Here is a 113,640-nt window from a genome sequence, read left to right on the forward strand (position 1 = left end):
TTGCTCCAACTTGCCACAGACCGCGCGGCGGAAGAAATCGCAAGCCGACACGGCGAAGGCCCGGTGGCCGGCAAGATCCAGGCGCATGTGATCGTGGCGGCTGGGTAGGGCGCTTCTGCCTGAGCCGACAGGCCTACAGCGAGCGCATCAAGCCGCCATCGACCCTGATGCTCTGCCCCGTGATGTACGCGGCTTCCTCCGAAGCGAGGAAGGCAATAGTTGCAGCGACCTCTTCGCTGGTGCCGTAGCGCCGCATCGGCACGCTCTGGCGCCGCTCATCCTTCTGCGGCAGGCTGTCGATCCACCCCGGCAGCACGTTGTTCATGCGCAGGTTGCTCGCCGCGTACTGGTCCGCGAAGAGCTTGGTGAAAGCCGCCAGCCCCGCCCGGAAGACAGCCGACGTCGGAAACATCGCGCTCGGCTCCAGCACCCATGCCGACGAGATGTTGATGATGGCGCCGCCCTTCTGCTTTTCCATCACGGGCGTGACCAGGCGCGTCGCACGGATCACGTTGAGCAGGTAGAAGTCCATGCCCGTGTGCCACTGCTCGTCAGTCAGTTCCAGCACCGGCCCCTTCGGCCCATGGCCAGCGCCGTTCACGAGCACGTCGATGCGGCCCCAGCGCGCCAGCGTCAGGTCGACCAGGCGGCGCAAATCGTTGTTCGACTGGTTCGATCCGGTGACGCCGATGCCACCCAGTTCCCTGCCCAGCGCTTCGCCCTTGCCTGAAGAGGACATCACGGCCACCGCGAATCCTTTTTCCGCCAGCTTGCGAGCGGCTGCAGCACCCATGCCGCTTCCGCCTCCCACCACCACGGCCACTTTCTCCGACATCGATTTCTCCTTCAACAATTCAAATCAAACGACCAGCGCGGGGTCGACCAGCCGGACGCGGTGATCGATGTAGTACCCGCCGTACTCCGTGTACCGGAGGAACACGCTGCGGCATGTGCTGCACGCATACACGTCACTGCGGTTGGCTGGAAACCAGGCGACCGCAATGGGTGCGGAGGCTGATCCATAGCGCGTCCCGTCGGGATGGAATTCCTCGAACGTGGGCTCGTCGACATCGGGCGGCCGCAGCGTGCCGACCTTTTGAACACCCTTGGGCCAGCGATCGTCCGTGATGCTTTCCCACGATGCTTGTTGCAGGGGCATTCAGGTGCAAGCGAGTGCCGTAGCCTGTACGCGCTGCGCGCTCAGTTCGCGCAACTGCGCGGCATCGATCATGGGCTTCCTGGCTCCGCGGGAATTCAACAGAGGCCGATTGTGCCGCGCAATCGGCAACCCCACGGGACGAGCAACAGGCGAAGCTCAGCTGAACTTCAACACCCCGTCCGCCACCTTGCCAAAGCGCATCGCGAACATGTCGCTCAGGTAGTTCTGGTTCAGCTTCCAAGGCTTGGTCGTGCCCTGCCTGGGCAACTGGTCGGCAGCGCGCTGGAAGTAGCCTGACGAGAAGTCGACCCATGGCTGCAACGGCGTATCCGGCCCGACCTCCGGCACCAGGCACTGGCGTGCGCCCGACTTGCGCATGTGGTTGAGCAGCCGGCAAACGTACTGGGCTGTGAGATCCGCCTTCAACGTCCAGGAGGCATTGGTGTAGCCGAAGGTGTTGGCCAGGTTCGGCACGCCGGTGTACATGAGGCCCTTGTAGTTGACCGTGCGCGCCGGCTCCACACGCTGGCCGTCGACAAAGATCGCCGCCTTGCCGAGCATCGCGAGCTTCAGCCCCGTGGCGCTGACGATGATGTCGGCATCGAGCGTGGCGCCCGATTGCAGCTTGAGGCCGCTCTCCGTGAACGACTCGATCTGGTCGGTGACGACCGTTGCGCTGCCCTTGTTCAGCGCCTGGAAGAAGTCGCCGTCAGGCACCAGGCAGAGGCGCTGTTCCCACGGGTTGTAGCGCGGCGTGAAGTGGGTGGCGATGTCGGCCTTGGGGCCGAGCGCCTGCCGCACGCCACCGAGCAACAGTTGCCGCATGCGCTGCGGGCTCTTCCGGCAGAGGCGGAAGACGTACATGCCCATCAGCACGTTCTTCCAGCGTGTCAGCTTCAACGCCGTCTGCAGCGGCAAACGCTCCCGCAGTTTGGTGTTGATCGGGTCGACCGAGGGCCGCGCCACCATCCACGTCGGCGAGCGCTGCAACATGGTCACGTGCGCGGCCTTCTCGGCCAGCGCCGGCACCAGCGTGACCGCGGTAGCGCCGCTGCCGATCACGACGACCTTCTTGCCGGCATAGTCCAGGTCCTCGGGCCATTTCTGCGGATGGATCAGCTGGCCGCCGAAGCGATCGAGGCCGGGGAACTCGGGCTGGTAGCCGCCGGCATAGTCGTAGTAGCCGCTGCACATGAACAGGAAGCCGCAGCGCATGCTGACCGTGGTGCCATCGCTCTCGCGCAACATCTGCACCGTCCACTGCGCGTCCTGCGACGACCAGTCGGCTCGCACCACCTTGTGGCCGAAGCGGATCTTGCGATCGATTCCGCTATCGCTCGCCGTCTCGCGCAGGTAGTTGAGGATGGTCGGCCCTTCGGCAATCGCCTTCGGGTCGGTCCAGGGGCGGAACGAATAGCCGAGCGTGTGCATGTCGGAATCGGAGCGCACGCCGGGGTAGCGGAACAGGTCCCAGGTACCGCCAAGCGCGTTGCGCGCCTCGACGATGGCGTAGCTGCGATCCGGGCAGAGCTTCTGCAGGTGCCAGGCGGCGCCGATGCCGGACAGGCCCGCGCCCACGATCAGCACGTCGACGGATTCATCGCTCATGCGGCGGAACCTCGCACAGGCGACACCGGCATGTGCTCGGTGCGCGGCAGGAACGCGGTCAATGGCGTGCCGGAACGCGCACGGGCGAGCCACTCTTCCGGATCGAACTCCACGCCGATCGGGTTCGCCGCGAAATGCGGGCCTTCCATGAAGGCATTGGCGTCCTCGTTGTTCGCATAGCAGTCGACCTGGAACTCCATCTGGTTGCCGTCCGGGTCGCCGTAGTACATGGACACCGTCACGCCGTGGTGGATGCACCAGTAGGGCAGGATGCCTTGCGCCTTCAGTTGCTGGTAGTTCTCGAACAGGTCGCCGATCGAGGCGTAGGTGTAGGCCACGTGATCCACGCCGATGATGCCGGCGCGATTCGTCTCCGTGCCGTCGGGTTGCAGCACCGCGAGGTTGATGAAGGCGAAGCGGTGATGCTCGTCGTCGTAGGTCAGGAAGGCGATCGCCGGGTTCTTGTGCTGGACCTGGGCATCGAAGACCTTGGCATACCAGTCGAGCATGGCCTCGAAGCGGCGCGTGCGATAGACGACGTGGACGAACTTCTGCGGACGGACGCGCGGCATGTTTTCTCCTGTGGCGAGGGTCTGTGGGTCAACCATCGTTTCACAATTCGCGCCGCCATGGCGAGAGGGATATCGCTGGTTCTGTCATGTCGGCGTCAGCCGCCGGCTGTGCTCCCTCGCCCCTCCGGGGAGACGGCCGGGGTGAGGGGCAACCCCCGCGCCAGCCGCCCCACGGACCTCTGCGGATGCACCCACATCAACCCGACCAGGCCGCCCACCGCCAGCAGCGCACCGCTCAGCGCAAAGCCGTGTTCATAGCCCGACGCGACGTCGCCGCTGCTGCTCTGGATCAGGCTGCCGGTGATCACCGGCGAGAGCACGCCCGCCACCGATGCGATCGAGTTGAGGATCGCCAGCATCGCGCCGCGCTGGGCGTCAGGCGACACCGCGCCGACCATCGCCGGCGCCAGCGAGAACATCACGCCGGTGATGCCGCCGCCCGCGGAGAGCAGGATGACCTTCGCCACCACCGGCATCGGCAACAGCACCACCGCTACGATCATCAGGCTGCCTACGATCAGCGCCACGCTCGACAGGACGGCCCGGCCCTTGCGTGCCGTCACGCCACGCGCCAGCAGACGTTGCGACCACCACGACAGCCCGAGGCTGCACACCATGTTGACCAGCGTCAGCATCGCGAACAGCCGCCCGGCCGTGAGGCCGTCGAAGCCCAAGCCCTTCTGCAGGTAGGCCGGGAACCAGGTCAGCGTCAGCGCCAGCCCCCAGTACGCCATGAAGTTCATGACCAGCACGCCCACGACGGTGGGATCGCTCAGCAGCACGCGGTAGGGCAGCCTGCGGGCCGATCCGGTCGTGGCACTTGCGCCGCCAGCGGTCGTGGCATCGTCCACCACGCGACCTTCGGCACCAAAGACCAGCCACACCAGCACCCACACGCCGCCCGCGATGGCCATCACCAGGAAGTTGGCACGCCAGCCCCAATGCACCGTGATCAGCGGAATCAGCACGCCCGCCATCAGCACGCCGATGGCCGCACCCTGGTTGACCACCGAGGCCGGCAACGCCCGCTTGCTGTCCGGGAACCACTTGTAGCAGGCGTGGTAGGCGACCGGCGCGGCCGGCCCTTCGCCGATGCCGAGCAACACCCGCGACAGCACGAACATCGCGATCGACGAGGACAGGATGATCGGCAGTTGCGCGATGCTCCAGGTCGCCGCCATCACCAGCAGCATCCACTTCGCGCTGACCCGGTTGGCGATGAAGCCGCCGATCACGCCCGAGGCCGAGAACAGCCAGAAGAAGCTGCCCGCGATCCAGCCAAACTCGGTGGGCGACAACTTCAGCTCGGCCATCATCGGCACCGCGACCAGGCCGATGACGACCTTGTCGATGAAGTTGATCAGCATGAACAGCGCGAGCAGCACCGTGATGAACCAGGCCCGGGCGGGCTGGTAGTTGTCGTTGTTGTTGGCGGGCATCGGCTGGATTGTGGCGGTGCCAGCGCGCGCGCGGATGAGGGCTAATTCGGGGGGACACCATGGCCGTCGGTCGGGCCGGCGATCTTCGGGTCGCTGCTGGAGGTGCCTCGCGCCTGGGGCGCTGTCCGTGTGTACTGCGCTGGCGGGCGCTACGCGCGGCGCCCGTGCTTCAGGCTTGCCGCGCGGCTTCCTCGCGCGAGCGACGGGCTTCGTAGGTCTTCAGATGGGCATAAGCAATGCGCAGCATCGAGCGGTCGCTTTCGCCCGGAACGCCCCGGCCCAGCAGGTCACCGAGGATGTGGTCCGCTTCCGTCGGCGCGCCGCGCTCGATGTCCTTGAGCATCGACGCCGTGATCGGCGAGCCCGCGGCGCTGACCATCGCGCGCCCGCGCTCCACTGCAGCGGCACTCGGCGCGAAGCCGTTGTGCGCCGCGATGGCCCGGCATTCCTCGAACAAGGCCAGACCCAGGTCCGCCGCACCCGCGCTGTCGATGTCGCCGATGCTCGAGCGCATCAGGGTCGTGATGCCGGCCATCGAGGAGATGAAGACCCATTTTTCCCACATCGCCTGCATGATGTTGTCGCTGGCGGTGCTGGTGAAGTTGGCCGGATCAAAGGCCGCCGCGATCGCATCGACACGTGCCGAGCGCCCGCCGCCGAGTTCACCGAAGGTCAGGCCGTGCATGTCGTTGAGGTGCAGCACGTTGCCTGCCTCGTCCAGCGCTGCAGAGATCAGGCACAGCCCGCCCAGCACCCGCTCGCGGCCGAAGCGTTCGGACAGCACGTCCAGGTGCTGCAGGCCGTTGAGCAGCGGCAGCACCGCCGTGTTCGGCCCGACTGCCGCGGCGAAGGAATCGATGGTGTGCGCAAGGTCGTAGGCCTTGCAGGCGACGATGACCACGTCGAAGGGCTCCGCGATGTCGTCCGACAGCACATGCGGCGGGGAGGGTAGGTGCGCATTGCCCGCCGGGCTCTTGATGCACAGGCCGTTGGCTGCGAGCTGTGCCGCACGCCGTGGCCGCAGCAGGAAGGTCACGTCCTGCCCTGCCTGCAACAGCCGCCCGCCAAAGTACCCGCCGAGCGCGCCGGCGCCCACCACCAAGAATCTCATCTCGTTTGCTCCTCGGGCATTTGGTTGCCCGAGCTCGGTTTTAGTCGATTGCCGGGAAGGCCGCAGGCGGGCGCGGACAATGACCGGTCATGGACTCAGGGCGCAATGCGCAACGAAAAAAAGCCTGCACGTTTCCGTGCAGGCTTTCTTGCTCGAAGCGTTGGAAGGCTCAGGCAGCGATGGCCGCGCGATCCTGGTTGGCCGCAGCACCAACAGCGATCTGGATGTCCGACCGCGCCGAAGCCAGCGCTGCATTCTTCGCCGCATCGCCCATGCCCAGGCCTTCAGCCCGCACAAAGCGCACGTCGGTGATCCCGAAGAAGCCGAAGATCACCTTGAGGTAGCTCTCCTGGTGTTCCATCGACTGGCCGCCTTCGCTGGTCGAGTACACGCCGCCGCGGCTCGAGGCCACGATCACGGTCTTGCCGCCGGCCAGCCCGACCGGGCCCTTGTCGGTGTACTTGAAGGTGCGGCCGATCTGCGCGAGGCGGTCGATCCAGGCTTTCAGTTGCGTCGGGATGCTGAAGTTGTAGAACGGCGCGCCGATGACGATCACGTCCGACGCGAGGAACTGGCTCACCAGGCGTTCCGACACGGCGTTCTCGAAGCGCTGGGCTTCGGTCGGCGCGGCTTGCGGGCCGGTCTTGATGGCGATCGCGTCGGCGCTGAAGTGGTTGGGGGTGTCCACGGCCAGGTCGAGGTACTCGACGGTGGCTTGCGGGTTGGCCTTGCGCCATTCGCCGACGATCTCGGCCGACAGCAGACGGGAAACGGAATTCGTGCCCAGAACACTGGAATCAACGTGCAGCAGTTTCATGATCTATCGCTCTCTTTCAGTAAGTGAGCCGGCAAACGCGTCGGCATGGAGAGAAGTCTAGATTTGTGGCGATTGATTGATAAGTAGCTGAAAATGGCTTACATCGTTCCAAATTCAGGACAATAAACATGCTAGACCTCAATGACATGGTCTATTTCGCCGAGGTGGCGGAGCGCGGCGGCTTTGCCGCGGCGGGGCGGGCGCTGGGGATTCCCAAGTCGCGGCTGTCCCGGCGCGTGGCGGAACTGGAGGCGCAGCTCGGCGTGCAGCTCCTGCAGCGCAGCACCCGCAGCCTGTCTCTCACGCCGGCCGGCGAGCTGTACCTGCGCCACTGCGCCGCCATGCGTGACGCGGCGCAGGCGGCCGGCGAGGCGGTGGCCCAGGTCCAGACCGAGCCGCGCGGCACCATCCGCATCAGCTGCCCGGTGACGCTGGCGCACAGCAGCCTCGGGCCCTTGCTGCCAGTCTTCATGAGCCGCTATCCGGCGGTGCGCGTGGAGATGATGGTGATCAACCGCCCGGTGGACCCGGTCGAGGAGGGCGTCGACATCGCGCTGCGTGTGCGGCCGCAGATCGAGAACAGCGCGACGCTGGTGGCCAAGAACTTCGGCGTGAGCCGCGGCGTGCTCGTGGCCAGCGCGGATCTGGTGCGGCGCAAGGGGCCGATCGAGAAGCCCGAGGACCTCGCGCGCCTCGACACGGTCGCGATGTCGGCGAGCGGCGACGGCCGCCAGAGCTGGCACCTCGAAGGGCCGGATGGCGCGACCTACGTTCATCACCATTCGCCGCGCTACGTCGCGGACGACCTGGCCACGCTGGTGTTTGCCGTGGTCGGCGGCACCGGCGCGTCGGTACTGCCCGACTACATGTGCCTGCCCGACATCCGCAGCGGCAAGCTGGTCGCGCTGCTGCCGGGCTGGGGCCCGCCGCCGGGCATCTGCCATGCGATGTTCCCGGCGCGGCGCGCGCTGGTGCCGGCGGTACGAAAGTTGATCGACTTCCTGGCGGAGAACCTCGATGGCGCGGAGCCGCATCAAGTGGTGACGTGAAGGTGTAGGCAAGGACAAGGCGGCCTCGTCGTTTACGGCCGATGAGCGACTTGGACGAACGTCAGCTTCTGTCGATACGGCAGGACTGCAATGGGCCCGTTGCTGCCTTCAGCATTTGAAAGCCGAGCGACCGCAATGCGCGGCGGAGCGGTCGCCGCTGCTGACTCGGCCCAACGGACGTGCTCGGCCAAAGGCCAGCGACGACTCAAGGTCAATCACTCTTCGACGGCGGTACTCCAGAAGGCGTTGGCGGCCTTCCCCAAGAGTTCGTTGTCGCGATAGAGCCTGATTTCCAGCGGAACGGCCCACTCGTTGCTCGCCGCGGCTACCAAGCGCCCTTGGTCGATGTCGTCCTCGACCAGCGTCTGCGGCAGCCATGCGATGCCCCTGCCGTCGAGCGCCATCGTCCTGAGGACCGAGGCGAGGTGCGCGGTGAAGACGACTTGGACCTGCAGCGATTCAAGCCTGCGCCCGAGCACGCCTCGCACGATGCGTCCCAGCCCCGATTCCTCGGTGTACTGGAGCACCGGGACCGCGCCGCGCCCGGCCTGCAGTTGGTGGCGTGCACCGCCTCCTTCTTTTAGCGCCGACACCGGGATCAGCACGTCCTCGCCGATCCGGGCCGAACTGTAGGGCTCCACATCCAGCACACCCTGCGCCTTAGCGTGTGCATGGCTCAACACGAACTGCACCTTGCCCTGCAGCATCAGTGCTTCGCAACGTTCCAGCACATCGGATCTCAATTGCACTGGGCCGAGCGTCGTGTGCGATTCGAGGCTGCGCAACCAGCGCGGCAGGAAGGTGAAGGACAGCGCGTGCGTGGCGGCGATGCGCAAGGTGACCGAACTGGCCTCCGCGATCTTTTTTGCGTCGCCTGGCACTCGCGCCACCTTGGCGTTCAATTCCTTGGCAACCCCGGCGAACCACTCACCGACCTCGGTAAGCGTGGCGGGCTGGGAGCTGCGGTCGAAAAGGTCGGCGCCGATCCACTCCTCCAGCGCGCGAATGCGCCGGCTGAAAGCGGGTTGGGAGCTATGACGATCCTCCGCAGCACGCGAAAAGTTCCCCGTAGCCGCCAGCGCCAGGAAGTCGTCAAGCCAGATCAGATTCATGTGCGGTTCGTCCAGCGCATAGAAGTTGAGAAATTGAACATTGGCCGAAAAATGCGGCAACGCCGACCATTCAGTCTCCCATTTCAACCCACCTGGAGACAACCATGAAGATCGTCGAAATCCGCGAAAAAACCATCCCCATCAGCTCGCCCATCCGCAACGCCTACATCGACTTCAGCAAGATGACGCTGAGCTTGGTCGCGGTGATCACCGATGTGATCCGCGACGGCAAGCCGGTGGTCGGCTACGGCTTTAACTCGAACGGCCGCTACGGCCAGGGCAAGCTGATGCGCGAGCGTTTCATCCCGCGCATCATGGAAGCAGATCCGTCGTCCCTCATCGACGACAGCGGCAGCAACCTCGATCCGCACAAGATCTGGAACACCATGTTCACCAACGAGAAGCCCGGCGGCCACGGCGAGCGCTCGGTGGCCATCGGCACCATCGACATGGCTGTGTGGGACGCAGTCGCAAAGATCGAAGTCAAGCCGCTGTTTCAGTTGCTGGCCGACCGCTACGGCAACGGCACGCCCAACCGCAAGATCTTCGTCTACGCCGCCGGCGGTTACTACTACCCGGGCCAGGACCACAACAAGCTCAAGGACGAGATGCGCAGCTACATCGACCGCGGCTACACGGTCGTGAAGAAGAAGATCGGCGGCGCCTCGCTCGACGAAGACCTTCGCCGCATCGACTCGATCATGGAAGTGCTGCAAGACGGCCAGAAGCTGTGCGTGGATGCCAACGGCCGCTTCGACTTGGAGACCGCCATCGCCTATGCCAAGGCGCTCTCGCAATACGACCTGTTCTGGTACGAGGAGCCGGGCGATCCGCTCGACTTCGAGTTGCAGGCGGCCCTGCGCAACTTCTACAAGAACCCGATGGCCACCGGCGAGGACCTGTTCTCGATGCAGGACGCGCGCAACCTGATCCGCTATGGTGGCATGCGCCCGGACCGCGACTGGCTGCAGTTCGACTGCGCGCTGAGCTACGGCCTGGTCGAGTACCTGAAGACGTTGGACATGCTCAAGGAACACGGCTGGTCGGCCAGCCGCTGCATCCCGCACGGCGGCCACCAGATGTCGCTGAACATCGCCGCGGGCCTGGGCCTCGGCGGCAACGAGTCGTACCCGGACCTGTTCCAGCCCTTCGGCGGCTTCCCCGATGGCGTGAAGGTCGAGAACAGCTATGTGACGCTGCCCGACCTGCCTGGCATCGGCTTCGAGGGCAAGGCGGATCTGTATCGCGAGATGCAGGCGCTGTCGGCCTGACGCCCGGCAACCCAAGGAGACAAGAACATGATCAATCCTTGGCGCTGCGGCGCCGGTATCGCCATGCTCGCGGCGACCACGATGGCCTGCGCGGAATTCCCCGACAAGCCGGTCACGCTCGTCGTGCCTTTCGCGGCCGGCGGCCCGAGCGACAAGATTGCCAGGGACTTGGCAGAGGCGCTTCGCAAGCCCCTCGGCCAGACCGTGATCGTGGACAACGCCGGCGGAGCGGGCGGCACGATCGGCTCGGCGAAGGTGGCACGGGCCACGCCGGATGGTTACACGCTGCTGGTGCATCACATCGGCATGGCGACGGCACCGGCGCTGTACCGCAAGCTGGCCTACAAGGTGCCGGATGACTTCGAGACGCTGGGGCTCATCAACGAGGCGCCCTCCGTTCTCATCGGCAAGCCGACGCTGGCAGCCAAGAACTTCGGCGAGTTGCGTCAGTGGATCGCATCGAATGGCGGCAAGGTGAACCTCGCCAATGCGGGGCTGGGTTCAGCGTCGCACCTGTGCGGCTTGATGTTCCAGAGCGCGCTGAAGACCAGCATGACGCCCGTGCCGTACAAGGGCACCGCCCCGGCGATGACGGACCTCATCGGCGGGCAGGTCGATGTGATGTGCGAACAGGCCACCAATGCGGTGCCGCAGATCGAGGGCAAGAAGGTAAAGGTCTACGGCGTGACCAGCTTGCAACGGCTTTCGTTGCCCGCGCTCAAGGATGCGCCCACCTTGTCTGAAGCCGGGCTGAAAGACTTCAACGTCCAAGTCTGGCACGGCTTATACGCGCCGCGCGGCACGCCGCCTGCGGTACTGGCCAAGCTCAATGCGGCGTTGCGTGTCGCATTGAAAGACCCCGACCTGATCAAGCGGGAAGAGGCGCTTGGCCTGACCGTGGTCACCGACGAACGTCTCGACCCTGCCGGCCACAGGAAATACCTCGAAGCCGAAAAGACGCGCTGGTCGAAGGTGATCAAGGACGCAGGCGAATACGCCGACTGAAGCGACGAAAAGACAGCGCGCCGGTAGAGCGCGCGTCTCTCCATCCAGACGGCATGGCAGGCGGACAGACCTTGCCTGCGCCGACGACCGCGCCGTCGGCATCCATGAGGCGCGCGCTGCGCTTCATACCTTTCCGGTCGAAATATTTAAGCATCGGTGGACCTGCCGTGGACGGCATGCGCCAACTCAAGGAGACAACATGACCCCCACTTCTTCCAAATCCGCGAAAGTGCCACTCCTTCGCCGGTTGTATATCCAGGTCCTCATCGGGATTCTGATTGGCGTGGCGCTCGGCCACTTCTATCCCACCGTGGGCGCCGACATGAAGCCGCTCGGCGACGGGTTCATCAAGCTCATCAAGATGTTGCTGGCCCCGGTGATCTTCGGAACCATCGTGGTCGGCATTGCCCGCATGGGCGACCTGAAAGAAGTCGGCAAGGTGGGGGCCAAGGCGCTTCTCTACTTTGAAGTGCTTTCGACCATCGCCCTGGTGGTCGGCCTGCTCGTGGTGAACATCCTCAAGCCAGGCGTCGGCATGAATGTCGATGCCGCGACGCTCGACGGCAAGGCCATCTCGGCCTATACCAGCGCCGCGGAAACCCAGCATGCCGGGGCCGTTGATTTCATCATGAACGTCATCCCGCGGACGATCGTCGGATCCTTTGCGGACGGCAACGTCCTTCAGATCATCTTCTTTGCCGTCCTGCTTGGCGCGGCACTGTCGAAGATGGGGCCACGTGCCAAGCCCTTCATCGACATGATCGACCTGTTCCTCAACGGCTTGTTCGGCATCGTCAAGATGGTGATGGTGCTGGCACCTATCGGTGCATTTGGCGCGATTGCATTCACGATCGGCAAGTACGGCGTGGGCTCGCTGGCTTCCTACGGCAAGCTGATCATCGCCGTGTATGGCACCTGTGTGCTGTTCATCGTCGTGGTGCTTGGCACGGTGGCGCGAATCTGCCGGATCTCGATCTTCTCCTACCTGCGCTACATCCGGGACGAGTTGCTCATCACCTTCGGCACGGCATCGACTGAATCGGTGCTGCCCCAGATGATGTCCAAGCTGGAACGCGCCGGCTGCGAGAAGACGGTCGTCGGCATGGTGCTGCCTGCGGGCTATACCTTCAACCCCGACGGCACTGCGATCTACCTGACGATCGGCGCCATCTTCGTGGCGCAGGCCACCAACACCGAGCTCAGTTGGATGCAACAACTGGTCATCCTGGGCGTGCTCATGCTGACATCGAAGGGGTCTGCGGGCGTAGCTGGTGCCGGCTTCGTGACGCTGGCAGCCACCCTGGGCAGCATGCACACGATTCCGGTCGCAGGACTCGTACTGCTGCTCGGCGTGGATCGCTTCCTCAATGAGGCGCGCGCCATCACCAACCTGGTCGGCAATGGGCTGGCAACGATCGCCGTCGCGAAGTGGGAGGGTGCATTCGACGAGGCCCGGTGGCGTGAAGTCACCGGCGACAAGACGCCATTGCCCAGGAACGCCAAGCCACCCAGGATCGCCCGTGTGGCCCCGCCGGAGCCCGACGCCGGCATGACGGGCGACCATCACGCAGCCTGACCCGCAACCCCCACTCATTCACGCCATGTCCACCTCCGACAACGCCGCCTTCCGGCAAGCCGCGCTCGACTACCACGCCCAGGCCCCCGCCGGGAAGCTCGCCATCAGCGCCACCAAGCCGCTGTTCAACCAGCGCGACCTGTCGCTGGCCTACTCGCCCGGGGTGGCCGCGCCCTGCGAGGAGATCGTTCGCGACCCTGCCGCCGCCTTCAAGTACACCGCACGCGGCAACCTCGTGGCTGTCATCTCCAACGGCACGGCCGTCCTGGGTCTTGGTGACATCGGAGCCCTCGCGTCCAAGCCGGTCATGGAAGGCAAGGCCGTGCTCTTCAAGAAGTTCGCCGGCGTCGATGTGTTCGACATCGAGATCGACGAAAAGGACCCTGCGAAGCTCGTCGAGGTCATCGCCGCGCTGGAACCTACCTTCGGCGCCATCAATCTCGAGGACATCAAGGCCCCGGATTGCTTCTACGTCGAACGCGAGCTGCGCAAGCGCATGAAGATTCCGGTATTCCACGATGACCAGCATGGAACGGCCATCACGGTGGCGGCCGCCATCCTGAACGCGCTGAAGGTGGCTGGGAAGCGCATCGAGGAGGTCAAGCTCGTGACCTCGGGCGCCGGAGCCGCGGCATTGGCCTGCCTGAACCTGCTGCTCAAGGTCGGCCTCAAGCGCGAGAACGTTTTCGCGACCGACCTCGCCGGGGTGGTCTACGAAGGCCGCGAAGAGCTGATGGACGACGACAAGCGCCAGTACATGCAGAAGACCGACATGCGCAAGCTGTCGCAGGTCATTGACGGCGCCGACGTATTCCTCGGCCTATCGGCAAGTGGCGTGCTCAAGCCCGCGATGGTGGCGACGATGGCCACCAATCCAGTGATCTTTGCGTTGGCCAACCCGAACCCCGAGATCTCGCCGGAGGACGCGCGGTCGGTGCGCGACGACGTCATCATGGCCACCGGGCGTGCGGACTACCCGAACCAGGTCAACAACGTCCTGTGCTTTCCGTACATCTTCCGCGGCGCGCTCGATGCAGGCGCGACCACGATCACCGACGAGATGGAGATCGCAGCGGTGCGCGCCATTGCCGACTTGGCGCAGGCCGAGCAGAGCGAGCGGGTCGCCGCGGCCTATGCCGGTGAAAAGCTCAGCTTCGGCCGCGACTACCTGATCCCCAAGCCCTTCGACCCCCGCCTCATGACACGCATCGCGCCGGCCGTGGCGCAGGCGGCGGCTGACAGCGGCGTGGCCATGCGGCCGATCACCGACATGGATGCCTACCGCGCCAAGCTGGAAAGCTTCGTCTACGCATCGGGAACCACCATGAAGCCGATCTTCGACGCGGCCCGGCGTGCGTTGAACAAGCGCGTGGCCTTCTGCGAGGGCGAAGAGGAGCGGGTGCTTCGTGCGGCGCAAGTGGTCGTCGATGAAGGCATTGCCCGACCGACGCTGATCGGTCGCCCGGCCGTCATCGCACAGCGCATCGAGAAGTTCGGTTTGCGCCTGAAGGAAGAGCTGGATTACGACATCGTCAACGTCGAGCAGGACCATCGCTATCGCGCGTTCTGGCAAGCCTATCACCGCATGGGCGAGCGCCAGGGCGTGACGATGCAAACGGCGAAGATTGAAATGCGCCGGCGACTCACTCTTATCGGTGCGATGCTGCTGCACACCGGCGATGTCGATGGGATGATCTGCGGCACGTGGGGCACGACCCAATTGCACCTCCCGTACATCGACCAGGTCATCGGCAAGCGACCGGGCGGCGCAGAGAGCACGGCGCAGGATGTGCCGATCTATGCCTGCATGAACGGTTTGCTGTTGCCGGATCGACAAGTGTTCCTTGTCGATACCCATGTCAACTACGACCCGACGCCTGAGGAATTGACGGAGATCACGGCGTTGGCGGCCGAGGAGATGCTGCGCTTTGGCATCAAGCCCAAAGTGGCACTGCTGTCGCACTCCAACTTTGGGACGAGCAATCTGCCGACGGCCCTAAAGATGCGCAAGACGTTGGAGTTGCTGCGCAAGCAGGCACCGTGGCTCGAAGTTGACGGCGAGATGCACGGCGACGCGGCACTCGACGGTAAGCAGCGCGCCGCCGTGATGCCGCGCAGCGCGCTGGAAGGCGACGCCAACCTTTTGGTGTTCCCCAATCTCGACGCCGCGAACATCGCCTACAACCTGCTCAAGACAGCGGCCGGCGGCAACATCGCCATCGGCCCGGTGCTGCTGGGTACCGCAAAGCCGGTGCATATCCTGACGCCGAGCGCGACGGTGCGGCGCATCGTCAACATGACGGCGCTCACGGTCGCGGATGCCAACGCAGCAAGGTCAGACGAGATCCCGTTGTCTTGTTTTCAAGAGGTCGTCGTGAACGAGGAGCTTGTGGGCTGACATGGCAGCTTTCGATCGTTGACCGGACATAGCACCAGGGGGCGGGAGCGGCCGCTCATGGCCGATAGCCGAAGCCTTGAACCGCCTCGGCACCTCGCTACGAAATTGTCGCACCTTGAATACGTGCTCAGGCTTCGGTCGCGCTCGCGTCTTCACCGACCGGCAGGTGGATCAACCCGGTGTGGAAGTTGTACTCGAAGGCCTCGCCGTAGCGCCCCCATTCGATTGCAGTTCGCAGCACGCGCTCTGCAACCGGCGCATCCAGGCTGTCGCGCAGCAAGGCCAGGAACGGTTCCTCGGGCAGTTCGCCGGAGGGCGCCTGTTCCAGGCTGTGCCGGATGTGCGCAGCCAGCGGCACATGGGCCAGCAACTGTTGCCCGAACAGCTGCTGCCGCAGCGTGTGCGTTCCCGCGACATAACGCCTGCCCAGCTCCGTCAGGTGCAGGTCGGCATCGGCCAGTTGCGCGAAGCCGAGCAGTGCCAGCGCCTGCGTCAGCGGCAGCAGTTCGTGGTCGGTCAGTTCGGCTTCCTCGGCCAGTTGCGGCAGGTCCGCGCGGCCGTCTCGGCCATCGTCGACCAGCATCTCCAGCAGCGCCTCCATGCGGCCGACATCCGCATCCGGCAGGCGGTCGCCGAGGTGCATGACGACCGGCTCGTCGCGCGGGCGCCCGGCAGCCGGTGCGCGCTCGGTCATCAGCGAATAGACCTCGTCGATCAGCGCGCGCACTTCCAGGCTGTCGGGATCGCGCGGCCGCGGCAGGTGGATCGGCAGCTCGGCGCGAACGCGGCCGGGGTCGCTTGCGAAAATCAGCACGCGGTCGGCCATCAGCACCGCTTCCTCGATGTTGTGCGAGACGATCAGCATCGCCTTGGTCGGCATCTCGCCGCTGCCCCACAACTCCAGGATGTCGTCGCGCAGGCGCTCGCCGGTGAGCACGTCCAGGGCCGAGAAGGCCTCGTCCATCAGCAGCACCTCGGGCTCCACGACCAGGGCGCGTGCAATGCCCACGCGCTGGCGCATGCCGCCCGACAACTCGCGCGGCAACGCACCCTCGAAGCCCGCCAGGCCGATCAGCTCGATGGCCGCCTCGGCACGGCGCGCCCGCTCGGCCGGCGCCACGCCGCGCGCCTCCAGGCCCAGCTCGACGTTCTGCTGCACGTTGAGCCACGGGAACAGCGCAAAGGACTGGAACACCATCGCGATGCCGCGCGCCGGCCCGTACAGCGGCTGGCCGCGGTAGCGCACCGTGCCGCCGTCCACGCTGATGAGCCCCGCCAGGATCCGCAGCAAGGTCGACTTGCCCGAGCCCGACTGGCCCAGCAGTGCGACGATCTCGCCCTCGGCCAAGCGCAGGTCCACGCCCTCCAGCACCGAGCGCGCCGCGCCGTCCGAGGCGCGAAAGGACTTCCCCACGTCCTTCAGTTCAACAATGGCTTCGGCCATATCGCGTCCTTAGAAATGCATCCGGTTCTCGGCCAGGTCATAGAGCCGGCGCCAGACGAAATGATTCATGCCCATGACGAACACGCACATCACGCCGATCCCCAGCGCGATGCGCGGGAAGTCGCCGATGGCCGTCATCTCGGCGATGTAGCTGCCGAGCCCGGCCGCCTTCAGCGTGGTGTCGCCCCAGGTCACGTATTCGGCCACGATGCTCGCGTTCCATGAGCCGCCGCTGGCCGTGATTGCGCCGGTGACGAAGCTCGGGAACACCGCCGGCAGCAGGTAGCGCCGCCACATCAGCCAGCCCTTGAGGCCGAGGTTCTGCGCCGCGTAGCGCAGTTCGGTCGGCACGCTCGACGCGCCCGCGATCACGTTGAAGAGCAGATACCACTGCGTGCCCAGCACCATCAGCGGCGCCAGCCAGATGTTCGGGTTCAGTTGCCAGCGCACGATGAACAGCACTGCCACCGGGAACATCAGGTTCGCCGGAAAGGCCGCCATGAACTGCGCCACGCCTTGCAGCCGCCCAGCCCATCGCGGGTTCATGCCGATCCAGACGCCAATCGGCACCCACACCAGCGCCGCCAGCGCAATGAGCACCAGCACGCGCACCATCGTGTAGAGCCCCAGCACGAAGACATGCCCGACCTCGCGCCAGCCGACTTCCGTGTGGATGAAGCGCGCGAGCCACAGCACCGCAACCAGCACGGCCGCCGCAATGGTCGCGTCCCACACACGCATGGCCGTGGCATTGGGCGGCTGCGGCCGCGCCTTGATCGACGTGCCGTCATGGTCGCGTCGGAACAGCGCCACCGAGCGATCCAGCAGGCCGGTCACCCGATGCACCGCATGCTTGATGCGATCGGTGCGGCGCAGCCAGGTCAGCAGCCAGGAGTTCGGGGTGTCCTCGCTGCCGCCTTCCTCGAACTTGAACCGGTCGGCCCAGGCGATCAGCGGGCGGAAGAACAACTGGTCGTACAGCGTGATGCCGATCAGCATGCCCAGGATCGCCCAGCCGATCGCACCCATGTCGCGCGCCTCGATCGCCATCGCGATGTAGGAGCCCACGCCGGGCAGCTTGATGTTCTGGTTCGACACCGAGATCGCCTCCGACGCCACCACGAAGAACCAGCCGCCCGACATCGACATCATCATGTTCCACAGCAGCCCCGGCATCGCGAAGGGCAGCTCCAGCCGCCAGAAGCGCTGCCAGCCCGAGAGCTGGAACACCTTCGCCGCCTCGCCCAGTTCCGCAGGCACCGTTCGCAGCGACTGGTAGAGGCTGAAGGCCATGTTCCAGGCCTGCGAGGTGAAGATCGCGAAGATCGCCGCGCATTCCACACCGAGCAGGTTGCCCGGGAAGAGGGCGATGAAGCCCGTCACCGTGATCGAGAGGAAGCCCAGGATCGGGATCGACTGCAGGATGTCCAGCAGCGGCACCAGCACCTTCTCGGTGGCGCGGTACTTGGTCGCCAGCACCGCGAAGACGCAACTGAACACCAGCGACGCGCCCAGCGCCAGGAACATGCGCAAGGTGGTGCGCAGCAGGTAGTAGGGCAGCATCCACGGGTCGAGGCTGATCGGCAGCGTCTCGCCCAGTTCGTAGGGCCGCGCCATCTGCGAGCCACCCCAGGCGAGCGCGAACAGCAGCGCCAGCACCAGCGGCAGCAGGGCCCAGTCCCAGCGGTTGCCGCCGGATGCGACGACCTGGCGGGGAAAGAATCTCTTGTCGAACATCGGTGCGGACACGGATAAAGCGAACTGACCCGGTCCGCGAAAGGCGCCGATTGTGCCGATGGCGCCCGTCGCGAACCTGACTCCTTATGCGTTATTGGCCATATTCTTACAAGTAGATATTCGTTTGTTATCTGTAGAAGGCCCCGGACAATCGGCCGCTCGCCCTCCAACCGACCCCATGACTGTCCCATCCACCGGCGCTTTTGCCGCCGAAACCGTGCCTGCTGCCCTGTGACGACCCGACTCATCATCGTCCCCGGCTGGCGCGATTCTGGCCCTGGCCACTGGCAGAGCCTGTGGGCGGAGCAATTGCAGGGCGCCGAACGGGTGACGCAGGACGACTGGGTCGCGCCGACGCGTCGTGCCTGGGTCGGCAGCCTGGAAAAACTCATCCTTTCGCGCCTCGAGCCGGTCGTGATTGCCGCGCACAGCCTGGGCTGCATCGCGGTCGCGCACCTGGGCCCGGAGGCGGCCGCACGGGTTGCCGGCGCGCTGCTCGTCGCGCCCGCGGACCCGGAACGCCGCTCCGTCCTGCACGATTTCGCCCCGGTACCCTACGCCCCCTTGCCCTACCGCAGCATCGTCGTCGCCAGCAGTAACGACCCCTTCTGCCCGGTTCGCCTGGCGGGAGCGTATGCCCGTGCCTGGGGCAGCGAATTCGTCCGCATGCAGAATGCGGGCCACATCAACATCGACTCCGGTCACGGCGACTGGCCCTTGGGCCTCGCCTTGCTGCAGTCGCTGACCGACACGCCGGGCCAACGTCCGGCGCTGCGGGACTCCATTGAAACTTCGACCTCTCCATGACCTCTCCGATCAAGTCCTCCAAGTTCCTGCTCGCCAGCCTCGCGCTGTTCGCCAGTGTCGCCAGCTACGCCCAGAGCAACACGCTGCTCAACGCGTCCTATGACGTGGCCCGCGAGTTCTACAAGGACTACAACACCGCCTTCGTCGCCCACTACAAGAAGACCACCGGCAAGGACGTGAAGATCGACCAGTCGCACGGCGGCTCCAGCGCCCAGGCGCGCGCCGTGGCCGACGGCCTCGATGCCGACGTGGTGACCATGAACACCTCCACCGACGTGGAATTCCTCGCCGAGAAAGGCGTGGTCGCCAAGGACTGGGCCAAGAAGTTCCCCGACAACGCATCGCCCACCACCTCCACCATGCTGATGCTGGTGCGCAACGGCAATCCCAAGGGCATCAAGGACTGGGACGACCTCATCAAGCCCGGCGTGCAAGTCGTCATCGTCAACCCCAAGACCGGCGGCAACGGCCGCTATGCCTACCTGGCCGCCTGGGGCTACGTGAAGAAGAAGGGCGGCACCGACGCGCAAGCGGCCGAGTTCGTCAGCAAGCTGTTCAAGAACGTGCCGATCCTGGCGCGCGGCGGCCGTGACGCGACCACTGCCTTCCTGCAACGAAACATCGGCGATGCGCTGATCACCTTCGAGTCGGAAGTGGTGTCCATCGACCGCGAATTCGGCGCCGGCAAGGTTGATTCGGTCTATCCGTCGATCAGCATCGTGGCAGAGAACCCGGTCGCCGTGGTCGAGCGCACCACCGCCAAGAAGGGCACCGGCGAACTCGCCAAGGCCTACCTCGACTACCTCTATTCCGACGAAGCGCAGGAAATCGCGGCCAAGCATGCGCTGCGCCCGCGCTCGCAAGCCGTGCTCAAGAAGTACGCCGCGACCTTCAAGCCGGTGCAGCTGTTCACCGTGCAGGAACTCTTCGGCAGCCTGGGTGAAGCGCAGAAGGTGCACTTCAACGATGGCGGCCAGTTCGACAAGCTCTACGTCCCCGGCGCAAAGTAAGCCATGAGCGGTGCTGTTTCATCGGCGCTGCCTTCACCGGCAGCGCCGCTTTCGCTTGCCGGCGCCCCACGGGCGTCGCGCCGCGTGCTGCCCGGCTTCAACCTCACGCTCGGCTACACGATCCTCTACCTGAGCCTGATCGTGCTGCTGCCGCTGTCGGCGCTGGTGTTCAAGACTTTCACGCTGAGCTGGGAGCAGTTCTGGGCGGCGGTGAGCGCGCCGCGCGTGGTGCATTCGTACAAGCTGACCTTTGGTGCGTCGCTGATTGCGGCGCTGGTCAACCTGGTGTTCGGGCTGTTGGTGGCCTGGGTGCTGGTCCGCTACAAGTTTCCGGGCAAGCGGATCGTGGATGCACTGGTGGATCTGCCTTTTGCGTTGCCGACCGCCGTGGCGGGCATTTCGCTGACGGCGCTGTTGGCCGGCAATGGCTGGGTCGGGCAGTACCTGGAACCGCATGGGATCAAGCTGGCCTTCACACCGGCCGGCATCGTGATCGCGCTGATCTTCATCGGGCTGCCTTTCGTGGTGCGCACGGTGCAACCGGTGTTGGAAGACACTGAGAAGGAACTGGAAGAAGCCGCGACCTCGCTGGGCGCCACGCGCTTCCAGACCTTCACCAAGGTGATCCTGCCCTCGATCACGCCGGCGCTGCTGACCGGCTTCGCGATGGCCTTCGCCCGCGCGATCGGTGAATACGGCTCGGTGATCTTCATCGCCGGCAACATGCCGATGGTGTCCGAGATCACACCGCTGATCATCATCGGCAAGCTGGAGCAGTACGACTACGCGGGCGCGACGGCGGTCGCCTTGATGATGTTGCTGTTCTCGTTCGTGCTGCTGCTGGTGATCAACGGCTTGCAGGCCTGGCAGCGCCGACGGTCGACGGGAGCGATGGCATGAGCGCGCCGGCCAAAGTCATTCGGCGAGCCAATGCCGGGACCACGGAATCGGCATGGGTGCGTTGGACGCTGATCACCATCGCGTTGCTGTTCATGCTGCTGTTCCTCGTGCTGCCGCTGGCGGCCGTGGCAGCGGAAGCCTTGCGCAAGGGCTTCGGGGCCTACCTCGAGGCGCTGCGCGAGCCCGATGCCTGGAGCGCCATTGAACTGACACTCATCACGGCCGCGATCGCAGTGCCATTGAACCTGGTGTTCGGCGTCGCCGCAGCCTGGGCCATCGCCAAGTACGAGTTCAAGGGCAAGGCCTTCCTGACGACGCTGGTGGACCTGCCATTCGCCGTGTCGCCGGTGGTCGCCGGCCTGATCTATGTGCTGGTGTTCGGCGCACAGGGGTGGCTCGGGCCATGGTTGTCGGAGCACAACATCAAGATCATCTTCGCCGTGCCGGGCATCGTTCTCGCGACGGTGTTCGTGACCTTCCCGTTCATCGCGCGCGAACTGATCCCGCTGATGCAGGCACAGGGCAGCGACGAGGAACAGGCGGCGATCGTGCTCGGCGCGACCGGCTGGCAGACCTTCTGGCGCGTGACGCTGCCGAACATCAAGTGGGGCCTGCTCTACGGCGTGATCCTTTGCAATGCGCGGGCGATGGGCGAGTTCGGCGCGGTGTCGGTGGTGTCGGGGCATATCCGCGGCCAGACCAACACGATTCCGCTGCATGTGGAAGTGCTCTACAACGAATACCAGTCGGTGGCGGCTTTCGCCTGCGCTTCGCTGCTGGCGATCCTGGCGCTGGTCACGCTGGTCATCAAATCGGTGATCGAGTGGCGGCATGAGCGGGAGATGAAGGCGATTGCGGAGCTGCCGCCGGAGAGGCCGACGGTTGGCTGAATGCCCTCACCCCGACCCTCTGCCGGAAGGAGAGGGAGGAAGACAGAGAGAGAAATACGATGAGCATTGAAATTCGAAATGTCAGCAAGCGCTTCGGCGATTTCCAGGCGCTGCGCGACGTCAACCTCGACATCGAGTCGGGCGAGCTGGTCGCGCTGCTCGGCCCGTCGGGCTGCGGCAAAACCACGCTGCTGCGCATCATCGCCGGGCTCGAGACTGCCGACGCGGGCAACATCCTGTTCTCCGGCGAGGACACGACCGACGTGCACGTGCGCGAGCGCAACGTGGGCTTCGTGTTCCAGCATTACGCGCTGTTCCGCCACATGACCGTGTTCGAGAACGTGGCCTTCGGCCTGCGCGTCAAGCCGCGCAGCCAGCGCCCCGGCGAAGCCGCGATCAAGAAGAAGGTGATGGACCTGCTCAAGCTGGTGCAGCTCGACTGGCTGGCCGACCGCTATCCGTCGCAGCTCTCCGGCGGCCAGCGCCAGCGCATCGCACTGGCACGCGCATTGGCGGTGGAGCCGAAGGTGCTGCTGCTCGACGAGCCCTTCGGCGCGCTCGATGCCAAGGTGCGCAAGGAACTGCGCCGATGGCTGCGCCGCCTGCACGACGAACTGCACGTCACCTCGATCTTCGTCACGCACGATCAGGAAGAAGCGCTGGAAGTGGCCGATCGCGTGGTGGTCATCAACAAGGGCCAGATCGAGCAAGTCGGCTCGCCGCAGGAGGTCTGGGACCATCCGGCCAGCCCCTTCGTCTATGGCTTCCTCGGCGACGTGAACTTGTTCCACGGCCGCGCGCACGAGGGCGAGGTGCAGGTCGAGGGCATCCGGTTGCATGCCCCGGAGCACAACGCGGTCCAGGACAGCAAGGCGCTCGCCTACGTGCGCCCGCACGACCTCGACATCTCGCGCTACACGCAGGGTGCGAGCGGCATCGTGGCCACGCTGACGCGCGCCATCGTGGTCGGACCGATCGCGCGGCTGGAACTTGAGCCCACCGAATCGAATCCAGATAATCCGGGCACCGGAACCATCATCGAAGCGCAACTCCCTGCGCAACAGTTCCGGGACCTGGGCTTGAAGGAGGGCGACACCGTGGTCGCCCAACCGCGCAAGGCCAGGGTGTTCGTAGAAGACTGGGTTTCTCCTTGATCGATTGGTTTTTCGGCGCACCGCGCCGCGCTTATGCGCTCATTTGTCTCGCCTGCATCGGCATGCTGGCCTTCGGCATGTACCTGCAGCATGTGGTGGGGCTCGAGCCTTGCCCCATGTGCGTGGTGCAGCGCTATGCGTTGGCGATGGTGGGCGTGTTCGCCTTGATTGCGGCGCTGAGCAACCGCAAGGGCGTGCAGGTGCCGTTCGCGTTGCTGGCCTTGCTGTCGGCCATTGGCGGCGCCTTCACCGCCGCGCGCCAGACGTGGCTGCAATGGCATCCGCCGGAATTCGTGAGCTGCGGCCGCGACATCTACGGGATGATCGAGAGCTTTCCGCTGCAGCGCGCCTTGCCCATGATCTTCAAGGGCAGCGGCGATTGCTCGAAGGTGGATTGGACCTTTCTCGGCCTGTCGATCGCCAACTGGTCGTTCATCTCCTTCGTGGTGTTCGGCCTGCTGCTGATCGTGCTGGCTGCACGCAGCCTCCGTCGCAGCCACTCCGGCTTCGCCGCAGCCTGACTCTCAGCGATACACCGGCGGGGGCCTGTGCCAGCCGCTGGCGTCGACCGCGACAGCCTGCCTACAGCGGCAAGGCATCGAAAGCCGCGTAAGCCGTCGCCAGCCAGGTCTTGACGCGTTGGCGTTCCAGCAACCCGAGCGCATTCGGGCCCTTGTCGTTGACCGCCTTCCAAAAGCTCGTGTTCTGCGCATCGATCTTGCGCATGCTGGTCTCGTGCAAGCGCGGCAGGGCGATGACCTGCGCACCGGCGGCGGTCGCCTTGGCCAGCGATTGCGAGCCCAGCAGCATGCCGAAGTCGCTGCCGCGCCCGTAGTTCTGCACAACGATGTAGTTCGGTCGCTTGCCGAAGGTGTCGATCAGCGTGCCCAGCAGGTCGGTCGAGTCGCGGCCATCGTCCAGCACATGCCAGAAGTTGACGGCCACGCCGAGTTCCTTGAACACGTCGAAGAGGTCCGACTCCTTGATCCAGTTCGACAGCGGCGCCAGCGTCTGCGCGGCCAGGTCGACGATCACGCTCTGGTGCGGATTGGTCTCGAAGCCATTCACGATGGTGTCGAGCCCTTCGAAACTGTCCACCACCACCGGCGACGCAAAGCCTTCGTAGAAGCGCGTGAAGGAACTGTGCGAACGGTCAGTGTCGAAACCGACGAAAGGCCGGCTGCGATCGATGAAGTACTGCGCCAGCACGCGCGCCGTGACCGACTTGCCAACGCCGCCTTTTTCGCCGCCGATGAAATTGATGGAACTCATGTGGTGGTGCCCAGGAAGAATGGTGTGAGTGGAGGGGGAGGAAAGTCGCGGGGCATTCTAGGGGCCGACCCGCGTGGGGCGCTGTAAGAATCGGTGCCGTCCAAGCATCGATCGTGCCGGGCCTCGTCCTCAGGGCTTCACCATCGACAGGAAGGGCGTGAGGCTTCCCAGCACGAAGCTCTGCCCGAAGTCCAGCGCGGCGCGGCGGTACTTCTCATCGGCCTGCGCGGCCATCAGGTCGAGCCGCGCGACCACCTTCGACAACTCGCGATCCGGCAGCAGGTTGCGACCGCGGTCGCTGATCTCGGTGGCGAGCAGCAGGGGCTGTCCATCCGGCCCGACCTTGGACGTGATGAGCCACAGCGATATCTCGACGTTGCGCGCCGCGCGGTAGCTGTTCTCGGCATTGACGCCGTCGATCATCGTCTGGTCCCAGGTGTTGCCGTTGGCCTCCTTCAGCATGCTGGCCCAGCCGACCGCCAGCGCGGCCACGCGGTCGCCCTGGTAGCCTTGGGGCGTGGCCTCGAAAGCCATGCGGATCGCGTCGATGCCCAGGGCCCCCCGCAATTCGGTCAGCGATGCGCCCTGCATGATCGTGTCCCAGGTGCGCTGGACCGCCTCTTCGGGGCTCTTCGCCCACTTGCGCCACTCGCGTGGATTGCGGCGGTAGAGCGACAACTGCACCCGGCGAATCGATTGCAGGTTGTCGCGCAGGGCGAGGTTGGCGATGCGGTTCGCGCCGGACTGGATCAATTCGTTGTTGGCATAGGGCTCGGCCCGTTCGGTCGAGTTGACCATGCTGTGGCAGCCCGCGAGGCTCAGGGACGCAACAGCGAGGCCCCACAGCGCGGCCCGACGATGGAAATGGGGCGGGCCGGCGAGCGAACGGGAGGTATCACGCATCACCTGCACGTTATCATCGTCCTCCTGCGAGACAGCCTGCAAGCTGTGCAATTTTCCTTACAAATCAAGGCCTTGGCCGACCCGTCGTGCGCCTCAATTCCATCAAGCTTTCCGGCTTCAAGTCCTTCGCCGAACCGACCAACTTCATGCTGCCCGGCCAACTGGTCGGCGTGGTCGGTCCCAATGGCTGCGGCAAGTCGAACATCATGGACGCCGTGCGCTGGGTGCTCGGCGAATCGCGCGCCTCCGAATTGCGCGGCGAGTCGATGCAGGACGTCATCTTCAACGGCACGACCACGCGCAAGCAGGCCAGCCGCTCCAGCGTCGAACTGGTGTTCGACAACGCCGACCATCGCGCCGGCGGCCAATGGGCGCAGTTCACCGAAATCGCGGTCAAGCGCGTGCTCACGCGCGACGGCACCTCCAGCTACTACATCAACAACCAACCGGTGCGCCGCCGCGACGTGCAGGACGTGTTCCTCGGCACCGGCCTTGGCCCGCGCGCCTACGCCATCATCGGCCAGGGCACGATCAGCCGGATCATCGAATCCAAGCCCGAGGAACTGCGCCTGTTCCTCGAGGAAGCCGCCGGTGTCTCCAAGTACAAGGAACGCCGCCGCGAGACCGAGAACCGCCTCGGCGACACGCGCGAAAACCTCACGCGCGTGGAAGACATCCTGCGCGAACTCAATGCCAACCTGGAGCGCCTGGAAAAGCAGGCCGAGGTGGCCGCGCGCTACAACGCGCTGAACGGCGATGCCACGCGCAAGCAGCACCAGCTCTGGCTGCTGAAGCGCACCGAAAGCGAGGCCGACCAGGCCAAGGTCAAGACTGAGGCCGAGCGGGCCATCAACGACCTCGAAAGCCGCACCGCCGACCTGCGCCATGTCGAGGCCGAACTGGAAACCGTGCGCCAGGCCCACTACGCCGCCGGCGACCACGTCAACCAGGCCCAGGGCAAGCTCTACGAAGCCAGCGCCGAAGTCGGCCGGCTCGAAGGTGAGATCCGTTTCGTGGTCGAAGGCCGCGCCCGCGTGGAGCAGCGGCTGGTGCAGTTGCGTGAACAGATCGGGCAATGGGGCACGCGCCGCGAGGATGCTGCCGCCGAGATCGAGACGCTGGCCGGGCAGGGCGTCGATGCCGAGGAGCAGGCCATCCTGCTCGCCGCGCAGCTCGAGGAACACGACGCGCGCATGCCCGAGCTGGAAGAAGCCCAGCAACGTGCGCAGGACGAAGCCAATGCCCAGCGCAGCAGCGTCGTCCAGGTGCAGCAGCAGATCCAGGTGCTGGCCGCCGACCAGCGCAACATCGACGAGCAATCCCGCCAGTTGCAGCAACGCAGCGAGCGCCTGCGCAACGACCAGCGTTCGCTCGACGCGCCCGACGAGGCCAAGCTCGCAGACTTGCAGGAACAACACGAAGCCGCGCAGGAAGCCGCCAGCGAAGCCGAAGGCCGGCTGCACGACCTGCAGGAGCAAGTCCCGCAACTCGACGACGACCGCCGCACGCGCCAGCAAGCGGTGAACACCGAGGGCGGCAAGCTCACCGAGTTCTCCGCCCGCCTCGAAGCACTCAAGGCGCTGCAGGAGAAGGTAAAGACGGACGGCAAGCTGGCCCCGTGGCTCGCGAAGCACGGCCTCGATGGCTTGCAGGGCTTGTGGAGCCGCATCCACATCGAACAGGGCTGGGAGAACGCCCTCGAATCGGCGCTGCGCGAACGCATGGGTGCGCTCGAAGTCAGCCGCCTCGACATGGTGCGCGCCTTCGGCAACGATGCGCCGCCTGCCAAGCTGGCCTTCTACAGCCCGCCGAGCGCAGGCGTTGCGCCGGGTTCGTCAGAACTGCCGCGCCTGTCCGACCTGCTGCGGCTGAACGATGCCGGCTTGCAGGCCTTGCTCGTCGACTGGCTGCACGACTGCTTCACGGCCGAGAACCTCGACGACGCGCTGGCCCAGCGCAGCCGCCTGAAGTCCGGCGAGGTCATCTACGTGAAGAGCGGCCATGCGGTGTCCGCCCATGGCGTGAGCTTCTACGCGCAGGATTCCGAGCAGGCCGGCCTGTTGGCCCGTCAGCAGGAGATGGAGAACCTGGAGCGCCAGATCCGCGCCCAAGCCGTGATCGCCGATGAAGCCCGTACCGCATTGGTTCGCGCCGAGGCCGCCTACGGCGATGCCGCGTCGCGCCTGGTCACGGCCCGCCGCGAGGCCGCTGAAACTCGGTCGCGCGCCCATGAACTGCAGGTCGAGACGCTGCGCCTGACCCAACTGGCCGAGCAGGCCCGCGCCCGCAGCCAGCAACTCGCCAGCGACCTCGGCGAAGTCGATGCGCAACTGGAGGAATTGCAGGAGCGCCGCATCGCCTCCGAAGCGCGCTTCGAGGAACTGGACATGCAACTGGCCGACAGCCAGGAGCGCCATGCCCAGCTCGACGAGCGCGTGATCGAAGCCGCGCGCCAGCTGGCCGCGAGCCGTGAGCAGCACCGCAGCCTGGAGCGCCAGGCGCAGGAAGCCACCTTCTCGCAGCGCACCCTGGAAGCCCGTCGAGGAGAGCTGAGCCGCGCCATCGAGACCGCCACGCAGCAAACGGTGGCGCTTGCCGAGGAACAGGAGCGCGCCCAAGGCGAACTGACCCGCCTGTCCGACGCGGCCGCTCAAGCTGGCTTGCAGGACGCCCTGGCCCTCAAGCTCGAACGTGAAGCCTCGCTGGGCGCCATGCGCAGCCAGTACGACGACCTCACGATCAAGCTGCGCGCCAGCGACGAACGCCGTCTGAAGCTGGAACGCGAGCTGGAGCCGCTGCGCAGCCGCATCACCGAATTCCAGCTCAAGGAGCAGGCCGCGCGCCTAGGCTACGAGCAGTACGCGCAATTGCTCATCGACGCGCAGGCCGACATCGAGGCCGTTGCCCTGTCGATCGAGACCGAGAAGGTGCGCCTCACCGGCCTGCAAAGTGAAATCGACCGGCTCCATCGCGAAGTCGCGGCGCTTGGCGCGGTGAACCTCGCGGCGCTCGATGAACTCGCCATCGCCAGCGAACGCAAGACCTTCCTCGATGCGCAGTCGGCCGACCTGAACGAAGCCATCGGTACGCTGGAAGACGCCATCCGCAAGATCGACGGCGAGACGCGCGACCTGCTCGGCGGCACCTTCAAGATCGTCAACGACCATTTCAGCCGCATGTTCCCGGAGCTGTTCGGCGGCGGCAATGCGCGGCTCATGATGACCGGCGACGAGATCCTGGATTCGGGCGTGCAGGTCATGGCCCAGCCGCCCGGCAAGAAGAACCAGACCATCCATCTGCTTTCGGGTGGCGAGAAGGCGCTCACCGCCATCGCGCTGGTGTTCGCGATCTTCCAGCTCAACCCCGCACCTTTCTGCCTGCTCGACGAAGTGGACGCGCCGCTGGACGACGCGAACACCGAGCGCTATGCCAAACTAGTGACCGCCATGAGCCGCGAAACCCAATTCCTCTTCATCAGCCACAACAAGATCGCCATGGAAATGGCCGAACAACTCATCGGCGTGACGATGCAGGAGCAGGGCGTTTCGCGCATCGTCGCAGTGGACATGGAGGCCGCGAAGTCGATGGCTGAAGCCGCATGAGCAATTTGACGGTTGCTCTTGCGATCCTCGGCGGCCTCGTGCTAGCTGCGGTGATTGGCTACAACGCCTGGATGTCGCGCCGCAATGCGCCGAAGCAGCCCGACGCGGCCACGCCACCCGCACCGACCGAAGGCGCGCCGACGTCGAACTTCGGCACCGAACCGGTGCTGCATCTCGACCCGAACCACGCCCCCGGCAGCGATCGGCACGAGCCCTTGTTCGACCCCGACCTGCCGCCGCCCAGCGGCCTGGCCGCAACCGCCGCCGACAAGCGCGGCGGCCTCGATCCGTTGATCGACGTGATCGCACCGGTGTCGCTCGACGGCCTGGCATCGGGCGATGCCGCATTGGCCGCGATGCCCGCGACGCGCCGCGCCGGCAGTAAGCCCGTGGCCATCGAAGGCCTCAACGAACACACGGCCAACTGGGAGCAGCCTGCGCCCGGCCAGCGCTACGGCGCCTTCCAGGTCGGCGTGCAACTGGCCAACCGCACCGGCGCGCTCAACGAAATCGAATATTCCGAATTCGTCGTCAAGGCGCAGGCCTTCGCCGACATGGTCAACGGCGCCCCCGAGTTCCCCGAGATGCTCGACGAAGTGGCGCGTGGCCGTGAACTCGACCAGTTCGCTAGCGCGCACGATGCTCAGCTCGGCTTCGTGCTGCGCGCCCTGCATGCAGCCTGGAGCCCCGGCTACGTGCAGCAGAGCGCGGCACGGCACGGTTTCGTCGCCGGCATGATTCCGGGCCGCATGGTGCTGCCCACGAGCGAACCCGGCTTGCCGCCGATCCTCGGCCTCTCCTTCGACACCCAGGCCGCACTCGCCGACGACCCTGCGCAATCGGCCATCCGCGAACTCACCCTGAGCCTCGACGTGCCCCAGGTCGACCGCAGCGAGCGCCCCTTCGAGCGCATGCGCGAAGTTGCAGCGGCTTTGGCGCGCGAGATGGACGGCGTGGTGACCGACGGCGACGGCCAGTTGTTGCGCGAAGAGATCATGGACGTGATCGGCGCCGATCTGGAGCAGCTCTACGACACGCTCGACTCGCGCGAGCTTTCCGCAGGTTCGGCGCTGGCGCGGCGGCTGTTCAGCTAGGGCCGGCGCGAGCGGGTCGCAGCCGCTTTCGACGCCGTATTCGCGCAGCAACGCCGGCAAGTTCCGGAGCACCAAGAAATTTCGCTGACGCCATTCCGACATGAACCCACCCGACAAGCAGTCAGTGACCGACGAGGCCGAAGGCCTGCGCGCCAAGCTGCGCCATCACTCGCACCTCTACTACGTGCTCGACGCGCCCGAACTGCCGGACGCGGAGTACGACAAGCTGTTCCAGCGCCTGCAAGCCATCGAAGCCGAACATCCCGATCTGCAGACGCCCGATTCGCCGACCCTGCGCGTCGGAGGCAAGGTGCTCGACGGCTTCATCAAGGTTCGCCACAAGGTACCGATGCTGTCGATCCGCACCGAGACCGACATCACCGCCGGCGGTGCCAGCGCCTTCGATGCGCGCGTGCGCCGCGAACTCGGCCTGGCCGAGGACGCGCCAGCCATCGAGTACATCTGCGAACTCAAGTTCGACGGCCTCGCGATGAACCTGCGCTACGAGGACGGTGTGCTGGTGCAAGCCGCCACGCGCGGCGACGGCGAGGTCGGCGAGGACGTCACGCAGAACATCCGCACCATCCAGCAGATCCCGCTGCGGCTGCAAGGTGATGCGCCGCCCGTGGTCGAAGTGCGCGGCGAGGTCTACATGCGCCGCGACCAGTTCGAGGCGCTGAACGAACGCCAGCGCGAGAAGATCGCCGCCGGACAGAAGAACGAGAAGGTGTTCGTCAATCCGCGCAACGCGGCGGCCGGCGCCGTGCGCCAACTCGACCCGGCCATCGCTGCGGCACGCCCGCTGAGCTTCTTCGCCTACGGCCTCGGCGAAGTGTCATCGCCCGAGCAAGGTGGCCCGGATTGCGCGACGCAATTCGATTGGCTCCAGCAATTCGCGGCCTGGGGCTTCCCGGTCGCGACACAGACGCAACGCGCGCTGGGCGCTGAAGCCTTGGTGGCCTTCCACGAAGCCATGGGCCGCGCCCGGGACGGCTTGCCCTATGACATCGACGGCGTGGTCTACAAGGTCGACAGCCTGGCGCTGCAACGGCAACTCGGCTTCGTCTCGCGCGAGCCGCGCTGGGCGGTCGCGCACAAGTACCCGGCGCAGGAGCAATTGACCGAGGTGCTGGCCATCGACATCCAGGTCGGCCGCACCGGCAAGCTCACCCCGGTGGCCAAGCTGGCGCCGGTGTTCGTCGGCGGCGTCACCGTCACCAATGCCACGCTCCACAACGAGGACGAGGCCCGCCGCAAGGACGTGCGCGTGGGCGACACGGTCATCGTGCGGCGCGCCGGCGACGTGATCCCCGAAGTCGTCGGCGTGGTGCCTGAAAGCCTTGCCAAGCCGGCGGAGCGGCGTGGCGCCATCTTCACGATGCCGCACAAGTGCCCGGTCTGCGGCTCCGACGCGGTGCGCGAGGAGGGCGAGGCCGACTACCGCTGCACCGGCGGCTTGTTCTGCGGCGCCCAGCGCAAGGAAGCGATCCTGCATTTTGCGGCCCGTCGCGCGGTGGAGGTCGAAGGCCTCGGCGACAAGCTGGTCGAGCAGCTCGTCGACGCCAACCTGATCCGCACCTTGCCGGACCTCTACAAGCTCGGTTTCACCACGCTGGTCGGCCTCGACCGCATGGCCGAGAAGTCGGCGAAGAACATCGTCGATGCGCTGGAAAAATCGAAGAAGACGACGCTGAATCGCTTCCTCTTCGGCCTGGGCATTCGCCACGTCGGCGAGAGCACGGCCAAGGACCTGGCCAAGCATTTCGGCAAGCTCGACGCGATCATGGATGCGACCGAGGAACAACTCCTCGAAGTCAATGACGTCGGCCCGGTGGTCGCGCAAAGCCTGCGCACTTTCTTCGACCAAGCCCACAACCGCGAAGTGGTCGAGCAACTGCGCGCCTGCGGCCTGCATTGGGAAGAGGGCGAACCCGCCGCGCGCACGCCCCGTCCGCTCGCGGGCAAGACCTTCGTCATCACCGGCACTCTTCCTACGCTGGGCCGTGACGAAGCCAAGGACAAGTTGGAAGCAGCCGGTGCGAAGGTTTCGGGCTCCGTCAGCAAGAAAACGACCTTTGTCGTGGCAGGGGCCGAAGCGGGGAGCAAACTCGACAAGGCGCGTGAACTTGGCGTCGAAGTGATCGACGAGGCACGAATGCTTGTATTGTTGGCAAAGCCGGACTGAGGTTTACCTCGGGTTTACCTCGCGCCACCCCGGTGCGGTCAACACTGATTCGCGCCGGGTCGTTGATCAGGTTGACCAGGAGGTATTTGCCATGAACAGAATTCGATTGCTTGGGTTGGTGGCTGCGGTGGGCGCTTTGACCGCATTGACAGGGTGCGTGGCACCGGGCTACTACTACGGCGACCAGGGGTATGCACAGGGCTACCCCTATTACGCGGATCCCGGCCCCGTCGTGGTGGCGCCACCGGTTTCGGTGGGCGTGGGCGTTGGTGGGTATTGGGGCGGTGGGGGCGGCTATTACGACCGTGGCTATTACGGGCGCCCCGGTTACTACGGTCGACCCGGATACGCGCCGGCTCCTGCGCCACGTCCGGGGTATGGCGCCGGGAATCCACCGCGTCCTGGCTACGGTCCCGGCTATGCGCGCCCCGGCGGCAATCCTGGCCAGGGCGGACCCCGGCAAGGCGTGCCCAGGCAGCAGCAGCCGGGCTGGCAGACAGGCGGTGAGCGGGTCATCACGGGCCCGGTGGGTGAAGCCCATCCGACCGGCCCCTGAGGCCTGAAGAGATCCGCTCGCGATAATCGCCGGATGACCATTCGCGAGATCCTGAAGATGGGCGACCCGCGCCTCCTGCGCGTAGCCCAACCCGTGGCTGCATTCGACACCGACGAGCTCCACATGCTCGTGCGCGACATGTTCGAAACCATGCGGTCGGTGAACGGCGCCGGCTTGGCCGCGCCGCAGATCGGTGTTGATCAGCAACTCGTGATCTTTGGCACCGATGCTGTCAATCCTCGCTATCCGGATGCACCGCTGGTGCCGCGCACGGTGCTGCTCAACCCCGTCATCACGCCGATCGGCGAGGAAGAGGAGGAGGGCTGGGAGGGCTGTCTCTCAGTGCCCGGCCTGCGCGGCGTGGTGCCGCGCTTCGCCAGCATCCGCTACACCGGATTCGACCCGTATGGCGACCCGATCGATCGCACCGTCAGCGGCTTCCACGCCCGCGTGGTGCAGCATGAAGTCGATCATCTGCTGGGCAAGCTGTACCCCATGCGCGTGCGCGACTTTTCCCGGTTCGGCTTCACAGAGGTGTTGTTCCCAGGGCTCGATGCCAGCCAGGACGATTGAACGCTACATCGCCAGCATCTCGCGCTTGGCGATCACCTGCCGAGCCCAGTCGCGGTGCACCACGGCTTCGTACATCGTGCCATCGTGCTTGAACACGGCCGGGCAGTCGGGCTCCATCAAGCGCCGTGCGGCGAAGAGTTCACTGGCGCTCACGTGAAAGGCCGCTTCGATCGTCGCGATCTGGGCGGGGTGGATCGCGGTCTTGCCGCAGAAGCCGAAAGCCACATCGCGCTTGGCCTCTTGCGCCAGGACATGCTCGTCCTCGATGAAGTCGAACACCGGCGCGGTCAATGCGAAGCCCATCGGCTTGAATGTGAGAACCAGTTGTGAAAGCAGGCTGCCCAGCGGCGTGTCGTACAAGGTGAAGCCTCGCGTGCGACGCAGGCCCAACAGGCGCAGCAAGTCACTGCCGCCAACGCGCAAGGCAAGTATCCGCGACTTCCATTCGTCGTTGCAGAGTGCCAAAGACAGGTCGCGCATGGCGTCCGGGTTGAACACCTCGGAAGTCTCCAGCGTCGGCATGAGCCGGAACTTCCGGCCCTTCAGCAGGGCATGGTATTGCGGCATCACTGCCCGCGTGAACTTGGGCAGCACGAAGCCGTTCACCTTTTCGACGCCCGGCATCGCCAGCACGCGTGCCATCACGGCGGGATTGCGCACGCGCACGAAGCGCAGCAGGTCGGATCGCATTTCAGCCGGGTCCAGCGCCCGGAGGGCGGCGGCGAGGTTGTCCAATGCACCCTCGAGTTCGGCATCGCCCACAGCATCCTCGGTGCAGGCGATGACCGAACGCAAGGCGGGTATTTCGCGTCCGGAAAGAACCGCTGTCAGCTTGGATCGGGTCGCCGGGACATAGAGCGAAGCTCCCAGGTGCGGCGCGCAGGCAATGGCAGGTTTCATGAGAGAAATCAGTCCTCTTGAAGTGTCTTGATAACGGCGACGGCACGCACTTGCAGCGCCGGGTCCAACGCAATGGGCACATGGGCCCGCTCAGCCAGCCACACCAGATGCGCCGTGGCGGCTTCGGCGCGATCGCGCAACAGCAGCAGGCGAGGCACCCGGCGCAGCAGGACGCGGGTGGACTCGCCGATGCCCGGCTTGATCAGGTTGATGTTGTCGATGCCACAGGTGCGAGACAGGTGCGCGAGAAGCGCTTTCGACTGCACACGCAGGTGCGCGGCATCGTGCGGAGGCAGGGGCTCCGCCAGGTATCGATCCGCATCGGCATGCAGGGCTTGCGCAATGCGGTCGATGAACCATCGGGACCGGTCCTGCGCCTGCCATTCCGGGTAGAGCAGGCAGCCATGGAAGTCCTTGGGGCCGATCTGGTCATTGAGGATGGAGCGGCTCACCAGGCCGCTCACCGTCGAATTGAGCACGGCCGAAGGGATCAGGTAGTCGTCGGAAGAGCCCGCCGCAAAGGCCTGCCCGGCCAGGTCGCACAGCACGAACAACTGCGCCGGAATCGCGAGGCGACGGCTGGCGTTGAAGGCTCCCAGCGAACGAACCAGCTCGCGCGCGATGGCGCCCTTGCCGGTCCAGCCATCCACGAAGACCAGTGATTCCGGCGCATGCCTGGACAGGATGAAATCCAGCGCAACGGCATCGACGCCACGGTCCCGGACGATGGAGATGGAATAGTGCGGTGCGTCGATGCCGAAGTACCTGGCGAGCGTGCGACGCAACAGCACACCCACGGGCGTCCCTGCGCGCGCAAAGGACACCAGCGTGATGTTCTTTCCGCGCCCCCCGACGATGTGCCGCGCCAGGCGCATCACGTCACGCGCCATGCATGCAGCGTTGCTTTCCACCGCCTGCTCGAACAGCGAGAAATACTGCGGCGACGGCAACTGCTCGCGGCCGATCAACTCGCTGTAGTGGCGCTGCCCCGTCTGGATCAGGCGCTCCTTTTCCGCGGTGCCGGTGATGGGTGCGAGCGTGAGGGGCTTCAGCAGGAAGCGAACGTCTTCCGCCGCATAGCTGCCATGCAGGGGCACGCGGTCATCCAGCATGCGCGCGCTCCTTTTGGCCGGCCAGCCGATGTCCCAGTTGCGTGCCGCGCGGCGTCATGCCGTAGTCGCACAAGGCCATGAAATCGGCATCGCTGTAGCTGTCTCCGAAGCCGATGGTCACGATCTCGCCATGCGCAGCGCGCAAGCGGGACAAGAGGAAGGTCAAGGCTGCGGACTTGTCCAGGCCGGGGGGCAGCAGTGCGAGGTTGTTGGCGTTCTGATGGCTGCGAAAGCCGGGATGTGCCGCCAGCAACGGTCCCAGCACCTCCGTGTCGAGTTGCGTCAGCGCCCCGGCGTCGTGCTCTCGGTGCTTGGCGACCACGTATTGCGCCAGTCCGCCTTCGTGCACCACGCGCGTCCAGGCGTTCAGGCCGCGTGCATCGATCGCAGCCTGCAGCAGCGTGCACGCTTCCTGCAACAGAAGCGCGGACGGCCCCAGGACCTTCGCCATGTGGGCTGCCCATTCGGCGTCTTCGCGGCCGGTGTCGTCCAGCAGCACGCCGCCAAAGCTCACGATGGCCGGGCCGGAGAACGACAGCAAGACGCGACGAAAGGCTTCGATGCTGCGTGCGGTCACCGGCACCAGACGGGCATCGCGCATCAACCAGTCCAGGAAGGCGCGCTGCGGGCCGTTGGTGTACGAGACGACATCGCCATTCCTGAGGAGCGCCGCAGGCTGCGAGTCAGGACCTGGTGCGCGCTTGCGCGCGCTGGAGAACAGCGTGTCGTCCAGGTCGCTGAACACGAACACAGGCGGACGGGTGGTGGTCACGCAGCGAGCCCACCATTGAACCCGACGCTTCGCGCGCCCAGGAGTTGCAAGCTGGTGGCGAGGCTGCTGTCGTTGCCATCCCCAGGGGATTCGTGGCACAGCAGCACCGCACCATAGTCCTCGGCCTTGAAGTTGTAGAGCGCGTTGGGAATGCCCTCACCGTACAGGTCCGGCAGGGACAGGCGCGAGCCGATGCTGGCGCCCACGAGCACGGGGGAGCGCGTGGTGGACTGGACGCGAATCTCCAGGCCGGCATCTTCCAATGCGGCGCCCAGCACGAAGGCGGGATGCATGAATTCGCCGCTGCCGAGCACCAGCACAGGCTCGTCGCGTGGCAGCGTGCGGACCAGGCCGGCCACGAGCGACTCCGGTACTTCCAGCGATGCATCGCTTCCCAGCCGTGCACTGGCGCCGCTGTTGTAGGCGCGGCGGCAATTCATGTCCGCCTGCGCGGCGGGCGGCGGCGGTGCCTGGAAATCGGGGTTGGCCGAGAATGTGAACTGGCCTTCCACCAGGGCCGGAAAACTCACGCGCCGGGGTGGCACACCTGCGGCGTCCAGCAGGGCCAGTTGCTCGCGAAAACGCGCCTGGCCGGGCTCGTCCATGAAATTGCAGAGAGACACGGCGGCAATCTCTTCGAGTGCCGGATTCCGTGCGCTGTAGGCGGCGATCAGGCTGAGGTAGGTGTCGCCGGTGCTCAATTCATCGTCGACCAGCACCAGGAGTCGCGCACGCTTGAACAACCCTGCCCAGTCCTCGCGCTCCGGCACATGCAGGCGCAGGTTCTGCGCGTGGCTGTGGCGCTCCAGGAAGGGCAGCATCTCCGCGCCAGACAACGGATAGCGGGTGGTCTGCACATAGAGCGCACTCCCGGGCCCGAAGCGCTCGAGGTACTGCTCGAAGACACCCTGGCCCAGGCCGGTCGCCGTTTCGGCAAGTCCGATGAACAGCGCGGGCGCATCCCCCGGCGCGGCCAGCTTGGCGGCCAGCGCGACGTGGGCGGCGCGCATCACGGACGGCTTGCAGGGCCAGTGCTTGCCCAGCACCTTGCTGACGAACAGGAAGCCGCGCTTGGGGTTGTGCCTCGCGGCAAACCCGCAGAGTTCATGCAGGGGCCAATCCGCGCGGCGCAGGGAAACCTTCAGGGAACCGGTCGGCAGTTCGACATGCGCCTGCATTGCTTCCGGCATGACAGTCACACTGTTATTGCGCATGGCTGACAGGCAGGCTGATGGCCACGGCAACTTCAGTCACGCGCTGCCCCAGGCGAGCCTGGGGGATGGCGAGCGTGTCGTATCCGTCGACAAATCCTCGCAGGGCGAGGTACGGCAGGTTGATGCCCGACAGGCAACTCATGGCCACGCCACCGGAGGCCCGCGGGTTGATTTCCAGCAGCCTGGGCTTGCCCTGGGCGTCTTCCTTGAACTGCACGTTGATCATGCCGTTCAGGCCGAAGCGCTCGACCAGGCACTGTGCATGCGCCAGCAGCAACGGGTTGTCGTCCAGCAACTGGGTGTTGCTGAGGATTGCCTTCTTGCGCACGACGCCGGTCACCCAACGCCCCTGGTCGGCGACGCAGTCCACGCTGAATTCGTGGCCCGGCAGGTACTCCAGCACCTGCTGCGGTGCGCAGGTACCGTCTTCGTCGACCGCCTTCCGGACCCATTCCGAGAGCGTCAGGCCGCGCAAGGGCCGGCGCTTGTCCGTCGGGTGCATCAGCCGATAGAAGCCCTTGCCGTAGACCGACACGGTGGGCTTGATGCAGGCGCGATGGCCCTGCGCCCAGATCGTTGCCACCGCCTTGACCAGGTCGCCAGGGTCGCGCAGTTCAACCGAACTCGCCAGGATGTCCTGGTCCGCCAGTTGCCGATAGACCCACGCCTTGTCGTGCAGCCTGGGCAGCGTGCCGGCATCGGCGGGCGCCAGCACGCGTATGCCGTGCGCCGCGAACATTTCGCTGGCGTGGACCAGGGCGGCCGTTTCGTGTCCCGGGACGATGACGTCGATCTTCTGCCGGACCGCGAAGTCCAGGCACCAATCGCGATAGGCGTCGGAATCCAGGCCGACAGGCTCTACCTGCCATTCGTCGGCGGCCGCATAGCCTGTGAACCAGGTGTGCTTGTGGGTGCAGATGAGCGTGAATCGCCGGGTTGTATCGGCTTCCCTGATCAGTGACAGCACTCGATAGGCAAGGGCAAAGGGGCGGTTGAACCAAACTCGCATGGGTGGCTTCGGCAAAGGGAGGATTGCGTCTTGTGGCCGTGCCGCGCGCCTGCTCCATGCAAACGGCAATGGCGCTCGAAGGACCTTCGCGGCTGCGACGGTCAACGAGCTGTGGCGCGGACATCGAGGCCAGGGTCTCTGGCCTGCGGGTTCAAGACGATGAGAAGAGGCTCAGGAATCGAGCCCTTGCGCGAAGCGACCGACTGCTGCTCGGTCGTTGATGGGGCGCTGCGAAAAGGCAGGCGATGGGTGCCGCTGGTGCGTCGCGCTGCGCATGTTTCCATGCCGAATGCGATCATGGCCAATGAAGGCATGCATGATGTGTCTCCCTGAGTTTTCTGGTGAGCGCATTGCGCGCTCGATCACTCAAAGCTTACTACGCTCGTAGTAATTCGCGCTTGGTAATCCCCCCAAGGCTTGTGCCCTTCGGCGTGAATGAAGGAGAGACTTCAGGCCATGGCGATGGGCCGGGAGCGCCCCCCGGCCCTGGCGCTCAGTTGTACTTTCCGCTGCTGCCGCCCACGCTGAACCGTCCGGCGCCAAGGAAGGCCACGGCCAGTGCGGCGAACAGGAACATGCCTTGCAGTTCCAGTGCCCACCCGCCGCTCTTGCCGAGCGACGAGATGTCCTTCATGTGCACCAGCGCAATGGCAACCAGCATGTTGATCACCGTGATCCACGCGGCGGGCCGCGTATAGATCCCCACGATCAGCAGCACGGGCGCGATGATCTCGCCGACGTAGACAAGGTAGGCCAACGCCGACGGCAAACCATGCGACGTCATCAGGCCCGCGATATAGCCGACGCCGCTGCTGAGCTTGGCGACGCCGTGCAGGAGGATCAGCACGCCCAGGGCCAGGCGAAGAATCAGCTTGCCAGTGTCATCGGAACGGATCATGCAAGAAACCTTTCATAACTGAAATTGAAGATGGGCGCGATTGTCCGTCAGTCACAGCCCTTTGCAGGCGACAAGGCGCATCCCCTCGTAAACTGCCCGCTGCTGACAATTGAGGAACTTCCATGAACCATCGTTTTCGACCCGCCCTGGCCGTTGTTTCCGCGGTGGCGGCCACCTTCGCGCTGGCTGCAGCCGCGCCCGCCTTTGCCGGCAAGACGCTTGACGCCGTCAAGGCGCGCGGCACCGTGAAGTGCGGCGTGACCAATGGCGTGGCGGGCTTCTCGGCACCGGACACGCAAGGCAACTGGTCGGGCCTCGACGTCGACACCTGTCGCGCCATCGCGGCCGCCGTGCTCGGCGACGGCAAGAAGGTCGACTTCGTGCCGCTCAACTCGCAGCAGCGATTTGCCGCCCTGCAGGCCGGCGAGATCGACATCCTGGCGCGCAACACCACCTGGAACCTCACGCGCGACGCGTCGCTGGGCTTCAACTTCACCACCATCAACTACTACGACGGCCAGGGCTTCCTGGTGCCGAAAAAGATCAAGGTGACCAGCGCCAAGCAACTCAAGGGCGCGACCATCTGCACGCAGTCGGGCACCACCAACGAGAAGAACGTGGCCGACTGGTCGAAGGCCAACAACATCCCGGTGAAGACGGTGGTGTTCGAGAGCTTCGAAGCCTCGTTCAAGGCCTTCTTCGCGGGCCGCTGCCAGGCGTTCACCACCGACGCCTCGGCGCTGGCGGGCCTGCGCAACAAGGAAGCGACCAATCCGGACGACTATGTGATCCTGCCGGAGCTGATCTCCAAGGAGCCGCTGGCACCAGCCGTCCGCCGCGGTGATGACGAGTGGTTCGCCATCGTCAAGTGGGTGCCGAACGCGCTGATCGAGGCGGAGGAGGCCGGCATCACGCAGGAGAACATCGATGCGCTCAAGGCCACCAGCAAGGACCCGGCGCAACAACGCCTGGTCGGCAGCGGCGATGACCTGGGCAAGCTGCTGGGGCTGGACAAGGACTGGTCGTACCGCGCGATCAAGGCCGTGGGCAACTACGGTGAGATGTTCGAGCGCAACGTCGGGCCGAAGTCGGTGCTGAAGCTGCCGCGCGGCGCCAACAACCTGTGGAACAAGGGCGGCCTGCTCTACGCGCTGCCGGTGAAGTGAGTGGCCCGGCGCCGGGAAGCGCGCGCGGTTTGGCTGGCGTGGGCGCTGCAGGCGCTGCTCGTGATGGCGGTGGTGGGCGGGGCGTTCTGGCTCGTTCACCATGCGCTGGAAGCCTTGCGCGCGCGGGGCGTTCGCTCCGGTTTCGATTTCCTGTGGGACGCGGCGCGCTTCGAAGTGGCGGAGGGCTGGCTGGACTTCGAAGGCAGCCAGCCGCTGTGGCGCGCGTTCCTCGCGGGCCTGGTCAACACGGTGCGGGCCTCGGTGCCCGCGGCGCTGATCGCCGTGGTGCTGGGCACGCTGCTGGGTATCGGGCGGCTCGCGCCGCACATGCTGGTGCGCTGGCTGTGCGCGCTCTATGTGCAGACGTTGCGCAACGTGCCGCTGCTGCTGCAACTGCTGATGCTGTACTTCGCGATCACGCACCTGTTGCCCGATTCAACCGAGGCCATCGAACTCGCGCCCGGCGTCTGGCTCAGCAAGGGCGGGTTGTCGATGCCGTGGCCCGTGAGCGAGCCCGGCGATTTCTGGCCCAGCCACTTTGATTGGCCTGAGCGCGGAAGCTTCAATGTCACGGGCGGCGCGGCGCTGAGTCCCGAGTACCTGGCGGTGGTGCTGGCGCTTGCGCTCTACACGGCCGCCTTCATCGCGGAGATCGTTCGGGCGGGCATCGGGTCGGTGTCGGCCGGGCAGAAGCTTGCGGCGCAGGCGCTCGGGTTGACGCCCGGGCAGCAACTGCGCATCGTGGTGCTGCCGCAGGCGTTGCGCGTGATCGTGCCCGCACTGACCAACCAGTTGCTGAGTCTGACGAAGAATTCCTCGCTCGCCGTCGCGGTCGGCTATCCGGAACTGGTGTCGATCGCCAACACCACGCTCAACTCGACCGGGCGCGCGTTCGAATGCATCGCGGTGATCATGGCCGTGTACCTCGCGCTGTCCCTGATCACTTCGGCGCTGATGAATCGGTACAACGCGCGCGTGGCGTTGCGAGGGTGGCAATGAGCGTGCGCAAGGAGTTGTTCGGTTCGCCGCTGCGCGCCGCCGCGACCGTGCTGTTGCTGGCGCTGTTCGCATGGGGCGGCGTGCATCTGTTCGACTGGGCCGTGCTGCACGCGGTGTTTCGTCCGGACGCCGATGCCTGCCGCGCTGCGCAGGGCGCATGCTGGGGCGTGGTCGCGGAGAAATGGCGACCGATGCTGTTCGGGCGCTATCCCTATGAGGACCAATGGCGTCCCGCCGTCGCGGTGACTGTGTTGTCGGCCGCGACGCTGATGAGTGCCTGGCCCCGCTTCTGGCGCTGGTGGCTGCTGCCCTTGTGGGTCTTGGGCCTGGCCTTGTTCGTCGTGCTGATGCGTGGCGGCGTGTTCGGACTGGAGACGGTGCCGACGAGCCGGTGGGGTGGGCTGCCGCTGACCATCGGGCTGGCGGTGGTAGGGCTGGCCCTGGCCTTTCCGCTGGCCTTGCTGCTGGCGCTGGGGCGGCGCTCGCTGTGGCCGGCCGCGCGCACGCTGAGCGCGACCTACATCGAGCTGGTGCGGGGGGTGCCGCTGATTTCGGTGTTGTTCATGGCGTCCTTCCTGTTGCCGCTGCTGTGGCCGGCAGGCTGGCAACCGGACGTGCTGGTGCGCGTGCTGGCCGGGCTCAGCCTGTTCGTGGCGGCCTATCTGGCCGAGATCATCCGAGGTGGCCTGCAGGCGGTGCCGCGCGGGCAGACCGAGGTGGCGATGGCGCTGGGATTCGGCCGCTGGCCGGTGCAGCGCGACATCATCCTGCCGCAGGCACTGCGGCTCGTGGTGCCTGCGCTGACCAACAGCGTGGTGGGCACGCTGAAGGACACCTCGCTGGTGACGGTGGTCGGTTTGTTCGAACTGACCGGTGCGCTGGGGCTGGCGCTGGGCGGCGACCCCACCTGGCGGCCGTTTTACCTCGAGGGCTACCTGTTCCTGGCGCTGGTCTACTGGGTGATGTGCTACGGACTGTCACGCTACAGCGCCTGGCTGGAACGCAGGCTCGGCTCGGGGCAGCGCTGATCGGCTCTAGGCATAGGCGATCACGCCCTTGAGCCCGTGCTCGGAGATCGAGATCTTGCGACGCGTCAACCGGAACACGCCGATGCCATTGCGGCTGCCGTCGGTGTTGGTGTTGCCTTCGACGGTGGAGAGCCGGCCGTCGTCGTTGCACTGCTCGATGAAGGCGATATGGCCCAGGCCGCCGCCGAAGTCATACACCACGAGGCTGCCGGCACTCGCTTGCGACAGGTCGGCCAGCAGTTGCTTGGGCGTGAAGCGGGTCGCGCTCGGGATGGTCTTGGCGGCGTTCCAGTGGGCCAGTACGCCGGCGGTCTTCGGCGTCGGGTTGGGGATGCCCAGTTGCCTCGCCGCTTCGTTGAAGGCCCAGTAGACGAAGGCCTGGCACCACGGGAAGCCCGCTGCTCCGCCGCCTTTCGGGTTCAGGCCGGCAGTCGTCAGGAACACGTCGACATCCGGCCCGCGGTTCGGGCCCGTTTCGCGCACGCCGATCTTGCTGGCCGCCATCGCCAGCGCCGATGCTGCCAGCAGGCTCGCATTCTGCCGGGCCACCGGCGCCGGTGAGGACATGGCGAACCAGGTCAGGCGACCGACCACGCCATCGACCGTGAGCGGGCCGCCCGCGGAGTCGGTGTGCTGGGCCTGGAAGGTCTTGACGGCGCTGGTCATCAGCGCGTCGAAATTGCCGTCGAGCGGCACGTTGAGGCCATTGGCCACCAGTGCCTGCTGGATCGCCTTGACCGTTGCCTTGTCGGATTCGCCTTGGCGGACGGGTAGCTTGCTGAGGTCCAGGGCCATCGTCATCTCCTTCGCGTTCTTTGAAGGAAACGACTCTACGGACTGCGCCTGCCGGCCACATCCTCTGGACGAAGGATGGGCGGTTCGCGCTCAGGAAGCCAGCGCTTCCAGCAACTCCGTCTCGATCGCCAACTGCGCCCGCTGCCCCTGCAACTCCGGCCCGCTGATGAGGAAGGTGTCTTCCACCCGTTCGCCGAGCGTCGTGACCTTGGCAAGCTGCAGGTTCAGGTGGTGCCGGGCCAGCACCCGCGCCACTGAGTACAGCAAGCCCGCGCGGTCGCTGGCCGAGATGTTGAGCAGCCAGCGCTGCGCCTTCTCGTCGGGCAACAGGCTGATGCGCGGCTTGATCGGGAAGCTGCGCACGCGGCGCGACACGCGGCCCTTGCCGGGCGGGGGTAGCGCGCCGGCTTCGTCGAGGGTCTTGCTCAGGCCGGATTCGACCAGGCTGATCAGGTCGCGGTAGTGCTCCGGGATGAAGGTTGCGACCACCTGGAAGGTGTCCAGCGCATAGCCGTTGGTCGTGGTGTGGACCTTGGCATCCAGGATGCTGAAGGAAGCCTGCTCGAAGTAGCCGCAGATGCGCGCGAACAGGTCCATCTGGTCGGGCGTGTAGACGACCACCTGCAGGCCTTCGCCCACCGGCGACAGGCGGGCACGGACCAGGGCGGCCGCATGCGGGTCGATCGGCACGCCGTGCATCGGCACGCGGCGCGACAACTGCTTCGCATGCCAGGCGATCTCGCCGGCGTCGTGGCGCATGAAGTAGCCGATGTCGAGCGTCTCCCACAGGGCCTTGTGCGCATCGGCCGGTTGCGCGTAGAGCGCGAGTTCGACCAGCGCATCGTGCTTGCGGGCTTCGATCTCGGCGCCGGCATCGGGCATGTGGCCGCCCAGCGTGCGCAGCGTGGCGCGGTAGAGGTCCTCCAGCAGCTTGCCCTTCCAGGCGTTCCAGACGCGTGGTGACGTCCCGCGGATGTCGGCGATGGTCAGCAGATAGAGAGCGGTGAGGTAACGCTCGCTGCCGACCTTCTTCGCAAATGCGCCGATGACCTCGGGGTCGCTCAAATCCTGCTTCTGCGCGATCGTGCTCATGGTCAGGTGCTCGGCCACGAGGAATTCGATGAGCTTCGCATCTTCGCGGGCGATCTCGTGCTGCGCGCAGAAGCGGCGCACGTCGAGCGCGCCGAGCCGCGAATGGTCCCCGCCGCGGCCCTTGGCAATGTCATGGAACAGGGCCGCTACGTAGAGGATCCAGGGCTTGTTCCATCCGGCGGCAAGTTGCGAGCAGAACGGGTATTCGTGCGCGTGCTCGGCGATGAAGAAGCGCCGCATGTTCCGCAGCACCATCAGGATGTGCTGGTCCACCGTGTAGACGTGGAACAGGTCATGCTGCATCTGCCCGACGATGCTGCGGAACACGCGCAGGTAGCGCCCCAGCACCGAGGTCTCGTTCATCAGCCGGAAGGCGTGCGTGATGCCGCGCGGCTCCAGCAGCATGCGCATGAAGGTGACGTGGTTCACGCGGTCGTTGCGGAACTTGCTGTCCATCACATGGCGCGCGTTGTAGAGCGCACGCAGCGTGCGCGCCGACAGGCCCTTCACGCCGATGGTCTTCTGGTAGAGCAGGAAGGTCTCCAGGATCGCATGCGGGTCGCGCAGGTAGAGATCGTCGCTCGCCACCTCGATCAGGCCGGCCTTCTCGTAGAAGTTGTCGTTGATGCGCACCGGCTGCTCGCCCAGGGGCTGCAGCCGTTCGGAGATGTTGAGCAGCAGGATGTGGTTGAGCTGGGTCACGGCCTTGGCCGCCCAGTAGTAGCGCCGCATCAGCGCCTCGCTGGCCTTGCGTTCCGATTCGCCCTCGTAGCCGAAGGTGGCGGCCACCGCGGTCTGCATGTCGAACACCAGGCGGTCCTCGCGCCGGTTGGCGATCACGTGCAGGCGGGCGCGGACCAGGCTCAGCAGCGCCTCGTTGCGCTTGATCTGGCGCACCTCGAAGGCGGTGGCCAGGCCGTTCTTCGACAGGTCGTCCCAGCGCTGGCCGAAGCCGGCTGCCTTGGTCATCCACAGGATCACCTGCAGGTCGCGCAGGCCGCCGGGCGACTCCTTGCAGTTGGGCTCCAGCGCGTAGGGTGTGTTCTCGTACTTCTGGTGGCGATGCCGCATTTCCTGCGACTTGGCGATGAAGAACGCCTGCGGGTCCATCGCGGCCAGGAAGTCCTTGCGAAAGGCCGCGTAGAGCTTCTTGTCGCCGGTGATCAGGCGCGACTCGAGCAGCGAGGTCTGCACCGTCACGTCCTTCGCGGCTTCCGCCAGGCACTCACCGAGCGTGCGCACGCTGGAGCCGATCTCCAGGCCCGCGTCCCAGCAGCGGCCGATGAAGGCCTCCAGCCGCTCCGGCGCGACCTCGCCCTCGTGCGGCTCGGGCAACAGCAGCAGCACGTCGACGTCGGAGTAGGGGAACAGCTCGCCGCGGCCGAATCCACCGACCGCCACCAAGGACAACTGGTTGCCGAAGTCGGCATCGATCCAGAGGGCGCGCAGGGTTTCGTCGGCCAGCGCCGACAGCTCGCGCAACACGGTGTGAACGCTGCGCGTCGGGGCGCGCGCGAAGCGCAGGGTGTCGAACAGGGCGCGCTTGTGTGCGCGATAGGCCTCGCGCAGCATGGGCACGTCGACCGCTGCGGTGGTCGTCAAGTGGCCGTGGCCTTCACGAAGGAGGGCAGCGGCGGGCTGCCGGCCGACAAGGTCAGGACCTCGTAGCCCGTTTCGGTGACGAGCACCGAATGCTCCCACTGCGCCGAGAGGGAATGGTCGCGCGTGACGATGGTCCAGCCGTCGTACTGGCCGCCCTTGGCGTCTTCCTTGATGTCGCGCTTGCCAGCGTTGATCATGGGCTCGATCGTGAAGATCATGCCGGGCTTGAGTTCTTCCATGGTGCCGGGGCGGCCGTAGTGCAGCACCTGCGGTTCCTCGTGGAAACGCCGGCCGACGCCGTGGCCGCAGAACTCGCGTACCACCGAATAGCCGTTGCCTTCCGCGAACTTCTGGATCGCATGGCCCACGTCGCCCAGGTGGTTGCCAGGCTTGACCTGCAGGATGCCGTGCCACATCGCCTCGAAGGTGATCGAGCACAGCCGCTTGGCCGCGATCGACGCGTCGCCGACGATGAACATGCGGCTGTTGTCGCCGAACCAGCCGTCCTTGATGACGGTGACGTCGACGTTGACGATGTCGCCCTTCTTGAGCGGCTTGTCGTTGGGAATGCCGTGGCACACCACGTGGTTGACCGAGGTGCACAGCGACTTGGGGTAGGGCGTGCTGCTCGCGCCCATGTAGCCGACCGTGGCCGAGGTGGTGCCCTGCTTCACCATGTACTCGGCGGCCCATCGATCGATGTCGTTGGTCGTCACGCCGGGCTTGATCAGCGGCGTCAGGTGGTCCAGAACCTCGGAGGCAAGGCGGCACGCGACTCGCATGGCTGCGATGCCGGCGGCGTCGTTGTAGGAAATGCTCATAGCCCTGAATTATCCCTCTGGGCGGAAAGGCCTGTTGCCGGTATGTCCGTGCAGCCTGAAATGCCGGAGGACAAGCCGTAAAATCCCGGGCTCGCGCGGATGGCCCCAGTCAGCGGCCAGCCGCCCCTTGTCCCCCGTCAGTCCCATTCCAAACCAGGCCGCCAAGGCCTCTTCCGACCCGTGACGCAGCCCGTGACCCCGCACCATCCCCTCGTCGTAACGCGTTTCGAGGGCGGCGACGCACTCAGCGATTTCCGGGCGCGCCAGTTGCTGCCGCGCCTGCAGGCGGTCGATGCGCGCATCGATGGCGTTTCGGCCCGGTTCGTCCACTTGGTGGCGACCGATTCGGCGCCGGATTCGGCGCAGCAGGCGCAGTTGCAGGCGCTGCTGACCTACGGCGAGCCCTTCGAGGCGAAGGAGGCGGGCGCCTCCGTCGTGGTGGCGCCGCGCCTGGGCACTGTGTCGCCGTGGGCTTCCAAGGCCACCGACATCGCCCACAACTGCGGCTTTGCGGTGCGGCGCATCGAGCGGGTGACCGAATACCGGCTGTCGCTGAAGAAGCCGCTGCTGGGCAAGGCGCCGGTGCTCGACACAGACGCGCTGGTGGGCGTGGCTGCGTTGCTGCATGACCGCATGACTGAATCGGTGCTGCCGACGCTGGAGAGCGCTTCGGCCCTGTTCGCCGAACTGCCGGCGCAGCCGATGGCGCACGTGGACGTGCTGGCGGGCGGCCGCGCGGCGCTCGTCACTGCCAACACGCAGTTCGGCCTGGCGCTGGCCGAGGACGAGATCGACTACCTCGTCGACGCCTTCACCCGGCTCGGCCGCAACCCGACCGACGTGGAACTGATGATGTTCGCGCAGGCCAACAGCGAGCACTGCCGCCACAAGATTTTCAATGCCGACTTCGTGATCGACGGCCAGGCGCAGTCGCACAGCCTGTTCGGGATGATCCGTCATACCGAGAAGCAGAATCCTCAGCACACCGTGGTGGCCTATGCCGACAACGCGTCGATCATGGAAGGCACGCAGGTCGAGCGCTTCGTGGCGCGCGGCGGTGCCTACGAAAAGGAAAGTGCGCTCAGCCATGTGCTGATGAAGGTGGAGACGCACAACCATCCGACGGCGATTTCGCCTTTTCCTGGGGCGTCGACGGGAGCGGGCGGGGAGATTCGGGACGAGGGCGCTACGGGGCGCGGCTCCAAGCCCAAGGCCGGGTTGACTGGCTTCACGGTGTCGAAGCTGTGGCCGGAGGATGGTCACTACGGCAAGCCGGAGCACATCGCCAGCCCGCTGCAGATCATGACCGAGGGGCCGCTCGGCGGCGCTGCGTTCAACAACGAATTCGGCCGGCCGAACTTGCTGGGCTATTTCCGTGAATACGAACAGGCCGTCAGCTCCGACGATGGTACGGTGCAGCGCGGCTATCACAAGCCGATCATGATCGCCGGCGGCCTGGGCAGCATCGACGCGGGGCAGACGAAGAAGATCCAGTTTCCGGCCGGGTCGCTGCTGATCCAGCTGGGCGGGCCGGGCATGCGCATCGGGATGGGCGGCAGCGCGGCGAGTTCGATGGCGACCGGGGCGAATGCGGCCGAGCTCGACTTCGACTCGGTGCAACGCGGCAATCCGGAGATCGAGCGGCGCGCGCAGGAAGTGATCAACCATTGCTGGCAGCAGGGGGAGGCGAATCCGATCCTGGCGATCCATGACGTGGGTGCCGGCGGGTTGAGCAATGCGTTTCCGGAGCTGACCAATGATGCGGAGCGCGGGGCGCGTTTTGACCTCGGCGCAGTGCCGCTAGAGGAGTCGGGGATGGCGCCGAAGGAGATCTGGTGCAACGAGAGCCAGGAGCGCTATGTGCTGGCGATTGCGCCGGAGTCGCTGGCGCAGTTCACCGCGTTTTGCGAGCGGGAGCGGTGTCCGTTTTCTGTGGTGGGGGTGGCGACCGAACAGCGGCAACTGTTGGTGCGGGAACTTGGAGAGGGCGAGGGTGAGGGCGCGGCCGTCGACATGCCCATGAACGTCCTCCTGGGCAAGCCCCCCAAGATGCTGCGCGACGTCAAGACCATCGCGCGCCAGTTCAAGCCGCTCGACCTCACCGGCATCGACCTGCAGAAAGCCGCCATCGACGTCCTCTCCCACCCCACGGTGGCCTCCAAGCGCTTCCTCGTCACCATCGGCGACCGCACCGTCGGTGGCCTGAGCCACCGTGACCAGATGGTCGGCCCGTGGCAGGTGCCCGTGGCCGATTGCGCGGTCACCTTGGCCGACTACCAAGGCTTTGCCGGTGAGGCGATGAGCATGGGTGAGCGGACGCCACTGGCCGCGTTGGACGCGCCTGCATCCGGCCGCATGGCGGTGGCAGAAGCCATCACCAACCTGCTGGCCGCCCCGATCGAGCTGTCGCGCGTGAAGCTGTCGGCGAACTGGATGGCCGCCTGCGGCGAGCCAGGCGAAGACGCCGCGCTATATGAAACGGTCAAGGCCGTCGGCCTGGAACTGTGCCCGGCACTGGGCGTGTCGATTCCGGTCGGCAAGGATTCGCTGTCGATGCGCACGCAATGGAGCGACGGCGACGAGAAGAAGAAGGTCACTTCCCCGGTCAGCCTGATCGTGACGGCCTTCGCCACGCTGGCCGACGTGCGCGGCACGCTGACGCCGCAATTGGACGCCGTGGAGCCGGACTCCACGCTGGTGCTCATCGACCTCGGACGCGGTCAGCACCGCATGGCCGGCAGCATCCTGGCGCAAACGCTCCGCCAGAGCGGCGACACGGTGCCCGACCTCGACGATCCCGCCCAGCTGGTGAGCCTGGTCAGCGCCGTGAACGCCCTGCGCGCCGACGGCAAGATCCTCGCGATGCACGACCGCAGCGACGGCGGGCTGTTCGCCGCCGCTTGCGAAATGGCCTTCGCCGGCCATGTCGGTGTGGCGCTCAACGTCGACATGCTGGTGACGGAAGGCGACGGCATCAGCGACAGCCGCATGGAAACCGGCGACGCCAAGAACTGGGCGCAGCAAGTCAGCGCCCGCCGCGAGGAACTCACGCTCAAGGCGCTCTTCAACGAAGAGCTCGGCATGCTGCTGCAGGTCCGGACGGCCGAGCGCAACGACGTGATGCAGGTGCTTCGCGCCCACGGCCTGAGCGCGCACAGCCATTTCGTCGGCAAGACGCGGCCCGAGTCGTCGCCGATGGAAGCCGGCAAGCACAAGCTCGAAGTCTGGCGCGATGCCAAGTCGGTCTTCAGCGCCAGCCTGCACGACCTGCACCAGGTCTGGGATTCGGTCAGCTGGAAGATCGCCCGAGAGCGCGACAACCCCGCCTGCGCAGACATGGAGCATTCCGCAGCCGGTGTCCTGCAAGACCCCGGCATGCACGTCTTCCTCCCTCTCCCTCCGGGAGAGGGCAGGGGTGAGGGCAACAGCGCCCCCACGATCCTGAAGTCCCGCCCCAAGGTCGCCATCCTCCGAGAACAGGGCGTCAACTCCCACGTCGAGATGGCCTACGCCTTCACCGAGGCCGGCTTCGAAGCCTTCGACGTCCACATGACCGACCTGCAATCGGGCAGGGCGGACCTGGCCAGCTTCCAGGGCATGGTCGCCTGCGGCGGCTTCAGCTATGGCGACACGCTTGGCGCCGGCATCGGCTGGGCCCGCAGCATCACCTTCAATCCGCGGCTCTCGGCCCAGTTCCAGCAATTCTTCGCTCGTGGCGACACCTTCGGCCTGGGCGTCTGCAACGGCTGCCAGATGTTCGCCGAACTGGCCGACATCATCCCCGGCGCCGAGCACTGGCCGCGCTTTACCACCAACCAGAGCGAGCGCTTCGAGGCACGCCTGTCGATGGTCGAGGTGCTGGATTCGCCCAGCCTCTTTTTCGCCGGCATGGCCGGCAGTCGCCTGCCGATCGCGGTGGCGCACGGCGAGGGCTATGCCAACTTCAAGCACCGCGGCGACGCGGTCAAGGCCATCGCCGCGATGCGCTACGTCGACAACCACGGCCAGCCGACCGAGCAGTACCCGTTCAACCCGAACGGCAGCGCCGGCGGCCTGACCTCGGTGACCACCGCGGACGGCCGCTTCACCGCGCTGATGCCGCATCCGGAGCGCGTCTTCCGCAACATCCAGATGAGCTGGACTTCGGGCGACAAGGATGCGTTCAGCCCGTGGATGCAGATCTGGCGCAACGCGCGCAAGTGGGTGGGCTAAGGCCTTGACGATGCGTCGTCGCAAGCTTCTCGCCGGTGCACTGGCCAGCGCCTTGCCCCTGGCCGACGTGATGGCGGCAGAAGCCTTCAAGTCACTGAAGAAATCGCCGCGCATGCCGGTGCTGTTCGTCGGCCACGGCAGCCCGATGAACGCGATCGGCGACAACGCGTACCGCCGAAGCTGGCAGGCGTTGGGCGCGGAGTTCGGCGCGAAGTACCCGGCGCCGCAATTGATCCTCTGCGTCTCGGCCCATTGGCTCACGCGCGGCGGCTGGTTCCTCACCGGCATGGCGCGGCCGAAGACCATTCACGATTTCGGCGGCTTTCCGCAGGAACTGTTCGACCAGCAATATCCGGCGCCGGGCGCCCCGCAGGCCGCGGCCGACATCGGCAAAGCGCTGAGCCAGCCCTTCAGCGGAGCGCCGGTCGCGCTCGACGTCTCGGAATGGGGCTTCGACCATGGCACCTGGTCGGTGCTGAAGCCGATGTTCCCCAAGGCCGAGATCCCGGTGCTGCAGCTCAGCATGGACTACAGCCGTTCGCCGACCGAGCACTACCAGCTCGGCCTGCAACTGAAGGCGCTGCGCGAGCGCGGTGTGCTGATCGTCGGCAGCGGCAACATCGTCCACAACCTGCGCGCCACGCAACGCGGCACCGCGCCGAACCAGGCCTACGACTGGGCCATCGAGTTCGACAAGGTGGTGGCTGCGCAGATTGCGAAGGGCCAGTTGTCCGCATTGCCGGACTTCAAGTCGCTCGGCGCCGTCGCCACACAAGCGCATCCGACGCACGACCACTACTTGCCGCTGCTCTATGCGGCCGGCGCCGTGGAAGCCGGCGAATCACCGCGCTTCTTCAACAGCGATTTCCAGTCCGCGTCGATTTCGATGCGATCGGTGATCTGGGCATGAAAAAAGCGGCCTGAAGAGGCCGCTTGATTTTGTTCGTGGAACACCGCGGGACCGGTGTTGCCCTCGGCGCTTACTCCACCTTCGCCGCAGCGCGCAGGCTTTCCTGGTACTTCTGCAACTTCTGCTGCTGAACTTGCTGCACGACTTGCGGCTTGACTTCCTCCAGCTTCGGGAACTTCGGCGCTTCGGCCGTGCGGACGTCGTCCAGGCGAATGACGTGGTAGCCGAATTCCGACTTAACCGGCGTCTGAGTGGTTTCACCCTTCTTGAGCGCGACCATGGCCGTCGAGAACTCGGGCACCAGGCCGGCGGGGTTGGCCCAGCCGAGGTCGCCGCCTTGCGCGCCCGAACCCTTGTCGGTGCTCTGCTTCTTGGCGATTTCCTCGAAGTTGCCGCCCTTCTTCAGGTCGGCAATGATCTTCTTGGCCTCGGCTTCGGTCTTCACCAGGATGTGGCGGGCCTTGTATTCCTTGCCGCCGCCGGGGGCTGCGCCGGCGCTGCTGGCCGCGACGGCCTTGTCGTATTCAGCCTGCACTTCGGCGTCGGTCACGGGGTTGTTCTTCTTGTAGTTCTCGAACAGCGCACGGATCATGACGGCCTGGCGGGCCAGTTCCATCTGGTTCTTGTAGTCGTCGGTCTTGTCGATGCCCTGCTTCTGCGCTTCCTGCATGAACACTTCGCGCAGGACGATTTCCTCGCGCAGTTGCGGTTGCATTTCAGGCGTCACCGGCTTGCCGGCCGCGGTGAGTTGCTGTGCCAGCGCATCCATGCGCGCCTTGGGCACGGCCTTGCCATTGACGATCGCTGCGTTCTGCGCGAATGCGGCCATGGGAACGACGCCAACGAGGGCTGCGGCTGCAACAGCCTGCAAGATTTGTTTTTTCATGAGCATTTGGAAGTGAAAGCAAGGCGCGTCGGCCCTGGGGGAAGGAGGCTCAAGAGGCCTCGATGGCAATGGCGTGAAGGCCCTGTGCGATAAAAATGTGCAGCGCATCATACACAAGCCGATGGCGCGCCACCCGTGTCTTGCCCGCGAAGAGCGGGCTGGAGATCCGGATGCGGAAATGGGTGCCGTAGCCCTCGGCGTTGGCGCCTGCATGGCCCGCATGCGCCGCGCTTTCGTCGATGACTTCGAGCGCGGTGGGTTGCAGCGCGGCGCGCAGCGTCGCTTCGAGGTCGTGGGTGCGGGGAAGGCTCATGACCATGCTCATGCCGCGGGCTCGTCGTCCGACTTGAGGTGCGGCGAGATGTAGAGCCCCTGCGCAATCAGGAAGACGATGGGGAAGGCATAGCCCCAGAGCTTGAAATCGACCCAGGCCTCGGTGCTGAAATACGCGGCCACATAGCCGTTGATCGCCGCCATGAACACGCAGTAGCCGATCCAGGCAATGTTCAGGTGCGTCCAGATGCGGTGTGGCAGGCGCAGTTGCTTGCCGAGCATCGACTCCAGGAAGTTCTTGCGAAAGCCCCAGAACGCAATCGCCAGGGCGATGGCCATGGCGCCGTACAGCACGGTGGGCTTCCACTTGATGAAGCGGTCGTCGTGCAGCGCCAGCGTGAGTGAGCCGAAGAGCAGGATGAGCACCAGCGTGGCCTTCTGCATCGGCTCCAGGCGCCGATGCATGAACCAGTGGATGGCCATCTGCACGGCGGTGGCTGCCATCAGCACGCCGGTGGCCGTGTAGATGTCGTACAGCTTGAAGGCGCCGAAGAACAGCAGGATGGGAAAGAAGTCGAGGAGCAGTTTCATTCAGTGGAAGGCTTGAAGTCCAACGAGGCCGAGTTCATGCAGTAGCGCAGGCCGGTCTCGGTGGGACCGTCAGGAAATACATGGCCGAGGTGCGCGCCGCAATTGGCGCAGACATTTTCGGTGCGAACCATGCCGTGGGAACGGTCGACGATGTTGCGGATCGCGCCAGGCACCGCTTCCTGCGAAAAGCTGGGCCAGCCGCAGCCGGCCTCGAACTTGGTACCGGATTCGAACAACTTGGCGCCGCAGCAGATGCAGTGGTAGCTGCCGTCGGCCCAGTGCGCCTCGTACTTGCCGGTGAAGGGGCGCTCGGTGGCGGCGTGGCGCGTGATCTCGAAGGCGCCGCGTTCGGCGCCTTTTTCAGCGAGCAGCGCCTTCCATTCGGCGTCGGTCTTCTGGACGGGTGCGGTCATGAGGAGCAGCTGATTTCGATGGAGGAGGCCCAGTCGGGCGGAAAGCCGGCGTAGTCGTCGTGGCCGGCGTGTTCGTCAAAGGGGGTTTCAAGCAGGTTCAGCAGGGTCGAGACGCCGCTGTAGTCCTTGCGTTGCGCAGCTTCGATCGCCTGTTGGCCCAAGTGGTTCCGCAACACGAACTTCGGATTGGATCGGAGCATCAAAGCTGCCGCCGCCTCCCGGGGAACGGACGCATGCCGTTGCCCGAAGGAAAGAAGCCAGGCGTCGATGCCCGTCGCGTCGACGAACAGGTCGCGCACTGTCTGCGCGTCGGCGCCGGCCATGTGCTGGGACAGCCTGCGCCAGAAGATGGTCCAGTCGGTCTGTTCCTGGCGCAGCACCGACAGCAGGGCTTCGACGAGTTGGATGTCGCCGTCCTGCGCGTCGGTCAGGCCGAGCTTGGCGCGCATGCGGGCCAGGAACGCGTCCGGGAACACGGTCTGGTAGGACTGCAGCGCGGCAATCGCGACCTCCTTCTCGCCGATCAGCGGCAGCAGGGCCTGGGCCAGGCAATAGAGGTTCCAGTAGGCGACGTTGGGCTGCTGGTTGTAGGCATAGCGGCCGCCGCTGTCGCTGTGGTTGCAGATGTGGCGTGGGTTGAAGCCATCGAGGAACTGGAAGGGGCCGTAGTCGATGGTGAGCCCGAGGATGCTCATGTTGTCGGTGTTCATCACGCCGTGGCAGAAGCCCACCGCCTGCCACTGCGCCAGCAGCGCCGCAGTGCGTTCGCTCACCGCCTCCAGGAACGCGGCGTAGGCGTTGCCGCCGAAGCGCTTGGTCAGCCGGCATTCCGGATAGAAGCGGTCGATGACGAAGTCGGCCAGCGTGCGCAGTTCGTCGAGCTTGTCGTTGGCCCAGAAATGCTCGAAATGGCCGAAGCGGATGAAGCTCGGCGCGGTGCGCGTGACGACCGCGGCCGTCTCGATTTCCTCCCGGCGGACGCGTGCGTCAGAGCCGGTCACGCAGAGAGCGCGCGTGGTCGGGATGCCGAGGCCGTGCATGGCTTCGCTGCAGAGGAATTCGCGGATGCTGGAGCGCAGCACCGCGCGCCCGTCGGCCATGCGGGAATAAGGGGTCAGGCCGGCGCCCTTGAGCTGCACTTCGAAGCCGCCCTCGGTCTGCCCGAGCATGATGGCGCGGCCATCGCCCAGTTGCCCGGCCCACACGCCGAACTGGTGTCCGCTGTAGACGCTGGCCAGCGGCTCCATGCCTGGCAGCAATGCATTGCCGGTGAACACCTCCAGCGCATCGGCGGAAGCGAACCAGCCGGCATCGAGTCCCAGTTGTTGCGCCGCCGCATTGCTACGCCCGACCCAGTACGGATCGGGCAAGGGCGTGGGCTGGAGACGGGTGAAGAACTTTGGCGGCAGCGCGGCGAATTCGTTGCGCCAACGCAGGCCGGAATCCTCAGCAACCATCGCGTTCAGAGGGATATTCATGGGCTCGATTGTCCGTTCTTTCGAGTGACGGCAAGGCGCTACGGGCATTCCCCCAACCGGGCCGGTGCTGCGCTGCGCAATACTCCGCGTGCAATTTTTTTGTCGATTCAGATATCAGGAGACTTCCCATGCTCGGTTTGATGCAAGAACAACCGCTGCTGATCTCGTCGTTGCTCGAGTTCGCAGACCGTCACCATCGCGATGCCGAGATCGTTTCGCGCCGTTTCGAAGGTGACATCCACCGCTACACCTGGGCCGACATGGCCGTGCGCGCCCGCAAGGTCGCCAATGCGCTCGACAAGGAGGGACTGCAGTTCAGCGACCGCATTGCCACCCTGGCCTGGAACGGCTACCGGCACCTGGAGGCGTACTACGGCGTCAGCGGCTCCGGTCGCGTGCTGCACACCATCAACCCGCGCCTGCATCCCGACCAGATCGCCTGGATCGCCAACCATGCGGAAGACCAGGTCCTGATGTTCGACCTGAGCTTCCTGCCGCTGGTGCAGGCGGTGCATGCGCGCTGCCCGACCATCAAGAAGTACATCGCCCTGTGCGACGCGGACAAGTTGCCCGCGGACACCGGCGTGCCCGGCCTGGTGAGCTACGAAGCCTGGATCGCGCCGCATTCGAGCGACTACGCCTGGCCGAGCTTCGACGAGAACTCCGCCTCCAGCATGTGCTACACGAGCGGCACCACCGGCAATCCGAAGGCGGCGCTCTACAGCCATCGCTCGTCGGTGCTGCATGCGTACGCGGCGGCGCTGCCGGACGTGATGTGCCTGTCGGCGCGCGATTCCGTGCTGCCCGTGGTGCCCATGTTCCACGTCAATGCGTGGGGCATTCCGTATTCGGCCGCGCTGACCGGCTGCAAGCTGGTGTTCCCGGGCGCCTCGCTGGACGGCAAGTCGGTCTTCGAACTGATCGAGAACGAGAAGGTCACTTTCGCGGCCGGCGTGCCGACGGTCTGGCAAATGATGCTTGGCCACATGCAGGCCAACAACCTGCGCTTCTCGACGCTCAAGCGCACGGTGATCGGCGGCTCGGCCTGCCCGCCCGCCATGATCAAGGCGTTCCAGGAGGTCTACGGCGTGGAAGTGCTGCATGCCTGGGGCATGACCGAGATGAGCCCGCTGGGCACGCTCTGCACGCTGAAGAACAAGCACCTTTCACTTTCGCCGGATGAGCAGACCGCGATCCGCCTGAAGCAGGGCCGCGCGATCTTCGGCGTCGACATGAAGATCGTCGATGCCGACGGCAAGGAATTGCCGTGGGACGGCAAGGCCTTTGGCGACCTGCTGGTGAAAGGCCCCTGGATCGTCAAGGAATACTTCAAGGGTGAGGGCGGCGATCCGCTGGTCCCCGACGAGACCGGCCGCGGCTGGTTCCCGACCGGTGACGTGGCTACCATCGACGCCGACGGCTTCCTGCAGATCACCGATCGCAGCAAGGACGTGATCAAGTCCGGCGGCGAGTGGATCAGTTCCATCGAGATCGAGAACATCGCCGTGGCGCATCCGGCCATCGCCATGGCCGCCTGCGTCGGCGTGTTCCATCCGAAATGGGACGAGCGGCCGATCGTGACGGTGGTCAAGCGCCCCGGCCAGGAAGTGACGCGCGAGGAATTGCTGAAGTTTTACGAAGGCAAGACAGCCAAGTGGCAGATTCCCGACGACGTGGTGTTCCTGGAGGCCATTCCGCTCGGCGCGACCGGCAAGATCCTGAAAACGAAGCTGCGCGAGCAACTCAAGGGCTACAAGCTGCCCGGACTTTGACCCACCCCCGAAGCGCCTTCGGCGCCGGGGCGGCTGCCAGAGGCAGCTGCTCTTGCGGGCCGTCCGGGCCTGCGCAGGCAGGCTCGGAGCCGCGGACCTCAGCCCCTCAAGGGGGCGCACCCAGCGGCCTGGCAAAGCCGGTTCCGCGGGTGCCCACGAAGGTGCATCGATGTCTTCGTGCTACCGGCCGGTATCAACTGCTGTCGCATGAGCGATAGAAACGGGCGTTTCGCGGGCTGGCTTAGGGACATTCCCTGAGGGTTGGCCCCGGAAAGCCCCGTACGCTCGCACCACTTTTTCTGAACCCTTGAGGAGAGCTTTCGATGAAATTTGCCCTGAAGTTCCTGGCCGGCACCGTGATGCTGGCCGCCGCTGCCGGCGCCTTTGCCCAAAAGGGTGAAACCGTCAAGATCGCGATGATCGAGGGCCTCTCGGGCCCGTTCGCGAACGTGGGTCAGAACCAGCTCAAGAGCTGGCAGTTCCTGGCCGAAAACCTGACCGCTGCCGAGAACCCGGCCGGCGTCAAGTTCGAGATCGTCGGCATGGACAGCAAGAGCTCCCCGCAAGAGGCGCTGAACCTGCTGAAGGCCGCCAGCGACCAGGGCTTCCGCTACATCACGCAGGGCAATGGCTCCAACGTGGCGGTGCCCCTGTCGGATGCCGTGGGCAAAGCCAACGAGCGCAATCCCGGCAAGGAAATCATCTACATGAACTACGCCGCGGTAGACCCGATCCTGACCAACGAGAAGTGCAACTATTGGCACTTCCGCCTGGACGGCGACACCTCGATGAAGATGGAAGCCCTGACCAGCTTCATGAAGGACCAGCCCAACATCAAGAAGGTCTACCTGCTGAACCAGAACTACTCGCACGGCCAGCAGGTTTCGAAGTACTTCAAGGAAGGCCTGGCGCGCAAGCGCCCTGACACGCAGATCGTCGGCGACGACCTGCATCCGCTGGGCCAGGTCAAGGACTTCGCGCCCTACGTGGCCAAGATCAAGCAGTCGGGCGCCGACACCATCGTGACCGGCAACTGGGGCCAGGACATGACCCTGCTGATCAAGGCGTTGAACGACGCCGGCCTGAAGGTTCCGGTCTACGCCTACTACGCCGGCGTGTCCGGCACGCCGACGGCGCTGGCATCGGGCGGTGACCTCGAGGTCTACCAGATCGCGTACAACCACTCGAACTACACCGGTCGCATGAACTCGGTGATGGTCGACTTCCAGAAGAAGTTCGGCGACGATCTGTACACCTTCTCGATCTATAACGGTCTGGTGGCGCTGAGCAACGCGATGGCCAAGGCCAAGTCGACCGACCCGGTCAAGGTGGCCGCGGCGCTGGAAGGCCTGAAGTTCAACGGCTTCAACGGCGAGAGCGAAATCCGCAAGACCGACCACCAGATGCAGCAAGGCATGTGGATCTCCAAGTGGCAGAAGGTCGACGCCAAGAACAAGTACAACGTCGAGAAGACGGGCTACACCTTCGCGCCGGTGAAGTACCTCGAGCCCTTCGTCGCGAGCACGCCGACGTCCTGCCAGATGAAGCGTCCCAGCGCTGGCTGAGTCGCCCTGAACCAGAGCGCCGGCGGGTGATGCAAATCGCTCCCCGGCGTTTTTTCATGGCTTTTCCAACAACGAACCAGCGAGGGTGGACGTAAAAAATGGAATTCTTCGTCATATCGCTCCTGAACGGACTCAGCTACGGGCTGCTGCTGTTCATGTTGAGCTCCGGTCTTACCTTGATCTTCAGCATGATGGGCGTGCTGAACTTCGCGCACACAAGCTTCTACATGCTGGGTGCCTATTTCGCATACACGATCTCGGGCGTGGTGGGCTTCTGGCCGGCGCTGGTGATCGCACCGCTGGTGGTCTTTGCGCTGGGCGCGGCCTTCGAGCGTTACTGCCTTCGTCGGGTGCACAAGTTCGGGCATGTGCCTGAACTGCTGGTGACCTTCGGGCTGTCTTACCTGATCCTCGAAGTGGTGCAACTGATCTGGGGGCGCTCGGTGGTGCCCTATGGCTTGCCGTCGCAGCTGGAAGGTCCGTTGTTCACGATCTTCGGCACGCAGTTCCCGAAGTCGAAGTCCTTCATCATGCTGGTCGCCGTGCTGATGCTGGTGTCGGTCTGGCTGCTGCTGACGCGCACGCGCATCGGGCTAGTGATCCAGGCCGCGCTCAAGCACCCGGAAATGGTGGAGGCGCTCGGGCACAACGTGCCGCGCGTCTTCATGCTGGTGTTCGGCGGCGGCGCCGCGCTGGCGGGGCTGGCCGGCGTGATTGGCGGCAACACCTACGTGACCGAGCCAGCGATGGCCGGCGCGGTAGGTTCCATCGTGTTCGTGGTGGTGGTGGTCGGCGGCATGGGCTCGTTGGCGGGCGCTTTCCTCGCGTCGCTGCTGATCGGCGTGCTGCAGACCTTTGCGGTGGCGATGGACCAGTCCATCGGCGGCGCATTCCAGTCGCTGGGCATGGCGGTGACCGACAAGACCTTCGGCTACGAACTGCTGCAACTCAAGATCTCGCAGATCGCCCCGATCCTTCCGTACCTCTTCCTGGTGCTGATCCTGATATTCCGCCCCAAGGGCCTGCTCGGCACGCGGGAGGACTGACACATGGCCAACTCAACTTCCAAACGTTCCATGAGCGGTGGGCGCATTGCCATCTGGTCGCTGTTCGCGGTGGCCATGATCGTGGCGCCGCTGATCTTCCGCAGCAGCCTGGCGCTGACGATCCTCTCGCAGATCGGCTACCTGATCATCATCTGCCTCAGCTACAACATGATCTTCGGGCAGGGCGGCATGCTGAGCTTCGGTCATGCGGTGTACACCGGCATGGGGGCCTTCATCTCCATCCATGCGATGAACCTCGCGGCCGAGGGCAGCTTCAAGGTGCCGCTGGTGCTGATTCCGCTGGTGGGTGGCATCGGGGGCATGTTCTTCGCCATCCTGTTCGGCTTCGTGACGACCAAGAAGGCGGGCACGACCTTCGCGATGATCACGCTGGGCATCGGTGAACTCGTGGCCTCGATGTCGCTGATGTTCCCCGGCTTCTTCGGCGGCGAAGGCGGCGTGACCTCCAACCGGACGTATGGCACCTTCATGGGCGCGAACTTCGGTCCGCAGATCCAGGTGTATTACCTCATCGCGGTCTACTGCTTCATCTGCACCGCGCTGATGTTCGCCTTCACCGGTACGCCGCTCGGCCGCATCCTGAATGCGGTGCGGGACAACCCGGAACGGGTCGAGTTCATCGGCTACAACACGCAGCGGGTGCGCTACTTCGCCTTCATCATCGCCGGCTTCTTTGCGGGCATCGGCGGCGGGTTGGCGGCGATCAACTTCGAGATCGTGAACGCGAGCGACAGCCTGAGCGGCGTGCGTTCGGGTGGCTACCTGCTGTTCACCTTCCTCGGTGGGGCGACCTTCTTCTTCGGGCCGATCATCGGTGCGGTGCTGCTGGTGCTGGCGTCAGTGCTGCTGTCGGAGCTGACCAAGGCCTGGTTGCTGTACCTGGGGCTGGTGTTCCTGCTGATGGTGATGTTCGCGCCGGGCGGCGTGGCCAGCCTGATCATGATGAACCTGCGGGTGGTCAAGTTCGGGCGGTTCAAGCCCTTCCTGCCCTTGTATGCGGGGCTGATCGTGACAGGGGCACTGCTGGTCGTCGGGGCCGCGGCGCTGGTCGAGATGGTCTATCACATCCAGCTCAATGCGGCGCTCGGGCCGCAGGTGCATTTCGCCGGGCTCACGCTCGATACGTCGAGCATGGGCAGTTGGCTGGGTGCGGCGGCGGTGGCGCTGGTCGGGCTGGGGCTGATGGAGATCGTCCGGCGCAAGTTCGCGCGCGCCTGGGGCGCCGCGCAGGAATACATCGAAGCAGAAATCAAGCGCATGGAGGCTGCATAAGCAGGGCAGGGCAATGACCTACGCACTCGAACTCAAGGACTTGCGCAAGAGCTTTGGCAAGACCGACATCATCCGCGGCGTGAACCTGGCGGTGAACGCCGGCGAGCGCATCGCGGTGATCGGCCCGAACGGGGCCGGCAAATCGACGCTGTTCAACCTCATCAGCGGCCGCTTGCAGCCGAGCAGCGGCGAGGTGTTGCTGAACGGGCAGCGCATCGACGGCAAGACGCCTTTCGAAATCAACCGGCTCGGCCTGTCGCGCAGCTTCCAGATCACGAACATCTTTCCCAAGCTGAGCGTGTTCGAGAACCTGCGCTGCGGCCTGCTGTGGCACACGGGGGCGCGCTACAGCTTCCTGCGTTTTTTGAAGAACCTCGATGAGGCCAACGCGCGTACCGAGGAACTGGTGCGCCAGATCGGGCTGGAACGCAAGCGCGATGTGCAGGCGGTGAATCTCACCTACGCGGAGCAACGCGCGCTGGAGATCGGCGTGACGATCGCGGGCGGGGCCAACGTGATCCTGCTGGACGAACCGACGGCCGGCATGAGCAAGACGGAGACCTCGCACTTCATCGCGCTGATCAAGCACGTGACCACCGGCAAGACCTTGCTGACCGTGGAGCACGATATGGGCGTGGTGTTCGGCCTGGCCGACAAGATCGCGGTGGTGGTCTACGGCGAAGTGATTGCCTTCGATACGCCGGCCGCTGTGCGTGCCAATGCGAAGGTGCAGGAGGCGTATCTCGGTTCATCGGTCGCCGACGCGCAAGGGGCGGGACACTGACATGCTGAAACTCAACGACATCCACGCCTACTACGGCAAGAGCCATGTGCTGCATGGCGTTTCATTCGAGGTCGGCAAGGGCGAGATCGTCGCGCTGCTGGGCCGTAACGGCTCCGGCCGCTCGACCACGGCCAAGGCCATCATGGGCCTGGTGCATGCCGAGGGCCAGCTCGAATGGAAGGGCCAGGACATCCTGCGCAAGAAGGCCTACGAAATTGCGCACCTGGGCATTGGCTACGTGCCGGAGAACCGCGACATCTTCCCGAAGCTGACGGTCTCGCAGAACCTGTTGCTCGGGCAGAAGGGCGCGGGCAAGGGCAGCCGCTGGACCTTCAAGGACATGTACGAGATGTTCCCGCGCCTCAAGGAGCGAGAGCACACGGAGGCCGGCGTGCTCTCCGGCGGCGAGCAGCAGATGCTGACCTTGTGCCGTACGCTCATGGGCGACCCCGACCTGATCATCATCGACGAGCCGACCGAAGGCCTCGCGCCCAAGATCGTCGAGTTGGTAGGGCAGTACCTGCAGACGCTCAAGAGCCGCGGCATCTCGGTGCTGCTGATCGAGCAGAAGCTCACCATCGCGATGCACATCTCCGACCGGGCCCTGGTCATGGGGCATGGGAGCATCGTGTTCGACGGCACGCCGGACGGCCTGCGTGCGGACGCCACAACTCGGAAAGAGTGGCTAGAGGTCTGAAGGCATGAATCTTCCTACTGCGGACGCCGATCTCGGGCCTGCGGTGCTCACCGTACGGGTGTACGGTTCCGCTCCGCGAACCGGCCTCCCGGCAGGCGCCCTCGCTACGGAATCTTCACGCCTTCAGAGTGCGCGCCAATCAAGAACATTTGGCCTTTTGTCCCGATAGCGACTGGGCGCAATTCAAGCTTCACCGTAAGCGCCTAGAATTTTAAAAAGAACACTCGTGCTATTCGGCAACGGGTGAGTGCGTGGACCCGCCAGCGTGGGCCGGCGCTCCCTGGCCGATTCTTCGTTTTTTCACCTTCCCAATCAAAGGAACGCGCCATGACGGCTGAATACAAGGTGCTCGGCGAAATCGCCGTGATCACCATGACCAATCCCCCGGTCAACGGTCTCGGTTATTCGACCCGCGTCGGCATCACCGACGGCCTGAGCAAGGCCAACAACGACCCGGCCGTCAAGGCGATCGTCATCACCGGGGCCGGCAAGGCGTTTTCGGGCGGCGCGGACATCAAGGAGTTCGGCACGTCGAAGGCGTTGCAGGAGCCGAACCTGCTGAGCGTGATCCTCGCGCTCGAAGCCTCGCCGAAGCCGATCGTCGCGGCGATCCATTCGGTGGTCATGGGCGGCGGCCTGGAACTGGCCCTCGGCTGCCACTACCGCGTGGTGGCACCGGGCACCAGCGTCGCGTTGCCGGAAGTCAAGCTGGGCCTGCTGCCCGGCGCCGGCGGTACGCAGCGCCTGCCGCGCGTGCTCGGCGTGGAAACCGCGCTCAACATGATCGTCAGCGGCGAGCCCGTGAAGAGCGAACTGCTCGCCTCGGCCCCCGGCCAGAAGCTGTTCGACAAGCTGGCCGCCTCGGCCGAATCGCTGTTCGACGAAGCCATCGAATTTGCCAAGTCGGTCGCCGGCAAGCCCGCCGCGGAACTGCCGCTGGTGCGCAACCTGCCGTGCAAGCACCCGCAAGGCGATGCCTACTTCCAGTTCGCCAAGAACATGGTCACGGGCATGTCGAAGAACTACCCCGCGCCGCTCAAGTGCCTGGAGGCCGTGCGGGCCGCCACCACGATGAAGTTCAACGAAGGCATGGCAGAGGAGCGCCGCCTGTTCACGCAACTGATGCTGTCGCCGGAGTCGGCGGCGCTGCGCCACCTGTTCATGGCCGAGCGCGCGGCGAGCAAGATTCCTGACGTGGCGGACGACACGCCCCAGCGCACGATCAAGACGGTTGGCGTCATCGGCGCCGGCACGATGGGCGGCGGCATTTCGATGAACTTCCTGAACGCGGGCATCCCGGTCAAGATCCTCGAAATGAAGCAGGAGGCGCTGGACCGCGGCGTCGCCACCATCAAGAAGAACTACGAAGCCCAGGTCAAGAAGGGCAAGCTCAAGCAGGACAAGTACGAGCAGCGCATGTCGCTGCTGTCGACCACGCTGAGCTATGACGACCTGAAGGACTGCGACCTGATCATCGAGGCCGTGTTCGAAGAACTCGGCGTCAAGGAAGCCGTGTTCAAGAAGCTGGACGAAGTCGCCAAGCCCGGCGCGATCCTGGCTTCCAACACCTCGACGCTGGACGTCGACAAGATCGCCGCCTTCACCAAGCGTCCGCAGGACGTGGTCGGCATGCACTTCTTCAGTCCGGCCAACGTGATGAAGCTGCTGGAAGTGGTGCGCGGCAAGGAGACGGGCAAGGACGTTCTCGCGACCGTGATGGCCATCGGCAAGAAGATCAAGAAGACCTCCGTCGTCTCCGGCGTGTGCGACGGCTTCATCGGCAACCGCATGATCGAGCAGTACTCGCGCCAGGCCGGCTTCTTGCTGGACGAAGGTGCGACGCCGCAGCAGGTGGACAAGGCCATCGAGAAGTTCGGCTTTGCCATGGGTCCGTTCCGCATGGGCGACCTGGCCGGCAACGACATCGGCTGGGCGATCCGCAAGCGCCGCGCCACCGAGCGCGCCGACATGAAGTACAGCCGCACGGCCGACAAGCTCTGCGAACTGGGCCGCTTCGGCCAGAAGACCGGCGCGGGCTGGTACGACTACCAGGCCGGCAAGCGCGACGCGATTCCGAGCCAGGTCGTGCTGGACCTGATCGAACAGCACCGCAAGGACGAAGGCATCACGCCGCGCAAGATCTCCGACGAAGAGATCGTGCAACGCCTGGTTTACGCGCTGGTCAACGAAGGCGCGCACATCCTGGAAGACGGCATTGCGAGCAAGTCCGGCGACATCGACATGGTGTACCTGACCGGCTACGGCTTCCCGATCTTCCGCGGTGGCCCGATGCACTACGCATCGCAAGCCGGCCTTTACAACGTGGCCGAGACGATGCGCCGCTTCGCGAAGAACCCGCGTGACGATGGCAAGTTCTGGGAGCCGGCCGCGCTGATCCAGAAGCTGGTCGCTGAAGGCAAGAGCTTCGACTGAAGCAGAGAAAGACCGCAACTGTGATCAAGCGAATATTTCAGCTGTTGCTGCTGGTGGTGTTGGGACTGGCGGCGGCGGTTGCGGTCAATACGTGGCGCACGCCGTCACGCCAGCTTGCGGTGCAACCCGCGCCGAAGCTGGAGATCGACGCCGAGGCGGCCGCGAAGCGGCTGTCCGGCGCGATCCCATTCCGCACCGTGTCGAGCCTGGACGATCCCAAGGGGAACAACGCCGAGTTCGACAAGCTGCATGCCTACTTGGCCGAGAAGTTTCCCAAGCTTCATGCGACCTTGAAGAAGGAAGTCATCGGCGACAAGGCCCTGCTCTACACGTGGCAGGGGAGCGACGCGGCGCGCAAGCCGGTCGCGCTGATGGCGCACCAGGACATGGTGCCGATCGCGCCGGGGACGGAGAAGGCCTGGTCGGTCGATCCGTTCAGTGGCGAGATCAAGGACGGCTTCATCTGGGGCCGCGGCACGCTCGACAACAAGAGCAACCTGCTGGCGCAGATGGAAGCGATCGAGATGCTGATCGGCAAGGGCTTCAAGCCCAAGCAGACCGTCTACCTGATCGCCGGCGACGACGAGGAAGTGACCGGCCTGCGCGGCGCGCTGCCGATCGCCGAACTGCTGAAGTCGCGCGGCGTGGAACTCGACTGGGTGCTGGACGAAGGCCTGCTCGTGCTCGACGGCGTGCTCCCGGGACTGAGCAAGCCGGCCGCGCTGATCGGCTTGGCCGAGAAGGGGTATGCGACCTTCTTCCTGACGCTGGACACGGCTCCGAGCCATTCGTCGATGCCGGCGCAGAAGACTGCCATCGGCGGCATGAGCAAGGCGCTGGCCAACCTGGAAGCGCACCAGATGCCCGGTGGCATCTCCGGCGTGGCTGGCGAGATGTTCGGTACGCTGGCGCCGGAGATGAGCGGTGTCAACCGCGTGATGCTTTCGAACCTGTGGTTGACCGCGCCGCTGGTGCAGAGCCAGCTCGAGAAGTCGCCGAGCAGCAATGCGATGCTGCGCACGACCACGGCACTGACCATCGTGCGCGCCGGCAACAAGGACAACGTGCTGCCTGGCCGTGCCGAGGCCGCCGTCAACTTCCGCGTGCTGCCGGGCGACACGCTGGCCAGCGTGGAGGCGCACCTGCGCAAGACGCTCGACAACGACGCGATCCAGATCAAGGCGTACCCAGGCAATTCGGAGCCGTCACCGGTTTCCCCGACCGACAGCACGGGCTATCGCACCATCGAGCAGACCGTTCGCCAGGCCTTCCCGGACGCGGTGGTCGCGCCCGGCCTGATGACTGCGGCCACCGATTCGCGCCACATGAGCCTGATCAGCAAGTCGGTCTATCGCTTCTCGCCGTTCCGCGTGAAGGGCGAGGACCTGCCGCGCTTCCACGGCACCAACGAACGCGTGTCGATCGCCAACTACGCCGAGATGATCGGCTTCTATCACCAGTTGCTGGTCAACACCGATCAGCCACCGCAGTAATCGTTCCAACCATCGCTCAAAGGACATCACCATGACCAGCGCCGTTATCGTCTCTACCGCCCGCACCCCGCTCGCCAAGAGCTGGAAGGGTGCTTTCAACATGACGCACGGCGCCACGCTCGGCGGCCATGCGGTGCAGCATGCCGTGCAGCGCGCCGGCATCGACCCGGCGTCGGTGGACGACGTGATCATGGGTTGCGCCACGCCGGAAGGCGCGACGGGCTCGAACATCGCGCGCCAGATCGCACTGCGCGCCGGCCTGCCGATCACCACCTCGGGCATGACCATCAACCGCTTCTGCTCGTCGGGCCTGCAGACCATCGCAACCGCAGCGCAACGCATCATCGCGGGCGAAGGCGAGGTCTATGTGGCCGGCGGTGTCGAAAGCATCTCCTGCGTGCAGAACGAAGCCAACCGCCACATGGGCACCGACCCGTGGCTGGTCAAGCACAAGCCCGAGATCTACTGGAACATGCTCCAGACCGCCGAGAACGTGGCCAAGCGCTACAACATCGGCCGCGACGTGATGGACGAATACGGCGCACGCAGCCAGCAGCGCGCCACGGCCGCGCTCGAAGCCGGCAAGTTCAAGGACGAGATCGCCCCCATCACCGTTCTGGCCGGCGTGGCCGACGCGCAACTGGGCCTGCGCACCAAGGAAGTGACGATCGAGAACGACGAAGGCATCCGCGCCGGCACCACCAAGGAAGGCATCAGCGGCATCCGTCCGGCCGTGCCCGGCGGCCTGATCTCGGCCGGCAATGCCAGCCAGTTCTCGGACGGCGGCGGCGCCTGCGTGCTGGTCGATGAGACCTACGCCCAGCAGAAGGGCCTGAAGCCGATCGGCCGTTTCCTCGGCTTTGCCGTGGCCGGTTGCGAGCCCGACGAAATGGGCATCGGCCCGGTCTTCGCGATCCCGAAGGTGCTGAAGAAGCTGGGTCTCACGGTCAACGACATCGACCTGTGGGAGCTGAACGAAGCTTTCGCCGTGCAGGTGATCTACTGCCGCGACAAGCTGGGCCTGCCGGACGACCGCCTGAACGTGAACGGCGGTGCCATTGCCGTCGGCCACCCCTACGGCGTGAGCGGCCAGCGCCTGACCGGCCACGCCCTCATCGAAGGCAAGCGCCGCGGCGCGAAGAAGGTCTGCGTGACCATGTGCATCGGCGGCGGCATGGGTGCTGCCGGCGTGTTCGAGGTCTTGTGATCATGGCGGGCGGTGACCAGCAAGTCTCGCCCGACGCCTTCCTGGCGATGGGCCGCGGGGTGATCGCGTCGCAACCCTTCAGCGTGCTGGTGGGTGCCGAGATGCATCAACTCTCGCGCGGCTCCATCGACCTGCAGGTGCCCATCACCGACAAGCTCAAGCAGCAGAACGGGTTCGTGCACGGCGGGGTGGTGAGCTACCTTGCCGACAACGCACTCACCTTCGCGGGCGGGACGGCAATGGCCGTGCCTGTCGTCACCTCCGAATTCAAGATCAACTATGTGCGGCCGGCCATTGGTGAGCGCCTGATTGCGCGCGCCAAGGCTGTGCACGTGGGCAATTCGCAGGCCGTTTGCACCTGCGAAATCTTCGTCGTGCAGGATGGCGAGGAGAAACTATGCGCGCTTGCGCAAGGGACAATCGCGCGCCTGCAAGGCGGTGCCGCAGAATCGCAGTGAAGCATCAGCCTTCGGCCAGGCCCAACGACCAATCACGGACACGATGAAGACAATTGATCTCCTGCAAGCGTTGAGCCGTGAATCGGTCGAATTCGTCCTTGTCGGCGGATTGGCTGTGCAACTTCACGGCTACGCCAGGATGACATACGACGTCGACGTCGTGCTCGCGATGAACGATGCAAACTTGTCGCGTTTCATCGAAGTCGCAAAGCAGTTCGGCTTGGCCCCCGTGATTCCAGCTCCCATCGATTCGCTCAAGAATGCATCATTGCTCGATCAGTGGCATCGCGAAAAAGGCATGCTCGCATTTGCGCTTCGTGAGCCGTCTATCGGCGGCGGCATTGTCGATGTTCTCGTGAAACCTGAAGTCGGTTTCGAGGAACTTTCAGCGCAGGCGGTGGTGGGCCAACTACTCGGTTCGTCCGTGAAGATCGCCAGCATCGATCACCTGCTCGCGATGAAGCGCGTTGCCAACCGGCCCAAGGATCAGTTGGACATCATTGCTCTCGAGAAGATCAAGCGAGGTGAAGATCCCAATGCCTGACGCATCTTTCATACCCGCGTCCCATGTCATCCCCTATGAAGTGATGCTCGCCGTGTTGAATCGTTGCGACGAGACCCGGGAGTTCATGGTGCAGATGTGGCTGCAGAACCCTCAACTTGCTAAGCAGGGTGGCGCAAAGGTCGCTGCGCTGCTCGCTCCCTTACCTCCCAACGTACCCCTATCGTCATGAGCCTTCGTTCCACCCTCGACTTCCTGCTCTACGACTGGCTGCAAGCCGAGTCGCTCAACCAGCGCGAGCGCTTTGCCGATCATTCGCGCGAGACCTTCGACGCAGTGCTCGACACCTGCGAGCGCATCGCGCGCGAGAAGTACGCGCCGCACAACCGCACGGTCGACACGCAGGAGCCGCATTTCGACGGCGAGAAGGTGATCCTGCCGCAGGCCACGCATGACGCGCACAAGGCCTTCGTCGAGTCGGGGATGATGAGCGCGGCGCAGGACTACGAGATCGGCGGCATGCAGTTGCCGTTCACCTTGCAGGCGGCGGCGAACAGCTTCTTCGCGATGGGTTCGGTGAGCATCGGCTCGAACATGCTGACCAGCGGCAATGCCAACCTGCTGATGGTGCACGGCACCGAGCTGCAGAAGAACGTGTTTGCGAAGAACGAGTTCTCCGGGCGTTGGGCGGGGACGATGTGCCTGTCGGAGCCGCAGGCGGGCTCCTCGCTGAGCGACGTGGCGACGCGGGCCGTGCCGGATGGAGAGGACTTCCAGGAAGATCCGCTGGGGCCGCGATATCGGCTCACGGGCAACAAGATGTGGATCTCCTCGGGCGACCATGAGCTGACCGAGAACATCGTGCACATCGTACTGGCCAAGATCCCGGACGAGAACGGCAAGTTGATTCCCGGTACGCGCGGCATCTCTCTGTTCATCGTGCCGAAGCGCATGGTGGACACCGAGGGGAATCTGACGGGCGAGCGCAACGACGTGGCGCTGGCGGGTCTCAACCACAAGATGGGGTGGCGTGGCACCACGAACACCTTGCTGAACTTCGGCGAAGGCAAGTACCCGGTCGGCGGCAAGGCCGGCGCAGTGGGCTACCTGGTCGGCTCGCCCGGCAAGGGCCTGCACTGCATGTTCCACATGATGAACGAGGCGCGCATCAGCGTCGGCACGGCGGCGGTGATGCTCGGCATGGCCGGCTACTACGCCTCGCTGGAATACGCGAAGAACCGCCCGCAGGGTCGTCCCGCCGGCCCGGCCGGCAAGGACTCGGCCAAGCCGCAGGTGCGCATCATCGAGCACGCCGATGTGCGGCGCATGCTGCTCGCGCAGAAGTCGTACTGCGAAGGCTCGCTGGCCCTGTCGTTGTACTGTGCGCGGCTGGTGGACGAACAGAAGACCGGCACGCCGGAGGCGGGTGACGACGCGCGCCTGCTACTGGAAGTGCTGACGCCCATCGCCAAGAGCTGGCCCAGCGAGTGGTGCCTGGAAGCCAATTCGCTGGCGATCCAGATCCACGGCGGCTACGGCTACACGCGCGATTTCCCGGTGGAGCAGTACTGGCGTGACAACCGCCTGAACATGATCCACGAAGGTACACACGGCATCCAGGCGGCCGACCTGCTGGGCCGCAAGGTGCTGATGGAGGACGGCCGTGGCATGAAGCTGCTTGCGGCCCGCATGACCGAGACGATGGCGCGTGCCGCCAGAGTGCCCGAGCTGGCCGCGCACGCGAAGGCGCTCGGCGAGGCATTGCAGCGCATCGGCACGGCCACGCAGGCCGCTTGGTCGACCGGTGATCCACGTTCGGCGCTGACCAATGCGGTGCCTTACATGCAGGCTTTCGGGCACACTGTGCTGGCCTGGATCTGGCTCGACGTGGCGGCGCGCGCGCTGGAGTTCGACGCTGGCAAGTCGTCGGCGGTGACGACTGGCAAGACGAGCGCCGCGGCCTACTTCTTCAACTACGAACTGCCCAAGATCGGCGCCTGGCTCAACGTCGTCGAAAGCCGCGATCCGACTTGCACCGACATGCCGGAAGAGGCATTCTGATGGCCGCCAATCCGCATGCCCGCATCGAGAACTGGATCTGGATCCTGATCTATGGCGGGCTGTTCCTGGTGATCCTCGGCATTGCCACGGGCCGCCTCGACGCCTTCACCGGCTGGATGATGGCCGTCCCCGGCGCGGTGGCGACGGTGGTCGGCGTGGTGCTGATCTATGTTCGTTCCCGACTGAAAGACGACAAGCCATGATCAAACACATCGTGATGTGGAAGCTGCTGGATGCCGCGCAGGCGCCGCGCTTCAAGGCGGAGCTCGACAGCTGCAAGGGCCTGGTGCCTGGCATGCGCGAGTTCGAAGTCGGCATCCGCACCGAGGGCATGGAAGCCAATCACGACGTCGTGCTGAATTCGACTTTCGACGATGCCGCCGCGCTGGAGGCCTACGTCGTGCATCCGCATCACAAGAAGGTGTCGGCCTACCTTGGCACGCTGCGCGAATCGCGCGCGGTGCTCGACTACAGCACTTGACTCGCACCCAGGCTGCGTGACGCGTCGCGTCGCGTAGCCAACCCCGCCGCCGGGGCAACACCGGCCGTCCGGCAAACCCGGCTCCGCCGTGTTTCACGAACCGATTCCGCTCGCCGAGGCGCCAACAATTTTTGACTCGTTACCTGGAGACCCCCATGACACCCCGTACCGTCCAGAAACTCTTCGACCTCACCGGCAAGACCGCCCTCATCACAGGCGGCTCGCGCGGCCTGGGCCTGCAGATGGCGCATGCGCTCGGTGAAGCCGGCGCGAAGATCATGCTGAGCTCGCGCAAGGCCGAGGACCTGGAGCAGGCCGCGGCCGAACTGCAGGCCGCCGGCATCGACGCGCGCTGGATCGCCGCCGACTGCTCGAAGGAAGAAGACACCCGCCGCCTCGCCGACGAGACGCTGGAGCGCATGGGCGCTATCGACATCCTGGTGAACAACGCCGGCGCCAGCTGGGGTGCACCGGCCGAAGATCACCCGGTCGCGGCATGGGACAAGGTGATGAACCTCAACGTGCGCGGCTACTTCATCCTGGCGCAGCAGGTCGCCAACAAGTACATGATCCCGAAGAAGTCGGGCCGCATCATCAACATCGCGTCGATCGCCGGCCTGAACGGCAACCCGCCCGAGATGACCACGCTGGCCTACAACACCTCCAAGACCGCGGTGATCGGCTTCACGCACACGCTGGCCGCCGAATGGGGCAAGTACGGCATCAACGTCAACGCGATCTGCCCGGGCTTCTTCATGACCAAGATGGCGAGCGGCCTGATCCACACGATCGGCGAGGAAAAGATGGCCAACGCCGCACCGCTGCGCCGCCTGGGCGACGAGGAAGACCTGAAGGGCCTGACGCTGCTCTACGCGAGCGACGCCGGCAAGCACATCACCGGCCAGTGGGTGGCGGTGGATGGCGGCGTGAGCGTCGTCCTCGGCGCGGCCTGACGCCATGAGCCTTTCTTTCGGCGTCGCGATCCCGTTCGTCGACCTGCTCGGCTTCACGCTGGAGCGCTTCGAGAACGGCGAGTCGGAGCTGCACTACACGACGCAGCCGGATCACACCAACAGCTTTTCCGTGGCGCACGGCGGTGTCACCATGACGCTGCTCGACGTGACCATGGCGACCGCCGCGCGCAGCGTGCAGAACGACATGGGCGTGGTCACCATCGAGATGAAGACGACCTTCATGCAGGCCTCCCGCGGGCCGCTGGTGGCCAAGGGCCGGCTGATGCACCGCACGGCCACCATGGCCTTCACCGAGGCGACGGTCTACGACGAGAAGGGCCGCGCCTGCTCGCATGCGACGGGCACCTTCAAGTACGTCAAGCGCCTGCCGGTCAGCGGCAGCGAAGTGAACGCGCTGCAACCCGTTTCCACCGATTAGTTTTCACAGAAGAGATACGAACATGCCAGTCAACAAGCAGATCCACCTCGACAACCGCCCCGAAGGCGAAGCGACCGCCAGCAACTTCAAGCTCGTCACGGCCGAGACGCCGGCGCTGGCCGACAACCAGGTGCTGGTGCGCCACCACTTCCTGAGCCTGGACCCGTACATGCGCGGTCGCATGAACGACTCCAAGAGCTATGCAGCCAGCCAGCCCGTGGGCCATGTGTTCCAGGGCGGCACCGTGGGCGAAGTGGTCGAGAGCAAGAACGCCAAGTACAAGGTCGGCGACAAGGTCGTCGGCTTTGGCGGCTGGCAGGAATACAGCGTGGTCGATGCCTCGCAGCCCGGCTCGCTGAAGAAGGTCGACACCACGCACGTTCCGCTGTCGCACTACCTCGGCGCGGTCGGCATGCCGGGCGTGACGGCCTGGTATGGCCTGGTGAAGATCATCGCGCCGAAGGAGGGCGACACGGTCGTCATCACCGCCGCCAGCGGCGCGGTCGGCAGCGCCTTCGGTGCGCTGGCCAAGGCGCGCGGCTGCCGCGTGGTCGGCATCGCCGGCGGCCCGGACAAGTGCAAGTACGTGACCGATGAACTGGGCTTCGACGCCTGCATCGACTACCGCCAGCACCCGGACGTCAGGAGCATGAGCGCGGCGCTCAAGGAAGCCTGCCCCAAGGGCATCGACGGCTACTTCGAGAACGTCGGTGGCTACATCTTCGACGCGGTGCTGTTGCGCTGCAATGCCTTCGCGCGCATCGCGCTGTGCGGCATGATCGCCGGCTACGACGGCGCGCCGCTGCCGCTGGCCAATCCGTCGCTGATCCTCATCAACCGCCTGAAGATCGAAGGCTTCATCGTCAGCGAACACATGGAAGTGTGGCCCGAGGCGCTGGCCGAACTGGGCGCGCTGGTGGGCTCCGGCAAGCTGCGTCCGCGCGAGACGATTGCGCAAGGGATCGAGGCGGCGCCGGAGGCTTTCCTGGGTCTGCTGAAGGGCAAGAACTTCGGCAAGCAGCTGGTCAAGCTGATCTGAGGGTCGCCCCCGGGATGCGCGCTTCGTGGCGCGCGCCGATACTGCTGCACGTTCGAAGCAAAGTTCGAAGGAAAACACGATGGCCGACCTGATCCTGCACCACTACACCACCTCGCCGTTCTCGGAAAAGGTGAGGCTCATCCTCGGCGCCAAGAAGCTGCCGTGGAAGTCGGTCTTCATCCCGCCGATCATGCCGAAGCCGGATGTGGAGGTGCTGACAGGCGGCTATCGCAAGACGCCGTTCCTGCAGATCGGCGCCGACATGTACTGCGACACGGCGCTGATCGCCGACGTGCTGGAGCACCTGCAGCCCGAGCCGACGCTGTACCCGGAGCCGGAGAAGGGCCTGTCGCGCATCCTCGCGCAGTGGGCCGACACGACGCTGTTCTGGGCCGCGATGGCCTGGGCGCTGCAGCCCAAGGGCGCGGCCGAGGTGTTCGCCAAGGCGCCGCCCGAGGCGGCCAAGGCCTTCGGCGAGGACCGCGGCAAGATGAGTGCCGGCAACATGACGCGCCTGCGTCCGGCCGACGCCACCAGCGCCTACAAGTCCTACCTGCGCCGGCTCTCGGACATGTTCGACGACAAGCCCTTCCTGCTCGGCGAAGTGCCGTGCATCGCCGACTTCGCGGCCTACCACCCGCTCTGGTACACGCGCCGTATCGATTCGGTGCGCGGCATCCTGGACCTGACGCCGGGCGTGGTCGACTGGATGGACCGCATGTACGCGATCGGTCACGGCGCGCCGGAGAAGTGCACCTCCGAGGAAGCCATCGCGGCGGCCAAGGCGGCGCAGCCCCACACGCTGCTGACCGACAGCACCTTCCAGGACGACCACGGCATCCCGTTGGGCAGCGAAGTCACGGTGCGCGCGGAGAGCTTCGGCCTGGAGGAGACGGCCGGCAAGCTGGTCGCCGCGACGCGCACGCACTACACGCTGGAGCGCAGCAACGAGCGCGTGGGGACGGTGCACGTGCACTTCCCGCGCATCGGCTACGTGCTGCGCAAGTCGGAACAAGGCTGACGCGCGCGGGCTTTCGCCGCAGAATCGGGCGCCATGAAGCTCGATTCGACGCGAAGGCGGCGCCTGCTGCAGGCCGCGGGCGGTGCGCTGGTCGCGCCGCTGGGCGTGTGGGCTGCGCCATCCACGTTTTCACGTGTGCGGCCGGGGGACGCCGGATGGCCTTCCGATGCGAGTTGGCAGCAGTTGGGCCAGGCCGTTGGTGGTTCCCTGGTCAAGGTGCAATCGCCGTGGCCGGGGTGCATCGATGCGCCCTCTGGTGCCGCGTGCACGCAGTTGCTGAAGGCGGTCAAGAACCCGTACTTTTCCGGCGATGACGTTGCGCTCACGCAGACCTTGGGATGGGTCGATGCGTGGACCTCGAAACCCAGCGTGTATGCGGTGGCGGCGCGCAATGCGGGCGATGTCGTCGCGGCCGTCAACTTTGCGCGGGAGAACAAACTGCGCTTGGTGGTGAAGGGTGGCGGTCACAGTTACCAGGGCACTTCGAATTCGGCCGATTCGCTGATGGTCTGGACGCGTCGGATGAATGCGATCCAGATGCACGATGGCTTCGTTCCCGCCGGGTGCAGCGCAGCGCCGCTGCGCGCGGTGAGCGTCGGTGCCGGTGCGATCTGGGCGCATGCCTACCATGCGGTCACGACGCAGGCCGGCGGCTTTGTGCAAGGGGGCGGGTGCACCACGGTCGGCGTGGCGGGGCTGGTGCAGAGCGGTGGTTTCGGTAGTTTCTCGAAGCGATATGGCACCGCAGCGGGCAGCCTGCTGGAGGCCGAAGTCGTCACTGCCGATGGCGAGGTGCGCATCGCCAACGCGTGCATGAATCCGGAGCTGTTCTGGGGTCTCAAGGGCGGAGGTGGGGGCAGCCTGGGCGTGGTGACGCGGGTGACCGTGCGCGTGCACGAACTGCCGGAGGATTTCGGCGCGGCCAACATGTCGATCAAGGCAACGTCGCCTCAGGCGTACCGGCGGCTGATCGGGCTGGTGGTCGAGCACTATGCGAAGCGCCTGATGAACCCGAACTGGGGCGAGCAGATCCGCGTGCGGCCGGACAACAGCCTGCGCGTGTCGATGGTGTTCCAGGGCCTGAACCGGGGGCAGGCGCAGATGGCATGGCAGCCTTTCATCGATGCGGTGGCGAGTGCGCCGGGGGAGTTCTGGTTCGAATCGGCGCCCTTCATCGCGTCGCTGTCGGCGCGGGAGTTCTGGTCGGCGACAACCTTCAAGCGGATGGCGGGCGTGATGGCGGTCGACGACCGGCCTGGCGCGCCGAAGACCAATGTGTTCTGGCCCGGCGACCAGGGGCAGGCGGGGCAGTTCCTGCATGGCTACGACTCGGCATGGCTGCCTGCGGCGCTGTTGCGAGACGACCGGCGCGAGGCCTTGTGCGATGCGCTGTTCGCGGCCTCGCGGCATTCGGGCATCGGGCTGCACACCAACAAGGGGCTGGCGGGTGCACCGGCCGAGGCGATCGCGGCGGCACGGGATACGGCCACGAATCCATTGATGCTCGATGCCTTCGCGCTGGCCATCATGGGGGCGGAAGAGCAGCCGGCCTATCCCGGTGTCGCGGGCCATGAGCCGGATGTCGCGCGAGGGCGTGTGCGGGCGCAGGCCATCGCGCGCGGCATTGCCGAGTTGCGGAAGGTCGCGCCGAATGGCGGCGCCTATGTCTCCGAGAGCAACTACTTCGAGCCGGATTTCCAGCGGCAGTACTGGGGCACGAACTATCCACGGCTGCAGGCCGTCAAGGCCCGGTACGACCCGGAAGGCCTGTTCTTCGTCCACAACGGCGTGGGCAGCGAAGGGTGGAGCACCGATGGCTTCACGCGCACCGCTTGAATTTCAGCGCGCGGATGTCGCGGGACGCGCGGCTTCGCTGCGGCATTCAGAAGGTCACGGGTCGCGTCGTCACTTGAACGACAGCCGCCACGGGCGTAAAGCGGTCCAATAGCCCTCGCAACTCATTCTTCGATCTCAGAGACATCACAGGACAGCACTCATGATTCAGGACTTCAAGGACAAGACGGCAGTACTCACCGGCGCGGGCTCGGGCTTCGGGCTCGAATGTGCGCGCATCGGCGCGGCGCGGGGAATGAACCTGGTGCTCGTCGACGTGCAGCAGGACGCGCTCGACAAGGTCCAGGCCGAGATGGAAGCCGCCGGCGCGCAGGTGCTGGCGCGCAAGGTCGACGTGTCGAACGCGGCGCAGATGGAGCAACTGGCCGCCGACGTGAAGACGCGATTCGGCGCACCGCATTTCGTCTTCAACAACGCGGGCGTCGGCGCCGGTGGCCTGGTGTGGGAGAACACCGTGGCCGACTGGGAATGGGTCCTCGGTGTGGACCTCTGGGGCGTGGTGCACGGCGTGCGGCTGTTCGTGCCGATGATGCTGGAGGCGGCGGCCAAGGATCCGGCATACCGCGGCCACATCACCAACACGGCCAGCATGGCCGGCCTGCTGACGCCGCCCAACATGGGCATCTACAACGCGGCCAAGGCGGCGGTCGTGAGCCTGACCGAGACCATGTACCAGGACTTGACGCTGGTCACCGACCAGATCGGCGCGAGCCTGCTGTGCCCGTACTTCGTACCGACCGGTATCACGAAGAGCGAGCGCAACCGCCCGAACGCGCCGAAGCAGGACCAGCTCACCAAGAGCCAGCTCATCGGCCAGGCCATGAGCGACAAGGCGGTCAGCAGCGGCAAGGTCACCGCCTCTGAGGTTGCGAACAAGGTGTTCGAAGCGATCAGCGCCAACCAGTTCTATGTGTTCAGCCATCCGAAGGCGCTCGGCAACGTCCGGAGCCGGATGGAGAACATCGTGTCGATCACGAATCCGGCCGACCCGTTTCTGGAGCGACCGGAGATCGGCATCGCCTTGCGGGCACAGCTGCGCACACCCTGAGCCGCGGCAGGCGCAGGGGCGCTTCGCCGGCGGATTGGCGACAATCGCGGCTTTCCACAGCGATCCGGCTTTCCGGATTGGAGGAGCTGAATGATGGGGATGCCCTTGGACGCGCTGAAGACAAGCGAACGTGGCTGCGCCCTGTTCGACACCGCCATCGGCCCCTGCGGCATCGCGTGGAATGCGCAGGCCATCGTGGCCGTGCAGCTGCCCGAAGCCCATCCGGCCAACACCCGGGCACGGATGCTGCGCGGCACGGGCCCGCTGGAGGATGCGGCACCGCCACCCTTCGTGCAGGCCGCGATCGAGGGCGTGCAGTCCGTGATGCAGGGCGGCTCGCGCGACCTGCGTGAGGTGCCGCTCGACATGACCGGCGTGCCCGAGTTTCACCAGCGCGTCTATGCCATCGCCCGCCGTATCGCCCCGGGCCAGACGCGCACCTATGGCGAGGTGGCGCAGGAACTGGGCGACAAGGGCCTGGCGCGGGCCGTCGGCAAGGCGCTGGGGCGCAACCCGTTCGCGCCCATCGTGCCGTGCCACCGGGTGCTTGCGGCCAATGGCCGGCCGGGCGGCTTTTCAGGGGGCAGCGGCGTGCCGACCAAGTTGCGCATGCTGGCCATCGAGGGCACTTCGCCGAACGGGTCGCTGGCGCTGTTTGATTAGGGAGCCTCTGATCAAGTCCCCGCGGAGGGCTTGATCAGAGGCTCCTTAGCCGGGCGCGTCGGCTTTTGCTTGACGCGGTGCCGGTGGTCAGGCGATCTTCCCGCTTGCCGCCATCTGCGTGGAAGGTCATGGAGCAGCACAGCGATCCGGGGAAAGCGCGCGGGACATCCGCGCCGGTGCTCGACGCACGGCACCGTGCCGTGCGCCGGATCGACCTTGCCTGGGCCGCCATCCTGCTGGTCCCCGCCCTCTGGATCTATGGGGGCTCGCGCGCCTGGGATTCCAGGGCGGCCTGGCTCGTTGTCGCATCGGCGGCGTTCTTCGGCCTGCTTCGGGCGCTCGTGGGGCTTCGAGCTTTCCTGGCGCTCACCTACGTTCCGGCGCTGTTCGGCGTGCTGGCTGTGGCAGCCGAGCGATTGCGCGACGTCAACCTTCTCGAGGCGGCCCTGATCCGGCCGAACCCCGCCGAAGCGTGGCCCGTGATCCAGCCCTATGTGCTGTGGATCGCCCTGGCCGCGATCTTGTTCGCCACGCCGATCTGGGTCGCGTTCCGCAGGCCATCCATCCGGATGGCGCGCCGGAGAGGGGCTTGGGCGACTCTCGCGGCGATCACCGTCGCTGCGATGATGGTCGGCGCGGTCTTCCATGAGACCGTGTTGAGGGCCTGGCCGTTGAATGTGATCTCCGTGGCCGCTGCTTCCGCGCTCGGTCGCGACAACTTCCTCTCGACCGTGTCGCCCTATGCGGCCACCAACCCCCGGTCGGCGTCCGCGAGCTGGGGTGCCACGCGAGGCGCGGGCGTTCATCCGCAGCACGAGACCTACATCCTCATCATCGGGGAAACGATGCGAGCCGACCGGCTGGGTGCCTGCGGCGGGCCAGGGCAGGTCGGTCTGAGCCACCGCGACGCGATCATCTACTGCGACGTCATGTCAGGCTCCAGCAGCACGCATACGTCCGTCCCGCTGCTCGTCTCGCGCGACATGCCCGGCGGTGCCTATCGGGTCAGCAAGGACGCCACATTCATGAAGGCTTTCGAGGAGGTGGGCTTCCGCACCTGGTGGCTCGCGCTCCAGGAAAGGGGCATTGCCTGGCCCGACGCGAACACCGACGTGTTTCTTCCACCGAAGAGGACCGATCGGGAAACCCTGCTGCCATCGCTCCGGTCGGTGCTGGCGCTGGGCGCGCCCAGGAAGCTCATCGTGCTGCATGCCTATGGCGCACACTTCTCCTACTGCGACCGCTATGACGCGGCGAATGCTCCCTTCCCGGCGGATTGCTCGAAACTGTCCGGTTTCCCTGATCCCTCCACGCTGCCGGATTTCCGCCGCGCCTTCGACAACGCTACAGCCGAATCCCTCCGCTTCGTCGATGCCGTGATCTCGGATGTGGCGCAGGCGGGTGGCTCCGCCTTCGTGATGTTCACGCCTGACCACGGCGAGAACCTGCTAGACGACAAGCGAAAGCTCTTCCAGCATGCGCTCAAGGACCCAACGCCATGGGACACGCGCGTCCCGGCCGTCATCTGGGCGAGCGATGAATGGCGTGCCGGCAATGCCGCACGATGGGACAAGCTGCGCGCCAACCATGCAGCGAAGGCGATGCATGCAGACGTGGTGCCCACCTTGCTCCATGCGGCGGCCATCCGCTACGTCGACGAGCGGCCAGCGGTTGTCGATCTCGGGGCGACGTCACCGCCTGCCGACCGGACCCGCTGGGTCATGCGACGCATCGGCGAGAAGGTCGATGGCGATCAACTGCGCCAGGTACAGGCCGGCAAGCAACCCGCCAGGGCAGGGGAGTGACTGCTATCGACCCCGCTGCGCGACAGCGCCAAGGTAGCGCCCGCCCGACCATTGGCCGCTCTCGCAGAGATCGCGCAAGACGTCGCTGATCAGCCGGCAGATGGCAAGCTTGGCATTGGACGTCGGAAGGTGGCGTGACACGCACAGGCCGAGCACACGCACCACGTCCGTCGACGCAATGCGATGGGCGACGAGCCGTCCTTCCTCCACCTCGCGCTGCGCGAGGCCCAGCGGCATGATCGTGGGCCCGATACCAGCCTCGACCGCGCTCTTGAGCACATAGACGGAATTGATCTCCGCCGCGATGCGCTGGGGCGGAAGGCCGGCGCGCTTCAAGGCATCGTCGACGATCCATCGCGTGCAATGGCCATGCTGCGCACTCGGCAGGACAAGCGGCTGCGCCACTGCTTCGTCGAGCGATATGTCGCCCGGTGCCGGCGCGATCGGGTCCTGCGGCGAATGCATGAGCACGAAGGCTTCTTCCACCAGTGGCGTGAAGACGATGTCGCGCGAGGGCATGGTCTCGGTGAAGACGGCAATGTCGACACGCCCGAGCAGCAACTGGTCGGCCATGTTGCCGGTGAGTTCCTCGTTCAGATGGAAAAGGATGTTGGGATAGCGGCGCGACACGGCGCGCATCAGCGGCATCGCGATCGTCGCGGCGACGCTCTGCGGCAAGGCCACCACCACCGAACCGACCACCGCGTCGGACGACCGCAGCACCGCCGCGCGTGCATCGCTGATCTGCTTGGTGATGCCCTGGGCGTACTCGTAGAAGACCTTGCCCGCCTCGGTGGTCGTCACGCCGTTCCGGCTGCGCGACAGCAGTTGAACGCCCAGCTCGGACTCCAGCTCCGCCAGTTGCTTGCTCAGGGCCGACTGCGCCACGTGCAGGTGCTCCGCAGCGCGAGAGAGGCTCTTGTTCTCGACGATCGCGAGAAAGTACTTGAATTGGCGAAGCTCCACGGCCTTGATTCTGAACCGGTTCGGGCTCAGGAGGTCGAGCAGGCGAAGCTGGCAGCGTCGTTCAAGTCGCCGCTTCCCTTGTAGCGCGGGTAGGCCGGGTACTTGCACAGCGGTCGTGCGAGCGTCGTCGCGCCACTGGCGTCGACCTTGCGATGCACCAGCGATTGCGCCGAGGCCGGCGTGCCTTGCTCCACCCACGTCGCCATCGCCTTGAGCAGGTCGACCTTGTCGGGGCCGACGCCGCCGTAGCAGTGGCCGACGCCTGGCGCCATGAAGAGTTCGACAGTCTGGTCGGCCTTGGCTTGTCCCAGGGCGCCGACGACGTTGTTGTAGTAGCGCGCGGTATCGCGAGGGCTCACCGAGGAAGCGGTTGTGCCGTTCCACAGGATGAGCTTGGCGCCACGCGCGTTCAGCGCCGTCAGGTCGGGGTTGAAAGCCTCGAACATGCCGCCCACCACGCCCATGCGCGGCAGCCAGTCGTCGTAGTTCCAGGAGAGCGTGTCGTAGTTCGGATCCTGCGTGATGAAGGAGCGCACGAAGCCGTCCGAGAACAGGCCCTGCACGGAATTGCCGCCAAAGGCCGCGCTCGGCCAGATGTATTCGCCCCAACCCTTGGCAGAGTTCTCGGCGCCGGGGTTGTAGCCAGGGTGCGTCCAGGCGCCATCGGCCGAGGCAATGGCCGAGGTCACCGTGTTGACCGTGGCGATCTGCGCGTCGGACAGGCAGTTGTCGCCCGTGTCCGCGCCGGCCGCGCAACGCAGCGGCGCCGGGTCGAAGTGGCAAGCCTCGGGCTTGCCGATGATGCCGTCGGCCGCGCCGTCGAGGCTGTCGCACTGGGCCAGCACGGCATTCGCGAGCAGCGTCTGCTTGGCCGCATTGAGCGAATTGGCCGGGGTGCGGACCTGCTTGGAGATGCGGTTGAACTGCATGAACAGGCCCATGATGTTGCCGGCCGGCGCGCGCGCCACGATGCCATCGAAGTCCTCCGGATAGCGCTGGGCCTCCGTCAGCGCATCGTGCCCGCCCATCGAGCAGCCTTCGAAGTAGCTGCGCGAAGCGGCCGATCCGAAGAAGCCCGCGACCAGCGCCTTGGCGGCCGGCAGTGCGCGGTGTTCGGACCGGTACGTGAAGTCGGCCAGTTGCTCGGGGTTGAGTGCGAAGGCCGCCTTGAAGTAGTCGAGGCCGCGCACGCCCGGATAGTCGTAGCCGCCGTTGGTGCCGACCGTCGCGTAGCGCTCGCTGACGATCGATTCGCTGAACTGCGGGTCGGTGGCGACCGGCATGGCGCCATCGAAGCCGCCACCGCCGAGAAACGCGATCTTGCCGTTCCAGCCGCTGGTCGGCATGCGCGCTTCGAAGCGTAGCGTCGAGCCATCGAGCTTGGCATGCACCACGCAGTACTCGGGTTGCGCACCGGTGGCGGCAACGACCTGGGCGTCCTGCACGGTGGCCCCGTTGCCCAGGGGCTGGCCCGGGATCAGGGGGCACTTTTCCGAGAGCGTGAGGGCAGGGGCGGGCGCAGGGGCTGGTGCCGGCGTGTTGGCTGCGACAGGGGCTGGGGCAATGAAGCCATTGTTGTGGCCCCCTCCACCGCATCCGGCAGCCGCCAGCAGGGCGATCAACGAGGCGCTACGTGTGAATTGCATTGACTTGTCTCCGTGGGTTCGAACGTGTTGTGCGTCGGTCTTTGTTCAGCCGAAGCTGACGACCTTGCCGGGGTTGAAGATGTTGTGCGGATCGAAGGCCCGCTTGATCGAGCGCATCAGCGCGACCGCGTGCGGCCCGTGCTCCTCGACGAGGTACTGCATCTTGTGAAGGCCGACGCCGTGCTCGCCGGTCGAGGTGCCGCCGTGCCGCAAGGAGCGCTGGACCAGCCGGTGGCTGAAGGCCTCGGCGGCGGCCGCTTCCGAGGGATCGTCGGGGTCGACCAGCACCAGGCAATGGAAGTTGCCGTCGCCGACATGGCCGAACACCGGTGCCAGCAGGCCATGGGCCTCGATGTCTTCCAATGTTTCCTCCACGCAGGCGGCGAGCGCGGACAAGGGCACGCAGGCATCGGTGGTCATGCTGCGGCTGCCGGCCTTCAGTTGCAGCGAAGCGAAGTAGGCGTGGTGCCTCGGCGTCCACAGGCGCGAGCGCTCTTCCGGCAGGCTGGCCCACTGGAACTCGCCACCGCCATGGCCGCTCGCGATCTCGGCAACGACCGCGGCCTGCTCCTCGATCTGCGCCTGGCTGCCGGCGAATTCGAGAAACAGCGTGGGCTTCTCCGCCAGCGTCGTGCGGCTGTGCGCATTGACGGCCTGGATGGTCAGCGCGTCCAGCATTTCCGCGCGCGCCAGCGGCACGCCGAGCTGGATCGACTCGATGACGCAGTCGACGGCGGCGCGCACCGCAGGGAAATGCACGACCGCCGAAGCCACCACTTCGGGATGCGGGTGAATCCGCACCGTCGCCTCGGTGATGAGCCCCAGCGTGCCTTCGGAGCCGCAGAAGAGCTGCGTCAGGTTGTAGCCGGCGGAGCTCTTGCGGGCATGCGATGCGGTGCGGATCACATCGCCTTGCGCAGTCACGACCGTGAGGCTCACGAGGTTGTCGCGCATGGTGCCGTAGCGCACGGTGTTGGTACCCGAGGCGGCGGTGGCCACCATGCCCCCGACCGTCGCATCGGCTCCGGGATCGACCGAGAAGAAGAAGCCCGTGCCGGCCAGTGCCGCGTTGAGCTGGCTGCGCGTCACGCCCGCCTGGACGGTGGCCGTGAGGTCGCTGGTGCGGATCGCGAGCACCTCGTTCATCTGCGAGAAGTCGATGCAGACACCGCCTTCGACTGCCAGCAGATGGCCCTCGATCGAAGAGCCGACACCGAAGGCGATGACCGGTACCCGCTCCCGCGCACAGGCCCGCACCACGAACGCTGCCTCGTCGGTGCTGTGCACGTAAACCACGGCGTCGGGCGGGAGCGGGCGGTAGCTGGACTCGTCGCTGCCGTGCTGCAGCAGCACGCTGGCGGCCGTGGACAGCCGCGCGCCGAAACGGTTGCGCAAGGCCGCGATGAGTTCTGCGGAGGGTGCGCGGCGGCCGGCATCGGCGGCAGACGGGCGCACGGGGTCCATCACATGGGCATCCATGATCTTTTTCCTGAAGAGAGATGAGGCGCGGGCAACCCGCCCGCGGAGGGGAGTGACGTCAGTGCGTCGAGGCGGCCGACGATGCGGCCGATGGCTTGACCCGCAGCACCAGCACCGCGCCGATCACGAGCAGCGCCGCGAGCATGTGCAGGCCGGCATCCGTGCTCTTCGTCGCATCCTTGATGACACCGATCATGAAGGGCGCGGCGAAGCCGGAGAGGTTGCCGAAGGAGTTGATGAAGGCGATGCCGGCCGCTGCGGCTGCACCGCCGAGGAAGCCGGTCGGCATGCCCCAGAACACGGGCAGCGTCGACATGATGCCCATCGTCGCGATGGTCAGGCCGACCATCGACCAGGCGGCGCTGCCATGCATTGCCACGCTCATCAGCAGGCCGGCCGCGCCGACCACCGCGGCAATGGCCGAGTGCCAGCGGTGCTCGAGGCGACGGTCTGCGCTGCGCGCCGTCAGGTACATCGCGACCACGCCGAAGGTCCACGGAATGGCGCTCAGCAGGCCGATGTCGAGCGCGCCCTTCACCCCGATGGCCTTGATGATGCTGGGCAGCCAGAAGGAGATGCCGTAGAGACCGGACACGAACGAGAAATACACCAGGGCCAGCAACCAGACGCGCCCCTGCGCCATCACACGCCAGATGCTGACCTCGGACTTGCCGGCGTTGTCCGCGGCGATTTCACGTGCGATCAGCTCGCGTTCTGCAAGGCTCAGCCATGCGGCATCCTTGACCCGGTCGTCCAGGTAGCGCCAGATCACAAGCCCAAGCGCCACCGTGGGAAGGCCCTGCAACAGGAACAGCCATTGCCACCCCTGCCAGCCGTTGATCCCGGCCATGCCCTGCAGGATCCAGCCAGAGATGGGGCCGCCCAGGATGCCGGCGAAGGGGATCGCGGCCAGGAACAGCGACGTCGCCTTGCCGCGGCGGGCTGCTGGGTACCAGTAGGTGAGGTACAGGATGATGCCCGGGAAGAACCCTGCTTCGGCTGCACCGAGGAAGAAACGGATGACGTAGAAGGTCATCGGTGAATCCACGAACATCGTGCCCGCCGACAACAGGCCCCAGGTGATCATGATCCGGGCGATCCAGCGGCGCGCGCCCACCTTGTGCATGAGGACGTTGCTTGGCACTTCGAAGATGAAGTACCCGATGAAGAAGATGCCGGCGCCCAGGCCGTACACCGCCTCGCTGAATTGCAGCGCATCCTGCATCTGCAACTTGGCAAAGCCGACGTTCACGCGGTCCAGGTAGGCGACGATGTAGCAGACGAACAGCAGCGGTATCAACCGCCAGCTGACCTTGCGATAGACCGCGTCCGCGGCCGAGAGAGAGACGGAGCCGCCTAGCGGCGTCGATAGAGAGCTGGTGGTCATCATGGTGTCTTGCTTGTTTGCCAGGCCGCCATGGTTGATCCGCCGCGCGATCGGCCCTATCGGGTTAACTCGCGAAATTCATACCGATGGGAGAACGTGCCATCTCGCTGGGAGATGGCCGATCGGACGGGGCCCGGCGGCTTCTTCCTACGACATGACGCGCAAGCCGCCCTTCAGCCGCAGCGCCGCGCACGTTACGGTCGAGCTCCATTGACCCACAAAGCCCACAGCCTCCATGAAACGCACCGCTTTCTCCGCCGCCGCCCTCGTCTCCATCACGCTGGCCCTCGGCGCGTGCAGCAGCACGTCGCCCACCACGACCGCCGCCAACCAGCCCGACCCGACGATACTGCTGATTCCGGTGCAGGTGAACGACCCGGCGATGGCGTCGGGTTGCTGGGCGCAGTTCTATTCGGACCGCGAGTTCAAGGGGGACATGGCCACGCTGGTCGGCCCGGCCGTGATCGAGACCATGGACAAGGGATCGGCCAAGGCGCTCAAGCGCGCGATCGACAGTGTCTCCGTCGGGCCGAAGGCCACCTTGCAAGTTTACGAGCACAGCATGTTCCGCGATCGCACGGTCACCTTCGCGCCGAACACCCGCGCGGGTGGCTTGATCCAGCGCCTGGGCTTTGGCGGGGGCATCGAATCGCTCAAGCTGAGTTGCATCTCCTGAGGCGGCAACGAAGCGAGCCCGCAAGGGCTGCCTAACGCGCTTCCCGTTGCACGTCGGCGTCGAAACTCACCCCCGCTTGGGCGAGCCCTTGCCACGCGGGATAAGTCGTCGCGAAGTCGCTCACGATGCGCTCGAGCGGCATGTCGTCGAACGTGCCGCGTTCCCCGACGTACTCCATGTGGCGCCGCCCTTCGCCATCGAAGGGGTGGTACAGCGAATCGGTCTTCCCATCCCATTCGAGCGGCAGCAGGCCGAAGCGCTGGCACAGCTCGACGTTGAACGCGGGTGTGGACTTGATCCAGGCGCCATCCAGCCACAGCTCGGTGTAGCCGTGCCAGATGAAGATGTCCGTCTGCATGGTCTCGCGCATGCGCTGCGTCGACAGGTGATTGCGCACGTCCGCATAGCCGACCCGCGCGGGAATGCCGGCGGCGCGCGCAGCGGCCGCGAGGAGGGCGGCCTTGGGCACGCACCAGCCGTATCCTTGTTCGATCACCTGGCTTGCCCGCATGCCGTGCGGTGAGAGGTCGACGCGGTACGGGTCGTAGCGGAAGCGGTCACGCACCGCGTAGTAGAGGGACACGGCGCGTTCGCGGTCGTTCGTTCCCTGAGCGTGTTCGGCTGCGAAGTCGACGACGCTGGGGTGGTCACTGTCGATCAGTGTGGTCGCTGCGAGGGTTGCCCGCGTCGGGCCTGTAATCGTGGTTTGCATGTCCGATGTTTACCAGAAGTCCGATACACCGGTTGAACGTGCATCTGTTGCGGGACAGCACAGTGGCAGCTGTTGAAATACGATCCGACTCGCGCTTGCGAGCGTCTTCACACCACTCACGGAGTTCCGAACCGATGACCGACATCTGGCGCTTGCCCGCTTCCCGCGTGGCCGACCTGATCCGCCAGCGCAAGCTGTCGGCGACCGAAGCGGCGCAGGCTGCATTGGCACGGCTCGATGCCGTCAATCCCAAGCTCAATGCGGTGGTCGACTGCCGGCCAGATGACGTGCTGCGCCGCGCGGGTGCGATCGATGCGGCGCTCGCGCGTGGCGAGGAAGCAGGCGCACTCGCCGGTGTGCCGGTGACGGTCAAGGTCAACATCGACCAGGTCGGTTTCGCGACCACCAACGGTGTCACGCTGCAAAAGGACCTGGTCGCTTCGACGAACAGTCCGGTGGTCGACAGCCTGCTGAAGGCGGGTGCGGTCATCGTCGGGCGCACCAACACGCCGGCCTTCAGCTACCGCTGGTTCACGGGCAACAAGCTGCACGGCACCACGCTCAACCCGCGTGACGCCGCGCTCACCCCGGGCGGATCGTCCGGTGGCGCGGCGTCGGCGGTCGCGGCGGGCATCGGGCACATCGGGCATGGCACGGACATCGCGGGGTCGATCCGCTATCCGGCCTATGCGTGCGGCGTGCATGGCTTGCGGCCAACGCTCGGGCGTATCGCGGCATTCAACGCAGCCTTGCCCGAGCGCACCATCGGCGGCCAGATCACGGCCGTCTCCGGCCCGATCGCCCGCACGATCCATGACCTGCGGCTGGGCCTGGCCGCGATGGCCGCGCCGGATGCGCGCGATCCGTGGTGGTGCCCCGCGCCGCTGGTCGGACCGGCCGCGCCGCGCATCGTCGCGATGTGCCTGCGGCCGGATGGACTGGACACCCAACCCGAGGTTGTGAAGGCGCTGCTCGATGCAGTGGGCCGCCTTCGCGACGCGGGCTGGACGGTGGACGAGGTCGATGCGCTGCCGCCGCTTCGCGATGCCGTCGAAAGCCAGGTCACGCTGTGGATGGGCGACGGCTACGAGGCCATGGTGAAGGCGGCCGAGCGCGAGGGCGATGCGGGTGCGATCACCGCGCTGGCAGGGCAGGCGGGCGTCGCGCGTGACATCGGTGCGGCGCAACTTTCGGCGGCGTTGGTCCGGCGCGCCACCATCACGCGGCAGTGGCAACTGTTCCTCGAACGCTATCCGGTCGTCCTGTTGCCGGTGTGCGCCGAGCTGCCCTTCGCGGCCAACCTGGACTTGCAGGGCACTGAGGCCTATGCGCGCGTCTGGAAGGCGCAGATGACGATGATCGCCTTGCCGCTTACCGGCTTGCCCGCGCTTACGGTGTCGACGGGCATGGTCGGCAACAGCCCGGTCGGCGTGCAACTCGTGGCCGGGCGTTTCCGCGAGGATCTCTGCCTGGCCGCGGGCGAGGCCATCGAGGCAAGGGGCGTTCCGCCGATGCCGGTCGTCGACCCCGTCGGCTGAAGGCAGCCGGACTCGTGGGATTCCGCGTCTTCCTCGCGTCGCTGTTCGTCTCCAAGCTGGCCGACCAGATCCTGCTGTTCCTGGTGCCGCTGGTGGTGTTCCAGGTGACGCAGAGCGTCGCGTGGTCGGGCTTCGCCTTTGCGGTGGAGGCTTTCCCGCGCTACCTGTCCTTTCCGGTGTGTGGCGCGCTTTGCGACCGCAAGTCGCCGCTCAAGCTGCTTCAAGCCAGTCAAGTCCTGCGCGCAACGATGTGCGCTGTCGGTGTGGTCGGCGACTTGTGGCTGGGCGGGATCGGCTGGCTCGTGGCCTTGTCTGCGGTGTGCGGCGTGCTGACCACGCAGGGGATGATAGCGCGCGAGGTGATGCTGCCGCAGATGGCCGCGCAGGGTGAGCGCTTCGATCGCGTGCTGGCCTGGTCGCAGGCGGCGGACCAGGCCGGCTTCATGCTCGGGCCGATGCTTGCCGCGGCCTTGCTGGCGTGGTGGCCGTGGCAGGGTGTCGTGGGCGTGGCCGCGGTGCTGTTCCTGCTGGCCGATATCGCGACGGTGGCTTGGCGGCGGATCAGCGACCTGCGCCTGCGTGAGCCTGAAGCCGTGGGCGGGCCGCTGTGGCAGCCGGTCCGCATCGCGCTCGGCCATGTCTGGCATCTGCCGGGACTCAAGCGGCTGGTGGTGCTGGCGGCCGGCGTGAACCTGATCGTCGGCGTCACGCTCGCGTCGTCGGCCGCGCTGGTGACCGGCTTGCATGGACGCTCGACCGGCTACTACGCGGGGCTGCAGACGCTCGGGGCGCTCGCGACCATCGTGATCCTGCTCGGCATTGCCAGGGCGTCGCTGGCCGTGAAGACGCTGGGGCTCATGGGCTTCGTCGCGATGGGGGTCGGCGGCTTGCTGACCGGCGTGGCGCCCGACCACTGGGGCTATGCGGCAGGCTTCCTGCTGATCACCGGCTTCGACAAGATGTTCAACGTGTTCATCCGCGCGAGCCGGCAGAAGATCATTCCGCCGGCGGACTACGGCAAGACCACCGGCGTCATCGTGATGCTCAACAACCTCACGCAGCCGCTGGCGGGGTTGCTGGTGGGCGCCTGCGCCGGGCCGCCGGAGACGGCGCGGCTGATCGTGTGGCTGTCGGTGGCGATGGGCGTGCTGGGGCTCGTGGCCTTCAGGTCCCCAGCATCCCCATTGCCGGATCGCTGACCGAATGCCGCCCGGTCTCGATGCGGCCGGCGAGGCGGCGCAGCCAGGTCGGGTCGGCATCGCATGTGACCTCGAAGTCGTACCACTGTCGTCCAGGTCCCATTGCTGGCTCGCTTTGAGATGGGGCGATCGGCGCCAAGGAATATGACGGTCGCGTGGGACCAGGGGTGCCGGGACGGCAGCCCGGCCTCGCGTCAGCGCGCGGCAGCAGGCTGTCGCTGGGCTTCTTGATGTGCGCGCGACTGCGTGGAACTGGCAAGCAGCCATGCGACGGCAGTCGTGGTGAGGATCTTCGTGATGGGCGAGAGGTTGATCATTTTCTTTTGAGTGACTCGGGTAGCAGTGTCCGGATGGGACAGCGGCAAGCTTAGGGGCGGCCTATGGCAATGCCGTGACAGAAAATGCCCCGTTCCCTTGCAGGCTTGACGCACAGGTGCCAGGAGCAGGGGGCGCACGCCTTTCGCGCAGGGCCGCCTGGTCGTCGCGGCAGGCAAGGAGACGTTCCGCCGTAGATCAGGCCATCCGGGCGCAGCCAGCCCTCGGGAAAGCTGCTGGCACGATCCGGACCGCTGCCGTCGGTGACTGATGTCGATTCCGGGCACGCTCATTCGTCGTATCCAATGAGGGTCGTCCTCTGCAACTGTTCAAGGAGAAACAAGCCATGGCCACCAACACCGTCCGCCTGCACCGCGTGCTGCGCACTTCGCCCGACAAGATCTACCGCGCCTTCACCGAGCGCAGCGCTTTCGAGCGCTGGCTGCCGCCCTTCGGCTTCACCGGCCAGGTCCACACGATGGACACCGTGGTCGGCGGCGCCTGGCGCATGTCCTTCACCAACTTCGGCACCGGCCACAGCCACTCCTTCGGCGGCAAGTACCTTGAACTGGTGCCGGGCCAGCGCGTCGCCTACGACGCGAGCTTCGACGATCCCAACCTGCCGGGCACCATGAAGACCACGGTGACGCTGACGGCCGTGTCCTGCGGCACGGACATGTCGGTGGTGCAGGAGGGCATCCCCGACATGATTCCAGTGGAGATGTGCTACCTGGGATGGCAGGAGTCGCTGATCGCGCTGGCGCAGTTGGTGGAGCCGAACATTCCGGGGTAGGAACCATGGACTCGCGCTGGCCCCGGTTGTCAGCGCGAGGTCAGGCGGATCGGACTAGGCTTTCTGCGGCGGCAAGTGCGGAGAAGGCGTACCCTTTCCGGAAGAACGCGAGGCGGAGCGATCAAGATGATGGATCGACGCAAGCTCATCGGCGGCATGGCCGCGTTCATCGCGACACTTGCCGCTCGGGCCCAAGTGCCAGGCCGCATTTATCGGATCGGCTACCTCGGCTCCACGAGCCCCCGATACGACACGCCGGCTGAGACGCGCATCATGAACGGACTCGTGTCCCGGCTGCGAGAGCTTGGCTTTTCGGAAGGGGGCAACACGGTCATCGAGCGGCGCTTCGCCGATGGCAGGAACGAACGCTACGTCGATTTCGCTGCCGAGATGGTGAAGCTCAAGGTCGATACCGTGGTCGCCGGCAATGTGGCGGGTGTGCGGGCGGTCCTGTCGGCGAGTCGCACCATGCCGATCGTCACGACAACCGGCGATCCGGTTCAGGCGGGTTTTGCCGCGAGCCTCGCGCATCCCGGCGGCCAGGTGACTGGATTGGCTAATTTGGGCACCGAACTCATCCCCAAGCAGCTCGAACTGCTCAAGGCGGCTGTGCCCACGTGCAGACTGATTGCCATTGCGCGCTGCCCGGATTGCCTTCTGAAGGCGGGTGTGAGTGAGGCCGGGGTCAATGCCCTGACGGTCGAGTTTGACGAAGCCGCGCGATCGTTGGGATTGAAATTGCGGCATCTCCATGTCAATGCCAAGGACGACTTCGACGGGGTCGCCGCTGGATTGCGGCGGGAACCGCCGGATGCCCTGCTGATCGGGCCGACCCAGATCAACCAGGTCTTGCGTGATGAGTGGTTGGCCTTGGCTGGCGATCTGCGGCTGCCGACGCTTGCGCTGTATCCCGGGTTCGGGGCGATGTTGTCTTACGGTGCCGACTTCGTTGACATCTACCGCAGGGCAGCCGAATTTGTCGCGAAGGTTCTCAATGGCGCGAGGCCGGGAGACCTGCCCATTGAACAACCGACCAAGCTCGAACTTGTCGTCAACCTCAAGGTCGCGAAGTCCATTGGCGTCACGGTTCCGCCTGCGCTGCTCTTGCGCGCGGACGACGTGATCAGATGAGTGGCTTCGACGTCGCAATGCCAGACCAGATTCAAGGCGGCGCCACGCGGTTGCGCGCGCTGTCCGACACAAGCACAAGTTGCCGTCTGACACCAGCGCAAGGCCTGCCCTTGTAGGTATCGACGCTCGTTTGCAGGCCGTCGTCATTTCGAGTGACTTCTGTCTTGCGCCCACAATTTCGAGCGGTTCAAATAACCGACGCGACCTCGCAAGGTCGAGACTTCCCATGCCTTGAGTCGAGCGCCAAGGGCGCATTGAAAGGAGCCTCCGGTGACGCTTCCGCTGTTTGGTGCGCTTCGGAAACGGCAGGCCATTTCGCTGCTGCTTTCGTCTGTGTTGATGGCTCCAAATGCCGGTTGGGCACAGACCCCCGCGTGGCCCGACCGCTCCGCGCTTCCCGTTCCCCCAAGGGGGCGCCCAACGTCATCATCATCCTGCTGGACGATGTCGGCTTCGGCCAGACCTCGACCTTCGGTGGCTTGATCCCCACGCCCAACCTGGACAAGCTGGCAGCGCAAGGGCTGAAGTACAACCGCTTTCATACGACCGCCATCTGCGGCCCCTCGCGCGCTGCCCTGCTCACCGGGCGCAACCATCACACCGCCAACAGCGGCTTCCTGATGGAATGGGCGACGGGCTATGAAAACTACTCGACGATGATCCCGCGCACCACCGCGACCATCGGCGAGGTGCTGCGCGACAACGGCTACACCTCGTGGTGGTTCGGCAAGAACCACAACACGCCCGATTGGGAGCAGACGGTGGCCGGTCCGTTCGACCGCTGGCCCACGGGCATGGGCTTCGACTACTTCTACGGCTTCAACTCGGGCGAGACGCACCAGTACTACCCGGTGCTCTTCGAGAACACGACGCCCGTCGAGCCTGACAAGACGCCCGAGCAGGGCTATCACTTCATGACCGACATGACGAACAGGGCCATCGCGCGCATGAAGGCCTCCAAGGCGGTCGCGCCCGAGAAGCCCTTCTTCATGTACTTCGCGCCGGGCGCCATGCATGCGCCGCACCATGTCACGGCCGAGTGGCGAGACAAGTTCAAGGGCAAGTTCGACATGGGCTGGGATGCCTACAGGGAACAGGTCTACAAGCGGCAACTCGACATGGGTGTCATCCCGCCCGGCACGAAGCTGACGCCGCGGCCGGACTGGGTCAAGCCCTGGGACACGCTCAACGCCGACCAGAAGAAGGTCTACACCGCGCTGATGGAAAACTACGCCGGATACTTTGCCTTCGCGGACCATGAGATCGGCCGCCTGCAAGATGCCGTCAAGGAACTGCCTGATGCCGACAACACGCTCATCATCTACATCGTGGGGGACAACGGCGCCTCGGCAGAGGGTGGGCCGGATGGCACGCTCAACGAGATCAAGGGCCTCAACGGCATCAACTCGCCGCTGGAAGATGTGCTGAAGAACCTGGACAAGCTCGGCGGGCCGGCATCGGAGCCGCACTATCCGGTCGCGTGGGCCTGGGCCGGCAATACGCCGTTCCAGTGGGTCAAGCAGGTTGCGTCGCACCTCGGGGGATCGCGCAATCCGATGGTGGTGTCCTGGCCCGCCAGGATCAAGCATGACGACAAGGTGCGCGATGCCTTCGTGCACCTGGTGGACGTGGTCCCCACGATCCTCGAGGCCGCCCACATCAAGATGCCGAAGACGGTCAACGGCATCGCTCAGAAGCCCTTGGCGGGGCAATCCTTCCTCGCCAGCTTCACGGACCCCAAGTACAAGGGTCGCAACGAGCAGTACTTCGAGATCTTCAGCAACCGTTCGATGTACGCGGACGGCTGGAAGGCCGATGCACAGCACACGCTGCCATGGCGGCAGGACCTGGCGCCGGGCAATTGGGACAAGGACCGCTGGGAGCTTTACAACCTCGACGAGGACTTCTCGGAGGCCAACGACCTGGCTGCGAAGAATCCGAAGAAGCTGGCCGAACTCCAGGCGAAGTTCGATGTGGCGGCGAAGAAGTTCGGCGTCTATCCGCTCGATGACCGCGGTGCCGGTCGCCTGTCTTCGCCCAAGCCGCCCGTGCCCGGCGCGGACCCGGGCGGAAAGCACTTCGTCTATGCCGCCGGGGCGATCCGCATTCCCGAGCCTGCGGCGCCGCCGATGAAGAACAACACCTGGACCTTGAACGCGAAGGTCAAGGGCGAGGGCGCCAAGACCCAGGGCGTCATCATGGCCTTCGGGGGCGTGGCCGCGGGCATCACCCTCTACGTGAAGGATGGCGTGCCGATCTTCGACTACAACTACTTCGACGAGCACACGGTCGTGAAGAGCAGCAAGCCCCTTCCGGACGGCGAGTCCACCATCCAGCTCGACTTCGACTATGCGGGCGGTCGCGGCAAGGGCGCGAAGATCGCGCTGAAGGTCAACGGCGAGACGGTCGGCACGGGCTCGATGGAGGCCACCGTGGGCGGCCGCTTCGGCATCGACACCTTCGGCGTGGGCGAGGACACCGGCCAGCCGGTGACGCCCGCGTACAAGGCGCCGTTCAAGTTCAACGGGGACATCCAGCAGGTCACGGTCGACATCAAGTAGCTTGTGCGAAGCTGACCGCCGGCATGAAGGAAAGCACCAATAGAACGCGTATTGCAGTTTTTGATGATCTGGGCATAGCATGTCCGGCGGACAAGAAACGCGACCCGACGCGGTCCGCTGGAGATCGATTCTCGAGCTCCAAATTCCAGATTGAATTGGAGACACACATGCTCAAGGCTGGTCGTTCCGTCCTCTGTTCCGCATTGACCCTGGCATTTGCCACCACGTTGGCGCTGACCGCAACCCCGGCCGCCGCGCAACAAAAGAAGAAGCTGGCGTTCATCGTCAACGCCTCTTCCGATTTCTGGAAGCTGGCCGAGGCCGGCGTCAAGAAGGCGCAGGCGGAACTGCCCAAGTACGAGCTTCAGTTCAGGTACCCGGCGCAAGGCACCGCGGCGCTGCAGAACGCATTGATGGACGACCTGGTCGCGGCCGGCACCAGCGCGATCATGATTTCCTCGGTCGACCCGAAGACCTCGGTCGATGCCTTCAACCGGATCGCCAAGCAGGTGCCGCTGTTCACCACCGACAGCGACGCGCCGACCAGCAACCGCATCGCCTACCTCGGTTCGTCGAACACGCTGGCCGGGGAGCAGGCCGGCGAGGTCGCCATCAAGGCGTTGCCCAAGGGCGCCAAGTGCATGGGCTTCGTCGGCTTCCTCGGCGCGGACAACGCCAAGGAGCGCATTGCGGGCTTCCGGAAGGCCGTCGCGGGCAAGGGCATCGAACTGGTCGACGTGCGCGGTGACGACGTCGACTTCGCCAAGGCGCGCAGCAACGTCGACGACGTGCTCGCGGCCAAGCCCGAGATCAACTGCATGGTCGGCTTCTACTCGTACAACCCGCCGAAGATCTACGAGGCGCTGAAGGCCGCGAACAAGGTCGGCAAGATCACCGTGATCGCCTTCGACGAAGACCCGATCACGCTGGGCGCCGTCAAGGACGGCAGCTTTGCCGGCACCGTCGTGCAACAGCCGTACGAGTGGGGCTACCAGGGCATGAAGCTGATGGCTGCCTACCTGGAAGGCGACAAGTCCAAGATCCCGGCGGACAAGCTCATCATCGTGCCGACCAAGGTCATCGACAAGTCCAATGTCGACGCCTTCTCGGCCAACCTCAAGGCGACCCTGGGCAAGTAATCCATCGTGCAATCCAGGCCGGTGCGGGCGACCACGCCGGCTTTTCTTTTTTCTGTTGCACGATGACTGAGCCCTTTCTCCGACTCACGGGAATCACCAAGTCCTATCCCGGCGTGACGGCGCTCGACCAGGTGTCGCTGGAGGTGTCGCGTGGCGAGGTCATCGGGTTGGTCGGAGAGAACGGCGCGGGCAAGTCGACGCTGATGAAGATCCTCGGTGGCGTGGTCGCGCCGTCGTCGGGCGATATTCATGTGGATGCGAATCGGGTCGACGCCTTGTCGGTGGCCGACGCGATCGCGGCCGGCATTGCCTTCGTGCACCAGGAACTCAACCTGTTCGAGAACCTCGATGCGGCGGCCAATGTGTTCATCGGCCGCGAGCCCTTGCGTGGCGGCTTTCTCAAGCTGGTCGATCGCAGGAAGCTGCACGACCAGACCCGGCCTTATCTCGACGTGCTGGGCGTGGACTTCACGCCGGACACGCCCGTGTCGGAACTGTCGATCGCGCAACGCCAGTTGCTGGAGATTGCAAAGGCCCTGTCGCTGGACTCGCGCCTGGTGATCATGGACGAGCCGACCTCCAGCCTGACACTGTCCGAGACGGACCGCCTGATGCGCGTCATTGCCGACCTGAAGGCGCACGGCGTCAGCGTGATCTTCATCTCGCACCGCCTCAATGAACTGTGCGAGTGCGCGGACCGGGTCGTGGTGCTGCGCGACGGCAAGCTCGTCGGCAAGCTGGCGCGCGAGCAGATCTCGCCGCCGGCGATGATCCGCATGATGATCGGCCGCGACCTCCGGGCGCTGTACCTGCCGCCGGCCTCGCCGCCCGGTGCGGGCGTGCTGGAGATCGACGGGGCGCAGACTCATACGTGGCCCGGGCGACCGGTGTCGCTGACGCTGCGGCGCGGGGAGATCCTGGGCATGGCGGGCCTGATCGGCGCCGGCCGGACCGAATTGGCGCGTGCGCTGGCGGGCATCGACACGCTTGCCGGCGGGGCGTTGACGCTGGAGGGCGAGAAGGTCCAGTTCTCGACACCGCGCGACGCGATTGCGCACGGCATTTTCCTGGTGCCCGAAGACCGCAAGCAATGCGGCCTGCTGCTCGACGATTCCATCTCCGAGAACATCCTGCTGCCCAACCTCCATCGCACGTCGAAGGGCGGGCTGGTGCAGGAGGGCGAGGCGCTCGCGATGGCCGAGCGCCAGAAGGAGCGGCTCGGCATTCGCGCCGCCACGGTTCGTGTCCACACCGGCACGCTGTCGGGCGGCAACCAGCAGAAGGTCGTGCTGGCCAAGTGGCTGACGATGAATCCGCGGGTGTTGATCTGCGACGAGCCGACGCGCGGCGTCGACGTGGGCGCCAAGAGCGAGATCTACCGGATGCTGCGCGACCTGGCCGATGCTGGCGTCGCCATCCTCATGATCTCCAGCGACATGGAAGAAGTGATCGGGTTCAGCGACCGCATCGCGGTGATGCATGAGGGCGCGATCAGCGGCTTCCTCGAGCGATCCCAATTCAGCGAACACGAAGTCCTCCGGCTCGCGACGGGCAACACGGTCCACTGAGGCCTTCAACAAATGCTCAAAAAAGACATTGGCCTCCTGATTCTGATCCTCGTCGTCGGCACCGTCGTCGCGATCATCAACCCGCTGTTCATCTCGCCGATCAACATCGCCAACACCGCGAACCTGGTGGGCCTGTTCGGCATCTTCGCGATCGGGCAGGCCTTCGTCATCATCACCGGCGGGATCGAGCTGTCGGTGGGATCGATCATCGCGCTGCTGGGGGTGCTGTTCGTCGACCTGATGGTGAACCACGGCGTGCCCTGGCCGGTGGCGCTGGGGATTATGCTCGCGCTCGGCGCGGTGATGGGCCTCGCGCATGGCTTGCTTATCACCAAGCTGCACTTGCAGCCCTTCATCGTGACGTTGTGCGGACTGTTGATCTATCGCGGTGCCGCGCGCTACTACACCGCTGACGGTACGGCGGGCTTTGCCTTCGGCGACAGCTTCCCGACGCTGGAGTGGCTGACGACCGGCCGCACCTTCGGCATCCCGCACTCGATGTTCGCCTTCGTCGTGATCGCGGTCGTGATGTGGGTCGTGCTGCACCGCTCGGTGTTCGGACGCTACCTGTTCGCGGTCGGCAAGAACGAGGAGGCGGCGCGCTATTCGGGCGTTCCGACCAACCGCGTGATCGTCGCGTCGTATGTGATCTGCGGCGTGCTCACTGCCATCTCGGCCATCTTCTTCGCGATGTACACGCGCTCGATCTCGCCTTCGTCGCACGGCAACTTCTATGAGCTGTATGCGATTGCCGCGTCGGTGCTGGGCGGCTTCTCGCTGCGTGGCGGGGAAGGGTCGATCGTCGGCGTGGTGCTCGGGACGATCCTGCTTCAGATCCTGCAGAACCTGGTCAACCTGCTGGGCATTCCGAGTTCGCTGAACTTCGCGGTGATGGGGTCGGTGATCCTGATCGGGGTGCTGGCGGATACGCAGTTCGCGGAGTATCGCAAGCGCAAGGCCGCGGCCAAGGGGGCGGCGGCGGGGCGTGCGCCTGCGTAGCGCCTATCGCTTCGCGGCACGCGTGATGCGCAGGATGTGCTGCTCCCTCAGCTCGAAGTCCGGAACATCCAGATCGGGCATCCGCAGCAGTCGAGGGTCCTGGTCCGCGTACTGCCTGATTGCGCGGCCGGCGTAGTCCCATTCGCCGAAGCGGCAGGTGTCGTAGTAGCCGCCTTGCCACGGGCGCGATGGCGCATAGCGATCCGCGCCCAGGGGCGAGTGCTCCACCTCGCATCCGTCGACCGGCCCCACCAGGGCGTAGACGAAGAACGCTGGACGCGGGGTTGCAATCGGACGCTGGTTCCAGGTGTGGGCGGTCTGGGCCTCCAGGTCGTCGAGCATCTCGTCGGTGGTTCGCAGCAGGGCCAGCGGCGTCCCCTGGAAGGTGTAGAACTTGGGGCTGCCCGGTGGTACCGTGTTGAGGTCGATGTCGAGCCAAGGCGACTCCTTGTGCGTCATCCCCGTCATCCAGTAGACGACGGCAATCCAGGCGCCTGTGGCGAGCAGGAGGGCGATCACGAGCAGGGCGCGGCGCAGGGTCACTTCGTATCGGACGAGTCAGCGACAAGTTCTCATCGGATCACTTCGTCTGCGCGCACAAGCAGCGCGTGCGGAATTGCGAGCCCGATCGCCTGCGCGGTCCGGGCGTTGATGACCAGCTTGAATGCGGTCGGTTGCTGCACTGGCAGCGCGCTCGGCTTCGCGCCTTTGAGGATCTTGTCGACGTAGTCGGTGGCGAGATCGAGAAGCTGACGCAGATCGGGGCCATAGGTCATCAGCCCGCCCGCGACAACGAAAGCCCGATGCAGATAGGCGGATGGCAACGCATGCCGCCGCGCGAGTTCGGCAAGCTGCGGCGAATCGCGGGTGAACATCACATCTCCGAAGATGACGACCCCTTCGGCGCGCTGTTGGGTCATGGCTGCGAACGCTGCCTCGTACTGATCTGGCCCCGCCGCTTCCAACACCTGCAACTGCATGCCCTGTGGCCGCACCGCCCGGACGAAGCGCAGGTATTCGGCGTGTTCGGGCCGGGCGGGATTGGTGAGAACCGCGACCCGGGCAATGCCGGGCACGGCATCGCGCAGCAGTTCGAGCGTTTTCGGTGCGAGGTCGCGAGCGACCGCAGTCACACCGGTCACATTGCCTCCGGGCCGCCCCAGGCTGGCGACGAACCCGCTCTTGACGGGGTCCTCGCCACTGAATGCCATGACGATCGGGATCGTATTCGTGGCGTTGTGGGCAGCGCGAATGGCCACGGCCGCTCCCGCAACGATCACATCGACCTTCAGGCTCACAAGCTCCGCGGCAAGCGCGGGCAGCCTGTCTACCCTCCCATCGGCAAACCGGTCCTCGATGACGATGTTTCGGCCGACGACATAGCCGCGCCTGTCGAGCCCTTCTGCCATCACCTTGGCAAGCGTGGTGCCGTCGAACGCAGTCAGGCTGAGAACGCCGATCCTGTAGACCTTCCCGGGTTGTTGTGCCGCTGCGGCAAGCGGCATCGTGATCCACCAGACGCCGAGAACGCCAAGGCCGAGCACCTTTTTCCGAAGCACGTGCTTTCCTCGGGCGCCTGTCGAGCGGTTGCGGCCGTGCGCCTAGCTGGACCTGTCGATGACGCTGTCAACCTTTGACACTGGCGGTGTCAACTGTTCAATGACACGAATACGACGGACCACAAGCTCGTCGATCTCCAGACGACGGATTCGAGCCTGCCCCACAAAGAGACGTCCGATGGCCAAGGCACCGACGGCGAATGCACCCAGCGCAGCGGCACCCATCACGACGGAGCCCAACGCGGCTGTGCCGATGGCCTGCGCGCCCGTGGCGGCGGCTGGCAGGGCACGTGCGGACTTCTTCGGCATCAGCTTTTTCATGGCAGTTCCTGGAGGAGGAGAGAAGAGTCTTCTCTCCGTCGTCGCGTTGTGCCCTCAACCTGAGTTCTCGTCAACCAGCTTTTTGCGCGAGGGGTCTCGACGTGGAACTACGTACCGCCGACGAGGAACTTGTTGAGCCGCGTGACCGCGGTGCCGACGACACGGGGCGCGACCGCGGAGGTTTGCGCCACGGGTGTGGATGACGTGGAGATCAAGTACCTCTGCATCGGCGGCATCCAGGACCGAAGGACGTGAAGTCCGCTCCTGCCTGCATCGCAGTCGTTTGACTCACGCCTCGCTGACCGCACCCACGCCCTGCCGCATCTGCGCCCGCAATCTCCGCACAGCCGCCGGAATGGGCGCAATGAGCGGCACATGGCCGAAGCGCCCCGCCAGGTTGATCGCGGCCTGGCCCAGCGGACCGCCGCCGATGATGACCGCCTCGGCGCCGTCCTCGTCGATGCATTGGCGAACGGCTGCGGCCAGTGCTTCGTCCAGCGCCTTGGGGTCGGCCGCCAGCGCACGCGGATCGCCCTCTGTGAGCCGGACGCCGGTGTAGTGCGCTTCCAGCCCCAGCTTGAGCGCACGGCCATCGATGGCGGCAACGAGATCGGGCGTGACCGTCGCAACGCCGAAACGGCGGCCGTTGAAGGCAGCCTCCAGCATCGATGCCTCGCAGATGCCGACCACCGGCACGCGACTAGTGCGTCGCACCCGCTCGATGCCGGGATCGCCGAACGCGCTGATGATGACGCCGTCCCAGGCTGTTCCGCCGTCCCGCCATGTGCGTTCGACCTCCAGGCCCGCGGCGCCCAATTCGGCCTCGTTGACGATCATCGAAGGACCGCGGCTGGCGGTGACGCCGGTGACGCGAAAGCCCTCGGCAGGCAGCTCGGCCCTGGCGATCCGGACCATCATCGTGGTGGTCGCTTCGGACGAGTTGGGGTTGATCAAAAGAATGTCGCGCATGAGAAAGTTGTCCAGGCTCGGCGTTGTCGTTCAGGCCCGCGAAGGGGAGGGCGCGATGGCGTGATGGCCGGCCTCCTCCTCGGAGGGCAGGGCAATGGCATCGGGCGATTGGCCGTACGTTTCCGGCACGCTCTGCACGCTCACCGTGAAGATCGCGTACATCGCCGCCACCATGCCGAACACACCGGCGACGCCGAAGCCATCCAGCAGCCGGCCCGCGACCAGCGGCATGAAGGCGCCTGCGGCCGTGCCGGTCGCGAGGATGAAGGCCGTGCCGAACGCACGCACCTTGGTCGGGTACAGCTCCGGCGCAAAGATCCAGATGGTCGTGTTCAGCAGCAGCACGAAGAACTGGAAGATCGCCCCAGCCGCCAGCACCAGCACGATGCTCTGGGCCAGGAAGCCGATCGTCAGTGCAGCCGCGCCGGCACACAGGGCTCCGATGGTCAGCACGCGCTTGCGCGGGAACTTGAAGCCCAGCACGGAGGCCGCGATGGCGCCCAGCAGGCTGCCGCTCTGCATGATCATCGTGAACAGCAGGCTCTTGGACACCGTGTAGCCCAGGCCGACCAGGATCGTCGGCATCAGCGTCAGCACCGATAACTGAGCGCCATAGGCCATCCAGATGGTGATGCACAGCGGGATCGTGCGACGTGCCAGCGCACCGCGGAAGATCTCGGTCACGCGCACCTTCACCTTCGCGGTGGGGGTGGTGGTGCCGTCATCGGCGATGTACGCGTGCCCGACCTTCACCTTGGCGCTGAGGCTGCCCGTGGCCAGCTTGGTGAGCACGACGTTGACTTCCTTGACGCGGTCCTGCGACAGCAGGAAGCGCGGCGTCTCCGGGATGTAGCGACGATAGAACGCGCCCAGCAACGCCGGCACCATCAGGCACACGAAGAGCCAGCGCCAGCTGCTCTCGCCCGGGAAGATCGTGAACACGAGCAGACCGAAAGCCGGTGCCAGGAAGTTGCCCAGTCCACCAGCGCCGACGTTGACCAGCCCCACCGCCGTGCCGCGGAACTTGGTCGAGCAGAACTCGGACAGCATGGTGACGGCGATCGCGATCTCGCCGCCCAGGCCAAAGCCCACGACGGCGCGGCCTAGGGCCATCACGGTGAGGTTCGGCGCCGCGGCGCAGATGCCGGCGCCCAGGGTGAACAGCAACAGGTCGATGCTGAGCATCACGCGGCGGCCATAGCGATCGGCGACGAAGCCTGAAACGATGCGCCCGATGGCGGCGGCGCCAAAGGTCACCGTGTTCAGCAGGCCGATGTCAGAGGCGCCCAGACCCCATTGCTCGCGCAGCATCGGCCCGACGATGCCCACGGCGTTCTGCTCGAAGGCGTCGAACAGGCAACCAATGAGGATCAGGAAGATGATCGTGTGATGCGAGCGCGTCACGCCGATCTGGTCGAGCGCGCGGTCCAGCTCCGCCACGCGGGGCGAAACGGGTGATGAAAGAGCAGGTCCACCGGCCATGTCGTAGCTCCTTGAAGGATTTGAAAACCAAAGCAATCCGGAAGCCCGGATTGTGGCACTACGATTTCACGTTGTCTGTAACAGTGAAATTATTATTGCAAGTGAAAACCCTGATGTGCCTCAGAGCTCGTCGAGTTCGTCGTGGGCCTGCTCGATGGCTGCCAGGCGCTTGCGTCCTGCCGCGCCGGACGCATCCAGGACCGTCGTCGCGATCAGGTCGCACAGGCCCATCACGGCGACGTGGTTGTCGAGCAGGCCGGTGCCGCGGCAATCGCATTGCACCGACCAAGTGGCGCCCGGGTAGTCGGGCGAGGTCTGGTCGCTGATGAACAGGATCTTCGCGCCCGCTTGGCGGGCCGCTTCCAGCACCGCATTCATCTGGCGCGTCTGCCGGCGAATGCCGAAGACGATCACGCAGTCTCGCTCGCTGACGCCGGCGAGGTGCTCTCCCAGCGTTTCACCCGCGCCGGGAATGGCCGTCACGCGCGGCACCACCTGGATGATCTGCCAGCGCAGGTAGATGGCAAAGCCGTGGCTGCTGCGACTGCCGAAGATCAGCACCTGCCCGGCGCCGAGGATGGCCTTGGCAATGTCCATCATCTGGGTATCGCCAAGCCGCTCGAAGGTGCTGCCCAGGTTGGCGGCGGACACCTGCGCATGCGCATGCACCAGGTCGCCGCGGCCTGCGCCGGACGATTGAAAAAGTGGCGAGCCCGACTGCTTTTCCTCGCGGACGTGCCGCCGCGCTTCCTCGTAGTTCTCGTAGCCGATGCGCCGGATGAAACGGCTCACGGTGGAGGGCGACACGCCCGCCAGCTCCGCCAGTTCATTGCCGGCATAGCCCGCCAGCTCGCCGGGAAACTCGAGCACGAAATTGGCCAGCTTGCGCTCCGTCTCGGGAAGCGCCTCCAGGTGGCCACGGACACGGCGGACGAAGGAATCGGTGGATGTTCGCATCCGGTGATTGTGGCAATGTTGCCAACGACCTTGCGCCCCCTCCGCGCTTGAATGCAATGCCGCATGAGACGCACAGGCAAGAACTGATACGTGGCGTTGAGACGGCTGGAAGACCGATTCCTAGAATTTCCCCATCGCATTCACAACGGTGCTCTTCCATGACTCTGGCGTGTTCCTCCCCCGTTCCGCACATGCATTTCGACTCCCGTTCGACCTCGGCGCGGGAAGCGCTGGACTACTGGCGCGGCTCCCTCTCGCAGAGCTGGGACATGCACCTGGCCGACGACGTGGACGAGGCGCAGTTCCATGCCGACGTGACGATGTGGCGCATGTCCGAGCTGATCGTCGGCTCTGCCACTTTCGGGCCGGTGCAGAACCGCATGCGGCGCGAGCGCAACATCCAGTCCTACCAGCTCGATCACTATCGGCTTCTGCTGTTGCGCTCGGGCGAGTTCCATCTGGACGCGGCGGGGCGGCAGGTATCGCTGGCGCCGGGTCGCTTCGTGATCACCGACATGGCCTTGCCGGAAGAAAGCGAATCGGCGTGCTCCACGTCGGTGCTCTACATCCCGCGCGACACGCTCGACGCGGCCTTGCCGCAGCCGATGCGGCTGCATGGGCTGTCGCCGGACAACGCCTGTTCGAACCTGCTGTCGGATCACCTCGCTGCGTTGTTGCAAGGCCTGCCCGACGCGGCGCCGGAAGAACTGCCGGCGCTGTCCGCGGCCACGGTCGGCCTGGTGGCTGCGAGCCTTGCGCCGACCGCGATCGACCCGCTGACCACGGGTGTGGCGATCGATGGCGCGCTGCTGCGTCGGGCACGCCGCCACATCGAGGAGCACCTCGGCGAATGCGAGTTGGCGGCGGCCCCGTTGTGCAAGCTGCTGCGCGTGTCGCGCTCGACGCTGTACCGGCTGTTCGAACCGCTCGGCGGCGTGTCGCAGTACATCAAGGAACGGCGGCTGGCCCGCGTGCACCAGATCCTCGCGCAGTCCAGCGACCGGCAGCCGATCGCGCGGCTGGCCGAGGACCACGGCTTCAAGAGCGCGGCGCATTTCAGCAAGGCCTTTCGTGCGCAGTTCGGGTATAGCCCGCGGGAAGTGCCGCGTGCGGTTGAACTGGCGCGCTTGCCGGCGGGTGGCAGCGGGGAAGAGCGATTCGATCGCTGGCTCGGGTCTCTTTGTCACTGAGGGCTCAACGAGTCTTCTTGTCCGATTTGTAGCGATGCTCCGCTGCCTCCAGATGGCGGCGGAACACGCTCGACACCAAGTCGATGCCGATGCCGCCGAACAGGGCCGGGATCAGGTAGAAACCCACCGCCAGCTCCGAGTCGAAGAAGTTGTCGAAGCGCGAGGTCGACTTGCTGGTCGCCATCTGAAGTCCATGCAGCATGCACACGTCGGCCGCGGCGATCACGATCAGCGTGACGCCGAGCCAGAACACCGATGCGGGCGAGATCGCACGGCGCTTGCGCAATGACAGGTAGAGGCACAGCGGCACGACGAAAGAGACAATCACCGCGACCCAGAAGCGCAGTTCGACGAATACAGAGCCCGTCATCCGCCATCTCCGTCGTCGAATTCGCTGCGCGCCACCTTCAGCGACGGTCCCAGCAACGCCAGGCCCCAGCGCTTGCCGAAGCGGTGCAGTTCCGCGCGGTCCACGCCGCGCCCATCGAGCAGCACGGCCAGTTCATTGAAGAATTGCACCGCGTCGATGCCGGGTTCGATGATCACCTGCTGCCGCGCCCCGGTGCCCGTCACGTTGACGAAAGCCCGCGAAGCGCCAGCAGGCACGCGCACCAGGTCGCCGCGCCGCGCAACGAAGCGCCGGCCATCGACCTCGAACAGGTAGCGGCCGGTCACGATCTCGAAGGTCTCCGATTCGGCGCGCCGATAAAGCGGTGGGCCGAAGCCCGCCGCGTTCGTGGTCTCGATCACCGTGGACTGGGCCTTCTCGGGCTCGAACGGAAAGCGCACGCGGACGGTGAGCCCGAGTGCGGGAATGCGGATGATCGGCTCCTCGCGCTTCGGCCGTGCCGTGCTGACGATCACCTCGACGCTCACTTCAGGAGCCCACGCTCATGTCGGTGCCGGCCGGCCACACGAACACGCTGTGCGCGGGCGAGTTGACGCGCACGTTGATGCGCTGGTTCAGCGTGCGGCCGGCCAGCGTGGCCTGCACGTCATAGCGGCCCGGCTGCAGGCGCGCGACCAGGAACGGGCCGTGCGAGACCACGTCGGTCATCACCGCAGCGCCGGACTTGTCGCGCACGTTGACGATCACGTCGGATGCGAAGGCGCCGCCCTTGCCGTCGCGGATCGCGAACTCGAAGCTCGCCGGCCATTGGTTGGCGGCCTGCTTCATCAACTTGGCCTCGCCCATGCCGATGCCGCCGCTGGCGTACTCGATGCCGGCGTCGTTGATGTGGATGGCCGGACCATCGGCAGCGCGCACGGCCATGGCGCAGGACAACGCGGCGGCGCCGACGACCATGACAGCAAACGGTTGCCAGCGGTCACGCCTGGCAGGCTGGAGGAGGGGAGCGGGAAGGTCGTTCATGTCGGGGTTCCTTGGCGGGCGGGCAATGCCCGCGAGTTGGGTTGGAAAGGTTTGCCGCGCCTTGCGAACCTGCATCGGGGCGGTGAAGAAATGGTAGGAATCGATGCGCCCGGCGTGTGGCCGGAGCATCCCAATTCATGCCCCAGCGTTTCATGCGGCTTTGCCTTCGAGCGCATGACGGCGTTGGAGCGCCTTGCCGGGACGCACAGGCACGAATTGGGATGCATGCGCCACTGCGCATCGACCGCCACTCCTAAATTCAACGGCGTACGTTTTCGTACGCGTTCATCCATTCATCACCAACCCAAGAGGTACCGAAATGAGCCAGTTCAAACACCAGGTCAAGGGCTTTGTCCTTGGCGCCCTGTGCATCGCATCCCTGAGCGCCTGCGCCGCGTCCTTCGCGCTGTCGCATCCCAATTTCCAGCAGGCCGAGAACGCAATGCAGGCGGCCATCAATCACATCCGCTCCGCGCAGGACGTGAACGGCCCGACCTTCGGCGGCCACGCCGGCCGTGCGGTGGAACTGCTGCAACAGGCACAGAACGAAATCGCGATCGCCGACGAGTTCCACCAAGGCCGCCGCTGGTAAGAAGGAGGCATCGCGGTGACTCGCGTGCCACGGATGTCCGTCATCGATTGGCTGGACCGTATCGACCCCGGCGCGCATCGCCGGGTCAAGGGACTGCGGCTGGTCACCTCCTACGGCATTGCCGCGCTGATGGGCGCGGCGCTGGCCGCGACCAGCGCATCCCCGGAACATGCACCGCTCGCCCTCCTGGCGGGCGGCTTCGCCTTGTGGGCCAGCGTCTGCGAAGGACGCGCGACGCGCCTTGAATCGGCGCGCGACCTGGGCCTGTTGTCGGCCAGTGCCATCGTCGGCGCTGGCTTCACGGCGGTGCTCACGCCTTGGCTTGCACACGGCGGCCCCGCGCTGCCTGAAGGCACGCTGGTGCTCGGTGCCTTTGTGGTGGGTTATGCGAAGCGCTGGGGCGTCCTGGGCAGCGGCATCGGTGCGCAGTTCTTCATCGGGCAACTGCTGGCCTACGGCCTTCAACTGACGGGTGCGGACTTTCCGACGATTGCCATTGCCGGGGTGATTGCCGCCGTGGCATCGATCGTTCCGCGCATGCTCAGCGGGCCGGCCGAGCAGCCGGTGCCTGCGGCCCCGGCGCCGGTCGTCGCACCGCGGCGCTGGCTCCAGACAGAAGCCATCATGGGGCTGCAGGCCGCGCTCGCCGCATTGGCCATCGTGGTCCTCGATGGCAAGCTCGGACTGACCCAATCGGTGTGGGCGTTGGCGGCCTGTACCTTCGTCATCGCCAACACCTCGGCGGGCACGGTGGCGCGCATCCGGCAACGCGTGATCGGTACCGCGATCGGCCTGCCGCTGGGTCTTGCCTGCCTGCCGCTGGCCGAGCATGTCGCCATCGCCGTGTGGGCCGCTGCGGCCGTGGCGATGATCGTCTATGCGGTGGCGCTGCCCGAGCGCTACGACGTGGCCTGCGGCGCCTACACCTTCACGCTGGTGGTCACGCTGGCGGCCAGCGGTGAGCATTCGGTGCTGCTGCTGTCGGCCAGGCTGTGGGAGACGCTGCTGGGCGGCGTGCTCGGGCTTGCGGCCGCGAGCTTCTTCTTTCCGCTGCGCGAGCTGGCTGAGCCTGCGCCACATCCATCGTTCGAACGCACACCATGAGCTACTTCATCCTAGTCGCGGTCCTGATGTTCATCGCGCCTGCGGCATGCATCGCGTTCGCGGTGCTCGCGCACCATGCCGCGCTGGACTGGGCGCTCGCACTGCGCTGGTTCACCTTCTGGATCGTGGGCGCGCGGCTCGGCAGCGCGGGGCTGCGGCAGATGCTGAATCCGGCCTTCACAGCACGCCAGATCCTCGGCATCGAAGGCGACGATGCATTGCTCCTGGTGCGCGAACTGGGCTTTGCGAACACCGCCTTTGGCGCCATCGGCATCCTCAGCCTGTGGTGGCCGGCGTGGGCCGCGCCCGCTGCAATCGCTGGCGCCGTGTTCCTCGGACTCGCCGGCATCAACCATGCCATGCAAGCGCATCGCAATGCGCGCGAGAACTTCGCGATGCTCACGGACCTTGTGGGGGCGCTCGTACTTGCCGCTTGCGTGTGGGGCGCCGGGTCGATGGCTTGACCTGCAGATGCAAGAAGCGGGACGCGCAGACAACACGCGCGCGACGCCAAAAAATACGATCCGTGCAGCTTCATCCACTTCATTTCAACGTTTCATCATGACTTTCAAGATCACACCGCTGCTCGCAGCAAGCGCCATGGCGGCGACCCTTTCCTTGCTCGGAGGCTGCGCGACCAGCGGCATGGGCGGCGGCGACATCGTGCAGAAGGGCAAGCCGGTGCAACCGGTACTGTTCTCCTGGCAAAGCCGCGACGGTTCCATCGACGGCAACATGACGGCGACCACGCCCGACGCCACCTACCAGGGCCGCTTCATGCAGGTCACGCAGCAGACCGTGACCGAGGCGCTGGCCCCGATGTGGGACGCCTGGCCGATGGGCTGGTCCGACTGGCCGTACGGCGGGTGGACAGGCATGGGCGGCTTCGACACAGTGCAGTTCACCACGGCCTACAGCGGCAAGGTGATCGCCAACCTGAAGAGTTCGTCCGGCCGCTCGATGCGCTGCCGCTTGCAGATGAACCAGCCCGAGGCAGGCTTGTCGGGCGGCGGCAGTGGCGAATGCCAGGTCGCGGGCGGCGTGCCCTTCCAGGCAACCTTCTGACACGTGCGCGCCGCGCGGCGCAATGGAGCACTGACATGACCATCCGGCTGCTGAAGACATCGATGGTGTTCGCCGTCGGGCTCTGGGCACTGCTCGTCGCGACTGGCAACATCCTCGACTACGACTCGAACTGGCACTTCGTCCAGCACGTGCTGTCGATGGACACCGTGTTCCCCGACAACGCCTTGAAGTACCGCGCCATCACCAACCCGACGGTCCAGGCAATGGGCTACTGGATGATCATCGCGACCCAATGGGTCATGAGCGGGCTGTGCTTCGCGGGTGCCTGGAGACTGTTCCGCACGCGTCACGATCGCGTTGGTTTCATCGCAGCCAAGTCGCTCGCGGCCAGCGGCTTGACGCTGGTCTTCCTGCTGTACTTCGTCGGCTTCGTCGTGGTCGGCGGCGAATGGTTCTGCATGTGGCAGTCGGAGATCTGGAACGGGCAGGCCAAGGCCGTCATGTTCCTGACCTGCGCGATGCTGGTGCTGATCGTGTTGTTGCTGCGCGAAGAGGACGCGGCGAACTGAGACTGTGACCGTGAATGGCCGAGCAACGACGAGGCATTCAACTCGTCACGGCCACATTGACCGCAGCGCAATCGTTCCGCACCGGCCGGCCCGCAAACCGGTCCGCGATCCAGCCCACCGCCTGCGGCGCCGCATCGCGTGCCACGAAGCCATGACCGTCGCCGTGCACCGTGAGCATCGTCACGTTGCTGCCCCTGGCGCACAGCTTGCGCATGTACGACGTGGTCACCTGCGGCAGCACCAGTGTGTCGGCATCGCCTTGAACCAGCATGAGCGGCATGTTGGGCGGCAACGGGCCGGGGATGTTGTCGCGCATCAGCGTCTGCCAAGGTTCGACGCGGGTGATGTCCGGAACGGTAAGGAAGGTCTTCGCCAGGCCCTTGCCGGTGTGCTGGCGGCGCAGCACGTCATAGATCGACTCGATGCATTCGTCGGCCAGTGCATCGACGGTGGGCATCGCGCTCGGCGCGACCACGGCTTGGATCGGCGCGCCGTAGACGCGCGACCATGACCACAGCGTCATGGCCGTGAGGTTGCGTCCGCCGGTGGAATCGAAGTCGTCGCGCATCAGTGTCTCGAGATCGGTGGCCGGTGCGGCGGCGGCCACGCCCACCAGTTGCAGTTCAGGCGCATAGCGCGCGGCCATCAATCCTGCGAACAGCACGGCATGGCCTCCCTGCGAATGGCCCCACGCCGCAAAGCGTGAACCCGCATGTGCCTCCTGCAACTGTCGCGCCGCGCGGACCGAATCGAGCACGGCCGCGCCTGCGCTCGCACCGACGAGGTACGGATGCGGCCCCTGCGTGCCAAGGCCCGGATAGTCGGTCGCGACGACGACTTCGCCGCGAGCGAGCATCTCGGGCAGTCCCTGGATGCTGCGCATCGCGGACCACGCCAGCGAGGGCGCGCAGCGCGGCACGACGCCACTGGTCGGATGCGCCCATGCAACAACGGGTCGCCCTGTGGCAGGCGCCGCGCCATCCGGCGCCACCACCATGCCCGACACTGCGATTGGCTTGCCATGCAAGCCGGTCGACGCATAGAGTATGCGCCAGGCATGCGCGCCGGGTGGCACGCCCCAGTGCATCGGCTCGCTGCGCAGCAGGGTGCCTGGCGGGCCGATCTGGCCGGCTGCGGGCGTGGCGTAGAACGCGGTCTGCGCTGAGGTACCGGTGTGCAACAGGCCGATGCCCGCCGCCGCGATCAATGCGCGCAGCAAGGGTTGGAAATGCGCTGGAATGAGCCGCCGGCGCTGCGACAGGGATGGCTTCTTCATGCCACCGATGCTAGGAATCAGCGCGATCCCTGTGTCGTCTGCACGTCCCGCTTCTTGCCGCCGCGTGTCATGCTGCGCGCTTGCGCGACTTCATTCGGCGTCCCTGACCCACTGATCCCGCTGAAAGCCCAACTGCGTCAAGCGAAGCTCTACCGCGGTCCATTCGCTCTGCGCGATCTTGCCCGTGCGCGACAACACCCACATGTACCGACGCGAAGGCTCCGTGACGATCGCCACGCGCCGATCGGTCGACAGATAGACGATGTCGTAGTTGCCCCAGACCAGGGGCACCCACCGGACCCATTCCGGTGCAAAGGCGACCTCCAGCGAAGCGGGTTGCAGTCGACCGGACTCGACGACAGCGCCAGTCCGGGGACGTGCAACGCCGACGACCGAATCGGTCCCGGTCTTGGTTCGGCACTCATTGCGCACTTCGACCTGACCCGATGCAAGAAGACGGTAGGACGCCCTTGTGTCCGAGACACACTTGCGCTGGAACCAGTTCGGGATGTGCGCGAGCTGCTGCCATTCGCCCATGTAGCTGGCCAGGTCGACAGCGGGCAGGGTGGCCTGGGCGGTTCCGCGCTCGCCGAAGGCGCAGCCGCTGACCAGGGCCGTCGACAGCAACGCTGAAAGCACGGCCAGATAGAGAGCGTTCAAACGGCGAGCAACCATGACAGATTCCCTGACAAATAGCCGATTCTGAAGGGCATCCAGCATGCGAGTCTGTCAGCCATCCGGCTGCAAAGTTCTCACGGGAGATCTCTAAGATTCAATTCGCTGCCGGGTTCGGAGGGAAGGTGCGTAGGTAGGCAAACAGGTTTGCCAGTTTCTTCTCGTCATAGCCCCATCCCGAGAATCGCATCTTGTTGCCAGGCACCACCAGGTCCGGGCGCTTGATGAAGGCCGCGAGCGTTTGCTCGGACCAGATGACTTGCGATTGGCGCATGGCAAGCGAGTAGTTGTAGTCAGCGGCACCACCTGCTCGTCGACCGATCAAGCCATTGAGTTGGGGACCGAACGCATTTCGTGCAGAGGCGCCGACCTGGTGGCAAGAGGCGCACGCAGCGAATGCAGCCTTGCCGGCGGCGACGTCCCCCACGACACCCTGCGCATATCCTATCGCTGCAGCGAGCATCGATGCAGGCAGAAAAGCGACGCACCTCATGACCATTGCCTGGCGGTTGGTCATCGTCGTGGCCCGCGTGGCTGGTTCGCATGACGGTGCCGGACAAACTGCAGGCTTGCGACACACACCGCCAGCCAGGAAAGTCCGGACAGAAGTCCCGCTGCCACGTCGCTCGCGAAGTGGACGCGAAGGAACACGCGGCTGCAGGCGATGGTGAGCACCAGGCCAACCGCTGCCATAACCGCGACAGCGTGCCAGCGCAGGGGCAGCAGTCGCGTCGCGACATACAGGAGCATCCCGTACGCAACCAACGCACCCGAGCTATGTCCGCTCGGAAAGCTGTAGCCCTCGATCTGTGGAACCTGCAGTTCGTGCAATGGCCGGGCGCGCGCGAAGACCTGCTTGAGGAGCGGGTTCAACAAGGCGTTGCCACCCAGGGCGATGACCCAGCCGGCCGCAAGCAGGCGCGCCTGTCGCTGCCAGAGCCACAAGGCCACGACCGCGCCCAGGACAGCCAGAACGATCGGGTCGCCCAGGTGGGTGAACAGGCCGAAGGCACGCAGCGCTGCAGCGGGGGTGTGGCTGCCGATGCCATCGGCCAGCGCCTGGTCGGCCAGGCCCATCGTGCGGCCGGGACCGAGCCGCCGGGCAATCACCGCGAAGAGGCTTGCCGTGCCGACGATCAGGAGGAACCCTGTCGCATAGCCTCCCAGCAGTCGACCGACGTTCCGCGCACTGGGATCGTCCTGATCGCGCCTCGCACGGCGCCGTTGCAGCAGCACGCAACCCAGGCCGCTCGCACCCACCGCCAGCAGCAGTCCGACGAAGAAAAGAGCCAGCGCATGCTGGCCCACAAGCTGTGCCCACGACACCAGCGGCGATGCTTCAGCGGCCATGATCGGGCAAGGGTACCTCGCCCAGCGGCAACGTCTCAGCGCCTGCCAGTTCGAAGCGCGCTCCGTCGGTGGCACAGTCCCAGCGCTCGACCACGCAGCGTCTCGGATGGCCGCCGGTCCAGCGGATCAGGTTGACCGAATTCGGCGCACCCCGGCGTACACGACTCGACACTGCCGTCCCGGCCTGCACAGCCCACGTCGATCGACCGCAGTCCGGGAAGTCGTGCAGGAGTGGCCGCACGAACGGCAAGTGGATGTGTCCACCCAGCACCAGATCCGCGCCGGCGGCGCACCAGCGCGCGATCGCTACGTCGCGACCGTGGAGCCGGTTCGACGCATCCTCCGGCCGCGTCACCGCCACGGGCTGGTGCACCACCACCACGCGCAACTGTTTCGCCGTGGCAAGCGCGAGCGCCTGCGCGACCTGCTCGATCTGGGAAGCCGAGACCTCCCCATCCTCGTGGCGGTACCAGCGCGTCGTGTTGACACCGATGACTAGGCAATCGGGTGAATCGAAGACGGGCGCCATCGACGGACCGAAGGCTTCGCGGTAGCGCCCATAGGGATTGAGCAGCCGCGTGGCGAGTGCGAACAACGGGATGTCGTGGTTGCCGGGGATGGCGAGCAGCGCCGGGGCGTCCAGCCTGTCGACGAACGCACGCGCCGCCCGGAACTGGACCCAGGTGGCGCGTTGCGTGATGTCGCCCGACAGCACCACGAGGTCGGGGCGCTGCGCGTGGGCCAGTTGCTCCAGCGCCTGGACCACCGGCGCCTGTTCGGTGCCGAAGTGGGTATCGGAAATCTGCAGCAGCACGGTCATTGCCGCGTCGCCTCCAGTTCCGGCGCCACGTCCGGGCGCAGCAGCCACAGCGGCTGGGGCGCGACTCGGAAGTCCAGCGGCATGTCGAGCCAGTTGATCTCGCCATCGGTCGCGACCTTGACGCGACCGCGGCCGCGCATCGGGCGCACCGACATGGATTCGAATGAGAAACTCAGCACGCTGTCGGCGTCACCCAATCGCCCCAGTGCGCCGCGCGCCAGCAAGCCCAGCATGGCGAAG

Annotated in this window: 106 protein-coding genes and 1 pseudogene (2 of these 107 running past the window's edge); 61 read left to right on the forward strand and 46 right to left on the reverse strand. The window is 65.7% G+C overall.

Annotated features, from left to right (window positions below):
• A protein-coding gene (locus WKW79_RS00465) for a class I SAM-dependent methyltransferase (protein ID WP_340333131.1) crosses the window boundary here: on the forward strand, positions 1-108 show its 3' end. Its footprint begins 705 nt before the window's first position; 108 of the gene's 813 nt are visible here — the last part of the coding sequence; its start codon lies beyond the left edge, outside the window; it ends in the stop codon at positions 106-108.
• 25 nt (positions 109-133) lie between these two features.
• Here the strand turns inward: WKW79_RS00465 and WKW79_RS00470 are convergent, their stop codons facing one another.
• The 7 genes from WKW79_RS00470 to WKW79_RS00500 form a co-directional block, all read right to left on the reverse strand.
• Positions 134-835: an SDR family oxidoreductase gene (locus tag WKW79_RS00470; protein ID WP_340333132.1), complete on the reverse strand. Its 702-nt coding sequence runs from the start codon at positions 833-835 to the stop codon at positions 134-136.
• A 24-nt stretch (positions 836-859) separates the two neighbouring features.
• Positions 860-1,159 (reverse strand): hypothetical protein, encoded by a 300-nt coding sequence (locus WKW79_RS00475; protein WP_340333133.1) that lies wholly within the window; start codon positions 1,157-1,159, stop codon positions 860-862.
• Between the two features lie 156 nt (positions 1,160-1,315).
• Positions 1,316-2,767 carry a flavin-containing monooxygenase gene (locus WKW79_RS00480; protein WP_340333134.1) on the reverse strand — a complete coding sequence of 484 codons (1,452 nt, stop codon included), beginning with the start codon at positions 2,765-2,767 and terminating at the stop codon, positions 1,316-1,318.
• Complete coding sequence (locus WKW79_RS00485) at positions 2,764-3,339, reverse strand: VOC family protein (protein ID WP_340333135.1); 576 nt, start codon at positions 3,337-3,339, stop codon at positions 2,764-2,766. Before WKW79_RS00485 ends, WKW79_RS00480 begins: the two co-directional genes overlap by 4 nt.
• A 95-nt stretch (positions 3,340-3,434) precedes the next feature.
• Positions 3,435-4,778 (reverse strand): MFS transporter, encoded by a 1,344-nt coding sequence (locus WKW79_RS00490; protein ID WP_340333136.1) that lies wholly within the window; start codon positions 4,776-4,778, stop codon positions 3,435-3,437.
• Between the two features lie 169 nt (positions 4,779-4,947).
• The gene (gene panE / locus WKW79_RS00495) at positions 4,948-5,889 is read right to left on the reverse strand and encodes a 2-dehydropantoate 2-reductase (protein WP_340333137.1); all 942 of its coding nucleotides are present in this window, start codon (positions 5,887-5,889) and stop codon (positions 4,948-4,950) included.
• A 169-nt stretch (positions 5,890-6,058) separates the two neighbouring features.
• Entirely contained in the window at positions 6,059-6,706 is a 648-nt protein-coding gene (locus WKW79_RS00500; protein WP_340333138.1) for an FMN-dependent NADH-azoreductase, read from the reverse strand.
• A 128-nt stretch (positions 6,707-6,834) separates the two neighbouring features.
• Between WKW79_RS00500 and WKW79_RS00505 the strand changes: the two genes are divergently transcribed.
• Positions 6,835-7,755 (forward strand): LysR family transcriptional regulator, encoded by a 921-nt coding sequence (locus tag WKW79_RS00505; protein ID WP_340333139.1) that lies wholly within the window; start codon positions 6,835-6,837, stop codon positions 7,753-7,755.
• 215 nt (positions 7,756-7,970) lie between these two features.
• Here the strand turns inward: WKW79_RS00505 and WKW79_RS00510 are convergent, their stop codons facing one another.
• The gene (locus WKW79_RS00510) at positions 7,971-8,867 is read right to left on the reverse strand and encodes a LysR substrate-binding domain-containing protein (protein ID WP_422823802.1); all 897 of its coding nucleotides are present in this window, start codon (positions 8,865-8,867) and stop codon (positions 7,971-7,973) included.
• 104 nt (positions 8,868-8,971) lie between these two features.
• On the opposite strand from WKW79_RS00510, the gene WKW79_RS00515 reads away from it, so the two are divergent.
• The 4 genes and pseudogenes from WKW79_RS00515 to WKW79_RS00530 form a co-directional block, all read left to right on the forward strand.
• On the forward strand, positions 8,972-10,138 hold the full coding sequence (locus WKW79_RS00515) for a mandelate racemase/muconate lactonizing enzyme family protein (RefSeq protein ID WP_340333141.1): 1,167 nt from the start codon (positions 8,972-8,974) through the stop codon (positions 10,136-10,138).
• 27 nt (positions 10,139-10,165) lie between these two features.
• Positions 10,166-11,143 (forward strand): tripartite tricarboxylate transporter substrate-binding protein, encoded by a 978-nt coding sequence (locus WKW79_RS00520; protein WP_340333142.1) that lies wholly within the window; start codon positions 10,166-10,168, stop codon positions 11,141-11,143.
• 199 nt (positions 11,144-11,342) lie between these two features.
• Positions 11,343-12,719, forward strand: coding sequence for a dicarboxylate/amino acid:cation symporter (locus WKW79_RS00525; protein WP_340333143.1), 1,377 nt, complete (start codon positions 11,343-11,345; stop codon positions 12,717-12,719).
• Between the two features lie 25 nt (positions 12,720-12,744).
• Positions 12,745-15,054 (forward strand): annotated as a pseudogene (locus WKW79_RS00530) (NADP-dependent malic enzyme); the annotation flags it as partial.
• 190 nt (positions 15,055-15,244) lie between these two features.
• Here the strand turns inward: WKW79_RS00530 and WKW79_RS00535 are convergent.
• Positions 15,245-16,561 (reverse strand): ABC transporter ATP-binding protein, encoded by a 1,317-nt coding sequence (locus WKW79_RS00535; protein WP_340333145.1) that lies wholly within the window; start codon positions 16,559-16,561, stop codon positions 15,245-15,247.
• Between the two features lie 9 nt (positions 16,562-16,570).
• Positions 16,571-18,298, reverse strand: a complete 1,728-nt coding sequence (locus WKW79_RS00540) for an ABC transporter permease (protein ID WP_340333146.1) — start codon at positions 18,296-18,298, stop codon at positions 16,571-16,573.
• 231 nt (positions 18,299-18,529) lie between these two features.
• On the opposite strand from WKW79_RS00540, the gene WKW79_RS00545 reads away from it, so the two are divergent.
• From WKW79_RS00545 to WKW79_RS00570, 6 genes are read left to right on the forward strand one after another with little or no spacing between them, the layout of a single operon-like run.
• The gene (locus tag WKW79_RS00545; protein ID WP_340333147.1) at positions 18,530-19,105 is read left to right on the forward strand and encodes an RBBP9/YdeN family alpha/beta hydrolase; all 576 of its coding nucleotides are present in this window, start codon (positions 18,530-18,532) and stop codon (positions 19,103-19,105) included.
• Complete coding sequence (locus WKW79_RS00550) at positions 19,102-20,115, forward strand: sulfate ABC transporter substrate-binding protein (RefSeq protein ID WP_340333148.1); 1,014 nt, start codon at positions 19,102-19,104, stop codon at positions 20,113-20,115. The genes WKW79_RS00545 and WKW79_RS00550 overlap by 4 nt, the downstream gene beginning before the upstream one ends.
• A gap of 3 nt (positions 20,116-20,118) precedes the next feature.
• Positions 20,119-21,015 (forward strand): sulfate ABC transporter permease subunit CysT, encoded by an 897-nt coding sequence (gene cysT, locus WKW79_RS00555; protein WP_340333149.1) that lies wholly within the window; start codon positions 20,119-20,121, stop codon positions 21,013-21,015.
• A complete protein-coding gene (gene cysW, locus WKW79_RS00560) occupies positions 21,012-21,905 on the forward strand; it encodes a sulfate ABC transporter permease subunit CysW (protein ID WP_340333150.1) in 894 nt (297 codons plus the stop codon). Before cysT ends, cysW begins: the two co-directional genes overlap by 4 nt.
• 59 nt (positions 21,906-21,964) lie before the next feature.
• Positions 21,965-23,059, forward strand: a complete 1,095-nt coding sequence (locus WKW79_RS00565; RefSeq protein ID WP_340333151.1) for a sulfate/molybdate ABC transporter ATP-binding protein — start codon at positions 21,965-21,967, stop codon at positions 23,057-23,059.
• A complete protein-coding gene (locus WKW79_RS00570) occupies positions 23,056-23,580 on the forward strand; it encodes a disulfide bond formation protein B (protein WP_340333152.1) in 525 nt (174 codons plus the stop codon). The genes WKW79_RS00565 and WKW79_RS00570 overlap by 4 nt, the downstream gene beginning before the upstream one ends.
• Before the next feature lie 61 nt (positions 23,581-23,641).
• Here WKW79_RS00570 and WKW79_RS00575 read toward each other — a convergent pair whose 3' ends face one another.
• Positions 23,642-24,331, reverse strand: coding sequence for a P-loop NTPase family protein (locus WKW79_RS00575; protein WP_340333153.1), 690 nt, complete (start codon positions 24,329-24,331; stop codon positions 23,642-23,644).
• Positions 24,332-24,460: 129 nt separating this feature from the next.
• Positions 24,461-25,234 carry a hypothetical protein gene (locus WKW79_RS00580; protein WP_340333154.1) on the reverse strand — a complete coding sequence of 258 codons (774 nt, stop codon included), beginning with the start codon at positions 25,232-25,234 and terminating at the stop codon, positions 24,461-24,463.
• 86 nt (positions 25,235-25,320) lie between these two features.
• On the opposite strand from WKW79_RS00580, the gene smc reads away from it, so the two are divergent.
• The 5 genes from smc (at position 25,321) to def (ending at position 33,244) form a co-directional block, all read left to right on the forward strand.
• Positions 25,321-28,836: a chromosome segregation protein SMC gene (smc, locus tag WKW79_RS00585; protein WP_340333155.1), complete on the forward strand. Its 3,516-nt coding sequence runs from the start codon at positions 25,321-25,323 to the stop codon at positions 28,834-28,836.
• Complete coding sequence (locus WKW79_RS00590; protein ID WP_340333156.1) at positions 28,833-29,930, forward strand: cell division protein ZipA C-terminal FtsZ-binding domain-containing protein; 1,098 nt, start codon at positions 28,833-28,835, stop codon at positions 29,928-29,930. Before smc ends, WKW79_RS00590 begins: the two co-directional genes overlap by 4 nt.
• Before the next feature lie 100 nt (positions 29,931-30,030).
• On the forward strand, positions 30,031-32,115 hold the full coding sequence (ligA, locus tag WKW79_RS00595) for an NAD-dependent DNA ligase LigA (RefSeq protein WP_340333157.1): 2,085 nt from the start codon (positions 30,031-30,033) through the stop codon (positions 32,113-32,115).
• Positions 32,116-32,206: 91 nt separating this feature from the next.
• Positions 32,207-32,671: a hypothetical protein gene (locus WKW79_RS00600; RefSeq protein WP_340333158.1), complete on the forward strand. Its 465-nt coding sequence runs from the start codon at positions 32,207-32,209 to the stop codon at positions 32,669-32,671.
• A 33-nt stretch (positions 32,672-32,704) separates the two neighbouring features.
• Positions 32,705-33,244 (forward strand): peptide deformylase, encoded by a 540-nt coding sequence (gene def, locus WKW79_RS00605; RefSeq protein WP_340333159.1) that lies wholly within the window; start codon positions 32,705-32,707, stop codon positions 33,242-33,244.
• A 3-nt stretch (positions 33,245-33,247) separates the two neighbouring features.
• Here the strand turns inward: def and WKW79_RS00610 are convergent, their stop codons facing one another.
• From WKW79_RS00610 to WKW79_RS00630, 5 genes are read right to left on the reverse strand one after another with little or no spacing between them, the layout of a single operon-like run.
• Positions 33,248-34,144 (reverse strand): HpcH/HpaI aldolase/citrate lyase family protein, encoded by an 897-nt coding sequence (locus WKW79_RS00610; protein WP_340333160.1) that lies wholly within the window; start codon positions 34,142-34,144, stop codon positions 33,248-33,250.
• Between the two features lie 8 nt (positions 34,145-34,152).
• A complete protein-coding gene (locus WKW79_RS00615) occupies positions 34,153-35,256 on the reverse strand; it encodes a cysteine protease StiP domain-containing protein (RefSeq protein ID WP_340333161.1) in 1,104 nt (367 codons plus the stop codon).
• Positions 35,246-36,028: an HAD family hydrolase gene (locus tag WKW79_RS00620; protein ID WP_340333162.1), complete on the reverse strand. Its 783-nt coding sequence runs from the start codon at positions 36,026-36,028 to the stop codon at positions 35,246-35,248. The genes WKW79_RS00615 and WKW79_RS00620 overlap by 11 nt, the downstream gene beginning before the upstream one ends.
• Positions 36,025-37,218, reverse strand: coding sequence for a phosphoribosyltransferase domain-containing protein (locus WKW79_RS00625; RefSeq protein WP_340333163.1), 1,194 nt, complete (start codon positions 37,216-37,218; stop codon positions 36,025-36,027). Before WKW79_RS00625 ends, WKW79_RS00620 begins: the two co-directional genes overlap by 4 nt.
• A 13-nt stretch (positions 37,219-37,231) precedes the next feature.
• Complete coding sequence (locus WKW79_RS00630) at positions 37,232-38,251, reverse strand: ATP-grasp domain-containing protein (protein ID WP_340333164.1); 1,020 nt, start codon at positions 38,249-38,251, stop codon at positions 37,232-37,234.
• Positions 38,252-38,437: 186 nt separating this feature from the next.
• Here WKW79_RS00630 and WKW79_RS00635 point away from each other — a divergent pair, with 186 nt between their 5' ends.
• A complete protein-coding gene (locus WKW79_RS00635; protein WP_340333165.1) occupies positions 38,438-38,584 on the forward strand; it encodes a hypothetical protein in 147 nt (48 codons plus the stop codon).
• Positions 38,585-38,744: 160 nt separating this feature from the next.
• On the opposite strand, the gene WKW79_RS00640 is transcribed toward WKW79_RS00635, so the two are convergent.
• Positions 38,745-39,149 carry a DoxX family protein gene (locus WKW79_RS00640; RefSeq protein ID WP_340333166.1) on the reverse strand — a complete coding sequence of 135 codons (405 nt, stop codon included), beginning with the start codon at positions 39,147-39,149 and terminating at the stop codon, positions 38,745-38,747.
• A 122-nt stretch (positions 39,150-39,271) separates the two neighbouring features.
• On the opposite strand from WKW79_RS00640, the gene WKW79_RS00645 reads away from it, so the two are divergent.
• Genes WKW79_RS00645 through WKW79_RS00655 form a run of 3 tightly spaced genes read left to right on the forward strand, consistent with a single transcriptional unit; the run spans position 39,272 to position 42,342 of the window.
• Positions 39,272-40,315, forward strand: coding sequence for an amino acid ABC transporter substrate-binding protein (locus WKW79_RS00645; protein WP_340333167.1), 1,044 nt, complete (start codon positions 39,272-39,274; stop codon positions 40,313-40,315).
• The gene (locus WKW79_RS00650) at positions 40,316-41,314 is read left to right on the forward strand and encodes an amino acid ABC transporter permease (RefSeq protein ID WP_340333168.1); all 999 of its coding nucleotides are present in this window, start codon (positions 40,316-40,318) and stop codon (positions 41,312-41,314) included. It begins immediately after the preceding gene.
• Positions 41,311-42,342 (forward strand): amino acid ABC transporter permease, encoded by a 1,032-nt coding sequence (locus tag WKW79_RS00655; RefSeq protein WP_340333169.1) that lies wholly within the window; start codon positions 41,311-41,313, stop codon positions 42,340-42,342. Before WKW79_RS00650 ends, WKW79_RS00655 begins: the two co-directional genes overlap by 4 nt.
• A 6-nt stretch (positions 42,343-42,348) precedes the next feature.
• Here WKW79_RS00655 and WKW79_RS00660 read toward each other — a convergent pair whose 3' ends face one another.
• The 3 genes from WKW79_RS00660 to map all read right to left on the reverse strand — a co-directional run bounded on the left by WKW79_RS00660 (position 42,349) and on the right by map (position 46,652).
• The gene (locus WKW79_RS00660; protein ID WP_340333170.1) at positions 42,349-43,137 is read right to left on the reverse strand and encodes a CHAP domain-containing protein; all 789 of its coding nucleotides are present in this window, start codon (positions 43,135-43,137) and stop codon (positions 42,349-42,351) included.
• A gap of 90 nt (positions 43,138-43,227) precedes the next feature.
• Positions 43,228-45,801, reverse strand: coding sequence for a [protein-PII] uridylyltransferase (locus tag WKW79_RS00665; protein ID WP_422823803.1), 2,574 nt, complete (start codon positions 45,799-45,801; stop codon positions 43,228-43,230).
• Positions 45,802-45,827: 26 nt separating this feature from the next.
• Positions 45,828-46,652 carry a type I methionyl aminopeptidase gene (gene map / locus WKW79_RS00670; RefSeq protein ID WP_340333172.1) on the reverse strand — a complete coding sequence of 275 codons (825 nt, stop codon included), beginning with the start codon at positions 46,650-46,652 and terminating at the stop codon, positions 45,828-45,830.
• A 192-nt stretch (positions 46,653-46,844) separates the two neighbouring features.
• Here map and purL point away from each other — a divergent pair, with 192 nt between their 5' ends.
• A complete protein-coding gene (gene purL / locus WKW79_RS00675; protein WP_340333173.1) occupies positions 46,845-50,864 on the forward strand; it encodes a phosphoribosylformylglycinamidine synthase in 4,020 nt (1,339 codons plus the stop codon).
• Positions 50,865-50,874: 10 nt separating this feature from the next.
• Entirely contained in the window at positions 50,875-51,774 is a 900-nt protein-coding gene (gene ygiD / locus WKW79_RS00680) for a 4,5-DOPA-extradiol-dioxygenase (protein WP_479694192.1), read from the forward strand.
• Between the two features lie 70 nt (positions 51,775-51,844).
• Here ygiD and WKW79_RS00685 read toward each other — a convergent pair whose 3' ends face one another.
• Genes WKW79_RS00685 through WKW79_RS00705 form a run of 5 tightly spaced genes read right to left on the reverse strand, consistent with a single transcriptional unit; the run spans position 51,845 to position 55,415 of the window.
• Positions 51,845-52,660: a peptidylprolyl isomerase gene (locus tag WKW79_RS00685; protein ID WP_340333174.1), complete on the reverse strand. Its 816-nt coding sequence runs from the start codon at positions 52,658-52,660 to the stop codon at positions 51,845-51,847.
• A gap of 49 nt (positions 52,661-52,709) precedes the next feature.
• Positions 52,710-52,985, reverse strand: a complete 276-nt coding sequence (locus tag WKW79_RS00690) for a BolA family protein (protein WP_422823778.1) — start codon at positions 52,983-52,985, stop codon at positions 52,710-52,712.
• Entirely contained in the window at positions 52,982-53,524 is a 543-nt protein-coding gene (locus WKW79_RS00695) for a septation protein A (RefSeq protein ID WP_340333175.1), read from the reverse strand. The genes WKW79_RS00690 and WKW79_RS00695 overlap by 4 nt, the downstream gene beginning before the upstream one ends.
• On the reverse strand, positions 53,521-53,937 hold the full coding sequence (gene msrB / locus WKW79_RS00700; protein ID WP_340333176.1) for a peptide-methionine (R)-S-oxide reductase MsrB: 417 nt from the start codon (positions 53,935-53,937) through the stop codon (positions 53,521-53,523). Before msrB ends, WKW79_RS00695 begins: the two co-directional genes overlap by 4 nt.
• Complete coding sequence (locus WKW79_RS00705) at positions 53,934-55,415, reverse strand: protein adenylyltransferase SelO (RefSeq protein ID WP_340333177.1); 1,482 nt, start codon at positions 55,413-55,415, stop codon at positions 53,934-53,936. Before WKW79_RS00705 ends, msrB begins: the two co-directional genes overlap by 4 nt.
• 128 nt (positions 55,416-55,543) lie before the next feature.
• On the opposite strand from WKW79_RS00705, the gene WKW79_RS00710 reads away from it, so the two are divergent.
• The 22 genes from WKW79_RS00710 to WKW79_RS00815 all read left to right on the forward strand — a co-directional run bounded on the left by WKW79_RS00710 (position 55,544) and on the right by WKW79_RS00815 (position 80,029).
• A complete protein-coding gene (locus WKW79_RS00710; protein WP_340333178.1) occupies positions 55,544-57,187 on the forward strand; it encodes a 3-(methylthio)propionyl-CoA ligase in 1,644 nt (547 codons plus the stop codon).
• Between the two features lie 323 nt (positions 57,188-57,510).
• Positions 57,511-58,752 (forward strand): branched-chain amino acid ABC transporter substrate-binding protein, encoded by a 1,242-nt coding sequence (locus WKW79_RS00715; protein WP_340333179.1) that lies wholly within the window; start codon positions 57,511-57,513, stop codon positions 58,750-58,752.
• 98 nt (positions 58,753-58,850) lie between these two features.
• Complete coding sequence (locus tag WKW79_RS00720; RefSeq protein WP_340333180.1) at positions 58,851-59,798, forward strand: branched-chain amino acid ABC transporter permease; 948 nt, start codon at positions 58,851-58,853, stop codon at positions 59,796-59,798.
• A 3-nt stretch (positions 59,799-59,801) separates the two neighbouring features.
• Entirely contained in the window at positions 59,802-61,091 is a 1,290-nt protein-coding gene (locus tag WKW79_RS00725; RefSeq protein WP_340333181.1) for a branched-chain amino acid ABC transporter permease, read from the forward strand.
• A gap of 13 nt (positions 61,092-61,104) precedes the next feature.
• On the forward strand, positions 61,105-61,875 hold the full coding sequence (locus WKW79_RS00730; RefSeq protein ID WP_340333182.1) for an ABC transporter ATP-binding protein: 771 nt from the start codon (positions 61,105-61,107) through the stop codon (positions 61,873-61,875).
• 1 nt (position 61,876) lies between these two features.
• Entirely contained in the window at positions 61,877-62,572 is a 696-nt protein-coding gene (locus WKW79_RS00735; protein WP_340333183.1) for an ABC transporter ATP-binding protein, read from the forward strand.
• A gap of 327 nt (positions 62,573-62,899) precedes the next feature.
• Complete coding sequence (locus tag WKW79_RS00740; RefSeq protein ID WP_340333184.1) at positions 62,900-65,005, forward strand: 3-hydroxyacyl-CoA dehydrogenase NAD-binding domain-containing protein; 2,106 nt, start codon at positions 62,900-62,902, stop codon at positions 65,003-65,005.
• Entirely contained in the window at positions 65,002-66,498 is a 1,497-nt protein-coding gene (locus WKW79_RS00745; RefSeq protein ID WP_340333823.1) for a M20 family peptidase, read from the forward strand. Before WKW79_RS00740 ends, WKW79_RS00745 begins: the two co-directional genes overlap by 4 nt.
• A gap of 31 nt (positions 66,499-66,529) precedes the next feature.
• A complete protein-coding gene (locus WKW79_RS00750) occupies positions 66,530-67,705 on the forward strand; it encodes an acetyl-CoA C-acyltransferase (RefSeq protein WP_340333185.1) in 1,176 nt (391 codons plus the stop codon).
• A 2-nt stretch (positions 67,706-67,707) separates the two neighbouring features.
• Complete coding sequence (locus WKW79_RS00755) at positions 67,708-68,163, forward strand: PaaI family thioesterase (RefSeq protein WP_340333186.1); 456 nt, start codon at positions 67,708-67,710, stop codon at positions 68,161-68,163.
• Positions 68,111-68,707, forward strand: coding sequence for a hypothetical protein (locus WKW79_RS00760; protein WP_340333187.1), 597 nt, complete (start codon positions 68,111-68,113; stop codon positions 68,705-68,707). Before WKW79_RS00755 ends, WKW79_RS00760 begins: the two co-directional genes overlap by 53 nt.
• A 186-nt stretch (positions 68,708-68,893) precedes the next feature.
• The gene (locus tag WKW79_RS00765) at positions 68,894-70,726 is read left to right on the forward strand and encodes an acyl-CoA dehydrogenase (RefSeq protein ID WP_340333188.1); all 1,833 of its coding nucleotides are present in this window, start codon (positions 68,894-68,896) and stop codon (positions 70,724-70,726) included.
• The gene (locus tag WKW79_RS00770; RefSeq protein ID WP_340333189.1) at positions 70,726-70,929 is read left to right on the forward strand and encodes a hypothetical protein; all 204 of its coding nucleotides are present in this window, start codon (positions 70,726-70,728) and stop codon (positions 70,927-70,929) included. Before WKW79_RS00765 ends, WKW79_RS00770 begins: the two co-directional genes overlap by 1 nt.
• Positions 70,926-71,207, forward strand: a complete 282-nt coding sequence (locus tag WKW79_RS00775; RefSeq protein WP_340333190.1) for a Dabb family protein — start codon at positions 70,926-70,928, stop codon at positions 71,205-71,207. Before WKW79_RS00770 ends, WKW79_RS00775 begins: the two co-directional genes overlap by 4 nt.
• A 155-nt stretch (positions 71,208-71,362) precedes the next feature.
• The gene (locus WKW79_RS00780) at positions 71,363-72,160 is read left to right on the forward strand and encodes an SDR family oxidoreductase (protein ID WP_340333191.1); all 798 of its coding nucleotides are present in this window, start codon (positions 71,363-71,365) and stop codon (positions 72,158-72,160) included.
• 4 nt (positions 72,161-72,164) lie between these two features.
• Positions 72,165-72,599, forward strand: coding sequence for a PaaI family thioesterase (locus WKW79_RS00785; protein ID WP_340333192.1), 435 nt, complete (start codon positions 72,165-72,167; stop codon positions 72,597-72,599).
• A 22-nt stretch (positions 72,600-72,621) separates the two neighbouring features.
• Positions 72,622-73,638, forward strand: coding sequence for an NADP-dependent oxidoreductase (locus WKW79_RS00790; protein WP_340333193.1), 1,017 nt, complete (start codon positions 72,622-72,624; stop codon positions 73,636-73,638).
• 79 nt (positions 73,639-73,717) lie between these two features.
• Positions 73,718-74,659 carry a glutathione S-transferase family protein gene (locus WKW79_RS00795; protein ID WP_340333194.1) on the forward strand — a complete coding sequence of 314 codons (942 nt, stop codon included), beginning with the start codon at positions 73,718-73,720 and terminating at the stop codon, positions 74,657-74,659.
• A 33-nt stretch (positions 74,660-74,692) separates the two neighbouring features.
• Complete coding sequence (locus WKW79_RS00800) at positions 74,693-76,495, forward strand: FAD-dependent oxidoreductase (protein ID WP_340333195.1); 1,803 nt, start codon at positions 74,693-74,695, stop codon at positions 76,493-76,495.
• Between the two features lie 160 nt (positions 76,496-76,655).
• Positions 76,656-77,561 carry an SDR family oxidoreductase gene (locus WKW79_RS00805; protein ID WP_340333196.1) on the forward strand — a complete coding sequence of 302 codons (906 nt, stop codon included), beginning with the start codon at positions 76,656-76,658 and terminating at the stop codon, positions 77,559-77,561.
• Between the two features lie 90 nt (positions 77,562-77,651).
• On the forward strand, positions 77,652-78,224 hold the full coding sequence (locus WKW79_RS00810; protein WP_340333197.1) for a methylated-DNA--[protein]-cysteine S-methyltransferase: 573 nt from the start codon (positions 77,652-77,654) through the stop codon (positions 78,222-78,224).
• A gap of 104 nt (positions 78,225-78,328) precedes the next feature.
• Entirely contained in the window at positions 78,329-80,029 is a 1,701-nt protein-coding gene (locus tag WKW79_RS00815; RefSeq protein WP_340333198.1) for a sulfatase-like hydrolase/transferase, read from the forward strand.
• Between the two features lie 3 nt (positions 80,030-80,032).
• On the opposite strand, the gene WKW79_RS00820 is transcribed toward WKW79_RS00815, so the two are convergent.
• Genes WKW79_RS00820 through WKW79_RS00835 form a run of 4 tightly spaced genes read right to left on the reverse strand, consistent with a single transcriptional unit; the run spans position 80,033 to position 85,507 of the window.
• A complete protein-coding gene (locus WKW79_RS00820; RefSeq protein ID WP_340333199.1) occupies positions 80,033-80,995 on the reverse strand; it encodes a LysR substrate-binding domain-containing protein in 963 nt (320 codons plus the stop codon).
• A 26-nt stretch (positions 80,996-81,021) separates the two neighbouring features.
• Positions 81,022-82,641 (reverse strand): tannase/feruloyl esterase family alpha/beta hydrolase, encoded by a 1,620-nt coding sequence (locus WKW79_RS00825; RefSeq protein WP_340333200.1) that lies wholly within the window; start codon positions 82,639-82,641, stop codon positions 81,022-81,024.
• A 45-nt stretch (positions 82,642-82,686) separates the two neighbouring features.
• Positions 82,687-84,120 carry an FAD-binding oxidoreductase gene (locus tag WKW79_RS00830; protein WP_422823779.1) on the reverse strand — a complete coding sequence of 478 codons (1,434 nt, stop codon included), beginning with the start codon at positions 84,118-84,120 and terminating at the stop codon, positions 82,687-82,689.
• A 58-nt stretch (positions 84,121-84,178) separates the two neighbouring features.
• Complete coding sequence (locus WKW79_RS00835; RefSeq protein WP_340333825.1) at positions 84,179-85,507, reverse strand: MFS transporter; 1,329 nt, start codon at positions 85,505-85,507, stop codon at positions 84,179-84,181.
• A 235-nt stretch (positions 85,508-85,742) separates the two neighbouring features.
• On the opposite strand from WKW79_RS00835, the gene WKW79_RS00840 reads away from it, so the two are divergent.
• A complete protein-coding gene (locus WKW79_RS00840; protein ID WP_340333201.1) occupies positions 85,743-86,183 on the forward strand; it encodes a hypothetical protein in 441 nt (146 codons plus the stop codon).
• A 31-nt stretch (positions 86,184-86,214) separates the two neighbouring features.
• Here WKW79_RS00840 and WKW79_RS00845 read toward each other — a convergent pair whose 3' ends face one another.
• Positions 86,215-86,895 (reverse strand): transglutaminase-like domain-containing protein, encoded by a 681-nt coding sequence (locus WKW79_RS00845; RefSeq protein ID WP_340333202.1) that lies wholly within the window; start codon positions 86,893-86,895, stop codon positions 86,215-86,217.
• Positions 86,896-87,029: 134 nt separating this feature from the next.
• Here WKW79_RS00845 and WKW79_RS00850 point away from each other — a divergent pair, with 134 nt between their 5' ends.
• The 8 genes from WKW79_RS00850 to WKW79_RS00885 all read left to right on the forward strand — a co-directional run bounded on the left by WKW79_RS00850 (position 87,030) and on the right by WKW79_RS00885 (position 98,138).
• Positions 87,030-88,433: an amidase family protein gene (locus WKW79_RS00850; protein WP_340333203.1), complete on the forward strand. Its 1,404-nt coding sequence runs from the start codon at positions 87,030-87,032 to the stop codon at positions 88,431-88,433.
• 14 nt (positions 88,434-88,447) lie between these two features.
• On the forward strand, positions 88,448-89,632 hold the full coding sequence (locus WKW79_RS00855) for an MFS transporter (protein WP_340333204.1): 1,185 nt from the start codon (positions 88,448-88,450) through the stop codon (positions 89,630-89,632).
• A gap of 661 nt (positions 89,633-90,293) precedes the next feature.
• Positions 90,294-90,740 carry an SRPBCC family protein gene (locus WKW79_RS00860; RefSeq protein WP_340333205.1) on the forward strand — a complete coding sequence of 149 codons (447 nt, stop codon included), beginning with the start codon at positions 90,294-90,296 and terminating at the stop codon, positions 90,738-90,740.
• A gap of 126 nt (positions 90,741-90,866) precedes the next feature.
• The gene (locus WKW79_RS00865) at positions 90,867-91,871 is read left to right on the forward strand and encodes an ABC transporter substrate-binding protein (protein ID WP_340333206.1); all 1,005 of its coding nucleotides are present in this window, start codon (positions 90,867-90,869) and stop codon (positions 91,869-91,871) included.
• Positions 91,872-92,245: 374 nt separating this feature from the next.
• A complete protein-coding gene (locus WKW79_RS00870; protein WP_340333207.1) occupies positions 92,246-94,432 on the forward strand; it encodes an arylsulfatase in 2,187 nt (728 codons plus the stop codon).
• 167 nt (positions 94,433-94,599) lie between these two features.
• Positions 94,600-95,571 (forward strand): sugar-binding protein, encoded by a 972-nt coding sequence (locus WKW79_RS00875; protein ID WP_340333208.1) that lies wholly within the window; start codon positions 94,600-94,602, stop codon positions 95,569-95,571.
• 62 nt (positions 95,572-95,633) lie between these two features.
• Positions 95,634-97,139, forward strand: a complete 1,506-nt coding sequence (locus WKW79_RS00880; protein WP_340333209.1) for a sugar ABC transporter ATP-binding protein — start codon at positions 95,634-95,636, stop codon at positions 97,137-97,139.
• Positions 97,140-97,151: 12 nt separating this feature from the next.
• Entirely contained in the window at positions 97,152-98,138 is a 987-nt protein-coding gene (locus tag WKW79_RS00885; protein ID WP_340333210.1) for an ABC transporter permease, read from the forward strand.
• A 3-nt stretch (positions 98,139-98,141) separates the two neighbouring features.
• On the opposite strand, the gene WKW79_RS00890 is transcribed toward WKW79_RS00885, so the two are convergent.
• The 3 genes from WKW79_RS00890 to WKW79_RS00900 are packed head-to-tail and all read right to left on the reverse strand — an operon-like array spanning position 98,142 to position 100,018.
• The gene (locus WKW79_RS00890) at positions 98,142-98,681 is read right to left on the reverse strand and encodes a Rieske (2Fe-2S) protein (RefSeq protein WP_340333211.1); all 540 of its coding nucleotides are present in this window, start codon (positions 98,679-98,681) and stop codon (positions 98,142-98,144) included.
• 29 nt (positions 98,682-98,710) lie between these two features.
• Positions 98,711-99,697, reverse strand: coding sequence for an ABC transporter substrate-binding protein (locus WKW79_RS00895; protein WP_340333212.1), 987 nt, complete (start codon positions 99,695-99,697; stop codon positions 98,711-98,713).
• Between the two features lie 42 nt (positions 99,698-99,739).
• A complete protein-coding gene (locus tag WKW79_RS00900; protein ID WP_340333213.1) occupies positions 99,740-100,018 on the reverse strand; it encodes a hypothetical protein in 279 nt (92 codons plus the stop codon).
• 132 nt (positions 100,019-100,150) lie between these two features.
• Here WKW79_RS00900 and WKW79_RS00905 point away from each other — a divergent pair, with 132 nt between their 5' ends.
• Positions 100,151-100,273, forward strand: a complete 123-nt coding sequence (locus WKW79_RS00905) for a hypothetical protein (protein ID WP_340333214.1) — start codon at positions 100,151-100,153, stop codon at positions 100,271-100,273.
• Between the two features lie 33 nt (positions 100,274-100,306).
• Here the strand turns inward: WKW79_RS00905 and WKW79_RS00910 are convergent, their stop codons facing one another.
• The 3 genes from WKW79_RS00910 to WKW79_RS00920 all read right to left on the reverse strand — a co-directional run bounded on the left by WKW79_RS00910 (position 100,307) and on the right by WKW79_RS00920 (position 103,426).
• The gene (locus tag WKW79_RS00910) at positions 100,307-100,987 is read right to left on the reverse strand and encodes an aspartate/glutamate racemase family protein (protein ID WP_340333215.1); all 681 of its coding nucleotides are present in this window, start codon (positions 100,985-100,987) and stop codon (positions 100,307-100,309) included.
• Positions 100,988-101,017: 30 nt separating this feature from the next.
• Positions 101,018-102,469 carry an MFS transporter gene (locus WKW79_RS00915; protein WP_340333216.1) on the reverse strand — a complete coding sequence of 484 codons (1,452 nt, stop codon included), beginning with the start codon at positions 102,467-102,469 and terminating at the stop codon, positions 101,018-101,020.
• Between the two features lie 120 nt (positions 102,470-102,589).
• Positions 102,590-103,426, reverse strand: coding sequence for a MurR/RpiR family transcriptional regulator (locus WKW79_RS00920; RefSeq protein WP_340333217.1), 837 nt, complete (start codon positions 103,424-103,426; stop codon positions 102,590-102,592).
• Between the two features lie 191 nt (positions 103,427-103,617).
• Between WKW79_RS00920 and WKW79_RS00925 the strand changes: the two genes are divergently transcribed.
• Positions 103,618-104,616: a helix-turn-helix domain-containing protein gene (locus WKW79_RS00925; protein ID WP_340333218.1), complete on the forward strand. Its 999-nt coding sequence runs from the start codon at positions 103,618-103,620 to the stop codon at positions 104,614-104,616.
• Positions 104,617-104,620: 4 nt separating this feature from the next.
• Here the strand turns inward: WKW79_RS00925 and WKW79_RS00930 are convergent, their stop codons facing one another.
• From WKW79_RS00930 to WKW79_RS00940, 3 genes are read right to left on the reverse strand one after another with little or no spacing between them, the layout of a single operon-like run.
• A complete protein-coding gene (locus WKW79_RS00930) occupies positions 104,621-104,986 on the reverse strand; it encodes a hypothetical protein (protein WP_340333219.1) in 366 nt (121 codons plus the stop codon).
• Entirely contained in the window at positions 104,983-105,492 is a 510-nt protein-coding gene (locus tag WKW79_RS00935; RefSeq protein ID WP_340333220.1) for a cupin domain-containing protein, read from the reverse strand. The genes WKW79_RS00930 and WKW79_RS00935 overlap by 4 nt, the downstream gene beginning before the upstream one ends.
• A 1-nt stretch (position 105,493) precedes the next feature.
• Positions 105,494-105,988, reverse strand: coding sequence for a hypothetical protein (locus tag WKW79_RS00940; RefSeq protein ID WP_340333221.1), 495 nt, complete (start codon positions 105,986-105,988; stop codon positions 105,494-105,496).
• 319 nt (positions 105,989-106,307) lie between these two features.
• Here WKW79_RS00940 and WKW79_RS00945 point away from each other — a divergent pair, with 319 nt between their 5' ends.
• The 5 genes from WKW79_RS00945 (at position 106,308) to WKW79_RS00965 (ending at position 109,279) form a co-directional block, all read left to right on the forward strand.
• Complete coding sequence (locus WKW79_RS00945; protein ID WP_340333222.1) at positions 106,308-106,580, forward strand: hypothetical protein; 273 nt, start codon at positions 106,308-106,310, stop codon at positions 106,578-106,580.
• Positions 106,581-106,613: 33 nt separating this feature from the next.
• Positions 106,614-107,684 carry an FUSC family protein gene (locus WKW79_RS00950; protein WP_340333223.1) on the forward strand — a complete coding sequence of 357 codons (1,071 nt, stop codon included), beginning with the start codon at positions 106,614-106,616 and terminating at the stop codon, positions 107,682-107,684.
• Positions 107,681-108,148, forward strand: a complete 468-nt coding sequence (locus WKW79_RS00955) for a DUF6790 family protein (protein WP_340333224.1) — start codon at positions 107,681-107,683, stop codon at positions 108,146-108,148. The genes WKW79_RS00950 and WKW79_RS00955 overlap by 4 nt, the downstream gene beginning before the upstream one ends.
• 97 nt (positions 108,149-108,245) lie before the next feature.
• Positions 108,246-108,749 carry a hypothetical protein gene (locus WKW79_RS00960; RefSeq protein WP_340333225.1) on the forward strand — a complete coding sequence of 168 codons (504 nt, stop codon included), beginning with the start codon at positions 108,246-108,248 and terminating at the stop codon, positions 108,747-108,749.
• Between the two features lie 35 nt (positions 108,750-108,784).
• On the forward strand, positions 108,785-109,279 hold the full coding sequence (locus tag WKW79_RS00965) for a DUF2165 family protein (RefSeq protein ID WP_340333226.1): 495 nt from the start codon (positions 108,785-108,787) through the stop codon (positions 109,277-109,279).
• 37 nt (positions 109,280-109,316) lie between these two features.
• On the opposite strand, the gene WKW79_RS00970 is transcribed toward WKW79_RS00965, so the two are convergent.
• From WKW79_RS00970 to WKW79_RS00995, 6 genes are all read right to left on the reverse strand, one after another.
• The gene (locus tag WKW79_RS00970; RefSeq protein WP_340333227.1) at positions 109,317-110,555 is read right to left on the reverse strand and encodes a lipase family protein; all 1,239 of its coding nucleotides are present in this window, start codon (positions 110,553-110,555) and stop codon (positions 109,317-109,319) included.
• Between the two features lie 90 nt (positions 110,556-110,645).
• On the reverse strand, positions 110,646-111,275 hold the full coding sequence (locus tag WKW79_RS00975; RefSeq protein ID WP_340333228.1) for a lipocalin family protein: 630 nt from the start codon (positions 111,273-111,275) through the stop codon (positions 110,646-110,648).
• 52 nt (positions 111,276-111,327) lie between these two features.
• Positions 111,328-111,747 (reverse strand): c-type cytochrome, encoded by a 420-nt coding sequence (locus WKW79_RS00980; protein ID WP_422823780.1) that lies wholly within the window; start codon positions 111,745-111,747, stop codon positions 111,328-111,330.
• Positions 111,744-112,580: a phosphatase PAP2 family protein gene (locus WKW79_RS00985; RefSeq protein ID WP_340333229.1), complete on the reverse strand. Its 837-nt coding sequence runs from the start codon at positions 112,578-112,580 to the stop codon at positions 111,744-111,746. Before WKW79_RS00985 ends, WKW79_RS00980 begins: the two co-directional genes overlap by 4 nt.
• The gene (locus WKW79_RS00990; RefSeq protein WP_340333230.1) at positions 112,570-113,400 is read right to left on the reverse strand and encodes a metallophosphoesterase family protein; all 831 of its coding nucleotides are present in this window, start codon (positions 113,398-113,400) and stop codon (positions 112,570-112,572) included. Before WKW79_RS00990 ends, WKW79_RS00985 begins: the two co-directional genes overlap by 11 nt.
• Positions 113,397-113,640: the 3' end of a diacylglycerol/lipid kinase family protein gene (locus tag WKW79_RS00995; protein ID WP_340333231.1), read on the reverse strand. The gene runs 716 nt beyond the window's last position; only the last 244 of its 960 coding nucleotides appear in the window; its start codon lies off the right edge, out of view — the gene reads right to left on this strand; its stop codon occupies positions 113,397-113,399. The genes WKW79_RS00990 and WKW79_RS00995 overlap by 4 nt, the downstream gene beginning before the upstream one ends.

It is taken from the genome of Variovorax robiniae, from assembly GCF_037889955.1.
GTDB lineage: Bacteria > Pseudomonadota > Gammaproteobacteria > Burkholderiales > Burkholderiaceae_C > Variovorax > Variovorax robiniae.

Excerpts from the sequence above, each read along its gene's own strand:
- cysW (WP_340333150.1), top strand. The coding sequence starts at position 21,012 with ATGAGCGCGCCGGCCAAAGTCATTCGGCGAGCCAATGCCGGGACCACG.
- WKW79_RS00645 (WP_340333167.1), top strand. The coding sequence starts at position 39,272 with ATGAACCATCGTTTTCGACCCGCCCTGGCCGTTGTTTCCGCGGTGGCG.
- WKW79_RS00725 (WP_340333181.1), top strand. The coding sequence starts at position 59,802 with ATGGCCAACTCAACTTCCAAACGTTCCATGAGCGGTGGGCGCATTGCC.
- WKW79_RS00865 (WP_340333206.1), top strand. The coding sequence starts at position 90,867 with ATGATGGATCGACGCAAGCTCATCGGCGGCATGGCCGCGTTCATCGCG.
- def (WP_340333159.1), top strand. The coding sequence starts at position 32,705 with ATGACCATTCGCGAGATCCTGAAGATGGGCGACCCGCGCCTCCTGCGC.
- WKW79_RS00990 (WP_340333230.1), bottom strand. The coding sequence starts at position 113,400 with ATGACCGTGCTGCTGCAGATTTCCGATACCCACTTCGGCACCGAACAG.
- WKW79_RS00685 (WP_340333174.1), bottom strand. The coding sequence starts at position 52,660 with ATGAAAAAACAAATCTTGCAGGCTGTTGCAGCCGCAGCCCTCGTTGGC.
- WKW79_RS00740 (WP_340333184.1), top strand. The coding sequence starts at position 62,900 with ATGACGGCTGAATACAAGGTGCTCGGCGAAATCGCCGTGATCACCATG.
- WKW79_RS00775 (WP_340333190.1), top strand. The coding sequence starts at position 70,926 with ATGATCAAACACATCGTGATGTGGAAGCTGCTGGATGCCGCGCAGGCG.
- WKW79_RS00795 (WP_340333194.1), top strand. The coding sequence starts at position 73,718 with ATGGCCGACCTGATCCTGCACCACTACACCACCTCGCCGTTCTCGGAA.
- WKW79_RS00835 (WP_340333825.1), bottom strand. The coding sequence starts at position 85,507 with ATGACCACCAGCTCTCTATCGACGCCGCTAGGCGGCTCCGTCTCTCTC.
- WKW79_RS00845 (WP_340333202.1), bottom strand. The coding sequence starts at position 86,895 with ATGCAAACCACGATTACAGGCCCGACGCGGGCAACCCTCGCAGCGACC.
- WKW79_RS00505 (WP_340333139.1), top strand. The coding sequence starts at position 6,835 with ATGCTAGACCTCAATGACATGGTCTATTTCGCCGAGGTGGCGGAGCGC.
- WKW79_RS00915 (WP_340333216.1), bottom strand. The coding sequence starts at position 102,469 with ATGGCCGGTGGACCTGCTCTTTCATCACCCGTTTCGCCCCGCGTGGCG.
- WKW79_RS00500 (WP_340333138.1), bottom strand. The coding sequence starts at position 6,706 with ATGAAACTGCTGCACGTTGATTCCAGTGTTCTGGGCACGAATTCCGTT.
- WKW79_RS00600 (WP_340333158.1), top strand. The coding sequence starts at position 32,207 with ATGAACAGAATTCGATTGCTTGGGTTGGTGGCTGCGGTGGGCGCTTTG.
- WKW79_RS00765 (WP_340333188.1), top strand. The coding sequence starts at position 68,894 with ATGAGCCTTCGTTCCACCCTCGACTTCCTGCTCTACGACTGGCTGCAA.
- WKW79_RS00860 (WP_340333205.1), top strand. The coding sequence starts at position 90,294 with ATGGCCACCAACACCGTCCGCCTGCACCGCGTGCTGCGCACTTCGCCC.
- WKW79_RS00640 (WP_340333166.1), bottom strand. The coding sequence starts at position 39,149 with ATGATCCGTTCCGATGACACTGGCAAGCTGATTCTTCGCCTGGCCCTG.
- WKW79_RS00805 (WP_340333196.1), top strand. The coding sequence starts at position 76,656 with ATGATTCAGGACTTCAAGGACAAGACGGCAGTACTCACCGGCGCGGGC.
- WKW79_RS00830 (WP_422823779.1), bottom strand. The coding sequence starts at position 84,120 with ATGGATGCCCATGTGATGGACCCCGTGCGCCCGTCTGCCGCCGATGCC.
- WKW79_RS00730 (WP_340333182.1), top strand. The coding sequence starts at position 61,105 with ATGACCTACGCACTCGAACTCAAGGACTTGCGCAAGAGCTTTGGCAAG.
- WKW79_RS00950 (WP_340333223.1), top strand. The coding sequence starts at position 106,614 with ATGTCCGTCATCGATTGGCTGGACCGTATCGACCCCGGCGCGCATCGC.
- WKW79_RS00580 (WP_340333154.1), bottom strand. The coding sequence starts at position 25,234 with ATGCGTGATACCTCCCGTTCGCTCGCCGGCCCGCCCCATTTCCATCGT.
- WKW79_RS00980 (WP_422823780.1), bottom strand. The coding sequence starts at position 111,747 with ATGACCAACCGCCAGGCAATGGTCATGAGGTGCGTCGCTTTTCTGCCT.
- WKW79_RS00790 (WP_340333193.1), top strand. The coding sequence starts at position 72,622 with ATGCCAGTCAACAAGCAGATCCACCTCGACAACCGCCCCGAAGGCGAA.
- WKW79_RS00520 (WP_340333142.1), top strand. The coding sequence starts at position 10,166 with ATGATCAATCCTTGGCGCTGCGGCGCCGGTATCGCCATGCTCGCGGCG.
- WKW79_RS00810 (WP_340333197.1), top strand. The coding sequence starts at position 77,652 with ATGATGGGGATGCCCTTGGACGCGCTGAAGACAAGCGAACGTGGCTGC.
- WKW79_RS00930 (WP_340333219.1), bottom strand. The coding sequence starts at position 104,986 with ATGACGGGCTCTGTATTCGTCGAACTGCGCTTCTGGGTCGCGGTGATT.
- WKW79_RS00825 (WP_340333200.1), bottom strand. The coding sequence starts at position 82,641 with ATGCAATTCACACGTAGCGCCTCGTTGATCGCCCTGCTGGCGGCTGCC.
- WKW79_RS00515 (WP_340333141.1), top strand. The coding sequence starts at position 8,972 with ATGAAGATCGTCGAAATCCGCGAAAAAACCATCCCCATCAGCTCGCCC.
- WKW79_RS00490 (WP_340333136.1), bottom strand. The coding sequence starts at position 4,778 with ATGCCCGCCAACAACAACGACAACTACCAGCCCGCCCGGGCCTGGTTC.
- WKW79_RS00695 (WP_340333175.1), bottom strand. The coding sequence starts at position 53,524 with ATGAAACTGCTCCTCGACTTCTTTCCCATCCTGCTGTTCTTCGGCGCC.
- WKW79_RS00715 (WP_340333179.1), top strand. The coding sequence starts at position 57,511 with ATGAAATTTGCCCTGAAGTTCCTGGCCGGCACCGTGATGCTGGCCGCC.
- WKW79_RS00575 (WP_340333153.1), bottom strand. The coding sequence starts at position 24,331 with ATGAGTTCCATCAATTTCATCGGCGGCGAAAAAGGCGGCGTTGGCAAG.
- WKW79_RS00960 (WP_340333225.1), top strand. The coding sequence starts at position 108,246 with ATGACTTTCAAGATCACACCGCTGCTCGCAGCAAGCGCCATGGCGGCG.
- WKW79_RS00630 (WP_340333164.1), bottom strand. The coding sequence starts at position 38,251 with ATGCGAGTTTGGTTCAACCGCCCCTTTGCCCTTGCCTATCGAGTGCTG.
- WKW79_RS00615 (WP_340333161.1), bottom strand. The coding sequence starts at position 35,256 with ATGCTGGATGACCGCGTGCCCCTGCATGGCAGCTATGCGGCGGAAGAC.
- WKW79_RS00470 (WP_340333132.1), bottom strand. The coding sequence starts at position 835 with ATGTCGGAGAAAGTGGCCGTGGTGGTGGGAGGCGGAAGCGGCATGGGT.
- WKW79_RS00885 (WP_340333210.1), top strand. The coding sequence starts at position 97,152 with ATGCTCAAAAAAGACATTGGCCTCCTGATTCTGATCCTCGTCGTCGGC.
- WKW79_RS00550 (WP_340333148.1), top strand. The coding sequence starts at position 19,102 with ATGACCTCTCCGATCAAGTCCTCCAAGTTCCTGCTCGCCAGCCTCGCG.
- WKW79_RS00955 (WP_340333224.1), top strand. The coding sequence starts at position 107,681 with ATGAGCTACTTCATCCTAGTCGCGGTCCTGATGTTCATCGCGCCTGCG.
- WKW79_RS00850 (WP_340333203.1), top strand. The coding sequence starts at position 87,030 with ATGACCGACATCTGGCGCTTGCCCGCTTCCCGCGTGGCCGACCTGATC.
- WKW79_RS00690 (WP_422823778.1), bottom strand. The coding sequence starts at position 52,985 with ATGAGCATGGTCATGAGCCTTCCCCGCACCCACGACCTCGAAGCGACG.
- WKW79_RS00940 (WP_340333221.1), bottom strand. The coding sequence starts at position 105,988 with ATGAACGACCTTCCCGCTCCCCTCCTCCAGCCTGCCAGGCGTGACCGC.
- WKW79_RS00710 (WP_340333178.1), top strand. The coding sequence starts at position 55,544 with ATGCTCGGTTTGATGCAAGAACAACCGCTGCTGATCTCGTCGTTGCTC.
- WKW79_RS00755 (WP_340333186.1), top strand. The coding sequence starts at position 67,708 with ATGGCGGGCGGTGACCAGCAAGTCTCGCCCGACGCCTTCCTGGCGATG.
- msrB (WP_340333176.1), bottom strand. The coding sequence starts at position 53,937 with ATGACCGCACCCGTCCAGAAGACCGACGCCGAATGGAAGGCGCTGCTC.
- WKW79_RS00485 (WP_340333135.1), bottom strand. The coding sequence starts at position 3,339 with ATGCCGCGCGTCCGTCCGCAGAAGTTCGTCCACGTCGTCTATCGCACG.
- WKW79_RS00480 (WP_340333134.1), bottom strand. The coding sequence starts at position 2,767 with ATGAGCGATGAATCCGTCGACGTGCTGATCGTGGGCGCGGGCCTGTCC.
- WKW79_RS00750 (WP_340333185.1), top strand. The coding sequence starts at position 66,530 with ATGACCAGCGCCGTTATCGTCTCTACCGCCCGCACCCCGCTCGCCAAG.
- WKW79_RS00655 (WP_340333169.1), top strand. The coding sequence starts at position 41,311 with ATGAGCGTGCGCAAGGAGTTGTTCGGTTCGCCGCTGCGCGCCGCCGCG.
- WKW79_RS00535 (WP_340333145.1), bottom strand. The coding sequence starts at position 16,561 with ATGGCCGAAGCCATTGTTGAACTGAAGGACGTGGGGAAGTCCTTTCGC.
- WKW79_RS00840 (WP_340333201.1), top strand. The coding sequence starts at position 85,743 with ATGAAACGCACCGCTTTCTCCGCCGCCGCCCTCGTCTCCATCACGCTG.
- WKW79_RS00875 (WP_340333208.1), top strand. The coding sequence starts at position 94,600 with ATGCTCAAGGCTGGTCGTTCCGTCCTCTGTTCCGCATTGACCCTGGCA.
- WKW79_RS00735 (WP_340333183.1), top strand. The coding sequence starts at position 61,877 with ATGCTGAAACTCAACGACATCCACGCCTACTACGGCAAGAGCCATGTG.
- WKW79_RS00910 (WP_340333215.1), bottom strand. The coding sequence starts at position 100,987 with ATGCGCGACATTCTTTTGATCAACCCCAACTCGTCCGAAGCGACCACC.
- WKW79_RS00565 (WP_340333151.1), top strand. The coding sequence starts at position 21,965 with ATGAGCATTGAAATTCGAAATGTCAGCAAGCGCTTCGGCGATTTCCAG.
- map (WP_340333172.1), bottom strand. The coding sequence starts at position 46,652 with ATGAGCATTTCCTACAACGACGCCGCCGGCATCGCAGCCATGCGAGTC.
- WKW79_RS00800 (WP_340333195.1), top strand. The coding sequence starts at position 74,693 with ATGAAGCTCGATTCGACGCGAAGGCGGCGCCTGCTGCAGGCCGCGGGC.
- cysT (WP_340333149.1), top strand. The coding sequence starts at position 20,119 with ATGAGCGGTGCTGTTTCATCGGCGCTGCCTTCACCGGCAGCGCCGCTT.
- ligA (WP_340333157.1), top strand. The coding sequence starts at position 30,031 with ATGAACCCACCCGACAAGCAGTCAGTGACCGACGAGGCCGAAGGCCTG.
- WKW79_RS00525 (WP_340333143.1), top strand. The coding sequence starts at position 11,343 with ATGACCCCCACTTCTTCCAAATCCGCGAAAGTGCCACTCCTTCGCCGG.
- WKW79_RS00705 (WP_340333177.1), bottom strand. The coding sequence starts at position 55,415 with ATGAATATCCCTCTGAACGCGATGGTTGCTGAGGATTCCGGCCTGCGT.
- WKW79_RS00945 (WP_340333222.1), top strand. The coding sequence starts at position 106,308 with ATGAGCCAGTTCAAACACCAGGTCAAGGGCTTTGTCCTTGGCGCCCTG.
- WKW79_RS00625 (WP_340333163.1), bottom strand. The coding sequence starts at position 37,218 with ATGCCGGAAGCAATGCAGGCGCATGTCGAACTGCCGACCGGTTCCCTG.
- panE (WP_340333137.1), bottom strand. The coding sequence starts at position 5,889 with ATGAGATTCTTGGTGGTGGGCGCCGGCGCGCTCGGCGGGTACTTTGGC.
- WKW79_RS00880 (WP_340333209.1), top strand. The coding sequence starts at position 95,634 with ATGACTGAGCCCTTTCTCCGACTCACGGGAATCACCAAGTCCTATCCC.
- WKW79_RS00920 (WP_340333217.1), bottom strand. The coding sequence starts at position 103,426 with ATGCGAACATCCACCGATTCCTTCGTCCGCCGTGTCCGTGGCCACCTG.
- WKW79_RS00720 (WP_340333180.1), top strand. The coding sequence starts at position 58,851 with ATGGAATTCTTCGTCATATCGCTCCTGAACGGACTCAGCTACGGGCTG.
- WKW79_RS00665 (WP_422823803.1), bottom strand. The coding sequence starts at position 45,801 with ATGCTGCGCGAGGCCTATCGCGCACACAAGCGCGCCCTGTTCGACACC.
- WKW79_RS00900 (WP_340333213.1), bottom strand. The coding sequence starts at position 100,018 with ATGAAAAAGCTGATGCCGAAGAAGTCCGCACGTGCCCTGCCAGCCGCC.
- WKW79_RS00510 (WP_422823802.1), bottom strand. The coding sequence starts at position 8,867 with ATGAATCTGATCTGGCTTGACGACTTCCTGGCGCTGGCGGCTACGGGG.
- WKW79_RS00975 (WP_340333228.1), bottom strand. The coding sequence starts at position 111,275 with ATGCTGGATGCCCTTCAGAATCGGCTATTTGTCAGGGAATCTGTCATG.
- WKW79_RS00660 (WP_340333170.1), bottom strand. The coding sequence starts at position 43,137 with ATGGCCCTGGACCTCAGCAAGCTACCCGTCCGCCAAGGCGAATCCGAC.
- WKW79_RS00970 (WP_340333227.1), bottom strand. The coding sequence starts at position 110,555 with ATGAAGAAGCCATCCCTGTCGCAGCGCCGGCGGCTCATTCCAGCGCAT.
- WKW79_RS00785 (WP_340333192.1), top strand. The coding sequence starts at position 72,165 with ATGAGCCTTTCTTTCGGCGTCGCGATCCCGTTCGTCGACCTGCTCGGC.
- WKW79_RS00780 (WP_340333191.1), top strand. The coding sequence starts at position 71,363 with ATGACACCCCGTACCGTCCAGAAACTCTTCGACCTCACCGGCAAGACC.
- WKW79_RS00540 (WP_340333146.1), bottom strand. The coding sequence starts at position 18,298 with ATGTTCGACAAGAGATTCTTTCCCCGCCAGGTCGTCGCATCCGGCGGC.
- WKW79_RS00475 (WP_340333133.1), bottom strand. The coding sequence starts at position 1,159 with ATGCCCCTGCAACAAGCATCGTGGGAAAGCATCACGGACGATCGCTGG.
- WKW79_RS00590 (WP_340333156.1), top strand. The coding sequence starts at position 28,833 with ATGAGCAATTTGACGGTTGCTCTTGCGATCCTCGGCGGCCTCGTGCTA.
- ygiD (WP_479694192.1), top strand. The coding sequence starts at position 50,875 with ATGCGTCGTCGCAAGCTTCTCGCCGGTGCACTGGCCAGCGCCTTGCCC.
- WKW79_RS00965 (WP_340333226.1), top strand. The coding sequence starts at position 108,785 with ATGACCATCCGGCTGCTGAAGACATCGATGGTGTTCGCCGTCGGGCTC.
- WKW79_RS00770 (WP_340333189.1), top strand. The coding sequence starts at position 70,726 with ATGGCCGCCAATCCGCATGCCCGCATCGAGAACTGGATCTGGATCCTG.
- WKW79_RS00610 (WP_340333160.1), bottom strand. The coding sequence starts at position 34,144 with ATGAAACCTGCCATTGCCTGCGCGCCGCACCTGGGAGCTTCGCTCTAT.
- WKW79_RS00925 (WP_340333218.1), top strand. The coding sequence starts at position 103,618 with ATGCATTTCGACTCCCGTTCGACCTCGGCGCGGGAAGCGCTGGACTAC.
- WKW79_RS00985 (WP_340333229.1), bottom strand. The coding sequence starts at position 112,580 with ATGGCCGCTGAAGCATCGCCGCTGGTGTCGTGGGCACAGCTTGTGGGC.